The organism is Epilithonimonas xixisoli (genome assembly GCF_004365655.1).
Lineage (GTDB): Bacteria > Bacteroidota > Bacteroidia > Flavobacteriales > Weeksellaceae > Epilithonimonas > Epilithonimonas xixisoli.
Genome location: NZ_SOEO01000001.1, coordinates 1,379,286 through 1,494,628 on the forward strand (window position 1 = coordinate 1,379,286; position 115,343 = coordinate 1,494,628).

The 115,343-nt window shown below is 36.6% G+C and carries 116 protein-coding genes and 1 tRNA gene (2 of these 117 cut by a window edge); 43 read left to right on the top strand and 74 right to left on the bottom strand.

Going from position 1 to position 115,343, the window contains the following annotated elements; genetic code table 11:
* On the top strand, positions 1-1,590 hold the 3' portion of the coding sequence (locus tag B0I22_RS06360; protein ID WP_133943794.1) for a cation:proton antiporter. Its footprint begins 690 nt before the window's first position; only the last 1,590 of its 2,280 coding nucleotides appear in the window; its start codon lies off the left edge, out of view; the stop codon is at positions 1,588-1,590.
* A gap of 227 nt (positions 1,591-1,817) precedes the next feature.
* Positions 1,818-2,663 (top strand): prephenate dehydrogenase, encoded by an 846-nt coding sequence (locus B0I22_RS06365; RefSeq protein ID WP_133943795.1) that lies wholly within the window; start codon positions 1,818-1,820, stop codon positions 2,661-2,663.
* A 3-nt stretch (positions 2,664-2,666) separates the two neighbouring features.
* On the opposite strand, the gene B0I22_RS06370 is transcribed toward B0I22_RS06365, so the two are convergent.
* From B0I22_RS06370 to purE, 3 genes are read right to left on the bottom strand one after another with little or no spacing between them, the layout of a single operon-like run.
* A complete protein-coding gene (locus B0I22_RS06370; RefSeq protein WP_133943796.1) occupies positions 2,667-2,978 on the bottom strand; it encodes a hypothetical protein in 312 nt (103 codons plus the stop codon).
* A 10-nt stretch (positions 2,979-2,988) separates the two neighbouring features.
* Positions 2,989-3,171 carry a hypothetical protein gene (locus tag B0I22_RS06375; protein WP_133943797.1) on the bottom strand — a complete coding sequence of 61 codons (183 nt, stop codon included), beginning with the start codon at positions 3,169-3,171 and terminating at the stop codon, positions 2,989-2,991.
* Positions 3,172-3,180: 9 nt separating this feature from the next.
* A complete protein-coding gene (gene purE, locus B0I22_RS06380; protein ID WP_133943798.1) occupies positions 3,181-3,684 on the bottom strand; it encodes a 5-(carboxyamino)imidazole ribonucleotide mutase in 504 nt (167 codons plus the stop codon).
* Positions 3,685-3,722: 38 nt separating this feature from the next.
* Between purE and B0I22_RS06385 the strand changes: the two genes are divergently transcribed.
* Complete coding sequence (locus tag B0I22_RS06385; RefSeq protein WP_133943799.1) at positions 3,723-4,676, top strand: DMT family transporter; 954 nt, start codon at positions 3,723-3,725, stop codon at positions 4,674-4,676.
* Positions 4,677-4,753: 77 nt separating this feature from the next.
* On the top strand, positions 4,754-5,254 hold the full coding sequence (locus B0I22_RS06390) for a hypothetical protein (protein WP_133943800.1): 501 nt from the start codon (positions 4,754-4,756) through the stop codon (positions 5,252-5,254).
* Between the two features lie 107 nt (positions 5,255-5,361).
* On the opposite strand, the gene B0I22_RS06395 is transcribed toward B0I22_RS06390, so the two are convergent.
* The 5 genes from B0I22_RS06395 to B0I22_RS06415 form a co-directional block, all read right to left on the bottom strand.
* Positions 5,362-6,009, bottom strand: a complete 648-nt coding sequence (locus tag B0I22_RS06395; protein WP_133943801.1) for a hypothetical protein — start codon at positions 6,007-6,009, stop codon at positions 5,362-5,364.
* A gap of 24 nt (positions 6,010-6,033) precedes the next feature.
* Positions 6,034-6,678: a hypothetical protein gene (locus B0I22_RS06400; protein WP_133943802.1), complete on the bottom strand. Its 645-nt coding sequence runs from the start codon at positions 6,676-6,678 to the stop codon at positions 6,034-6,036.
* An 8-nt stretch (positions 6,679-6,686) separates the two neighbouring features.
* Positions 6,687-7,298 (bottom strand): hypothetical protein, encoded by a 612-nt coding sequence (locus B0I22_RS06405; protein WP_133943803.1) that lies wholly within the window; start codon positions 7,296-7,298, stop codon positions 6,687-6,689.
* Positions 7,299-7,538: 240 nt separating this feature from the next.
* Positions 7,539-8,651, bottom strand: coding sequence for a 5-(carboxyamino)imidazole ribonucleotide synthase (locus B0I22_RS06410; RefSeq protein WP_133943804.1), 1,113 nt, complete (start codon positions 8,649-8,651; stop codon positions 7,539-7,541).
* Positions 8,652-8,786: 135 nt separating this feature from the next.
* On the bottom strand, positions 8,787-9,155 hold the full coding sequence (locus B0I22_RS06415) for a nuclear transport factor 2 family protein (RefSeq protein ID WP_246022153.1): 369 nt from the start codon (positions 9,153-9,155) through the stop codon (positions 8,787-8,789).
* 182 nt (positions 9,156-9,337) lie between these two features.
* Here B0I22_RS06415 and B0I22_RS06420 point away from each other — a divergent pair, with 182 nt between their 5' ends.
* The gene (locus tag B0I22_RS06420) at positions 9,338-10,168 is read left to right on the top strand and encodes a sulfite exporter TauE/SafE family protein (RefSeq protein WP_133943805.1); all 831 of its coding nucleotides are present in this window, start codon (positions 9,338-9,340) and stop codon (positions 10,166-10,168) included.
* A complete protein-coding gene (locus B0I22_RS06425; RefSeq protein ID WP_133943806.1) occupies positions 10,169-10,555 on the top strand; it encodes a DUF1634 domain-containing protein in 387 nt (128 codons plus the stop codon).
* A gap of 57 nt (positions 10,556-10,612) precedes the next feature.
* Here the strand turns inward: B0I22_RS06425 and gloA2 are convergent, their stop codons facing one another.
* From gloA2 to B0I22_RS06445, 4 genes are all read right to left on the bottom strand, one after another.
* Complete coding sequence (gene gloA2 / locus B0I22_RS06430; protein WP_133943807.1) at positions 10,613-10,990, bottom strand: SMU1112c/YaeR family gloxylase I-like metalloprotein; 378 nt, start codon at positions 10,988-10,990, stop codon at positions 10,613-10,615.
* A 1-nt stretch (position 10,991) separates the two neighbouring features.
* On the bottom strand, positions 10,992-11,915 hold the full coding sequence (locus tag B0I22_RS06435) for a hypothetical protein (protein ID WP_133943808.1): 924 nt from the start codon (positions 11,913-11,915) through the stop codon (positions 10,992-10,994).
* Between the two features lie 34 nt (positions 11,916-11,949).
* Positions 11,950-12,816, bottom strand: coding sequence for an ESP-1 family subclass B3 metallo-beta-lactamase (gene blaESP / locus B0I22_RS06440; protein ID WP_133943809.1), 867 nt, complete (start codon positions 12,814-12,816; stop codon positions 11,950-11,952).
* A gap of 76 nt (positions 12,817-12,892) precedes the next feature.
* Positions 12,893-13,948 (bottom strand): diphosphomevalonate decarboxylase, encoded by a 1,056-nt coding sequence (locus B0I22_RS06445; RefSeq protein ID WP_133943810.1) that lies wholly within the window; start codon positions 13,946-13,948, stop codon positions 12,893-12,895.
* A 1,084-nt stretch (positions 13,949-15,032) separates the two neighbouring features.
* Between B0I22_RS06445 and B0I22_RS06450 the strand changes: the two genes are divergently transcribed.
* The 3 genes from B0I22_RS06450 (at position 15,033) to B0I22_RS06460 (ending at position 17,872) form a co-directional block, all read left to right on the top strand.
* Entirely contained in the window at positions 15,033-15,938 is a 906-nt protein-coding gene (locus tag B0I22_RS06450) for an ABC transporter ATP-binding protein (RefSeq protein ID WP_133943811.1), read from the top strand.
* A gap of 57 nt (positions 15,939-15,995) precedes the next feature.
* Complete coding sequence (locus B0I22_RS06455) at positions 15,996-17,306, top strand: ABC transporter permease (protein ID WP_133943812.1); 1,311 nt, start codon at positions 15,996-15,998, stop codon at positions 17,304-17,306.
* A gap of 131 nt (positions 17,307-17,437) precedes the next feature.
* Positions 17,438-17,872, top strand: a complete 435-nt coding sequence (locus B0I22_RS06460) for a lipocalin-like domain-containing protein (protein WP_133943813.1) — start codon at positions 17,438-17,440, stop codon at positions 17,870-17,872.
* Positions 17,873-17,909: 37 nt separating this feature from the next.
* Here B0I22_RS06460 and B0I22_RS06465 read toward each other — a convergent pair whose 3' ends face one another.
* A complete protein-coding gene (locus B0I22_RS06465; protein WP_133943814.1) occupies positions 17,910-19,259 on the bottom strand; it encodes a DEAD/DEAH box helicase in 1,350 nt (449 codons plus the stop codon).
* A gap of 239 nt (positions 19,260-19,498) precedes the next feature.
* Here B0I22_RS06465 and B0I22_RS06470 point away from each other — a divergent pair, with 239 nt between their 5' ends.
* The gene (locus B0I22_RS06470; protein WP_133943815.1) at positions 19,499-19,843 is read left to right on the top strand and encodes a hypothetical protein; all 345 of its coding nucleotides are present in this window, start codon (positions 19,499-19,501) and stop codon (positions 19,841-19,843) included.
* A 17-nt stretch (positions 19,844-19,860) separates the two neighbouring features.
* On the opposite strand, the gene B0I22_RS06475 is transcribed toward B0I22_RS06470, so the two are convergent.
* Positions 19,861-21,030 (bottom strand): sensor histidine kinase, encoded by a 1,170-nt coding sequence (locus tag B0I22_RS06475; protein ID WP_133943816.1) that lies wholly within the window; start codon positions 21,028-21,030, stop codon positions 19,861-19,863.
* 279 nt (positions 21,031-21,309) lie between these two features.
* On the opposite strand from B0I22_RS06475, the gene B0I22_RS06480 reads away from it, so the two are divergent.
* On the top strand, positions 21,310-22,176 hold the full coding sequence (locus B0I22_RS06480; protein WP_133943817.1) for an aldose 1-epimerase family protein: 867 nt from the start codon (positions 21,310-21,312) through the stop codon (positions 22,174-22,176).
* A gap of 82 nt (positions 22,177-22,258) precedes the next feature.
* On the opposite strand, the gene B0I22_RS06485 is transcribed toward B0I22_RS06480, so the two are convergent.
* Both B0I22_RS06485 and B0I22_RS06490 read right to left on the bottom strand, forming a co-directional pair.
* Positions 22,259-22,804: a hypothetical protein gene (locus B0I22_RS06485; RefSeq protein ID WP_133943818.1), complete on the bottom strand. Its 546-nt coding sequence runs from the start codon at positions 22,802-22,804 to the stop codon at positions 22,259-22,261.
* 86 nt (positions 22,805-22,890) lie between these two features.
* The gene (locus B0I22_RS06490) at positions 22,891-24,885 is read right to left on the bottom strand and encodes a S9 family peptidase (RefSeq protein WP_133943819.1); all 1,995 of its coding nucleotides are present in this window, start codon (positions 24,883-24,885) and stop codon (positions 22,891-22,893) included.
* 84 nt (positions 24,886-24,969) lie between these two features.
* On the opposite strand from B0I22_RS06490, the gene B0I22_RS06495 reads away from it, so the two are divergent.
* Together B0I22_RS06495 and secG are read left to right on the top strand one after the other, a co-directional pair.
* Positions 24,970-25,794: a T9SS type A sorting domain-containing protein gene (locus B0I22_RS06495; RefSeq protein ID WP_133943820.1), complete on the top strand. Its 825-nt coding sequence runs from the start codon at positions 24,970-24,972 to the stop codon at positions 25,792-25,794.
* Between the two features lie 61 nt (positions 25,795-25,855).
* Positions 25,856-26,194, top strand: a complete 339-nt coding sequence (gene secG, locus B0I22_RS06500) for a preprotein translocase subunit SecG (RefSeq protein ID WP_133943821.1) — start codon at positions 25,856-25,858, stop codon at positions 26,192-26,194.
* A 68-nt stretch (positions 26,195-26,262) separates the two neighbouring features.
* Here secG and B0I22_RS06505 read toward each other — a convergent pair whose 3' ends face one another.
* The 6 genes from B0I22_RS06505 to B0I22_RS06530 all read right to left on the bottom strand — a co-directional run bounded on the left by B0I22_RS06505 (position 26,263) and on the right by B0I22_RS06530 (position 32,884).
* On the bottom strand, positions 26,263-26,856 hold the full coding sequence (locus B0I22_RS06505; protein ID WP_133943822.1) for an HD domain-containing protein: 594 nt from the start codon (positions 26,854-26,856) through the stop codon (positions 26,263-26,265).
* Positions 26,857-26,859: 3 nt separating this feature from the next.
* Positions 26,860-27,546, bottom strand: coding sequence for an XAC2610-related protein (locus tag B0I22_RS06510; RefSeq protein ID WP_133943823.1), 687 nt, complete (start codon positions 27,544-27,546; stop codon positions 26,860-26,862).
* 183 nt (positions 27,547-27,729) lie between these two features.
* Positions 27,730-28,422, bottom strand: coding sequence for a dipeptidase PepE (pepE, locus tag B0I22_RS06515; protein WP_133943824.1), 693 nt, complete (start codon positions 28,420-28,422; stop codon positions 27,730-27,732).
* A gap of 113 nt (positions 28,423-28,535) precedes the next feature.
* The gene (locus tag B0I22_RS06520; RefSeq protein ID WP_133943825.1) at positions 28,536-28,781 is read right to left on the bottom strand and encodes a hypothetical protein; all 246 of its coding nucleotides are present in this window, start codon (positions 28,779-28,781) and stop codon (positions 28,536-28,538) included.
* Between the two features lie 327 nt (positions 28,782-29,108).
* On the bottom strand, positions 29,109-30,278 hold the full coding sequence (locus tag B0I22_RS06525; protein ID WP_133943826.1) for a hypothetical protein: 1,170 nt from the start codon (positions 30,276-30,278) through the stop codon (positions 29,109-29,111).
* A 35-nt stretch (positions 30,279-30,313) separates the two neighbouring features.
* The gene (locus B0I22_RS06530; protein ID WP_133943827.1) at positions 30,314-32,884 is read right to left on the bottom strand and encodes a TonB-dependent receptor domain-containing protein; all 2,571 of its coding nucleotides are present in this window, start codon (positions 32,882-32,884) and stop codon (positions 30,314-30,316) included.
* Between the two features lie 287 nt (positions 32,885-33,171).
* On the opposite strand from B0I22_RS06530, the gene B0I22_RS06535 reads away from it, so the two are divergent.
* From B0I22_RS06535 to B0I22_RS06575, 10 genes are all read left to right on the top strand, one after another.
* On the top strand, positions 33,172-33,726 hold the full coding sequence (locus tag B0I22_RS06535) for an L-threonylcarbamoyladenylate synthase (protein WP_133943828.1): 555 nt from the start codon (positions 33,172-33,174) through the stop codon (positions 33,724-33,726).
* A gap of 418 nt (positions 33,727-34,144) precedes the next feature.
* Entirely contained in the window at positions 34,145-35,569 is a 1,425-nt protein-coding gene (locus tag B0I22_RS06540; protein ID WP_133943829.1) for a CCA tRNA nucleotidyltransferase, read from the top strand.
* 8 nt (positions 35,570-35,577) lie between these two features.
* The gene (locus B0I22_RS06545) at positions 35,578-35,880 is read left to right on the top strand and encodes a hypothetical protein (protein WP_133943830.1); all 303 of its coding nucleotides are present in this window, start codon (positions 35,578-35,580) and stop codon (positions 35,878-35,880) included.
* Positions 35,881-35,949: 69 nt separating this feature from the next.
* On the top strand, positions 35,950-36,390 hold the full coding sequence (locus tag B0I22_RS06550; protein ID WP_133943831.1) for a hypothetical protein: 441 nt from the start codon (positions 35,950-35,952) through the stop codon (positions 36,388-36,390).
* Positions 36,391-36,412: 22 nt separating this feature from the next.
* A complete protein-coding gene (locus B0I22_RS16115; RefSeq protein ID WP_166668186.1) occupies positions 36,413-36,601 on the top strand; it encodes a hypothetical protein in 189 nt (62 codons plus the stop codon).
* Between the two features lie 60 nt (positions 36,602-36,661).
* Positions 36,662-36,958 carry a hypothetical protein gene (locus B0I22_RS06555; RefSeq protein ID WP_133943832.1) on the top strand — a complete coding sequence of 99 codons (297 nt, stop codon included), beginning with the start codon at positions 36,662-36,664 and terminating at the stop codon, positions 36,956-36,958.
* Positions 36,959-37,017: 59 nt separating this feature from the next.
* Positions 37,018-37,812: a thymidylate synthase gene (locus tag B0I22_RS06560; protein WP_133943833.1), complete on the top strand. Its 795-nt coding sequence runs from the start codon at positions 37,018-37,020 to the stop codon at positions 37,810-37,812.
* Positions 37,813-37,854: 42 nt separating this feature from the next.
* Complete coding sequence (locus tag B0I22_RS06565; protein WP_133943834.1) at positions 37,855-38,097, top strand: hypothetical protein; 243 nt, start codon at positions 37,855-37,857, stop codon at positions 38,095-38,097.
* A complete protein-coding gene (locus B0I22_RS06570) occupies positions 38,094-38,405 on the top strand; it encodes a hypothetical protein (RefSeq protein WP_133943835.1) in 312 nt (103 codons plus the stop codon). Before B0I22_RS06565 ends, B0I22_RS06570 begins: the two co-directional genes overlap by 4 nt.
* An 89-nt stretch (positions 38,406-38,494) precedes the next feature.
* Positions 38,495-41,005, top strand: a complete 2,511-nt coding sequence (locus B0I22_RS06575; RefSeq protein WP_133943836.1) for a M1 family metallopeptidase — start codon at positions 38,495-38,497, stop codon at positions 41,003-41,005.
* A 125-nt stretch (positions 41,006-41,130) separates the two neighbouring features.
* Here B0I22_RS06575 and B0I22_RS06580 read toward each other — a convergent pair whose 3' ends face one another.
* The 4 genes from B0I22_RS06580 to B0I22_RS06595 form a co-directional block, all read right to left on the bottom strand.
* Positions 41,131-41,430, bottom strand: a complete 300-nt coding sequence (locus B0I22_RS06580) for an MGMT family protein (RefSeq protein ID WP_133943837.1) — start codon at positions 41,428-41,430, stop codon at positions 41,131-41,133.
* 41 nt (positions 41,431-41,471) lie between these two features.
* A complete protein-coding gene (locus B0I22_RS06585; protein WP_246022154.1) occupies positions 41,472-43,940 on the bottom strand; it encodes a DUF5686 family protein in 2,469 nt (822 codons plus the stop codon).
* Between the two features lie 82 nt (positions 43,941-44,022).
* Complete coding sequence (locus B0I22_RS06590) at positions 44,023-45,960, bottom strand: heavy metal translocating P-type ATPase (protein WP_133943838.1); 1,938 nt, start codon at positions 45,958-45,960, stop codon at positions 44,023-44,025.
* Positions 45,961-46,264: 304 nt separating this feature from the next.
* Positions 46,265-46,690, bottom strand: coding sequence for a Fur family transcriptional regulator (locus B0I22_RS06595; RefSeq protein WP_133943839.1), 426 nt, complete (start codon positions 46,688-46,690; stop codon positions 46,265-46,267).
* A 530-nt stretch (positions 46,691-47,220) separates the two neighbouring features.
* Between B0I22_RS06595 and B0I22_RS06600 the strand changes: the two genes are divergently transcribed.
* Together B0I22_RS06600 and rplS are read left to right on the top strand one after the other, a co-directional pair.
* Positions 47,221-47,655, top strand: coding sequence for an FKBP-type peptidyl-prolyl cis-trans isomerase (locus B0I22_RS06600; protein WP_133943840.1), 435 nt, complete (start codon positions 47,221-47,223; stop codon positions 47,653-47,655).
* Positions 47,656-47,874: 219 nt separating this feature from the next.
* On the top strand, positions 47,875-48,234 hold the full coding sequence (rplS, locus tag B0I22_RS06605) for a 50S ribosomal protein L19 (RefSeq protein WP_133943841.1): 360 nt from the start codon (positions 47,875-47,877) through the stop codon (positions 48,232-48,234).
* A 62-nt stretch (positions 48,235-48,296) separates the two neighbouring features.
* Here rplS and B0I22_RS06610 read toward each other — a convergent pair whose 3' ends face one another.
* The 7 genes from B0I22_RS06610 to B0I22_RS06640 form a co-directional block, all read right to left on the bottom strand.
* Positions 48,297-48,542 (bottom strand): hypothetical protein, encoded by a 246-nt coding sequence (locus B0I22_RS06610; RefSeq protein ID WP_133943842.1) that lies wholly within the window; start codon positions 48,540-48,542, stop codon positions 48,297-48,299.
* A gap of 11 nt (positions 48,543-48,553) precedes the next feature.
* The gene (gene kbl / locus B0I22_RS06615; RefSeq protein ID WP_133943843.1) at positions 48,554-49,747 is read right to left on the bottom strand and encodes a glycine C-acetyltransferase; all 1,194 of its coding nucleotides are present in this window, start codon (positions 49,745-49,747) and stop codon (positions 48,554-48,556) included.
* Positions 49,748-49,948: 201 nt separating this feature from the next.
* Positions 49,949-51,880 (bottom strand): M1 family metallopeptidase, encoded by a 1,932-nt coding sequence (locus B0I22_RS06620; protein ID WP_133943844.1) that lies wholly within the window; start codon positions 51,878-51,880, stop codon positions 49,949-49,951.
* Positions 51,881-51,958: 78 nt separating this feature from the next.
* Positions 51,959-53,413, bottom strand: a complete 1,455-nt coding sequence (gene dacB / locus B0I22_RS06625) for a D-alanyl-D-alanine carboxypeptidase/D-alanyl-D-alanine endopeptidase (RefSeq protein ID WP_133943845.1) — start codon at positions 53,411-53,413, stop codon at positions 51,959-51,961.
* A gap of 148 nt (positions 53,414-53,561) precedes the next feature.
* Complete coding sequence (gene priA, locus B0I22_RS06630) at positions 53,562-56,012, bottom strand: replication restart helicase PriA (protein WP_133943846.1); 2,451 nt, start codon at positions 56,010-56,012, stop codon at positions 53,562-53,564.
* A 184-nt stretch (positions 56,013-56,196) separates the two neighbouring features.
* Positions 56,197-56,382 carry a hypothetical protein gene (locus B0I22_RS06635; protein ID WP_133943847.1) on the bottom strand — a complete coding sequence of 62 codons (186 nt, stop codon included), beginning with the start codon at positions 56,380-56,382 and terminating at the stop codon, positions 56,197-56,199.
* Between the two features lie 15 nt (positions 56,383-56,397).
* A complete protein-coding gene (locus B0I22_RS06640) occupies positions 56,398-57,093 on the bottom strand; it encodes an ABC transporter ATP-binding protein (protein WP_133943848.1) in 696 nt (231 codons plus the stop codon).
* 267 nt (positions 57,094-57,360) lie between these two features.
* On the opposite strand from B0I22_RS06640, the gene B0I22_RS16415 reads away from it, so the two are divergent.
* The 3 genes from B0I22_RS16415 (at position 57,361) to B0I22_RS06650 (ending at position 58,692) form a co-directional block, all read left to right on the top strand.
* A complete protein-coding gene (locus B0I22_RS16415; protein WP_281276574.1) occupies positions 57,361-57,486 on the top strand; it encodes a hypothetical protein in 126 nt (41 codons plus the stop codon).
* A 44-nt stretch (positions 57,487-57,530) separates the two neighbouring features.
* Positions 57,531-58,025 (top strand): RNA polymerase sigma factor, encoded by a 495-nt coding sequence (locus B0I22_RS06645; RefSeq protein WP_133943849.1) that lies wholly within the window; start codon positions 57,531-57,533, stop codon positions 58,023-58,025.
* Positions 58,026-58,098: 73 nt separating this feature from the next.
* Complete coding sequence (locus B0I22_RS06650; RefSeq protein WP_133943850.1) at positions 58,099-58,692, top strand: hypothetical protein; 594 nt, start codon at positions 58,099-58,101, stop codon at positions 58,690-58,692.
* 116 nt (positions 58,693-58,808) lie between these two features.
* Here B0I22_RS06650 and B0I22_RS06655 read toward each other — a convergent pair whose 3' ends face one another.
* Positions 58,809-59,720 (bottom strand): hypothetical protein, encoded by a 912-nt coding sequence (locus B0I22_RS06655; protein ID WP_133943851.1) that lies wholly within the window; start codon positions 59,718-59,720, stop codon positions 58,809-58,811.
* A 14-nt stretch (positions 59,721-59,734) separates the two neighbouring features.
* Positions 59,735-61,024, bottom strand: coding sequence for a tetratricopeptide repeat protein (locus B0I22_RS06660; protein ID WP_133943852.1), 1,290 nt, complete (start codon positions 61,022-61,024; stop codon positions 59,735-59,737).
* Positions 61,025-61,197: 173 nt separating this feature from the next.
* Here B0I22_RS06660 and ruvX point away from each other — a divergent pair, with 173 nt between their 5' ends.
* From ruvX to B0I22_RS06680, 4 genes are all read left to right on the top strand, one after another.
* Positions 61,198-61,611, top strand: a complete 414-nt coding sequence (gene ruvX / locus B0I22_RS06665) for a Holliday junction resolvase RuvX (protein WP_133943853.1) — start codon at positions 61,198-61,200, stop codon at positions 61,609-61,611.
* Positions 61,608-62,180 (top strand): peptide deformylase, encoded by a 573-nt coding sequence (def, locus tag B0I22_RS06670; protein WP_133943854.1) that lies wholly within the window; start codon positions 61,608-61,610, stop codon positions 62,178-62,180. The genes ruvX and def overlap by 4 nt, the downstream gene beginning before the upstream one ends.
* A 97-nt stretch (positions 62,181-62,277) precedes the next feature.
* A complete protein-coding gene (locus tag B0I22_RS06675; protein WP_133943855.1) occupies positions 62,278-62,844 on the top strand; it encodes a DUF5606 family protein in 567 nt (188 codons plus the stop codon).
* Between the two features lie 199 nt (positions 62,845-63,043).
* The gene (locus tag B0I22_RS06680; protein ID WP_133943856.1) at positions 63,044-63,769 is read left to right on the top strand and encodes an ABC transporter substrate-binding protein; all 726 of its coding nucleotides are present in this window, start codon (positions 63,044-63,046) and stop codon (positions 63,767-63,769) included.
* A gap of 71 nt (positions 63,770-63,840) precedes the next feature.
* Here B0I22_RS06680 and B0I22_RS06685 read toward each other — a convergent pair whose 3' ends face one another.
* A complete protein-coding gene (locus B0I22_RS06685) occupies positions 63,841-64,287 on the bottom strand; it encodes a GAF domain-containing protein (protein WP_133943857.1) in 447 nt (148 codons plus the stop codon).
* Between the two features lie 9 nt (positions 64,288-64,296).
* The gene (locus B0I22_RS06690) at positions 64,297-65,721 is read right to left on the bottom strand and encodes a TonB-dependent receptor (RefSeq protein ID WP_133943971.1); all 1,425 of its coding nucleotides are present in this window, start codon (positions 65,719-65,721) and stop codon (positions 64,297-64,299) included.
* Between the two features lie 54 nt (positions 65,722-65,775).
* Between B0I22_RS06690 and B0I22_RS06695 the strand changes: the two genes are divergently transcribed.
* Both B0I22_RS06695 and B0I22_RS06700 read left to right on the top strand, forming a co-directional pair.
* Positions 65,776-66,543 carry an MBL fold metallo-hydrolase gene (locus B0I22_RS06695; RefSeq protein ID WP_133943858.1) on the top strand — a complete coding sequence of 256 codons (768 nt, stop codon included), beginning with the start codon at positions 65,776-65,778 and terminating at the stop codon, positions 66,541-66,543.
* A gap of 117 nt (positions 66,544-66,660) precedes the next feature.
* Positions 66,661-66,742, top strand: a tRNA-Leu gene (locus tag B0I22_RS06700).
* 169 nt (positions 66,743-66,911) lie between these two features.
* Here B0I22_RS06700 and B0I22_RS06705 read toward each other — a convergent pair.
* The 4 genes from B0I22_RS06705 to B0I22_RS06720 form a co-directional block, all read right to left on the bottom strand.
* Complete coding sequence (locus B0I22_RS06705) at positions 66,912-71,912, bottom strand: beta strand repeat-containing protein (RefSeq protein WP_133943859.1); 5,001 nt, start codon at positions 71,910-71,912, stop codon at positions 66,912-66,914.
* A 137-nt stretch (positions 71,913-72,049) separates the two neighbouring features.
* Entirely contained in the window at positions 72,050-72,772 is a 723-nt protein-coding gene (locus B0I22_RS06710) for a hypothetical protein (protein WP_133943860.1), read from the bottom strand.
* Between the two features lie 32 nt (positions 72,773-72,804).
* Complete coding sequence (locus B0I22_RS06715) at positions 72,805-73,116, bottom strand: helix-turn-helix domain-containing protein (protein ID WP_133943861.1); 312 nt, start codon at positions 73,114-73,116, stop codon at positions 72,805-72,807.
* 6 nt (positions 73,117-73,122) lie between these two features.
* Positions 73,123-73,566 carry a transposase gene (locus tag B0I22_RS06720; protein WP_342772849.1) on the bottom strand — a complete coding sequence of 148 codons (444 nt, stop codon included), beginning with the start codon at positions 73,564-73,566 and terminating at the stop codon, positions 73,123-73,125.
* Between the two features lie 553 nt (positions 73,567-74,119).
* Here B0I22_RS06720 and B0I22_RS06725 point away from each other — a divergent pair.
* The 3 genes from B0I22_RS06725 (at position 74,120) to B0I22_RS06735 (ending at position 78,891) form a co-directional block, all read left to right on the top strand.
* Complete coding sequence (locus B0I22_RS06725; protein ID WP_166668187.1) at positions 74,120-75,649, top strand: tetratricopeptide repeat protein; 1,530 nt, start codon at positions 74,120-74,122, stop codon at positions 75,647-75,649.
* A gap of 93 nt (positions 75,650-75,742) precedes the next feature.
* Entirely contained in the window at positions 75,743-77,308 is a 1,566-nt protein-coding gene (locus tag B0I22_RS06730) for a helix-turn-helix domain-containing protein (RefSeq protein ID WP_133943863.1), read from the top strand.
* Positions 77,309-77,319: 11 nt separating this feature from the next.
* Positions 77,320-78,891 (top strand): response regulator transcription factor, encoded by a 1,572-nt coding sequence (locus B0I22_RS06735; protein WP_133943864.1) that lies wholly within the window; start codon positions 77,320-77,322, stop codon positions 78,889-78,891.
* A gap of 97 nt (positions 78,892-78,988) precedes the next feature.
* Here the strand turns inward: B0I22_RS06735 and B0I22_RS06740 are convergent, their stop codons facing one another.
* The 9 genes from B0I22_RS06740 to B0I22_RS06780 all read right to left on the bottom strand — a co-directional run bounded on the left by B0I22_RS06740 (position 78,989) and on the right by B0I22_RS06780 (position 87,827).
* The gene (locus B0I22_RS06740) at positions 78,989-79,348 is read right to left on the bottom strand and encodes a helix-turn-helix domain-containing protein (RefSeq protein ID WP_133943865.1); all 360 of its coding nucleotides are present in this window, start codon (positions 79,346-79,348) and stop codon (positions 78,989-78,991) included.
* Positions 79,324-79,749: a MerR family transcriptional regulator gene (locus B0I22_RS06745; protein WP_133943866.1), complete on the bottom strand. Its 426-nt coding sequence runs from the start codon at positions 79,747-79,749 to the stop codon at positions 79,324-79,326. The genes B0I22_RS06740 and B0I22_RS06745 overlap by 25 nt, the downstream gene beginning before the upstream one ends.
* A gap of 74 nt (positions 79,750-79,823) precedes the next feature.
* Complete coding sequence (locus tag B0I22_RS06750; RefSeq protein WP_133943867.1) at positions 79,824-80,243, bottom strand: hypothetical protein; 420 nt, start codon at positions 80,241-80,243, stop codon at positions 79,824-79,826.
* Complete coding sequence (locus B0I22_RS06755; RefSeq protein WP_133943868.1) at positions 80,240-80,599, bottom strand: DoxX family protein; 360 nt, start codon at positions 80,597-80,599, stop codon at positions 80,240-80,242. Before B0I22_RS06755 ends, B0I22_RS06750 begins: the two co-directional genes overlap by 4 nt.
* Before the next feature lie 72 nt (positions 80,600-80,671).
* Positions 80,672-81,040 carry an SDR family oxidoreductase gene (locus B0I22_RS06760; RefSeq protein WP_133943869.1) on the bottom strand — a complete coding sequence of 123 codons (369 nt, stop codon included), beginning with the start codon at positions 81,038-81,040 and terminating at the stop codon, positions 80,672-80,674.
* 143 nt (positions 81,041-81,183) lie between these two features.
* Complete coding sequence (locus B0I22_RS06765; RefSeq protein ID WP_133943870.1) at positions 81,184-81,699, bottom strand: hypothetical protein; 516 nt, start codon at positions 81,697-81,699, stop codon at positions 81,184-81,186.
* Between the two features lie 22 nt (positions 81,700-81,721).
* Complete coding sequence (locus B0I22_RS06770) at positions 81,722-82,948, bottom strand: DUF7933 domain-containing protein (RefSeq protein ID WP_133943871.1); 1,227 nt, start codon at positions 82,946-82,948, stop codon at positions 81,722-81,724.
* 112 nt (positions 82,949-83,060) lie between these two features.
* Positions 83,061-85,475, bottom strand: coding sequence for a hypothetical protein (locus B0I22_RS06775; protein ID WP_133943872.1), 2,415 nt, complete (start codon positions 85,473-85,475; stop codon positions 83,061-83,063).
* A gap of 63 nt (positions 85,476-85,538) precedes the next feature.
* A complete protein-coding gene (locus B0I22_RS06780) occupies positions 85,539-87,827 on the bottom strand; it encodes an Ig-like domain-containing protein (RefSeq protein WP_133943873.1) in 2,289 nt (762 codons plus the stop codon).
* An 820-nt stretch (positions 87,828-88,647) separates the two neighbouring features.
* On the opposite strand from B0I22_RS06780, the gene B0I22_RS16335 reads away from it, so the two are divergent.
* The 4 genes from B0I22_RS16335 to B0I22_RS06800 all read left to right on the top strand — a co-directional run bounded on the left by B0I22_RS16335 (position 88,648) and on the right by B0I22_RS06800 (position 92,323).
* Positions 88,648-90,321, top strand: a complete 1,674-nt coding sequence (locus B0I22_RS16335; protein WP_246022155.1) for a helix-turn-helix domain-containing protein — start codon at positions 88,648-88,650, stop codon at positions 90,319-90,321.
* 199 nt (positions 90,322-90,520) lie between these two features.
* Positions 90,521-91,033: an isopentenyl-diphosphate Delta-isomerase gene (idi, locus tag B0I22_RS06790; protein WP_133943874.1), complete on the top strand. Its 513-nt coding sequence runs from the start codon at positions 90,521-90,523 to the stop codon at positions 91,031-91,033.
* A 53-nt stretch (positions 91,034-91,086) separates the two neighbouring features.
* Positions 91,087-91,602, top strand: coding sequence for a hypothetical protein (locus B0I22_RS06795; protein ID WP_133943875.1), 516 nt, complete (start codon positions 91,087-91,089; stop codon positions 91,600-91,602).
* A 67-nt stretch (positions 91,603-91,669) separates the two neighbouring features.
* Positions 91,670-92,323 (top strand): NAD(P)H-binding protein, encoded by a 654-nt coding sequence (locus tag B0I22_RS06800; protein ID WP_133943876.1) that lies wholly within the window; start codon positions 91,670-91,672, stop codon positions 92,321-92,323.
* 36 nt (positions 92,324-92,359) lie between these two features.
* Here B0I22_RS06800 and galE read toward each other — a convergent pair whose 3' ends face one another.
* Both galE and B0I22_RS06810 read right to left on the bottom strand, forming a co-directional pair.
* The gene (gene galE, locus B0I22_RS06805) at positions 92,360-93,379 is read right to left on the bottom strand and encodes a UDP-glucose 4-epimerase GalE (RefSeq protein ID WP_133943877.1); all 1,020 of its coding nucleotides are present in this window, start codon (positions 93,377-93,379) and stop codon (positions 92,360-92,362) included.
* 461 nt (positions 93,380-93,840) lie between these two features.
* Entirely contained in the window at positions 93,841-94,968 is a 1,128-nt protein-coding gene (locus tag B0I22_RS06810) for a DegT/DnrJ/EryC1/StrS family aminotransferase (protein ID WP_133943878.1), read from the bottom strand.
* Between the two features lie 142 nt (positions 94,969-95,110).
* On the opposite strand from B0I22_RS06810, the gene B0I22_RS06815 reads away from it, so the two are divergent.
* The gene (locus tag B0I22_RS06815; RefSeq protein WP_246022156.1) at positions 95,111-96,715 is read left to right on the top strand and encodes a S8/S53 family peptidase; all 1,605 of its coding nucleotides are present in this window, start codon (positions 95,111-95,113) and stop codon (positions 96,713-96,715) included.
* 126 nt (positions 96,716-96,841) lie between these two features.
* Here the strand turns inward: B0I22_RS06815 and B0I22_RS06820 are convergent, their stop codons facing one another.
* From B0I22_RS06820 to B0I22_RS06870, 11 genes are all read right to left on the bottom strand, one after another.
* Positions 96,842-97,279 (bottom strand): VOC family protein, encoded by a 438-nt coding sequence (locus tag B0I22_RS06820; protein WP_133943880.1) that lies wholly within the window; start codon positions 97,277-97,279, stop codon positions 96,842-96,844.
* Positions 97,280-97,303: 24 nt separating this feature from the next.
* Positions 97,304-97,828 carry a DinB family protein gene (locus B0I22_RS06825; RefSeq protein ID WP_133943881.1) on the bottom strand — a complete coding sequence of 175 codons (525 nt, stop codon included), beginning with the start codon at positions 97,826-97,828 and terminating at the stop codon, positions 97,304-97,306.
* Positions 97,829-97,843: 15 nt separating this feature from the next.
* Positions 97,844-98,284: an SRPBCC family protein gene (locus B0I22_RS06830; RefSeq protein ID WP_133943882.1), complete on the bottom strand. Its 441-nt coding sequence runs from the start codon at positions 98,282-98,284 to the stop codon at positions 97,844-97,846.
* A gap of 11 nt (positions 98,285-98,295) precedes the next feature.
* Positions 98,296-99,147 (bottom strand): VOC family protein, encoded by an 852-nt coding sequence (locus tag B0I22_RS06835; RefSeq protein WP_133943883.1) that lies wholly within the window; start codon positions 99,145-99,147, stop codon positions 98,296-98,298.
* Between the two features lie 46 nt (positions 99,148-99,193).
* Positions 99,194-99,607 (bottom strand): SRPBCC domain-containing protein, encoded by a 414-nt coding sequence (locus B0I22_RS06840; protein WP_133943884.1) that lies wholly within the window; start codon positions 99,605-99,607, stop codon positions 99,194-99,196.
* 123 nt (positions 99,608-99,730) lie between these two features.
* A complete protein-coding gene (locus B0I22_RS06845; RefSeq protein ID WP_133943885.1) occupies positions 99,731-100,498 on the bottom strand; it encodes a DUF3108 domain-containing protein in 768 nt (255 codons plus the stop codon).
* Positions 100,499-100,595: 97 nt separating this feature from the next.
* The gene (locus B0I22_RS06850) at positions 100,596-101,864 is read right to left on the bottom strand and encodes a glucose-1-phosphate adenylyltransferase (RefSeq protein ID WP_133943886.1); all 1,269 of its coding nucleotides are present in this window, start codon (positions 101,862-101,864) and stop codon (positions 100,596-100,598) included.
* Between the two features lie 166 nt (positions 101,865-102,030).
* Positions 102,031-103,437 carry a glycogen synthase gene (locus B0I22_RS06855; RefSeq protein WP_133943887.1) on the bottom strand — a complete coding sequence of 469 codons (1,407 nt, stop codon included), beginning with the start codon at positions 103,435-103,437 and terminating at the stop codon, positions 102,031-102,033.
* Positions 103,438-103,559: 122 nt separating this feature from the next.
* Positions 103,560-105,518, bottom strand: coding sequence for a 1,4-alpha-glucan branching protein GlgB (gene glgB, locus B0I22_RS06860; RefSeq protein WP_133943888.1), 1,959 nt, complete (start codon positions 105,516-105,518; stop codon positions 103,560-103,562).
* A gap of 189 nt (positions 105,519-105,707) precedes the next feature.
* Positions 105,708-106,430 (bottom strand): hypothetical protein, encoded by a 723-nt coding sequence (locus B0I22_RS06865; RefSeq protein ID WP_133943889.1) that lies wholly within the window; start codon positions 106,428-106,430, stop codon positions 105,708-105,710.
* 219 nt (positions 106,431-106,649) lie between these two features.
* Positions 106,650-107,717 carry a tyrosine-type recombinase/integrase gene (locus B0I22_RS06870; protein ID WP_133943890.1) on the bottom strand — a complete coding sequence of 356 codons (1,068 nt, stop codon included), beginning with the start codon at positions 107,715-107,717 and terminating at the stop codon, positions 106,650-106,652.
* Between the two features lie 417 nt (positions 107,718-108,134).
* Here B0I22_RS06870 and B0I22_RS06875 point away from each other — a divergent pair, with 417 nt between their 5' ends.
* Entirely contained in the window at positions 108,135-109,352 is a 1,218-nt protein-coding gene (locus B0I22_RS06875; RefSeq protein ID WP_133943891.1) for a site-specific integrase, read from the top strand.
* Positions 109,353-109,360: 8 nt separating this feature from the next.
* Here B0I22_RS06875 and B0I22_RS06880 read toward each other — a convergent pair whose 3' ends face one another.
* From B0I22_RS06880 to B0I22_RS06930, 11 genes are all read right to left on the bottom strand, one after another.
* Positions 109,361-110,173 (bottom strand): TPM domain-containing protein, encoded by an 813-nt coding sequence (locus B0I22_RS06880; RefSeq protein ID WP_166668188.1) that lies wholly within the window; start codon positions 110,171-110,173, stop codon positions 109,361-109,363.
* 139 nt (positions 110,174-110,312) lie between these two features.
* Complete coding sequence (locus tag B0I22_RS06885) at positions 110,313-111,026, bottom strand: SMI1/KNR4 family protein (protein ID WP_133943893.1); 714 nt, start codon at positions 111,024-111,026, stop codon at positions 110,313-110,315.
* 120 nt (positions 111,027-111,146) lie between these two features.
* Complete coding sequence (locus B0I22_RS06890; protein WP_133943894.1) at positions 111,147-111,755, bottom strand: DUF8184 family protein; 609 nt, start codon at positions 111,753-111,755, stop codon at positions 111,147-111,149.
* A gap of 73 nt (positions 111,756-111,828) precedes the next feature.
* On the bottom strand, positions 111,829-112,272 hold the full coding sequence (locus B0I22_RS06895; protein ID WP_133943895.1) for a hypothetical protein: 444 nt from the start codon (positions 112,270-112,272) through the stop codon (positions 111,829-111,831).
* 112 nt (positions 112,273-112,384) lie between these two features.
* Positions 112,385-113,035, bottom strand: a complete 651-nt coding sequence (locus tag B0I22_RS06900; RefSeq protein ID WP_246022157.1) for a hypothetical protein — start codon at positions 113,033-113,035, stop codon at positions 112,385-112,387.
* A complete protein-coding gene (locus B0I22_RS06905; RefSeq protein WP_133943897.1) occupies positions 113,010-113,285 on the bottom strand; it encodes a WG repeat-containing protein in 276 nt (91 codons plus the stop codon). The genes B0I22_RS06900 and B0I22_RS06905 overlap by 26 nt, the downstream gene beginning before the upstream one ends.
* Positions 113,218-113,616 carry a WG repeat-containing protein gene (locus B0I22_RS06910; protein ID WP_133943898.1) on the bottom strand — a complete coding sequence of 133 codons (399 nt, stop codon included), beginning with the start codon at positions 113,614-113,616 and terminating at the stop codon, positions 113,218-113,220. Before B0I22_RS06910 ends, B0I22_RS06905 begins: the two co-directional genes overlap by 68 nt.
* Before the next feature lie 7 nt (positions 113,617-113,623).
* On the bottom strand, positions 113,624-114,172 hold the full coding sequence (locus tag B0I22_RS06915; RefSeq protein ID WP_133943899.1) for a hypothetical protein: 549 nt from the start codon (positions 114,170-114,172) through the stop codon (positions 113,624-113,626).
* 111 nt (positions 114,173-114,283) lie between these two features.
* A complete protein-coding gene (locus tag B0I22_RS06920) occupies positions 114,284-114,625 on the bottom strand; it encodes a hypothetical protein (RefSeq protein WP_133943900.1) in 342 nt (113 codons plus the stop codon).
* Between the two features lie 6 nt (positions 114,626-114,631).
* A complete protein-coding gene (locus B0I22_RS06925) occupies positions 114,632-114,976 on the bottom strand; it encodes a DUF7716 domain-containing protein (protein WP_133943901.1) in 345 nt (114 codons plus the stop codon).
* Positions 114,977-115,063: 87 nt separating this feature from the next.
* Positions 115,064-115,343 carry the 3' portion of a hypothetical protein gene (locus tag B0I22_RS06930; RefSeq protein WP_133943902.1) on the bottom strand. The gene runs 179 nt beyond the window's last position, so the window shows 280 of its 459 coding nt (coding positions 180-459); its start codon lies beyond the right edge, outside the window; the stop codon is at positions 115,064-115,066.

Here is a 115,343-nt window from a genome sequence, read left to right on the forward strand (position 1 = left end):
TGTGCTGCGGCAGATGACATCACGGCTTGGTGTATTTTGGCAGCCGTGATTGCTGTGGTAAAAGCTGGTTCTTTCTCAGGTTCTATTTTTGTCATTATAATGGCAATTGTTTATGTTTTCCTGATGATAAGAATCGTAAAACCGTTCCTAACCAGGATTGCAGAATCACAAAAGGGCAAAGGATTCATCAACAAATCTTTGGTTGCTGTTTTCTTTTTGATATTGATTATCTCTTCCTATTTGACAGAAGTGATCGGGATCCACGCACTTTTTGGGGCGTTTATGGCGGGAGCGATAATGCCTGAAAATGTAAAATTCAGAAATCTTTTCATAGAGAAAGTGGAAGATGTTGCTTTGGTTCTTTTGCTTCCATTATTCTTCGTATTCACGGGGCTTAGAACTCAGATTGGATTGTTGAATGACCCTTATCTGTGGAAAATTGGCGGATTAATCATTCTAACCGCGGTTATCGGAAAATTTGTAGGAAGTGCGCTCACAGCGAAGTTTCTGAAGATGAACTGGAAAGACAGTTTAACCATCGGAGCATTGATGAACACAAGAGGTTTGACGGAATTAATTGTCCTAAACATCGGTTACGACTTGGGAGTTCTCGGGCCTGAGTTGTTTGCGATGCTTGTCATTATGGCACTTTTCACCACTTTTATGACAGGTCCAAGTTTGGATATCATCAATTATTTCTTCAAAGGAAAAAAATCCAGTTTGGAGGAAGAAGATAACGCCAACGACGAAAAATACAAAGTTCTTTTGTCATTCGAAACGCCACAATCCGGAAGTACACTTTTAAAATTAGCCGATAACTTCACCCATAAAATGAACGGAAACAAAAGCGTAACAGCGATGAATATTGCTCCCCTAGATGAGCTACACGCTTTTGACATCGAAGATTATGAGAAAGAATTATTCGAAGATGTGATAGATACTTCTCGGGAACTAAAACTGGAGGTCACCACACTTTTCAAAGCGTCCACAGATATCGAAAATGACTTGATTAATATTACCAACAAAGGCAATTATGATTTGCTTTTGATAATGTTAGGCAAATCAATTTACGAAGGAACTTTACTTGGAAAACTGCTTGGTTTTACTACAAAAATCATCAATCCAAGTAAATTGTTGAACACCGTTACCGGAAAATCATATATCTTCAACAACTCGCCTTTCGATGATTTCACACTCAGTATTTTGGACAAAACCAATACGCCAGTGGGAATCATGGTGGACAAAAACTTCGAAAGTGCAGACAAAATCTTCATTCCAATTTTTGATCTCAACGATTTTTATTTGGTTGAATATGCAAAACGTTTAATTAATAATAATGATTCTCAAGTCATAATCTTGGACGCAGCTGGACAAATCCGAAAAAATACAGAAATCCGTGAGTTGATAAGAAACATCGAGCATATCGCACCCAATCACATCACACTTTACAATGAAAAAACGATTGAAAAAGATTTCTTGCAGTCTCAGGATTTGATGCTCATCAGCAGCAGAAGTTGGAAAAATTTGATTGACTCAAAAAGTCTTTGGCTGTCCGACATTCCTTCGACATTGATTGTTTCGAATCCATAATTTTTTTGAAATTTCGAAAATTAATTTCTATCTTCGTCTGGTGAAAACAACAAACAGAACATATTATTACGCAATTCAGACCTTCAAAAAGGATTAGGATTCGTATGTAGCAATATCAAAACCTCGTCCTATTGACGGGGTTTTTTGTTTTAAATTATTAATGAAAAAATATTGTAAATGAAACGCTTTGCGTTCCATCTGACATAATAAAAAATAAGTATTTACAGATGAAAATAGGAATTATTGGAACCGGATTGATTGGCGGCTCCATCGCATTGAAACTGAAAGAAAAAAACTTCACCAATTTCGTTTATGGAATCGACCAAAATGAAGAAAATCTAAACACAGCTCTCGAACTAAATATCATTGATGAAAAAGCAGATTTGGAAAGTGGCGTCAAGAATTCCGATTTGATTATCATTGCCATTCCCGTGGATTCGGCGAGGAAAGTTTTGCCTTCGGTTTTGGATTTAATTAATGAAAATCAAACCGTAATGGACGTTGGTTCTACAAAATCCGGAATCATAGAATCGATTAAAAATCATCCGAATAGAAAACGTTTCGTTGCATTCCATCCAATGTGGGGAACGGAAAACTCTGGTCCGAAATCCGCCACCAAAGACAGTTTTGCGGGAAAAGCAGCCGTGATTTGCAACCGAGAAGATTCAGATTCTGATGCTTTGGCAATTGTTGAAAAAGTGATTGAAAATCTGGAAATGCATCCAATTTATATGAATGCCGATTCGCACGACGTTCACACAGCTTACATTTCTCATATTTCTCATATTACTTCTTACGCTTTGGCGAATACGGTTTTGGAAAAGGAACGTGAGGAAGACACTATTTTTCAGTTGGCGAGTTCTGGTTTTTCCAGCACAGTTCGTTTGGCAAAATCGCATCCGGAAATGTGGGTTCCGATCTTCCGCCAAAACAAAGAAAATGTTTTAGACGTTTTGAATGAACATATTACGCAACTTAGAAAATTCAAATCTGCCTTGGAAAAGGAGAATTTTGAATATTTGGAAGAGTTGATTACAAATGCGAATAAGATTCGTGGGATTTTGGATAAGTAAAATCTAATCGAGAATCTTCTTCGTCTTTGGTTTAATTACAATTTCAGGACTAAGATTAGGAAAATATTTAAGCATCACTTCTTTCGACTTTCCAGAAGTGTCAATAAATTTCCAGTTCTTACCATCATCTTTTGAAATCCCAATCATCGTATAGCCACCAAGAATCTTTCCTTTGGGTGCTTTCATAAGAATTTCTTGTCGAATAGTTACTTGTGTCTCTTTTCCTACTTTAAAAAAGCTGGAAGGTTCTTTATATGTAATATCTAAAATACTAAAACCATCATTTTCCATTTTTTTTAATTGTACGGTTGTCATTTGAATCATTTTATCTTGACCCCCCAAACATTTTAATGACTTCTGGATGTGTGAAACCTAAAACCTCTTTATATTTTTTTTCAAGAGAATATTTTCTAAGTAACTGTAACTGATTGTTTAGATTTGCATTAGTTGTTTGGGAATATGATAAATTAAAAATTGTAATTAAAATTAATATGGCTACTTTTTTCATAAAATATTATCACTTATCAAATTCATTCGGATGCAATTTCTTGATCTCATCCACAGTTCCGAGAACTTTATCTTTCAATGAGTTTTGGTAAATTTCTAATTTTTGAGACACTTCGGAATCAGAAGTTCCAATAATCTTTGCAGCGAGAATTCCGGCATTTGTCGCACCATTCAAAGCAACTGTCGCAACGGGAATTCCGGATGGCATTTGCAAAATCGATAAAACAGAATCCCAACCATCGATGGAATTTGAAGATAAAATTGGAACGCCAATCACAGGTAAAGTGGTGCAACTGGCAACCATTCCTGGAAGATGTGCAGCACCGCCAGCTCCCGCGATAATGACTTTCAAACCTCTTTCCTTCGCAGTTTTAGCATAATCAAACATTCTCTCAGGCGTTCTGTGTGCAGACACTACTGTCAATTCGTAAGGGATTTGCAAAGTTTTTAGAAAATCTGCGGCTTGTTGCATTATTGGCAAATCGCTTTGGCTTCCCATTATTATTCCGACCATTTTTCAAATTTTTATTAGATGTTCAAAGATAAAGATTTATGCGCAAAACCGAAGTTTTTGAAATATCTTTGTCGCTTATATTTTCAGCTTTGAATTCCAGAACCATTATCGCTATCTGCATTGTCGCCATCGTTTGGGGGACTACTTTTCTTGGTATAAAAATCGGGGTAGAAACTGTACCTCCTTGGTTTGTGGCGGGACTTCGACAGTTCTTGGCATCCTTGATTCTTTTGCCTATTTTGCTTTTCAAAAAAGAATTGAGATGGATTGGCTGGAAAAATTTCAGAATCCAAATCACACTTTCTTCGCTAATGTTGATCGGCGCCAATGGACTGACAACGGTTGCAGAGAAAGAATTGACGAGCAGTTTGACTTCACTCATCAGCGCACTTTCTCCGGTTTTCATTTTCATTGCAAGTATGATTATCGGGATGGAAAAATTCACTTTCCGTACGATGATTGGGCTTTTGATGGGTTTTTCTGGCGTAATATTTATCTTCTGGGACGGCTTCAATGATTTGATGAATCCGGGATACAGAATGGGATTGTTGATTCTGATTATTGCATTGATGTGTTGGGGCTTGGGAACGATTTACACCAAAAAACTGAACCTCCAAAATCAAAATCTTTTTCTTAATTTGTTTTATCAGTTTGCTTTTGCAGGAATTGTACAATTGATTTTCGCATTCTCATTTTCAGATGCGATTGATGTTTCCACTTGGTCTGCGAAAAGTATTTCTGCGATCATCTATTTGGGAATATTTGGTTCTGTATTGGCGTTCTATGCTTATAATTATTTACTCAAAACATTACTTCCCACGCAGGTTTCGATTCTTTCTTATGTCAATACGATTATCAGTATTTTTCTAAGTTGGCTAATTTTGGGAGAAGAGATTTCCGAAAAATTTCTCATTGCAACTCTTTTGATTATAAGCGGCGTTTTTATCATTAATTACAAACCTGGAATGATAAAATTTCGCAGAAAGGAATAATAATTGATTGGTGAGTCAATTAATTTTTTAATTTTAATTTCAATTAAAAACATAAACAATAATTAATTTTTAAACCAATGAAAAAAATTTTGATCGTAGCTTCCGCAGCTACATTTCTATTCGCAACATCTTGCAAGAAAAATGAAACCACTGTAACGACAGACGGACAAGACACGCTAAGTGTCGTAGAAACTACAGAAACAACAACTTTGGCAAACGACGAGGCAAAAGCAAAAGTAGATAAAGCACAAGCAGATTTGGACGCCGCCATCCAGAAAGGAGATAAGGAAGCAGAAGCGGCTGCGAGACAAGCTTTAGCTGATGCAAATCTAGCTTGGGAGAAAACAAAAACGGCTGTGAATGATGTAGCGCAAGATGTAAAACAAGGCGTGGACAACACGGTTGACAAAGCAAAAGTAGCGACAGAAAATGCAAAGCAGGATATGAAAGAAACCGCGAAAGATACCAAAGAAGCGATTAACAAAGCCGGACAAGACGCAAAAGATGCGACGAAAAAAGCCACTGAAGACACCAAAGAAGCTTACAACAATACACTTGACAAATTGAAAGCTAAATAATTTCCAATCTAACGATACAAAGAAAGCAAGGTTTTGGACCTTGCTTTTTGTTTTTATACGATGCGTCTCACTATCGTCTAATGTGAAATAATTTCTCGGACTCAGTATCACATTTTTTCCGGTGGCGTTGCTGTTCCTTCTCCAGAAGTATTGGCATTCATATTATGGATGATTGTGGGATTCACCATTGTCAACATATCTCTTTTATAAACAATGATGTTAAGCCTGATCTCAATATTCTTTTGGGTTTGTTCTGCTGGAACGGTAAAAACACGATTGTGATTAGGCAAAAATGTGAGTCTCCAAGTTCCATTTTGCACAAAAGCTCTGGCAGAATACATTGGAATATTGTTGTTGTTTCCCGTGACATAAACATTCGAACTATCGCCTCCTCCACGGATGATGTAACCACCAATTGTCAGATAATAAGCAGAAGATGAAATTCCTGTGTCATAATTTGTAAGTCCCGAGAAATTAACTCTTGTAAAAGCGTAAGTCACACTATTAATAGCACTGTAACTCGCAGTTTCTGGAACATATCTTTTGAGAACATTGTTGCTGTTGTCTTTTACCATCAGATAAGAATTGATAGAAGATCCTAGATATACACCTGGATTTTCGAGATAAAGATTTTTAGAAAGTTTCATATTCCCATTGATATCCAAAGTCTCCACAGGATTTGATTTCCCTATGCCTACTTGTGAAAACGCAAGCCCAAAAAAAAGAATTGTAATGGCTGATATAATTTTGTTCATTGTAATTTTGTGTTTTGTTAAATATTAAATGCCACTTGGCGCAACTCCCGCATCACCAATGACGTCACCTCGTAGATTATAAGTCGTCACAGATTGATTCAAAACCTTGAAAAATCTTTTCGATAAGAGAATGACATCAAAATTGTAGGTGTAGCGACCACTGGTGTATTGTGTATTCAGGGTTGGATATCCGATATTAATTCTCCAAGTCCCATCCGACTCAAATGCGCGGATTACAAAATGACCTTTTACATCGCTGGTAGAATACACACCATTGTTGGGTTGAGAACTGTTTGTTGAGCTGGGAATAGCTTCAAAATTGGTAATGGCAACCATATATTTCTCAGAGGAAATCTGAAGATCAAGATTGTTCAAATCATCTCTATAAATATTATTAATAGAATATGGCTGGATAATAATTGGAGTGTAAAGCGTTTCAACTTTCATCACTTTCCCATTCACAACGCTGGATTGAGGATCTACGGCAATCACATCAAAACCATTTGGATTTGCAGTGTAAGTATTGGGATCTAAATAAACAGAAGTCCCAATGGCAACACTTCCGTTCACATCAAATTTTTCGGTAGGCGAAGTGGTTCTAATTCCCACATTTTGTGAGAAAAGAAATCCTGATACCATTGGCAAAAGGATATTAAAATAATTTTTCATCTGTGTTTTTATGGATTTAAAATAGGTGTAGTCTCTGTCCCGGAAGAAGTATTTCCAAGACTTTTGGTTCTTTCTCCAAAAATCTTAACATAGGTCTTCGGATAGATGGCGCAGACAAAAGTCCAGGTTCCATTGGTTTCAGAAGACATTCCGGAATAATCTGCATACAGATTCCAAAAGCCTCCGATATTCCGAACCCCGAAAGATGGCATTGCTAAGATTCCGGACGTTCCCAATGTAAGATCTCTGTCAAAATAGGCTGACAAAATCACGACTGCAAAGTCTGATGTATTGATTCTGGTATTGAACTGTTCTACCCAATCTCCGCCAACATTGGTAAGCTTGTAAGTCGCAATGGTTGCAATTCCCGGACTGCCGGAAACTCTCGGATCTATCTTTTTGATACTATTATCTGCAGTACTTTGGGTAAGGAGCAGATATCTGTCCTTCTCTTCCAGACCAATCTGATCTACAGTGCCTGCAATGATGTTGTTGGATTTGAAACTGCCATTGACATCAACGTCAGTTCTCGGAGTCGCGGTATTAATACCCATACCTACTTGTGCACTCGTGGTGATATAAAAAAATGCAGCAAGAGATAAATAAATTTTGTCTCTCATCAATTTGTGTTTGTGCAAAGGTATAGATTTTACAAACACAAATAATAAAACTTTGATATGTTTTACATAAAAACAAACTAACAATCAATTAGTTATGACAAAATAAGAATTATAATAATTCAACAATAAAATAATATTATTGAATAATACTTAAAATATTCTTTCAATAAGATAATATTTTAAAATAATAAATAATTTAATTTAAATTTTTAAAACATCAGAAATAGTACTAAAACTATTCTAATTCGTAATCACTTTCACCAAAGATTTAATGTAAACCAATTTTTCCATCAATTCCTCTCTAGAATCCGCCAAAACATTGATATGTCCCATTTTTCTACCAGGTTTTGTTTCGGTTTTTCCATAGAGATGAACGTAGGTTTTTGGTAATTTCAAGACTTCCTCCAAACCTTCGTATTTTACTTTTCCTGAGTGATTTTCTTCACCAACCAAATTCAACATTCCCGAAAATCCGAAAGCGTCTGTATCAGCCAAAGGTAGATTTGTCACCACTCTGTAAAATTGCTCGAACTGCGAATTGGCGTTGCCTTCTTGCGATTGATGTCCAGAATTATGAAGTCTTGGCGCAGTCTCATTGACCCAGATTTTTCCATTTTTATCAAGAAACAATTCGATGGCAAAAAGTCCAGCGGAATCTGCAGAATTGATAAATTGTTTCGCGATAATGTCAATCTGATTTTGAGTTTCCTCCGAAACATCAGCCGGACAAATATTAAAATCGAGAAGATTCAGTTTTGGGTCTGCAACCATTTCTGTCACAGGGAAAGTTTTGATTTCTCCGTTTTCGTTTTTAGCGACAATTACTGATAATTCCTTATCAATATCCACCAAATCTTCCAACACAGATTCCTGCGTCCAGAGATTTCTCCAATCTTGCGTTGTTCGGATGAGCTGAACGCCTTTTCCATCGTAACCGCCTGTATTTAGCTTTTGAACAAAAGGCAATTGGATTTTGATTTCTTCCTCACTTCCGTCCATAATTTCAAATTCTGGAGACGGAATTCTGTTTTCCTCATAGAATTTTTTCTGAAGAATTTTTTGCTGAATGATCTTAATGATATTTGAATTCGGAACCACTTTCACACCTAGATTTTCCAACTCTTCCAACGCATCTGCATTCACGTGTTCGATTTCAATCGTCACCACATCTTTGTCTCTTCCGAATTCCAAAACATCGTCATAATTATTAAAATCACCTCTCGTATAATGTGAAATATTTGCACAAGAACATTCTGGATTTGGATCTAGAACATAGAATTCATCATCATACTTCAATGCTTCCTGAATGAACATTCTACCAAGTTGTCCACCTCCTAAAATTCCGATTTTCATTTTCTTTCTTTTTTAGATTTTTAAAATCAAGAACCTAGATTCAAGATTTTTTGATTTATAAAATTTACTTTTTACAATTATCCTTTCGTCTAGTATCGATGATGTATTGGATTTTCCACTCGTTATTAGATTTTATCAATTGAAAAGAATTGACACCACAATGTGAGAATTTCCCTTGATAATAAAACTCATAAGGCGTCCAGACCGAAGCCAGATTCCATCAATCAAAATATTCGAAAATGTGATTTTCTCTTCCAAACTTCCTTTTTCCGCTTTGGAAATACTCACAGCAAAATCTTTGATATTTTCACTTTTGACTTCTCCATTTTTCGTGATGGTCTGCAAAATGGCACTTTTCGAAAAAGCCTTGGAAATCTTACTGGAATCCGACGTTTTCATCCCATCAAACAAACCATTAATTGAAGCTTTGATCAATGCCTCTTCCGAAGTCTGCGAAAAACCCAAAATAGGGAGAAGACTCAATAATAAAATTCCGATTTTCATCTGTCAATATTTAATTACAAAAATAGAGATTTTTCGCGGGTGTTATTGTTTTAAATTTGGATAAAATTAAATCTAAACTTGCTCATTTCCTATAAGTTTGGTAGAAATTATAGGAATCAAAAACATTCAAATTTCTTTATTTTAAAGGACTAAATTCCTGTTAAAGGTTCTATATTTGCGATATGTCAGAAATCATAATTCTTTTCATTGGCGCAATCGCAGCTGGATTGATGGGCTCTCTCACCGGCTTGGGTGGTGGCGTGATTATCATTCCTTTGCTCACCTTAGGTTTTGGTGTTCCAATGCATTACGCCATTGGCGCATCGCTCGTTTCAGTGATTGGAACGTCGTCTGGCGCCGCTGTAGCTTTTGTGAAAGAAGGTTTTACCAATATGAGAATTGGGATGTTTTTAGAAATCGCAACCACAACGGGCGCCGTTTTCGGAGCTCTAGTCTCAGGATTTCTAAATCCGAATACAATCGGGATTATTTTTGCGAGTATTTTAATTCTCACCGTTTTATTAAATCTTAAAGGAAAACCAGACCATCAAGAAGAGTTAATCAAAGGAAGCCTTGCCGATAAACTCAAGCTCTATGGTACTTTTCCGGACAAAGACGGCATCAAACATTATGCTTCCCGAAATACGATTCCAGGATTTCTGATGATGATTTTTGCAGGTGCAATGTCTGGACTTTTGGGAATCGGTTCCGGCGCTTTGAAGGTTTTGGCGATGGATAATATGATGAAATTACCTTTCAAAGTTTCGACCACAACAAGTAACTTTATGATTGGTGTGACAGCTGTTGCAGGTGCATTGATTTATTTCCAAAGAGGACAAATTATTCCTGTGATTGCCGCGCCAGTTTTGATTGGTGTGGTTGTAGGAAGTTTCATCGGTTCCAAAACTTTGATGATTTCTAAAACAAAAAAACTGAAAGTATTTTTCGCAATCGTAATCACGATTCTTTCAATTTATATGATGTACAACGGTGTCAATAAAAATTTCCATTAAATGAGAACAAGACCTTTTACTGATGTTGACCTCAATCGTTCCGTTGGAAATCTATTGAGATTAGGCGTTATCCTTTCCGTGGTGACTTCTCTCATCGGCTTTATCAAACTTTTTACGGAAGGTTTTAAAATGCCAAGAAAATACAGACTTTTGGATATGGGAACGACCTCAGAAAAAGTCTGGGGAAGTTTTTGGGATTCACTTTGCAAAGGTGAAGGAATGGCAATCATCCAATTGGGAATTTTACTTTTAATTTTAACGCCATTAGTAAGAATTATCTTTGCCTTAATCGGCTATCTGAAGGAGAAAGATTATACTTATGTCATAATTTCATTAATTGTTTTAGCCATTATGACCGTGAGTTTTCTGACAGGTTACGCACATTAGTTATAAATGATAATTGATGAATGATAATTGATGAATGATAAATGATTTTTCCAAAGTCTAATTCTCATAAAACTCCAGAGGCAAATTATCTGGGTCAGAAGTAAAAAAGAATCGTTTATCTGTGAATTCATCGATTCTGATTTCTTCACAATTCAGACCTTTTTCTACTAATTCATTTCTTTTATCTTCAACATTATCAACAGAAAAAGCGAGATGACGAAGTCCGCAACTTTCTGGTCTGGATGGTCGTTCCGGCGGATTTGGAAAAGAAAATAGCTCAATCACATAATGTTCTCCGATTGCCAAATCTAATTTATAAGACTGCCTCGCTTCACGGTAAACTTCACGAACGATATTCAAGCCTAAAACTTTGGTGTAGAACTTTTTGGAAACTTCGTAATCGGAACAGATGATGGCGATGTGGTGGATTTGCATTTTAAAAATTTTTAAATTCTTCTTCCAATAATTTTTTATAAACCTTTCTTAACTTCCTCTCAACTTTATCTTCTCTGAGATTCCTTTCAATTGTTATTGACTTCAGACTAAAAGAAGTTCCTGAACCACTTTCGTCCTTTTGCATATAAAACTGTATATTCTCTATAGTTTGGTCATCTAATTTCAGTTTATCAATCTTATAATCATTACTTCTATCAATTTCTTTTAGAATCAATTCTTTTACACTGTCGTTTGCAACCTTAAAGATTTCCTTATTATTGTTAAGATTTTTCTGATTTACTCTTACTGCTTCAAAATATCTCCATTTGTTTTCCGCAATAATTCTTGTCGTGTCTTTATATACATTGACGTTTCTTTTTTTAAACTCATCCAATAATTCTTCTTTTGTTTTAGGTATTATAAAAGATGTTGAGTTATCAAAAATCAAATTCCCGTTGTAAGGAACATACTTGTAATAATGTGATGGTGAAGTCGACATCAAAACTAAAACACTTGGAAAAACAAGAAAAACTGGAGACAATCTATTGATCACAACTGAATTAATTTTATCTTGATTTCTAAAAAAACAATATGGAATAACAAGAAAAAACAGCACAATTAAATCCGTATAATCAACAACTCGATGAATCGAAATCGGTGATATCACGTTATAGATTTCAATGAATTTTTCTGAATAAGGAGATTTCCAAAACGTAAAAAATAAGGCTGTAATATAAACAGAGTTTTGCTGAAGTTTTGGAAAGAAATAAGTTAGTAAAAATGGAAGTAAAACAATTCCAGCAACATCAGATAATTTTCCCGTAAACCAATTGTGAAAATGTAATTTCAAAAAATGGTCATTCAAGAAAAGAATAATCAGACTCAAAATAAAAATGATGTTGCAAAGTAGAAATTTATTCTTCATTCTTTTTTAATTTTAAAACGATGAATAATATGTTTTATTTCGATTCTTCTTTAACTTTCTCCAAATAATCATCTTCCAAATCTTTCAATCTTTTGAAATAATTTTCTTTATCCATAAACAGTTTTGGATTGTAAGCATCACCTTCTTTTCGTTTTTTGTGAAGGTCGAATTGGCTGGCGTGAGACGCGACCCAAACATCAAAATCCAGCTTTTTCATCGCTTCCAAAGTGTAAGCATAATCTTTTTGCATATTTGGATAAGCGTGAACATCAGAAAATTTGTGGTCGATGATAATGGAAGGCAGATTGGCAATCAAAACTTTGTATTTTCTGTTTTCATCTTTGGTTTCGAAGATAAAACTGCACGAACCTTTTGTATGACCTGGATGATGAAGCAAAGTCAAAGTCGTGTTTCCTAAATTGATTTTGTCATTATTTTTCAAAAGAAAATCGGGCGTTAATGGTTTAAATGTCACGCCATATTTCCCTAATTCATAATCTGACTTACCACCGGATTTCAGCTCTGCTAATTCTGCTTCGTCCACATAAAATTTTGCACCAGTTTCTGCTTTGATGTCTGCCATTGCGCCCATATGGTCAAAATGTGCTTGAGTCAAGGTTAGGATTTTGATGTCTTTGTATTTGAATCCGAGCTTCTCGATATTGGCTTTGATTTGAGGATAAGAATCTGCCAAACCGGTGTTGATAAGGATATTTCCTTTGTTCGTCACAATGAGATACGAAGCCAAATCATAAGTTCCAACGTAATATAGATTTCCGACAATTCTGAATGGTTCGTAAGATTGCGACCATTCTTTCGGGTTGTTTTTAGGCTCTGTTACAGTCTGTGCATTTCCGAAACAAGAGATGATTATTAGAAGTATTAGGGAAAGTTTTTTCATAATTTTCTTTTGTAAAAAGTAGAATGTAAAAAGTATTAAGTACATTTTACTTTGTACATAATACATTCTACAAAAATTAAAACCTCATCATATCCTTCACAACCCCACTTTTCTGAGTAAACGGAATCAATTCTCTAGTAATAAAATCTGTGATTCTTTTGTTATCAATATCATTTGGAAAAAGCAAATGAACATTCGCGCCTGCATCCAAAGTGAAGAACAAAGCCAAACCTGTGATTTTTCTGAATTCCCAGATTTTATTAATGACCTGCAAAGTTCTGGTTTGCATAAGGATAAAAGCTGGCTCACTCATCATCATCATTGCGTGAAGTGTCAGCGCTTCGTGCTCTACGAGTTTAATGAAACCTTCCATATCGCCTGTCGTGAGAATGGTTTTTAGTTTTGTGAAGTTTTCGTGAGCTTCTTGGAAACGTCTTTCGGCGTAAGGATTGGTGTTCATTAAGCCGTGACCAACTGTGGACGAAACGGATTTCTGACCTTCGTGAATCAGTAAAACCCAATCATTGAAGTTTTTGAAAATCGGATGAATCTCGTCGTTATTGTAAGGAACTGCGAACAAATCTGAACTCCCTTGCACTTCTTCGGTTTTTCCCCAAACTACCAAACCTTCGTAAAGACTTCTGGACGCACTTCCACTGCCCAATCTAGCTAAAAAACTTTCTTTTTTAGTTTTAAAGTTTGAATCAGAATTTCCTGAAAAGATATCATCCAGATTCATAAGACATTTTGCAATCGCGCCAAAACCGGATGCAGAACTTGCGATTCCTGAACTGTGTGGAAAGGTATTTTCAGTTTTGATGATGTATTTTCCTTTTAGAATCCAAGGGAGATATTGTTCGATGTTTTTGAAATATTTTTCGATTTTTTCAGCGAATTTTTGTTCTTCATTTCCTGATAGGAAAGTCTGAACCGAGAATTCTTCTCCTGCGAAAAACTCCATTGTTGTATTGGTTCTGCAATGGTTCAATGTGTAGCTGATGCTGGGATTTGCGGGAATCTGGTTTTCGTATTTCCCCCAATATTTGATGAGTGCAATATTGGACGGACAGCTTGCGGAAACCGCTTGGTTTGATATGTTGAATTGGGAATTTCCCAAAAATTCTTGAGTCATAGGTTTGGCTTTTGGCAATCGGTTTTTGGTTGTTAGCTTTTGTCGATTGGTTTTGGTTGGCTAATTTAAGAATTAATAAAGCTTTGTCAAAGTTGATTTTTGATGAGTTAGCCTTATTTCAAATCGAAAATTGGAATGGTAGATGAGATATCTCAACGTATCGCTCCTACGGAGCTTTCATTTGGCAGAAGAATTAATTTCTACAAACATTCCGCTCCTAAGGGAGCTTTGGTGAAAAATAAGTAATTTTTTAAATAAGCAATCTTTTTTGATGCTCCGTTAGGAGCAAAATGTTTGTAGTAAATGTAAATCCAAAAATGAAAGTACCGTAGGTACGACTTTTCTCATCATTTCTTAACATCTAAATAAACAAAATCCTACAATTTATATTTACGAAAAAATCTAATAATCTCGCTCCTACGAAGTTTTCATTTTTCAGAAGAAATAATTTCTAAAAACATTCCGCTCCTAGCGGAGCTTTGGTAAAAATTTAGTAAAAAAAACCAGCAAGCTTTTGATGCTCCGTTAGGAGCAAAATGTTTGTAGTAAATGTAAATCCAAAAATGAAAGTGCCGTAGGTACGACATTATTTTTCTTTACTTAGTTGTAAAACCTTTTCAGAATTGATTTAAAACTCCAAAGTATAAGCCTTGTCAAGGTTTTGAACCTTGACAAGGCTCTCGCCTCGAATCCCGATAATTATTAAAATTACAGAGAAAACACGTTTCGATAAGGTTTTGATTTATTTCGTTGAGCCGTTGATTCATTACTTTGAGGCATCTTCACGTGTTCATCCGCTTTTTCTGCAATTGAAGCCTTGTCTAGGTTTCGAACCTTGACAAGGCTGGAGCGATGAAAACTACTTTTTCTGTAACATTTTTAATATTTATAAACTAATTTTGTGGGGTTTTAAAAATCGTTGAAAAGAAAGACAAAACCTCAACATAGCCCCGATTGCAGTGGAAATCCTTTTTTGAAAAAAAAGATTGCAACGGAAAGCGGGAGACAATGGTGAACCGAAGTGGAAATCGTCTTGCTCCTCAATATTAATTATTCATTTTTAATTACAAATTACAAATTACGAATGCTGAAAGCTGAAAATATCAAAAAAACATACAACGCGGGGAAGAAAATTGCGCTTCAGGATTTTTCTATCGATGTACCGACTGCGAGTATTTATGGGCTTCTGGGTCCGAATGGTGCGGGGAAAACGTCGTTTATCCGAATCATTAATCAAATTACGCAAGCGGATGAAGGTAAGGTTTGGATCGATGGTCAAGAACTGAATCCGGAACACATCCGAAACATCGGTTATATGCCGGAGGAACGCGGACTTTATAAGAATATGACGGTGGGCGACCAGCTTTTGTATTTTGGAGAACTGAAAGGAATGTCCCGCGCAGAGGCACTTTCGCAGGCTAAGTTTTGGTTTGAGCAACTGAATATCGACCAATGGTGGAAGAAAAAACTGAGCGAACTTTCCAAAGGGATGGCGCAGAAAATCCAGTTTGTGGTGACGGTTTTGCACCGCCCGAAATTGTTGATTCTGGATGAGCCTTTTTCGGGTTTTGACCCTGTGAATGCGAACCTCATCAAAGACCAAATCATCCGTCTGAAAAATGAGGGGACAACCATCATCTTATCGACGCACCGAATGGAAAGTGTGGAGGAAATGTGCGATTTTGTGGCGCTCATCAACAATTCTAAGAAGGTTTTGGACGGGAAAGTTTTTGATGTTCGGGAGCAATTCAAGCAAAATGTTTTCTCAGTGGTTCTGGCAGACACGAATTCTGAAAGTTTGGAGGAACTGACGAGAAAATACCAAATTGAAAATATGACGACCAACAATGGTTTGTTTCATTTTGAACTGAAGAATTCTGAGAATCAAAATATTTTGCTTCAAGACTTGGTGAAAACGGGAACGATACGGACTTTCAATGAGAAAATTCCTAGTATGAATGAGGTTTTTATTAATGCGGTGCAATCATAATTGATGAATGATAATTGATAAATGATTTTACATAGTACATTTTACTTTTTACAATAAATGAAAAATATATATTTAATTACAAAGAGAGAATTTTTGACGCAGGTCAAGAAGAAATCTTTTATTCTACTCACTCTTCTAGGTCCTTTATTGATTATTGGATTTGGGGCTGTGATTGGCATTATGTTCAAAGCGAACGAAGCCGAATACAAATTTGAAGTGGTTGATAAAAGCGGAATTTTTGCTGGTCAACTGAAATCTACGAAAGAGATTACTTATACTTTTGTCCCGACCAGTGCAGAAAATGCGTTGGTTAAAAACCTAAAAGAACTGAAAGGAAGCGACGGAATACTCATCATCCCGGAACTGAAAGATAATAACTTTGAGACGCTGGAGAAAGGGACAAAACTCTTGACCAACAAAAAAATAGGTGTTGACACCAAGGTTTCCGTGGGTTCTGACCTCAGCGATATTCTGAAAAAAGAGAAAATAAAACTGTTGGGAATCTCGGAGGATAAAATCGTGAGTCTTGATAAAAATTTCAAAATCATTTCTCAAAATGTAACAGAAAGCGACCGCCCGGAAAGTGACCTTGCTTTCGGAATCAAAACCGCGCTGAGTATGGGATTGATGTATGTTGTGTTTATGTTCATCATCATCTACGGCGTTCGTGTGATGCGAAGTGTTTTGGAGGAGAAAAACAACCGTGTTGTGGAGATTATTATTTCGTCTGTGAAACCTTTTGAGTTGATGATGGGGAAAATATTGGGTGTAACTTTGGTGGCATTGACGCAGTTTATCGTTTGGATTGCGATGACCGTGACAGCAGCAATTTTCCTGAATACAGGATTCTCAGCGATGCAAAAAAACATTCCCGCTGGACAAGAAAATGTGATGAAAAATCTGGACATTCAACAAATTGCGACGGAAGTTTCGCATATTCTTTTGGATATGAATTATGTTGGAATTATCAGCGTTTTTGTGTTCTTCTTTTTATTTGGCTATATTTTTTACAGTTCGATGTACGCAGCAATTGGAAGTGCGGTGGATAATGAAACTGAGACGCAGCAATTCACTTTGTTTGCTGTGGTTCCATTAATGCTGGGACTTTACGGAAGTTTCACGATTATGAACAATCCGGATGGGCCGATGGCTTTTTGGCTGTCCATTATTCCGTTTACTTCGCCAGTTGCGATGATTGCGAGGATTCCGTTTGGTGTTCCGCTTTGGGAGATTTTGTTATCTATTTTCCTATTGATTGCTTCTACGCTGTTGATGGTTTTCATTGCGTCGAAAATTTACAGGGTTGGGATTTTGATGTATGGGAACAAGGCGACTTTGAAGGAGATTTGGAAGTGGATTAGGAACTAAATCAATCAAAAAAACTTATATCTAAAGTGTCAAAAACTTATGTTTTTATAAGTTCATAATTTTTTATAATTTCATTAAAATGATATTGAAAATTTTATTTTATTTGCAAATAATTAAAAATTTAATATATCATGAAAAAATTAATCTTATTAGCATCAGTTTCCCTGTTTGCTTTCACATCTTGCAAAAAAGACGATGATGAAGAAACAAATTCCATAGGTGGAGATTGGAAACTAAACAAAACGGAAATTAAATATGGAAACGGATCTTCCGAATCTGAAACACCAAACACTTGTGAGGCGCAGACAACATTTAGTTTCAAAAATGATAACAAAGTGACTTCTAAAGTTTATTATAATGATGGAACACGTTGTATAAGTGATACATACACAGGAAACTACTCGTATGACAGCGATTCTAAAATATTAACACTGACAGAAAGTGGAGAAACTGACACATACAGTGTTACCACGCTTACATCTTCAGAATTTGTACTTCTAAGCGATAGTGACGACTACGATGGCGATGGAAAAGTTGACAGAGAATATCTACACTTCAAAAAATAATTCAAAAAAAGAGATTCCAAAATTGGAATCTCTTTTTTTATTTCTTTCTCTTAGCAATCGATTTCTGCTTTTGTTGAGCTCTATTCGCTCCAAATTTTTTCGGTGCTTTTCGCTTGCTTGGCCCGCCCATATTGACTTTCTTGTTCTTGTCTTTTTTCTCGTGGAAAGCAGATTCGCCTTCGTTGAGTTTTGCGTTGGTCAAGAATTTCATCTTCACTTCTTCCTGTTCCGATGAGATTTTTACTTTAGAAATCGTCACTTCTTCTGGGAATTCGGTTTTATTGATTTCTTTGTCCATCAACAGTTCGATGTCAAGAAGTTGTGCTTCTTCTTTTTTGGTGTAGAAAGTCACTGCAATTCCATCTTTATCAGCACGACCGGTTCTACCGATTCTGTGAATGTATTGCTCCGGAACTTCAGGAACTTCGAAGTTGAAAACGTGCGAAATATCCGGAATATCCAGACCTCTCGCCATAATATCCGTGGTGATAACACCTCGCAATTCTTCATTGGTGAATTCCTGCATCACTCTCAAACGGAAATTCTGAGACTTATTGGAGTGGATGACACCAAATTGGTCTGGGAATTCGACATTGAGTTTTTCGTATATTAAATCGGCGTGTTTTTTATTATTAGCGAAAATTAGAATTTTTTCTAAATCCGTTTCTGTTTTAAGAAGGTGAATCAATAAATTCAGTTTGGTGTTGAAGTTCTCAACAGGAACTGCAGATTGTGCAATCTTTTCCAAAGGCGTTCCCGACCTTGCCAATGAAATCTCGATTGGACCAGCGAAATATTCGTTCAATAAAGCATCTACAGCATCGGTCATCGTCGCAGAAAAAAGAATGTTTTGTCTTTTCTCTTTCATCATTTCGAAGATGTGTGTCAGTTGTGGACGGAAACCAAGATTCAGCATTTCATCAAATTCATCTATGATTAATTTGCCCACTTCCTTCAAAGAAATTGCATTGTCAATCGCCAAATCCATTACTCTACCCGGCGTTCCCACCAAAATGTCGCAACCGTCGTTGAACAATAATTTTTGAGTATTGATGTTTTTCCCACCGTAGATTCCAATGACTCTTGCGGTCAGATTCTCCGTCATTTTTGTGATTACTTCTGTCACCTGCACCACCAATTCTCTGGTTGGAACCAAAACCAAAACCGTTGGGTTTCCTGTTTTGTTGTACTTCCAAGTTTTAAGAACAGGAAGTGTGTAAGCCAAAGTTTTACCAGTTCCAGTTTGGGCAATTCCCATCACATCGCGTCCAGAAAGTATCGGCCCGATGCTTTTTTGCTGAATAGGCGTTGGTTCAAAAAGGTTGAGATCGGCTAGAACATCCAGAATCTTTTCCGGTAAATCGAAGTCTGCAAAAGTGGTTTTCATCTGAATTTATTTATTTTTTCAAAGGTCAGATGGTGCATCCATAATGGTCTCCTTATCTGCTATAGACATTTTGGAAGATGGATGGATCATCTGGGAAAATTTATTTTAAAGTAATATAGAGAAACGTAGAAATTTGAATTTCTTTTCGGTTTCAATCGGCAAAGATAGGGATTTTGAAATCAAGGGGAATTTAATTCAATTTAAACTATTTTTTTTGTTAATTTGAATAATTATATTCAATGAAAAATAATCAAAAAGAAAAATTCAAACTAAATAAACAGCAAAGGATTTCAATATTAGTTGTTGTTTTTTCTTTATTAATTTATCTCAATAGAAACGTTTTGATTTACAGAAATATCATAACATTTTTAGAAACAAAAGAAGTTTATGCCAAAATAATAGACGAAAAAGAAGGAAGTCGAGGCTCTCATCTCACAGGTTTTTTCACATACTATTATGAATTTAAAGCTAAGGATGAATTGTACAAAAATCCAAGCTACAATGAAAAATTCAAAATTGGCGACAGCGTTTTAGTAATATATTCTACAGAATTTCCTTTTATTAATAAAGTTAAAAGTGAGTAAATAATGTAATACTATTTTTAATTTGCTTTCTGCTCTTCCCTCAAAACAATCCTAAAAGTCGTTCCTTTTCCCACTTCAGAATTTGCAATTTTCACTTCGCCTTTGTGATATTCTGTCACAACTCTTTTTGTTAAAGAAAGTCCCAATCCCCAACCACGTTTTTTGGTAGAAAATCCAGGTTTGAAGGCATTTCGGATTTGTTGTTTTGTCATTCCGCTTCCAGTATCGGTGACATCGATGTAAACGCTTTTATTTTTTTTGTAGAGTGAAAGTTCCAATTTCCCCTCGCCTTTCATTGCATCAACAGCGTTTTTTACGAGATTTTCAATTACCCAACTCATTAGAATTCGGCTGTGTGGAACAAGAACAGGCTCGTAAGTTTTTCTTAAAGTGAAATCAACTTTGGTGGAAATTCTTGACTTTAAATAATCAAAATTTTGCTGAACTGTTTCGTTTATATCAAGGTCATTCAAAGCAGGAATTGAACCTATTTTGGAAAATCTTTCGGAGATGGTTTTCAGTCTTTCAACATCTTTTTCGAGTTCTTTTACGCCCAAGCCATTTTCGTCTTCCAGCTTCATAATCTCGACCCAACCAATCATTGAGGACAATGGTGTTCCAATCTGATGTGCCGTTTCCTTTGCCAAACCAGCCCAAACGAAGCCTTCGTCGGTTTTCTTCAACAATCGCAAAAACCAGAAAGAAAAGACAAGATAAAGCGAAATGAATAACGCCAATAGATAAGGATAAAATCGAAGATAATTCATCAAATCAGAATTATCATAATACAGATATTGGTTGTTAAAATCGGGCAATTGGATCTCGAATGGTGGATATTTGTTTTCCATTTCGGCCATTTTTGCCTTTAATCTCTCCTTGTCTTTTAGGATCTCATCGGAAATTCCTCGACTTTCCAATAGGTTTCTGTTTTTATCTGTGACAATGATTGGTAAATCCTGATTTTCATCAACCACATAAAAAGCCAATTCTGTAATTCTGGAATCAATCTCAGTGTCTTGAAGATAGCGCATCGCAGTCGCCAAAGTCCTGATTCTCTCGGTTTCCTTTTCTCTAAGATGTTTGATGAGGAAAAAAGATGACAGCGCAATTCCGGCAACAATAAACGTCAGGATGAAATAAATTACCCAACTGTTGATCCTTTTAAGAAAATTAAAACCTTTAATCATTGCTTATAAAACGGCAATTTAGGAATTTATTGTAAAATGGGATGAGAGATTATAGATTTTTAAAGGACACACTTTGAATTAAAGAGATTAATGTAGATATATTTGTATTCGATTAACAGTCTTTTAAAAAATTAATTAAAAATAGAAAGTGTAAAATTCAAGCTTAAAAAGATAAAATAGGATTAGCTATTTTACCTTAAATCTACATTGAAACTATGTGCCTATGTGGTTAATAAAACTTTTCAATGTAAATTTAAACATTCTCTAAACTTAAATACAATGATTACGATTCAGAATAAAAAACTAAAAGCCAGCTTCAACGAACTTGGTGCAGAACTGGTTTCGCTCATCAATCTTGAAACCGGAAAAGAAATCATCTGGGAAGGAAATCCTGATTTTTGGGGTGGAAAAAGTCCTGTGCTTTTCCCGACGGTTGGCGCTTTGAAGGATGACTCTTACATTTTCGAAGACAAAACTTATGAGATGCCAAGACACGGTTTTGCGAGAAGAAAATTCTTCGAAGTGAAAAATTCATCTGAAAATGAAGTTGTTTTTGAATTGCATTCTGATGATGAAACTTTGAAATTCTATCCTTTCGATTTCAGTTTGGAAATCAAATATACTTTGATTGAAAATAAGTTGACGGTTTTCTACAACGTGAAAAACACTTCTGAAAAAGAACTATATTTTTCCTTAGGCGCACATCCAGGATTTGCGATTGACACCAAAAATGGATTGAATTACAATGATTACGAAATTGCTTTTTCTGATGATGAAAAACTAGAAATCCATCCTTTGATTGATAACCTCATCAGCAATGAAACTCAAACCATCAATCTCGAAAACAAAACACTTCCACTTTCCTACGAACTATTCTCAAAAGATGCTTTGGTAATGACGAATATGAAAAGTAAAGAATTGATTTTGAAAAATAATCAAAACAATCACAAAGTTATTTTCACATTTTCCAACTTTCCTTATTTCGGGATTTGGTCAGCGAAGAATGCAGATTTTGTTTGTTTGGAACCTTGGCAGGGAATTGCAGATTTTGAAAATCACAACCAAGATTTTACTCAGAAATTTGGGATTTTGAAATTGGAAAGGAATGAGGATTGGAAAGCTAATTGGGCGGTTGAGATTGAATGATTTTTCATCACAAAGTCGTAAAAAACAACCCCTTCAGAGTTTAGAACTCTGAAGGGGTTTTTATCTTAATTAAAAAATAAAATTATTGCTTATCCAACTTGTTCCAATATTCCAAAATTTTACTTTGAATATTTTCAGGCAATGTTTTGAAATTGTCTGAGTAAACATCTTTCGTATAACCACTTTCTGCAGAAGTCGAAATTTCATAAAGCTTATCTTTCTTAGAAAAAATCAAATGAACAGATTGTTGTTTTAGATCATAATCGTTCAAGGCGTAGATAAATAAAGCATCGATGCTTTTGTCTTTGTCATAATCTGCAAAAGCTTTTCGTTGTCCCCAAGCGCTTAAAATCCCATCGTGGGTCATCTGCTTTTTGGCAACTACTTTCCATTTTCCATCTACGTTTGTAAATCTCTGAAATGTCATTTTATCGGGTTTTGCGCCTTTTTCGATTTTAGAAAACATAAAAACATTATCCTCGTTATCAGGAGAATTGGCTTCGTCTACTTGTAGAATCCTTGTCCCTTCGTAAGGTAAGTTTTTGTAAGAATCTGGATGTCTTACGACGTTGGAAACTTGCGCATTCATCAAAGTTCCGATGAAAAGCATTGGTAATAAAATTTTCATATTCGTGTTTTTTTATATTCAGCTAAAATAAAAAAAATGCAGATGATAAATCAACTGCATTTCAATTTTTAATTATTATTTCTTGATTATAAAGTTTCTTTCAACCATTCGAAAAATTCTCTTTGCCAAACCAAACCGTTTTGCGGATGCAGAACCCAGTGGTTTTCATTCGGAAAATAAAGGAATTTGGTTTTAAGACCTTTCAGTTTTGCGGATTGAAATGCCATTTGACCTTGCTCATAAGGAACTCGGAAATCTATGCCACCTTGGATCACCATAATTGGCGTGTCCCAACGATCCACGTGATTGATTGGGTTGTATTTCGCATAAGCCTTTTGCATTGGCTTGAACCAGTAAGAACCTTTTAAATCCCAATCTGCGAACCAAAGTTCCTCAGTGGTTGCGTACCAAGATCTCATATCAAACAAACCGTCGTGCGCAATAAAAGTTTTGAATCTGTTCTGATGAATCCCAGCCAACATAAATACTGAATATCCACCATAACTTGCGCCAACAGCCGCCATTCTGGAACCATCTACATAAGGCAAAGTCTTGGCAAAATCTGCCGCCGACAAATAATCTCTAATCGGTTGTCCACCCCAGTCGCCACTGATTTGCTCATTCCATTCTACGCCCCAGCCTGGCATTCCTCTTCTATTTGGTGCAACTACAATATAATCGTTGGCTGCCATCAAAGCGAAATTCCATCTTGTGGAGAAAAACTGTGTCAATGCAGATTGTGGTCCACCTTGACAATATAAAAGCGTCGGATATTTTTTATTTGGATCGAAGTTCGGCGGATAATGGAACCAAACGCCCATTTCTTTTCCGTCCGAAGTTTTTACCATTTTCAGTTCAGATTTTCCTGCTGTTAATTTGGAATAATTGTCTTTATTAATATCAGTGATCTGTTTTAGAGAACCTTTAGAATCTACTTCAAACAAATCTGCATTGTGATTGATGTCTGTTTTTGTGATCCAAAGTTTTCCTTTATTCTCGATGAAAATTTCATTAATATCAAAATCACCTTTTGTAATTTGCTTTACTGATTTGTTTTTTACGTCAACAGAAAATAATTGTTTTGTACCTCGGAAAGCGGCAGTAAAGTAAACAGATTTTGCATCCTGACTCCAAGCAATATCGCCTGTAACGCTCTCGTCCCAAGCTTTGGTCAAATTGGTTTTGGATTTCGATTTCCAATCCATTACGACGATGTCATTTTTGTCCGCTTCGTAGCCATCTCTTTCCATACTGAGCCAAAGCAGCGATTTCCCATCTGGACTGAATTTCGGATTTACGTCGTAACCCATCATTCCTTCAGAAAGATTTGTGGTTTTTCCGGAAGCAAGATTGTATGCGAAAATATCGGTGTTGGTGCTTCTTGCATATTCCTCGCCTGACTTTGGTTTGGTCACATACAGCAACTCCGAAGAATCCGGACTCCAAACGAAATCTTCCGCTCCACCAAATGGTTTCTGAGGAGAATCGAAAGGTTTTCCTTCCAAAAGATCTTTAGCCTTGTCTGCAGATTCTGAAATATTCACCACGAAAACGTGGTTGTAGGAACCTTCATTCCAAGCGTCCCAATGGCGGTGATTCAGGTCTGTGTAAATCTGTGCTGTGGTTTTTGGCAAATCTTTGTACTTGTCTTTCCCCATCAAATTCTCGATGTGAACGGCTTTGCTGAACGCTATTTTTTTACCATCTGGAGAAATCACGATGTTGTCAACTTCGCCAACGTTATAGAATTCTGACCAAGTTTTCCCTGAGTCTTTTGATAGATAAATTTGATTTTTCTCTAAAGCATAAATCCCGTTTTTATCCCACTGAATCAAGCTTTTCTTTCCAATATCCAATTTTGAAGATTTCCCAGAAAGATCCAACCAGAATGTTTCGGAATTAGACTTTTCGGTTTTAAGGTCTGTCTTGCTGACTTTATAAATCAGTGATTGATGATCCGGAGAAACGGACTGCACACCCAAACGATTGAGCGTCCACATCGTTTCCGCAGTCATTACCTGTTGTGCATTCATCATAAAAGGTGTTGCTGCCATTGCAACTAGGATATGTTTAAATTTCATTTTTAAATTATTGATTAAAAAAACTCGGACGAAGTTATTAAATTATAACGTAAATTTGGGTTGAACCATTTAAAAACTAATCTTATGAAAAAACTTTTACTATTTAGTTTGATGATTGCTTGCCAGTGCTATTTTGGACAGATTAGCTTTCAACCTACAGGAAATCACAACTTCGAACCTTATGTGGCAACCATTACTGGAAACGGAAGAATCTATTACACCACAGATGGATCTGAGCCTACGAATAATTCGCCATCAGAAATGAATAATGTGAGCATCAACATTACTAAAACGACTGTTTTGAAAGCAAAATTGACAACTGGACAAGTTTACAGTAGAACTTTTTATTATGGCCCATTTCCAGCCAAAACTGTTTATTTCAAAGCGCCAACCAACTGGAGCTCGGTTTGTTCGTTTGCAAACTCTGTGGATCCGCAAACCACGATTGACATTTGGGGACCGGGAAATAATATGAAACCAATGTGTGAGGGCTGGTACAAAAGCGAACTTGCTTTTTTTATAGGTCAGGTAGACTTCAACAACTGTTTGTTTCCTGCACCACCACCAATTTATCAATATTACAGTGTTGTAACAGAGGATACAATTTTCTATGATTATTCCGCAGGACCAATTACAAATCCGCCAGCTTGTTTGTTGGACGTGAATGATCCTTCTAAAAAAGTTGCTGTTGTAAAGATTTTTCCAAATCCGGTTCAGGATTATGTGAATATAGAATCTGAGAAAAACTTTGTTTCTTACGAAGTGGTGGACACCTCTGGAAAATTGATTCTTAATAAAGATTTTAAGAGCAATCAGATTGATATTAGGAATTTGAAATCAGGAATTTATTTCATCAAACTGAAATCTTTGAATAGTGAGACCAATATTGTAAAATTTATTAAGAAATAAGTTTTATTATTGATTAAAATCCATATATTTGCGCTTCAAAATTTATTACTAAGACTATACTATGAGCACAATATTTACGCTGTTTATGATTCTAATTATCATTGCGAGCATCTTATTAGTTATTATCATTATGGCTCAAAATCCAAAAGGAGGCGGACTGTCCGGAACTTTTGGTGGAACATCAGCAGCTAATTTTGGGGTTCAGAGAACCAATGATTTTATGGAAAAAGCAACTTGGACTTTGGGAGCAACTATTGTTGTTTTGATTTTCCTAAGCATCATCCTTACAGGGAAACCTACTCTGACTGCTCCTGCAATGCCAACGCCTGTTAAATCTGAAGCGCCAGCAAATGCACCAGTAAACAATGCACCAGCAAATACTACGCCTGCTGCTAAGTAAAAAATCTACTTTAAAATATAGAAAAAACGCCTCGAATTATCGAGGCGTTTTTCGTGATTAAAATTGATTTAATTTCTTACCAACTTATTCCCATCCAAACAAAGTTGCATCAATGCTTTGAAGCACTCGTCCATCTCGTCTGAGGCTCTGCAAATGGCATTTTCCAACATTGCTCTCACTTGTTTTTCTGTAACGCCGGCTTCTGTCCAGCTCTTGGCAGATGTGTGAGCATTGAGGATGAACGGCATTATTCTGTCGATTGCGCAGGCGAATATTGCGTCAGGCGTTTCCTCTTCTTCGAATTCTATCCAAAGATTGTAGAATTCTGTGGAAAGTGGCTCATCCAAGATTCCGAAAATTCTTTTTGCCGCGAGTTTTTCTCTTTCGAATTTCCCCAGCATCCCGACCTCATCAAACAAAAAAGTATCGCCTGCATCTATTTCCACAAGATCGTGAATGGACAACATTCTGATGACTCTCAGCAAATCAATATCGGTGTTGTTTTTGGCGTAAGGGAAAAGAACCTGCGCCAAGATAATGATCTGCCAGCTGTGTTCCGCTGTGTTTTCTCTTCTGGAATCGTCTGCATTGTAGTTTCTTCTTTGGACATTTTTGAGCGCGTCCACCGCTAAGATGAAATCTATTTCTTTTTGGATATTCATTTTTTAATCTTTATAATAATCGTCAATTTTATATTTTTTGGTTTTACTGACCCATTTGTTATTGATGAGATTTCGGGTGATTACTTTTACGAATTCTCCGCCACCGGTTGCATCTTCTTCAAATTCATAGACTTTTTGAAGTCCTTTTTTCGGAATCACTACATATTCTGTGGTGATGTGCCAACAACAGCCGGATTTTGCATAAGTTATCAGGCGTTTCCTTTTGGAATCGGTTTGGAACATTCCGAGATTTTCGTAAGCCAAACTTGTCAATTCATCACTTGAGACAAATTGTTTTTTGGTCGAATGATAAACATAAATATCGTAAGATGGTCCGCCATAACCACTTTGATTTCCGTTTCGAATCGCCAAATCTTCCGAGCCATCAAAATTGAAATCATCGAAAATCAAAGGGCTTTGCTCGTTATATAATTGGATGACATTCACCGTTGGTTTTTGATCTTTGTCCAAAAATAAACTGAGGTCGTCGGATTCAAAAGTTTGGAAAAGTTGATTTATTTTTTTGTCGATTAATTTCACAATTCCTTTTCCGCCACAATCATAGCCTTCGCAAGATTGAACGGTGATATGAGCATCGAAACGTTTTGAGCCATCTTTGATGATATAATTGTTTTGAGCCGAAACAAATTGGCTTAATGCTATTAATAAAAATCCGAATTTAGTTTTCATAAGTTTTAATTTTTATCATTAATGATGACTTACTCGCTACAAATATTCTACCGATATTTCGGAGTTTTGAATATTAAAATTTGAAGGTTGATTTTAATAGTAACAATATTTCGGAGCTTCGCACCTTTGATTTAAAATGTATTTTATTTCTACCAAGATGCCACGACTTCGTCGTTTCAGAATTTATAATTCGGTTCCAGATTCTACTTCGTAGGGTTCTTTTCCTTTTTCGAAGATTCTTGTGAGTTCTGATCCTTCTGTGGTGACTCTATTTCCGATTCTTCTGATCCAGTTGCCTTCTCTGAGTCCAACGACTTTGATGTCATTTTGCGTCAGGAATTCTTTAATTCTGGTTTCTCTTGTTTCTCCATTGTGTTTGATTTCGGGATTTGGATCGAGATAATGCGGATTGATATTAAAATGAACCAACTCCATACAATCGAAACTTGATGGATAGACAATCGGCATATCATTCGTGGTTTTCATATTGACGCCACCGATGTTGCTTCCTGCGCTACAACCGAGATATGGCTTTCCTGATTCTATATTGTCTTTGAGGATTTTCATCAATCCAAATTCGTGTAACGTTTTAACTAAAAGAAACGTGTTGCCACCGCCAGTGAAAAATCCTTGGGCAGAATTGACCGCTTCCACTTTGTCATCAAACTCGTGAAGGTCTTTGACATTGATATTGATTGTTGCGAAAAATTCCTTTGCTTTCTGTGTGTAATCGTTGTGGGAAATCCCGCCTGGTCTTGCAAATGGGATGAAGATGATCTCTGTGATTCCTTCGAATAATTCAATAAGTTGTGGCTTTAAATATTCCAAATATTGTCCGCCGTAGAGTGTGGATGTGGATGCGAGGATGATGTTCATAATTTTATAAATAATGAATGATAATCGATAAATGATTTTTCAAATTTCGGGAAATGTTTTATTATGGCGGTAGGAAATGTTTTGAAGTTTGTTTAATTTTTTTTGAGGGAAGTTCAATTTAAAGTTCCTGATGCAAGAATATAAGTTACAGGTGCTCCAATATAATTTACATACGAAAGAATATAAATTACAGGTGCAAAAATATAAGTTGCAGGTGCTCCAATATAATTCACAGACGCGAGAATATTAATCACAGGTGCAAGAATATAAGTTGCAGGTGCTCCAATATACTTTACAGATGCGAGAATATTAATTACAGGTGCAAGAATATAAGTTGCAGGCGCTCCAATATAATTCACAGACGTGAGAATATAAAATGTAGATGTGAGAATATTGTTTTTGAAGTGTTTTTCAGGTCGCTCCTACGGAGCTTTGATTTTTGGCGTTAATTGTTTTCTATTAACAGTGCGCCACGCTGTGGCTTTGTATTTTAGAATTAAAAAGAATTCAACTGGAGAGAAGATGATTCTATGTTCAAATGTTTTGTGGGAAATGTGTTTCTCTTCGCGCTACTCTACCGCTAAACTTAATTATTGCAATTATGAAAATTTAAAAACAAAAAAAAAGCCCGCAAAATGAATTGCGGGCTCAAATAAATTTGATTTGATATGAAGAAAAAAGAAAGTCTAAAGTCCAGCCCAGCCGTTAGCCCAAGTTGGTGTTGCTGTACCAGCACCAGCACCTGTTGCATTGGCATTTTCTGTAAAAGTTCCAGCAGCAACAGTTACACTAGCACCTGCGCTTGATTTTGCAGAAGCTTTTGTTGCAACGTTTGTGTCAAATTTCACATTGGTAATTTTACCACCACCATTGAAAAATGAAACAGTCGCATCGTGCTCCAAGTTGATACCTGTAGTCCAGTTAGACAAAACGATATTATCCAAAGACCCGTGAGTACCTACTCTTAACTTCACTGCATCTGCTTCACCAGTTGTACCACCGATGAATGTTGCATTTTTGATGGTTGGATTTGATCTTGGATTTGCATTGTTATCGTTTGAATTGTTATCTGCCTCAATTCCTCTGTTTCCTACACCGTTTGCTCTTCTTTTTGTATAGATGTTTGTTGCAGTCCCGTTCCATCCTTCTGTCCAGTCAAAAGCATCATCCTCATTGTAAACAGAAACGATGTTTGAAACGTTTACCGTTCCACCGAAGAATTCGATACCGTCATCTGATCCGTTGATCAAAGATACGTTGTCGATCACTGTCCCGTTACCAACTCCGAAAAGAGAAAGTCCGTTGAATTCTTTATCCGCTTGATAGATTGCTCCAGCATATTCGATTCTTACAAATTTGATAATTCCTGAATTGTCAGCGGCATTTGTACCTCCGTAAGTTGCATTACCAACCTCTGCAGTTGCTGTAGTCCCTTTGTTGATAGGCGCTTTACCACAGATTACTAGACCTCCCCAGCTACCAGGTGTAGGGTTTGGTGAAGTCATAACGATTGGAGCAGCAGCTGTACCGTTTGCGAAAATCTTACCATCTTGCTCAACAGTAATGTAAGCAGAAGTACCGCCTGAAGCTTCGATTTTTGTACCTGCAGGGATTACTAATGTACCACCAGCTTTCACTGCGACAGCACCAGTTAATTTGTAAACTTTTGTTGCATCAAGCGTTACAGTTTCTCCAGATTTAACTTCACCTTTGAAGTTATTTGGATCTGCAGCAATACCAGTACCTGGTGTTACTACAACTTCGTCATCATCATTATCACTACAAGAGTTGAATACTACAGTAGTTGAAGAGATTAGGAAAGCGACTGCTAATAATTTTAAAGTGTTCTTTTTCATTTTTACAATATTTATAATTATTTAATTTATTAATTTTAGAATTCGTAGGAAACGCTAGCACCTATGCCGGCTCCTCTTTTGTATTGTTTTGAGATAAGTTCTCTTCCTGTTTCTGTATTGTCCTGTATTCTTGTGAAGGTCGGATTGAAGAGATTTCTACCTGTCAGAGAGAATCCTATTCCGTTTCCTAGTTTAAATTTCATAGTCGCGTCAAAAGTACTGAAGGCTTTATCTACCATATTTCCTCTACTTTGGAAACCTATAGCGTAGATGTTATCTGAGATATAGGAGTATGAAAGGACAAAATCCATTGTATTTTTGTCGCCCCACTTCTGCTCTACACCTAAGTTTACATTGGCAAGGAATTCTGATGCACCTTGAAGTTTGTCTGAATTTCTAAGGAAAGTAGTAGTATAGCCAGATTCTCCAGGCCCGAAGTTTTCTCTTGTTACTTTTTCTGCATCCAAATCCATTTTAGTATTAAGATAAGTTCCATTCAGGAATGTGTAGAATCTTGTTTTACCGGAGTCGTAGATATCTTTTCTAACTTCCGCTTCCAAACCAACAACTCTACCTGTATCTCCTACATTGACTACCGAGGTCAAGTTAGCCGATGAGTTGATCGTTATTTTAGCAAGCGGATTATCTATCATTTTTGCAAAGGCAGTTACTGAGATTAGTTCATTTTTCTTAGGAAACCATTCCCATTTCAAATCAACATTGTAGTTATCTGCGATATAGTTGGACTGGTTACCCGCCATTGTTTCGTCTACATCTTCGTATTGATATGGTGCAATCTCAAGTAACAATGGGTTAGTGTATGTTTTGGAAGCTGCTAATCTAATGTTGTGCTGATCGTTTAGGCTATATTTGATATTCACAGCTGGCAAGATTTTATTATAATCTTTCTCGCTTTCCCCCTGTTGAATAGAAGTGTTGTAGGCAAGATCCTGCATTAGTTTTTCATACCTCACACCGGCTTGGACTGTTAATCTCTCATTGAATTTGTAATCTACATTGACATATCCCGCGTGGTTGGTCACTTCTGAAGTAAAAGTTTGCGGTGCCAAAGCCATTGTAGGGTCATATTTTATATCTCCTCTAAAGGTTACGATTTCAAAAAATCCACCAGCCTGATAATTGGCTAGATTGAAGAAAGAATCATAATTATTAGGATTTACATAATAAGTTCCTTGTGCTGGCAAGATTCTAAAGTTATACTGCGTTGACTTAAAATCACTGTCTTTATATCTTCCACTGTAGCCTAATGTAATCTTCGCCTCACCCAATTTGTAATCTGCATGAATATCAGCCACAAAATCGTTTTCTAATAATCGGTCAAAGTATCTGTTGTTTGCTCCAGGATTGGAACTTGCAAAGAAGTTATAATTTTCCTGCTTGTCCAAAACAGTTACGTTCTGCTGTCTGTCTGGTCTTCTACTATCCATTCTGTTGTATCCCAGATTCCAGCTGATTTTTAAAGGTTCGCTTAATTTATGCTCTCCTCTTAACTGGTTTACCAATAGATCATTTGTTCTATAAGTAGCTCTTCTCATCTGAGTTACATATCTCTCCTGATTCACATCATTATCATAATAATCTCTGTTGTACCCAGAATAGTTTCCTAATCTTTGATCCGTTGTGTGGATATAATTAGATGAAACATTGATGTTATGATTGCTGTTAATTTTATAATTTACGTTTATTAATCCTGTTGTATTTGTGCTGTATTTGAATTCTTCGGCATTGTTGTATAATCTTAAAGGATTATCCTGGCCATCATAAGCACCTCCTGTAATACCTTCGAAATATTCATAACTGTTATCAAACCCTGCATATCCGAATATACTTAGTTTACCTTGTTCTCCGATTTTAAAGTTTGTACCAAAATCAAAACTTAGAGCGGAGTTGATTGGATTGTTTACGCTTTGATCATTCCAAGACGTTTTAAATGCATAACCATTACTTATGATTGAGTTTTTAGAAGGCTTTTTCAACAAAGTAGAACCAAAGAAGTTGGGGCCATCTTGCAAGAAATAATTGTTTTTCCGAATAGCGTTGAAATTAACAGAAGAACCTAGATTAACTTTAAAATAAGGCTTGCCTGTATAAATTTTCGTCACGATATCAACATTGGCTCCAGACATATCTCCCCAAAGTCTTGGATTGTAAACCTTTTCCAAACCAATGAAATCGATCATATCCGTTTTGATGATACTCAGGTCGATATTTTTGTACATCGGATCATTTGAAGGAACTTGAAGTCCATTGATAGTGGTCGAATTGTTTCTGTCTCCAAGTCCACGGATGAAAATTTGTCCACTTCCCTCCTGCTTTTGAGAACCAGTCGCTTTGGTCACTGCAACAGAAACATCACCAACACCTTGTTTTTCTAATTGAACAGAACCAACTCTTTCTATTACTTCTAAAGATTTTCTCTGAGTCGTGATGATGTTGGCTTCACCACCTTTCTTAGAAGTTCCAATAATTTTTACCTCCTCTATTTTCTTTTCAGATTTCAACGTATCAGTTGAATTTTGCGCCAACAACATTGTGGTTGACATACAAAGAAACAAAGCACTGATGCTTATCGTTTTTACTTTCATTTTTTTACTTTCCTTTTTTCTTCGCTGTCAAAGAAATGCTTTGAAAAGCAATTGGAATGTATGTGAAATTTTAAATATTCTTTAATTAAGCATTACGAAATTCAATATTATGTTAAATCCAGGTTAACACATTAAGGCTATTTAAAAGTCTGTTCATTATTTGTTAAATTTGCAGCAGATAATTTTAACTGCAGAAATTCATTAAAACACTCAATTTACTAAAAATCAATATTTTAAATTTTTAAATTGATGTTAACATTCAGAATTTCCCAAAAATCACACTCAAAATGGATTTTATCCAAGCCTTAGAAACTTTACGCTCCGGCGGAACCATCCTTTACCCTACAGACACCATCTGGGGAATAGGTTGCGATGCTAATAACATAGAAGCTATCCAAAAAATCTTTGATATCAAAAAACGAGAAGCCAACAAATCACTCATTATATTAGTAGAATCTGAGAAGAGATTACAAGATTTGGTGGATGTTCCGGAAATGGCTTGGCAAATAATGGATGTCAGCGAAAAACCAGTAACCATCGTCTACGAAAATCCAAAGAATCTCCCGAAAGAATTACTTGCAGAAGACGGAAGCATCGGAATCCGTTTGGTCAAAAATGATTTCTGCAAAAAACTGATTACAAAACTCAACAAACCTTTGGTCTCCACTTCCGCAAACCTGAGCGGTCAAAAATCCCCGTTGAAGTTTTCTGATATTTCAGATGAAATAAAAAACTCGGTGGATTATATTGTAGAAGAATTCCACGATGAGGTTTCGAAGTTTCCCGGATCGTCCGTCATCAAAGTTTGGAACAACAGCCAGATCAAAATTCTTCGCGAATAAAAAAACCAGCGGATGACCTTTTACAAGATCATCCGCCGGAAAAATAAACTATGAAAAAAAACTACTTTTTGTATTTACTCTAATCGCAAAAGAAATACCGAAAGATTTTTGCAGACAGAATTTCTCGATTTCAGGTTTCGCCCTCAAATTAAAAGTCAAAATGTCTTGATTCATAACAATTTGGGCGTATCTCCCTATTTTTCCCAAGCTAAGGACCACGCAAAAAATAGGGAGACCGCGCTATCCACTATTATCTTTCTTATGGGCTAGCAAGCCCACAAGAAAGGATAACCGCTACTATCGCTTACGCAGCTTCGCATAGTAGGAACTTTTCCCAAAAGAATTATCTTTGCCCACATAATTTGACTTGTCCAATTATTAAAGAATTTTTTCAATCCTTTAATCTTTCAATTATTTAATGGTTATCAACTTAGCTCAAAATAAAAACCTCAAACTTTTCAAGATCATTTCTGAAGTCGCTTCCAGAAACGGACAAACCGTTTATGCAGTTGGCGGATTCGTGCGCGATTTATTAATGAAAAGAAAAGCTTCAACCGACATCGATTTCGTCACAGAATCTAGCGGAATCGAATTAGCCGAAGCCATAGCAAAGGAAATCGACCCAAAAACAAAAGTCGCCGTTTTTAAAACCTATGGAACCGCGATGTTTAAATACAAAGATTTGGAATTGGAATTTGTTGGTGCTCGAAAAGAAAGCTACAGCGAAGATTCCAGGAAACCATCTGTAGAAATTGGAACGATTGAGGATGACCAAAAACGCAGAGATTTCACCATCAATGCAATGGCGATCTCATTAAACAAAGAAAATTTCGGAGAATTGATAGATCCATTTGGCGGAATGCAGGATTTGTCTAATAAAATTCTGAGAACACCTCTGGAACCTCATCAAACTTACTCCGATGACCCTTTGCGAATGATGCGTGCGATTCGTTTTGCAACCACTTTGGATTTCGAAATCGAAGAAAATTCTCTCAAAGCCATCAAAGACGAAGCAGAAAGGATGAAGATTGTTTCGATGGAAAGAATAATGGTTGAGTTTAATAAAATAATGCTTTCTGACAGACCTTCAAAAGGTTTGAAATTGCTGGAAGAAACGTCCCTTTTAAAATATATTCTCCCAGAACTCACAGCTTTAAAAGGCATCGAAGACATCGACGGACAAACGCATAAAGATAATTTCTACCACACTTTGGCGGTCGTAGATAACATTTCGGAAAGCACTGATAAACTTTGGTTGCGTTGGTCGGCTCTACTCCACGACATCGGAAAAGCGCCGACTAAAAAGTTTGTTGAAGGTATAGGCTGGACTTTCCACGGCCACGAATTCCTAGGTTCAAAGATGACAAAATCGATTTTCAAACGATTGAAACTTCCACTTGGTCAGGAACAAAAATATGTGGAGAAACTCGTGAGAATGCACGCTAGACCAATTGCGCTGATTACAGATGATGCTTCAGATTCTGCTTTGCGACGTTTGCTTTTTGATTCGGGAGAAGATCTGGAAGACCTTTTTACACTTTGTAAATCCGACATCACGACCAAGAATTATTCGAAGCAAGCGAAATTCAAAAAGAATTTTGAGTACGTAGCCACGAAAATCAAAGAAGTTGAGGAAAAAGACCAAGTGCGGAACTTTCAACCGCCAATTTCCGGGGAAGAAATCATGGAACTTTTCGGATTACAACCTGGACGAGAAATCGGAATTCTAAAAGAAAAAGTGAAGGAAGCCATTTTGGAAGGCGAAATTCAAAATGACAAGATTGAAGCCAAAGAATTTGTGATTAATGAAGCGGAGAAATTGGGCTTGACTTTAGTAAAATAATTTATAAAATGCTTTTAGGACTATTCGATTATATAATATTAGTAATAATTATCATTTTCAATATTGGAGTTTGGAAATATAAAATAATTAAGAAGGGTAATAGGATTTTTTATTTGTCCATTTTACTCCTATTTGGATTTGTAATTCCTTTTTTCTCTATTGATTTTGAAATAAAAAATGCGACTGTAAATAGTAAAGAAATTGACAGTTTTACTTTATTATATACCTTTTTCAGATTTCCTACGTGGTGGTTTTTTGGAGTTGTTGAGGTTCTTTTTTTAAAACATCAAATCAAAAAAGCAAAATCTTAATCTTAAATTAGTTTAAAAATCTACACAAATCCTCTTAATCCACGAGCATCATAAATTTCAAAAATCTCAATGCAGAAATTAAACTTAATACAATCTATCAGTCAAAAACTCTCCGAAAAAATCGAGAATTTCGAGAAACTTATCGCTGAAACCCGCGCATCCAGCAACGATACCAAAAGTTCGATGGGCGACAAATACGAAACGGGAAGAGAAATGCTGCAACAGGAAATCAACAACCTTCAAGTTCAGTTAAATGAGATTTTGAAACAAAAGGATTTTTTAAAAACCATTCTTCCAAAACCGTCTGAAAAAGCTGAAAAAGGAGCAATTATCAAAACCGAAAAAGGTTTATTTTTCATCTCAGTTTCTTTAGGTGAAATCAAAATTGATAATCAAAAAATCATTTGTATTTCGCCAGAATCTCCATTGGCAAAGGCGATGAATGGAAAAATTAAGAATGAAGTCTTTTCGATAAACAACATCAATCAAAAAATTGAAAATATTTGGTAGTTTTAACCAATAAATTTGAATTGTGAAAAACCTGATTTACTTTCTGTTTTTTGTCGGTTTTGGAATTAAAGCACAGGAAATTCCATTAAAAAAAGAGATAAAAATTATTTTAGCCGACACCATTAAATTCGATGAAGTTGTTTATTATAAAACCAACAAATCGTTCAATGCCGATAATCTAAAACTTAAAAAGAATTATTCTCCCAAATAGAAATTAATTTATGAAATTGTAAAAGGAAATGTACCAAAATCAATTAGCGACACATTGTTTGTGAAGGATTTAGAAAAACTGAATTTTCATAAAGAAAAATTAGAAGTTGCTAAATATCCGAAAATTGTAGAGATTTATACACGAGGCTCCGCACATTATGACACTTCTTGTGTAAAAACCTTTCGCGATATTTTGGTTTTCAAAAAAAATAATAAGATTGTTGGCGTGAGTAAAATTTGTTTTGATTGCGGTTGGGAAACCACTTTTTTCAATGAACACACATATTACAATTTAATAGACATCACCTATTTTGAAGAACTCGAAATTTTGTTGAATTCAAAAGCTAATTCAGACTAAGTTTAGTATTTTTGCAGTCTTCAACACTGAATTTTTGAACCTTAACCTTTGAACCCATAATGCAAAACTATCTCGACCTTCTTCAACATATCATCGACAATGGAACCGACAAAACCGACAGAACTGGAACTGGAACCCGAAGTGTTTTCGGCTACCAATTGCGTTATGATTTGTCGAAAGGATTTCCTTTGGTAACGACAAAAAAGGTTCATCTGAAGTCCATTATTTATGAATTGCTTTGGTTCATCAAAGGTGATACAAATACGAAATATCTAACGGATAATGGTGTCTCCATTTGGAATGAATGGGCGGATGAAAATGGCGATCTTGGCCCTGTTTACGGCGCACAATGGAGAAGTTGGAGTGGCGCTGACGGAAAAGTGGTTGACCAGTTTTCTGAAGTCATAGACCAAATCAAAAAAAATCCAGATTCCCGTAGACTAATCGTTTCTGCTTGGAATGCTGCAGAAATCCCGAATATGGCTTTGGCACCTTGTCACGCTTTGTTTCAGTTTTATGTAGCTGATGGAAAATTATCACTTCAACTCTATCAAAGAAGTGCGGATGTTTTCTTGGGCGTGCCGTTCAACATTGCGAGTTATGCGCTTTTGTTGATGATGGTGGCGCAGGTTACAGGACTTGAAGTTGGCGATTACGTTCACACTTTTGGCGATGTTCATATTTATAAAAACCATTTTGAGCAAGTCAACAGACAGCTTTCCCGAGAAACAAGACCATTACCAACAATGAAACTGAATCCAGAAATCAAAGATATTTTCGATTTTGATTTTGAGGATTTTACTTTGGAAAATTACGACCCGCATCCGGGGATTAAGGCGCCGGTGGCGATATAATTTCTGATACAAATTTATTAACTTTGATTAAAATTCAACACAATGGAACTTACGATACAATTAGAAGATGGTGCTGATGTTTCTTTAATGAAAAAGATTTTAAAACAAATCAAAGGCATTAAAACAGTTGAGGTTTCTGATGAAGATAAAACTTATTCTTGGGAAGAAATAGAAAACTCAGAAGCTTTTTCAAAAGTAATAGAACAGAGCAGAAATCAAATTAAAAATGGTGAATACGAAGAGTTTTCAGATGAATTACTGGATTCTATTTTCAATAAAAAATGAAAATAATATTTTCAAAAGATGCTCTTAAAAGTCTTCAAGAAATTACTGATTTTTTGAATTACCGCTGGAGTGAAAAAGAATTAAAATCATTTAGGAAAGATCTCCAGAAATTTAAACAATCATTAAATGATAAAATAATTTCATATACAACAATAGATTCGGACAGTAAACTACGATTTGCTTTTTTAGGAAAGAAACAAGTGAAAGTATATTTTGATATTCAAACTGATTCTGTTGAAATCTTATTATTTTTACCATCCAAAGGAAATCCTGAAAATTTAAAAAAGCTAATAGATAAAAAGATATAAGTGAAGCCAGTCTTCACTTTTTTTGTAACATTCCCTCGCGAATTAATACATATCTAATTTAAAATAATCAACGACATAATTTCATCATAATGAACAAAATCTTAATCGCTGCACTTTTCTTTGGTGCAATTTTTAATTCAAATACGGCGTTTGCCCAGACGGAAACATCGGGAAGAAATCCAGTTTACAGAGCAACCCACACCAAAACCACAGAACTGAAACACACCAAACTGAAAGTCAATTTTGATTATCAAAAAGAACAAATGAATGGTGAAGAATGGTTGACTGCAAGTCCATTTTTCTATGCTACAAATGAGTTGGTTTTGGATGCCAAAGGAATGTTGATTCACGAAGTGGCTTTGGACAAAAACGGTTCCAAATCGCCTCTAAAATTTGATTATAAGAATGATGTTCTCAAAATTACCCTTGATAAAACTTATCAAAAAAATCAGGATTACACCGTTTACATCAAATACACAGCGCGTCCGAACGAGGTAAAACAAGAAGGAAGCGCAGCCATCAATGATGCAAAAGGACTTTATTTCATCAATGCTCAAGGCAAAGATCCAGACAAGCCAACTCAGATTTGGACTCAAGGAGAAACAGAATCTTCCTCAGCTTGGTTTCCAACTATCGACAAATCCAACCAAAAAACCACACAGGAAATCTATATGACGGTTCCTGACAAGTACGTGACGCTTTCCAACGGCCTTCTTAAAGATTCTAAAAAAGAAGCGAATAATCTGAGAACAGACCATTGGGTGATGGACAAAAAACACTCCACTTACCTTTTCTTTATGGGCGTTGGGGACTTCGCTGTAGTGAAGGATAAATGGAGAAATATTGACGTAGATTATTATGTAGAAAAAGAATACGAGCCTTACGCAAAACAAATCTTCGGATTGACGCCGGAGATGATGGAGTTCTATTCCAAGAAATTAGGTTACGATTATCCTTGGTCAAAATATGCTCAAATCACGGGAAGAGATTACGTTTCCGGTGCGATGGAGAACACGACTGCAACGCTTCACGGCGAAACAGCTCAGCAAAAACCAGGAGACCTGATAGACGAAAACAAATGGGAAAACACCATTGCCCACGAGCTTTTCCACCATTGGTTTGGTGACCTTGTAACGGCAGAAAGCTGGAGCAACTTGACGGTAAACGAATCTTTCGCTAACTACTCAGAATATCTTTGGCAAGAACATAAATATGGAAAAGATGCGGCGGATGAGCACTTGATGAGCGATGTCAATATGTACATTCACAATCCGAAAGATTTCAACAAAGATTTGGTGAGGTTTGATTATGCTTCTCGTGAGGACGTTTTTGATTTGGTGACTTATCAGAAAGGTGGCGGAATTTTGCATATGTTGAGAAATTATCTTGGAGACGAAGCCTTCTTCGCTGGGATGAACGACTATTTGAAGACGTATGAATATGGAAATGCAGAAGCGCATCAATTAAGACTTTCTTTTGAGAAAATCTCTGGGAAGGATTTGAATTGGTTCTTCAACCAATGGTATTTTGGAAGCGGAAATCCGAAGTTGAGCTACACTTCTACTTACGAACCTGTGAAGAAACAAGTGACAGTAGTCATCAATCAATCTCAGGAAAAGCCTTTTGAATTTCCACTCGCCATCGATGTTTATGATAATGGAAAACCAAAAAGAAGCAATGTTTGGGTAAATGCAAAAGCCAAGAACACCTTTACTTTTGACGCATCCAAAGCGCCAGATTTGATTAATATCAATGCAGACGGAATTTTGCTTGCCGAGATTACGGACACTAAAACTCCTGAGCAAAGTCTTTTGCAATTCACCAATTCTAAAGAGTTTGTGAGCAGATATAAAGCCTTGTCAGCCATCAAAGATGCCGATGCCAAAAATCCTGCGGTTGTCAAATTATTGGCTACAGCATTGAAAGATCCTTTCTACAGACTGAGAGAGCAAGCTTTGAATCAAATCGATTTGACCAACGCAGACCAAGCTAAAGCACTAACTGCAGAGGTGGAAAAACTGGCTTCCAACGATCCTAAAACCTTGGTTCAGGCAGCAGCGATTTCAGCTCTGGCTAAGACTAAGAATGCAAAATACACTTCTCTTTTCGAAAAAGGGATGAATGCAGTTTCTAATGCCGTGAAAGGTTCATCGTTAGCAGGAATTGCAGATTTGGATCCATCCAAAGTGGCGACGCTTGCAGATAAGATTGATTTGGAGAACGCATCAGAAGATTTGATTTCCAAATTGCTTCCGATCATCGTGAAGAATAAGATTGAGAAACAAATGCCGGCGATTGGAACTACCGTTGCCTTCTACCCTTTCATCAAATTCCAAGATCCTGCTTTGGGGAAATCTGCGGAGGAAGGCTACAACTGGATTATGAGTTCTGACAACTTGAAAGCGACTGAAAAAGTGACGAAAGTTCTGAATCAAGCCAAATCTCAAATGCCGGATAATCCTCAAGTAAAAATGATGATTGTTCAAATGCTGAAAGACGGACTCAACAAGAAAATGGAAGTTCTGAAAAACAAACCAAACAGCCCAACCATCAATCAGCAAATTGACGCGATTAATAAAACGATTGAGGCGTATAAGTAAGAATAAGGTCGTGGTTTTAGGTCTCAGGTTGAGATTAGAACTATCACCTTTATAAAAGTAAAAAAGCCATCTCGATTGAGATGGCTTTTCTGTTTATTGCTGTTTAATTAGGATAAAAATTAACATCACAACTCCTCCATCGGATTCCAAAACAACTTTTTAAAATCTTTGATCTTCCAGTTGTCCTGAACCACAACATTTTCTTTTTCCAATCGCTCTTTAAATGTTGCAACAGATAACTTCCCAGAACTGCTGATTACTCTATGCGCAGGAACATCTGCCGGACAACTGCCCATTGCATTGCCAACGTGGCGGGAATGATTGGGGTAGCCAACGGCTTTTGCGATTGCGCCATAAGTTGAAACCCGTCCTTTGGGAATCAATCTTGTAACTTCGTAAACTTGCAGTTTGAAAAGGTCGTTCATGTTTTATTATGAATATAATTTTCTCAAGAAATAGATGATTATTAAAACTCAAGGAATTTGAACTTGAGCTGGAAACCAAAATTATCCTTAAAATCATTGGTAGAATAATGTCCCACTCGGTAAAACAAACCTAAGTTAAGTCTGGAGCTCAAGAAATTAATATACTCCAACCCTACTTCCTGATACAGATGGTCTAGCGGAGAAAAACCTTCGAACTGGTGATATTCTGGGTTTTTCATATTTCCGATGACACCTCTGTAGATCACATCAAAGTTAGAGGTGTTTTTCCCTAAACTTTTAAAATACCAAGGAATACGGTGCGAGATGTAGTATCCGGCGAACTTATCATTAAAATATTTCCCAGCCGTCATTGTCGCAAATCCCAAATAGCTGGTAAAAGTAAAATTGGATAATAGACTGTTTTCTTGATTGGTGCTGAGTCCTCCCATTTCGAAAAGATGCCAGATGGGCGCTTGCCCAAAATACAATCCTCCATACGCTCGGGTGCTTGTAACGCCCAATCTGGTGCGAAATTGATGTGTGTAGAGAACATCTATCCTGCTGTAATCGAACTCGCCGCCGAGACTTTTGTAGCCTTGCTCATAATTAAGATAAACCTCGGGAAACTTTTGATCGAAGGTATATTTGCCATAAGGCGTCATAATATTTTTACTGTTTGGAGAGAACTTAATGGTTGCAGTGGAACTGAAATTTTCAAATTTTCCCGTGCGTCCCATAAATGTATAATCAAAAGCGGTTTCCTCATTTTGTTTAGTCGCAGAAACGTCCAATGTCAAGGCATTGCTGAGGTCAATCTGATAACCGAATCTGAATCCTTCGAACTGAAAATATTTATCATTCTGAATATTGCTTCCATTATTATTGATCTGCATCTTGGCATTCCAGAGATTTTGACTGAATCTTCCAGACGCCATCACATCATTAAAATACTCTAATCGAAAGAATGAATTTCTTTCCAAAGTGGTCTTCACATCCACGCCTGCTCCGTATTTCCAACCTCGATCTTTAAATCCGTAAGCCAAATAAACGTCTGGCGAAATGTATTTATTAAATTTCTCATTCAGTTTGAAACTGGCGCCCAAACGGAAACCTTCGTATCGGTTGTACTTGGTCTGTAAAGGACTGATGTCCACCATTCCAACAGTAAAATTAGCTCTTAGCAAAGCAGTCAAAACCTGTACTTTTCTGTCTAACGTGTATTTTTTTCCTAAACTGTCGATTTTGGTGTAGGTTAATTTTTCTCGTGTGGTCAAGCTGTCGGTTCTGTACTGATCCAGCAATGTTCCATCCGCATTTTTCACACCCATTGAGTAGCCATTGAATTGTGACGCTTTGAATTCCACCGGTGTTTGAACATCAAAATAATCGGCTTTCATATAAGCATAATTCCCAAACTTCTTCACTTTGGCAAGTCGTTCTTTTTTCTCTTCTGCTGTCTCATTTTCTTTTTTCGGAACGGTTGAGAATTCTGAAGTTCCCACTTTAATCTTTAGATTTTCCGTTTTTAGAAACCACTTTTCATTAATAGGAATCCAAACCGATGTGATGCTTCCATCAGACTTCACTTTGCTATTACTTTCAATCTTTTTAACGGCATAAGAATCTTTGTCAATATAAATATAACCGTTGTATTTTCGTCTGTTTACCGGCACTTTGTAATCCACCTGTCGGAATCGGATTACGTGATTCATCCTGCCGTCTATCTCGATAGAATCTGTAAGGAAATATCGGTAAAGACTTCTGTTTTGGGGGAGAATTTCTTTTGGAATTTTGTCTCGGTTGGATCTCAAAGCCATCATTTCATAAACCGGATTTTTCAAACCGGAGATTCTATTGTCCAAGACATTGACTTTTTCACCGTGTTTTTTGGAGTAGAGAAATTCCATAGCGCGCTCCCAAAGAAACATTTTGCTGTCCTTCACTACTTCCATCATTTGCTCGCCTTCTATAGAATCTTTTTTTTCTTTTTCCTTTTTCGGAAGCTGGCGGTTGCTAAGTCTGGTAAGGGAATCTTTTCGGGCATCAACAAATCTGGAGTAATCCTGAATGCTGTCCAAATCCACATCAAAAGACATTTTCTCATACGATTTGTAAGAGTAGGAATCCAGTGCGTTTGGAGAATTATCTTTGAATCTTCGGAAGGTTTTATCCAGAATAGCAAGGGCGCGGGGATCGCTTTCGTTGGTAAGTACAACGCCTTCTATCTGAGTACTTTTCACATTTTCTCTATCCAGAGCGAGCTCCATTACCTTATCTACCAACACTTCATCACCGATGTAATTATCGATTTCGACATCCACTTTTGTACATTTTGTAGAAAAAGTCAATACTCCTTTGTCATTGGTTTGTCCGAGGAAACTGCTATTGCAATAGACTTTTGCGCCTTTCAAAGGTTTGTTGTTATCAGATCTATAAACCGTGAGAGTACTTTGTGAGAACATCAAAGAAATACAGAATAAAAGTAGTCCGGTAAAGGTTTTGGTCATCATGGATAGTTATTGGTAATTAATTAAGTAAAGATAATTTTATTTGCATTACGAAAACCTTGCCAATCAGCTAATTCTGAAATTTTCACCTAACAAACTTCATATTTTGGATTCTTACGGCGTTCAAAATGGCCAACAAAGCGACCCCAACATCTGCGAAAACCGCTTCCCACATATTAGCGAAACCGCCTGCACCAAGGATTAAAACAATAATTTTAACACCAAAAGCTAATGCAATATTTTGATAGACAATTTTCTTGGTTGCTTTTCCGATTTTAATTGCGGTTGAAATCTTCGAAGGTTGGTCTGTTTGGATGATGACATCGGCAGTTTCAATCGCGACATCTGAACCTAATCCGCCCATTGCAATTCCGACATCACTCAAAGCTAAAACCGGCGCATCATTGATTCCGTCTCCTACGAATGCAACGATTTCCTTTGGATTATTTTTAAGGTTTTGTAATTTCTCCACTTTCCCTTCCGGAAGTAAACCACCAAACGCAGAATCAATTCCCAATTTTTTGGCGATGTTTTGAGTCAATGCATCTTTGTCGCCACTTAGCATCATTGTTTTGACGCCAGCATTTTTCAGATTTTTGATTGCCAATTCTGAATCTTCTTTCACTTCATCCGAAATCACGACGTAACCTTTATATTGATTATCGATTGCCAAAACAACCGTTGTTTCCACGATTTGGTCTAATTCTGAAGGATAATTGATATTAAAACTCTTCAGCAATTGCGTGTTTCCGGCAAGAATTTGTTTTTGATTAATGACAGCTTTGATGCCTTTTCCAGAAATCTCCTCTACAGATTCAGGATTTTGGTTTGATGGATGAAATTGTGAAATCGCTTTTGCAATCGGATGCGTAGAATGACTTTCGACTGATGATAATATTGATAGAAATTCTTCTTCAGAAATATCATTGATTACGACTTTTTGAACTTTGAAAACACCTTTGGTAAGCGTTCCGGTTTTGTCCATCACAACTGTTGTCACGTTGGCTATTAAATCGAGGAAATTAGAACCTTTGAACAGAATTCCGTTTCGGGAAGATGCGCCTATTCCACCGAAATATCCTAATGGAATGGAAATTACCAATGCACAAGGACAAGAAATCACAAGGAAAACCAAACCTCGGTAAAGCCAATCTCTGAAAATATAATTATCGACAAAAAAGTACGGAATGAATGTAATTAACAAAGCCAAAACGAAAACAATCGGCGTGTAAACTTTTGCAAATTTCCTAATGAACAATTCGGTTTTCGCTTTTCTGGAACTCGCTTCCTGAACCATTTCCAAGATTCTTACAATAGAACTGTTCTCGTATAATTTGGTGGTTTCAACTTCAATCACTTGGTCGAGATTCAACATTCCGGCAAGAACATTTTCTGATTTTTTGATGGATGAAGGTTTGCTTTCGCCCGTCAAAGCTGATGTGTCAAGGCTTCCTTTTTCTGAGATTAAGATTCCATCCAAAGGCACTTTCTCTCCGACTTTGATTTGAATCTTTTCGCCAACTTTTACTTCGTTTGGATTAATTGTTTGCCATTTATTGTTTCGGAAAACTGTCGCTTCTTTTGGGCGAACATCAAGCAAAGCTTTGATATTATTTTTAGCTTTGTTTACAGCAGATTCCTGGAACATTTCGCCAATCGTATAAAACAGCATTACAGCAACACCTTCAGGAAATTCTCCGATTGCAAAAGCGCCGATTGTGGCTATTCCCATTAAAGAAAACTCATTGAAAAAATCGAAATTTTTCGCCAATTTAAAAGCATCTTTGAAAACAGAAAAAGCTACCAAAACGTAAGACACAAAATACCAACCGAATCTTAGCCAAACATTATTTGTAAACCAATCTGCCTTAATCCAGAAATCTAATATTAATCCAGAAAAAAAGATGACTAAACTAATGATTAATCCAAGTTTGGAATTGCTATGAGAATGGTCGTGGTCACTGTGGTCGTGACCATCGTGGTTGTGTTCTTTTTTGGGTTTTGTACTGCAACATTCTTCCATATCGAATAATTTTTGTAATAATTTTGTTTTCAGACCATTGAAAATTAAACGCAAGGCTCGCAAAGATTTTTTTATCTAATTGAAAATATTTTAAGGTTCGCAAAGACGTAAAACTCATCAAAGCAAAACAATTTTTATCCCATTCGTTTATTGTACTGATAGTCTGCTAATTTTTTAACAAATGTAGCGGTATTGGGAATGCAATGCTATTGCAAACTTCATTGGCTTATGGAAAATGGCTTTTGGCGATTGGCTTAAAATGTTTAAAGTCTTCGAGAGCCTCAGACTGACAAAAATGAATTTTTTAATTATTGAAAGTAGTCTCGAGACAGTTTTCACAGATTCCTTTGGCGAAAAGTCTGATTTCATCAATCCTGAAATTGGTTTTCATACTTTCTGGAAACGAGATGTCTTCTTTGCAGGTGGTTTGCTTGCAGATTTTGCAGTAGAAATGGAGATGCCAGTCTTTGTGCGTTTTTTCGTCGCAATCGTCGTGGCACAGTTTGTATTTTGTGGTGGTGTTTTCCTGAATGCTGTGGACGATTCCTTTTTCTTCGAAGGTTTTTAAGGTTCGGTAGATTGTGGTTCGGTCAGCGTTATCGAAGTGATTTTCGATTTCGGATAGTGAGGTTGCGACTTCTTGTGAGCTTAGAAAATCGTACACCAAAATTCTCATACTTGTTGGTTTGGTGTTTTTGTGGATGAGTTTGTTTTCGATTTCTTTGTTCATAATGTTTTAATGATTTTAACGCAAAGTCCGCAAAGGTTTTTTAGTATTGAAAATATTTTTAGGGTTCGCAAAGGCGCTGACGCTCAGCGAAGAGATTGGAAATAATCATTTCTCGCAGATTGGGCGGATTTTGCAGATTTTAAAAACACAATTTTGTCATTCCGGAGGAATCTCAATCTCGTTATTAACGGTGTGTTGAGATTCCTTCGGAATGACAAATTGGATGTTAATTTTATATTCTAAACTTATAAACTTTCAATTTTTTGACCAATCCTAATTTTTATGACAAAACGCGAATCTTTCGACGAAATCCCTAGCCCCGATGGGAACGGCATCCTTTTTTATTTTTTTTTGTGCTAAGCTTCAATTAAAAAACAAACCGTGTAAAAAAATAAAAAAGATATAGTGGACAGCGGGATTAAGCTCCTAATCAATTGTCTTATCTTAATTTCATCTATCAAAGTTACGGGAAATAAGTCGGAATTTTTGATGAATTAGCGGATAATAAATACCTTTGAAAAAAATTTAAAATGGGCGTAGCGGATTTGTTATTCAAAAGAAAAAAAGAACTGGCTGAAAAAAACTTGAGAAGTGGTCAGGATTATATGATTGAAAACGCAAAAAGAGAAAGCGTAATTACTTTGCCAAGTGGTTTGCATTATGAAATCCTTGTGGAAACGGAAGGTCCAAAACCGACAGCGAAAAGTACGGTTAAATGTCATTATCACGGAACCACGATTACAAGCAAAGTTTTTGACAGCTCTGTAAAACGTGGGAAACCAGCTTCTTTTCCATTGAACAGAGTGATAAAAGGTTGGACAGAAGGTTTGCAATTGATGTCGGTTGGGAGTAAATTCAGGTTTACGATTCCGCCACATTTGGCTTATGGGGAACAGGAAGTGAGCAAAGAAATTGGACCAAACAGCACTTTGGTTTTTGATGTGGAATTGTTGGAAATAAAATAGCAATCGGCTTCTGGCAGTTGGCTTTTGGCTATTTGCTTTAATGTCAATGGAATAAAATTTCTGAGTGAGATATTTTTCGCTTGGAAAAAGTTGTGATTTTATTGAAATAATTCATTGTGGTTTTAAAAATTATTTTTATTTTTGCAACCTGTTAATCAACCTCTGACGAAGGACGTGAATGTTGCTTGGCTTGACAAAACAAATTTTTTATTACAAAAAATGGATTTAGTAAAATACGTACAAGATAAGTACATTACGAAAAAAGAATTCCCAGAATTCAAAGCCGGTGACACCATCACTGTGTATTACGAGATTAAAGAGGGTGCTAAAACAAGAACTCAGTTCTTCAAAGGTACTGTAATCCAATTGAGAGGAACTGGTCTTACTAAGACTTTCACTATCAGAAAAATGTCTGGTGATGTAGGTGTAGAAAGAGTTTTCCCTATCAATATGCCTGCACTTCAAAAAATTGAAGTTAACAGACAAGGTAAAGTTAGAAGAGCTAGAATCTACTACTTCAGAGACCTTAGAGGTAAAAAAGCAAGAATCAAAGACAAGTCTTACGGAGGTAAAAAATAATCCCGAGATTTTCTTCTTGAAATATAAAAGACCAGCAAATTTTGCTGGTCTTTTTATTATATTTAAGCTATTTTTTGATAAATCCCATAAATACAATTTGAAAATTCGCCTGCTGCGAACACAAATTCTTTTCCCTCTACACTTATTTTATAAACATCCATAACATATTTCTGTTTATATAAAGGATCCTCAACATTAATTGTTTCATCAGTAGATTCCCATTCATAATCCCAAACATTATTTCCTTCAATAAAAAAGGGTTCATTTGATGGAATTGTTGTAATAAATTTCCAACCTTGCGTTATCATTATTTTTTAAATTAAATAATTCCTAACTCCTTCCCTACTTTCTCGAAGCCTGCAATCGCTTTGTCAAGATTTTCTCTGGAATGAGCTGCAGACAACTGAACTCTGATTCTTGCTTTTCCTTTTGGAACAACTGGATAAAAGAATCCAATCACGTAAATTCCTTCTGCTAGAAGTTTTTCTGCCATTTCCTGCGCAAGTTTCGCATCGTACAACATCACTGGAACAATCGCTGCGTCGCCGTCTGGAATATCGAAACCTTTGGCTTTCATTTCTTTTCTGAAATATGCTGCGTTTTCCATTACTTTATCTCTCAACGACGTGTCTTCGGAAATCATATCCAAAACTTTGGAAGCGGCACCTACAATTCCTGGTGCTAATGAATTTGAGAATAAATATGGGCGAGAGCGTTGTCTCAACATATCAATGATTTCCTTTTTCCCAGAAGTAAATCCGCCTAAAGCGCCACCTAAAGCTTTTCCAAGTGTTGAAGTAATGATATCGACTCTTCCAATCACGTCATTCGCTTCGTGTGTTCCTCTTCCGGTTTTTCCGATAAATCCTGTTGCGTGAGAATCGTCTACCATTACCAACGCATCATATTTATCTGCCAAATCGCAAACGCCTTTTAAGTCAGCAACAATTCCGTCCATTGAGAAAACGCCGTCTGTTACGATGATTTTGAAACGGTGATTTTTTTCGGAAGCGGCAATCAACTGGGCTTCCAAATCTTCCATATTGTTGTTTTTGTAACGGTATCTTGCAGATTTACACAATCTTACACCATCAATAATTGAAGCGTGATTCAACTCGTCTGAAATGATGGCATCTTCATCTGAAAACAATGGTTCGAAAACGCCGCCATTTGCATCAAAACAAGCTGCGTAAAGAATAGTATCTTCCATTCCTAAGAACTTGGAAATCTTAGCTTCCAAATCTTTGTGAATATCCTGAGTTCCGCAAATGAAACGTACAGAGGACATCCCATAACCGTGAGAATCGATTGCATCTTTTGAAGCTTTCATCACTTCTGGATTGTTGGATAATCCCAGATAATTGTTAGCGCAAAAGTTCAGTAATCGCTTGCCACCAACTTCTATCTCTGCACTTTGCTGGGAGGTGATAATTCTTTCTTTTTTGTAAAGACCGTCGTTTTCTATATTAGTTAGCTCGTTTTGAATGTTCTCAAGGAATTTTTTTGATATCATTTTAATTGATTTTCGATTTTAACAAAAATAAAAAAAGCACTTCAATTGAGTGCTTTTTTTAACTTTTTTATGTTTTGAATATTTCAATTCTGCTTTGAACATCGAATCACTCGCAGCCTGGCTTGAGCGGAAATTCTTTTTTGTGGCTGGAAAAGCTCAGGCAAAAAAGATTGGGAGCGGAAGACGGAAAAGCTGCCCAAATTATTCTTTTATAATCTTAACTGATTGGTTATTAAATTTCAAAACATAAGTTCCTTTAACTAATGTTGAAATGTTGATTTCTGAATTCGGATTGGCTTTTCCTTTTTTGATTAATTTCCCGTCAATAGAAAAAATTTCATAATCAGTTGATTTTTCTAAACCTGAAATTTCGATAAAGGATTTTGCAGGATTTGGATAGATATTTGATTTTTCTTTGTTAATGTTATTCGCTCCTAAATTATTATCTCGCAAAACTGTTGAACCTTTCGTAATGATTTGCCTGTCATAATCGAATTCAACATTCGTGACATCAAAACTGACATTTTCAGTAAAATATTGATTATTAGATTCGTGATTCAAAACAAAATAAGCGGTTTGTCCAGCAGAACCAGAAACCTTGATTGGCAAAGGCATTTCGTAGAAGCTAACCGTAGAAACGCTTTGAGTTTGCCCTATTTGAAACGTGAGTTGTTTTGTATTGGCGTTTTGAGTCCATTTGATTTGATAAATCGGATAACCTTCGCCATAAATCCAATCATTGAAAAATTCTGTAAAATCCTTGCCCGTGTGAGAATTTAGGAAAGTAAGAAAATCTGCGGTTTTGACATAATTATACGCAAATGCCGGATAATCCTGATATGCTTTCAACATTGCATAAAACGCATCGTCGCCAAGAGTCCATTTCATCATTCTGAGTACATAACCGCCTTTTGTATAAGACAATCTGCCATCAAAAATCCGATTAAAACTCAATTGATTGTCGGGAATATAAACACTTCCGCCAGGTGAACTTGTAATAAAATCGATTTCCGTTTGCAAATAATTTTGAAATTGAGAAGGACTCATCAATAGTTTTTCATAAGCCAAATATTCGCCCATTGTAGCAAAACCTTCGTTTAGCCAAATGTCATTCCACGCGCCACAAGTGAGCTTGTCGCCAAACCATTGGTGCGCCAACTCGTGGGCAATCAAATCCTGCGCATAATACCCCATTGTTGACATCGTCGCGTGCTCCATTCCGCCACCCCAATTGGATTGCATATGTCCATATTTTTCGTCTCGATAAGGATACAACCCAAAATGATTTTCAAAAGTCTGCATATTTGTCGCTGTCCAGTCTAAATTGGCTTGTGTGCTGGAATTTGCCCACGACGGATATACATAATTAAGAAATGGAAAAGAACTTTCTGAGGTTATAATTGTGGAATTTAATTTAACATAATTCGAAATTCCCAAGGCGAAAAGATAAGCTGGAATCGGATAATTGGTTTGCCAATACGTGAGTTTTTTTCCGTTTCCTAAAATTGTTTCGGCCATCAGTTTTCCGTTGGAACCAACTGTATACTGCGCTGGCGTTGTGATTTTGATGTCTAGTTTTTCGATTTTATCATTCAAACTTTGCTTGGTTGGCCACCATTCTTTTGCACCAAATGGTTCGGATAAAGTCATCAAAACAGGATCGCCAGCTTGCGTTGTGCTGGCTTTAAATGCATTGGCGCTTCCGTCCGGAATTCCGCTGTAGGTTATTGATAATGAATCGGTTGCTTGTGCTAAAATCAAATTAGGAAAATCGATTTTAATTTCATCCGTATTCAATTGTTGAAATGTCAAATCTTGACCGTGATATTTCACATTCGAAACAGTCAGATTATCAGCCAAATCAAAATAAATATTATTGGAATTTTGCAACATTTTGAAATGCGAAGTCACAGTTCCGGAAACATACTGCTGATTTGGGTCGAGGTCCAATTCCAATCTCACATAAGTCAAATCGTAATTGAGTGTATTCGGATTGACATTCACATCCAAAGTTCCTTTGGAAGCTCTATTCCTTTCTGCTTCTATCAATCCTTTTTTGTCGATATTTTGGAATTGTCCAAACATTAAATTAATTGATAGACAAATCATTAAAAATCCATAAAACTTTTTCATCTCAATAAAATTTATATCAAATCTACACAAAAAAACCCACAAGAAATTGCGGGTTCATCATTTTATAAAATATTGATTCTAAAGATCTAAAGTCGGATCCAGCAATTGTTCCATTCTTGCTTTCACCTGAGCTACAGAGCCAGAAAACTTGTTTATCAAAAGAGAAAAAGCCAAGGTTTTGTTGCTTCTTGTTTTGATGTATCCTGCTAAGCATTTCACGCCATTCAATGTTCCAGTTTTTGCAAAAATCTGACCATTGGAGTTCACGAGGAACATACTTTTCAGCGTTCCAGATTGTCCTGCGATGGGTAAAGATTCGAAATATTCTTTGTAATAAGGTGACTTCATCATCTTGGCTAGAAATTTAACCTGAGAAATTGGCGTTACCGTGTGAGCCTTGGAAAGTCCGCTTCCATCCATAAAATTCAGTCCATTCAAATCAAAATTAATCGACTTCAAATGCTCTGTCACCACCATTCTTCCAGATTCGATGGTTTGGTCGCCAACTTTATGAAAACCGTTTGCTTTCAAAAGTGCTTCTGCGTAGCCGTTATCACTTCTTTGGTTGGTGTAATTTACGATTTCTGCTAAAGTCGGAGATTTATAAACCGTCAGAATTTCTCTTGGTTCCGGTTCTCTGTCAACAATTTTCGGAGTCACTTTTCCTGCAATTGTAATTTTATTTTTGACTAAGCTTTCTCTGAATTTATTAGCTAAAAAAGCTGGGGGTTCAGCCACTTTAGTCGTCACCCAACTTCCTTCAAATTTGTCTGCAAAAACCAGTTTATTGGTGTACGGCGAGATGTAAAAATATTTTTTATTTTGGTTGAAAGGATTGTTGGACTGCGCTACAATCAATTTTTCATTTCGTGGATCTATTTCTTTGGTAGTTCCAACGGGAAGGTAATAATTTTTCTGCTCCAGCCAAACGATGTTTGATGGCAATTCCGCCGTTTTATTTTCCTTAAAAACCGCAGTCTGAATGATAATATCACCCGTGATTTTCTTGATTCCTTTCTCTTTTATCGCATCCAAATATTGCGTCACGATTTCTCCGTAGCTCGATGCGCCACCACGATTTCCGCCCAAAGACGGATCGCCACTTCCAACGATGTACAGATTCCCCGTCAAAACACCATCCACATCTATGCTTCCGGAATATTCCAATTGTGTGTTCCATCTGTATTTTGTCCCAAGCAAGGAAAATGCAGTTTCTGTGGTCAGTAATTTGGTGGTAGAAGCTGGAACCAATGGTGCATTTTCGTTATAAGCTGTGACTATTTTTTCAGTTTTTGGATCATAAACCACAAATCCCCAGTTGGCGTTTCTAAGAACCGGATCTGTGAACATTTTATTGATATTGAATTCGATTTGTTCCTTCGGCGACAACAGCGCTTTCTCGGCTGTGATGTCTTTTACCAACAATTGCTGATCCGAAATCTGAGGCAAAGTTCCCGCAGAAGTGCCTTGTGAAAAGACGAAAGAGGACAATCCAATGCTTAAAATCGAAAAGTAATTTCTAAATTTATTCATTCTCAAAGAATTACAATTTTTATTAAATTATTTCTAATTAAGGATTTGAAAAAAATATCTTTAATTCAAAACGTAGTAAATTTAGAGAATATTGCTAAGGTTGTTACGGGAAACCGTAATAAAAGAATCAAAATTTTGTTAATTATCGTTAAAAATCAACCAAAAAATCTCGTTTGATAGATTTGTAAGCCGTAATCTCATCAAATTCCTCCAACGATTTTGAAAGCAATTCTTTGTAAATTTTGTAGTTTTTATTTTTCGGAAACTTCAGTAGAATTTGATATTGATAAAGATTATTTATCCTAGCAATCGGGGATTTTTCTGGTCCGAGGATGCATTCTTCCGGAATATATTTTCTCAAAACCGAACCCAAAAATTGCGAAGCTCTGTTCAATTTGTCTTCTTTCCTGTGTTTTAGCTCAATCATTATCAATTTCACAAATGGCGGATAGAGGAATTTCTTTCTCTCATCAAGAAAATAATCGTAAATTTCTTTAACATTCTGATTCTTAATTAATTCAAAAATAGAATGCGATGGATTATAAGTTTGGATTAAAATCTTTCCTTCGCCAGAAACTCTTCCAGCTCTTCCAGCAACTTGCGTAATCAATTGATAAGCGCGTTCCTCCGCCCGAAAATCCTGAACATAAATCAACGCATCTGCTTTTGGAATCACGACCAATTCTATGTTTTCAAAATCCAAACCTTTGGAAATCATCTGCGTTCCGACGAGAATATCAGTTTCGCCATTTTCCAATTTTTCGTACAGTTTTTCGTACGCAAATTTCTTTCGCATCGCGTCCACATCCATTCGGTCAACTTCGGCTTCGGAGAATATTTTTTGCGTTTCCTCTTCAATTTGCTCTACGCCAACGCCTTTTGTGTTCAGATTGGCACCGTGGCAGCTCGGGCAAGTCGTCGGTTTTCCGGCTCTGTGTCCGCAATAATGGCATTTCAGTTCATTCGCAGATTTGTGATAGGTCATCACGACGTCGCAATTGCTACAATATGTCACGTGTCCACAAGTCTCACATTCGATGACATTGGCGTAACCACGGCGGTTGTGTAGAATAATGCTTTGCTTTTTATGCTCTAGTTGAAGATTGATTTCGTCAACCATTTTTTGACTGAAATTCCCAATGATTTTCTTCTGACTCTGCGCTTCCTTGACATCGATAATTTCAAACTTCGGAACGTCTACGTTGCCAAATCTCTCATTCAAAGGCACATAACGAATTTTATCTTTCATCGCTAAATCGTAGCTTTCCAACGACGGCGTTGCAGAACCGAGAACCATTCTCGAATTGTAAAATTCTGCCAGCATCATCGCCGAATCTTTCGCATTGAAAAAGAAATTGGAATCTCTGGATTTGTACGCAGAATCGTGCTCTTCATCCACAATTATCAATCCTAAATTTTCAAACGGTAAAAACAAGGAATTCCGTGTTCCAATCAGGATTTGAAGTTCATTTTTTTTGATTTTCCGCCAGACTTCTACCCTTTCAAAATCAGTTAATTTGTTGTGATAAAATCCGAGTTTTTTCCCATATTTTTTTTCAAGACGGATTGTGATTTGTTTTGTCAAAGCAATTTCCGGCAAAAGCAAAAGCACATTTTTCTCTGAATTGACGCAGTCTTCAATTTTCTCCAGATAAATATGAGTTTTTCCAGAAGACGTGATTCCGTGAAGCAAAACATTTTTATCTTCCTGAAAGGCTTTGTTAATTTCCGAAACCGCTAACTTCTGATTTTCAGTTAATTGTTCAATTTCTTCAAGCTCGCCTTCGTAAGAATCGATTCTGTCTTTTTCGAGATAATATTCTTGAACAAGCTTTTTTTCAATCAGCGATTTTAGTTGAGAATTATTGAAATTTCCCTCATCAAAAATCTCTGATTTCCGAATTGGTTTTTCAGGATTTTCAGTTTCTTTATCCAAAATCAAAAGAAATAATTCCTGTTGTTTTCTTGCATTTTTTAAACTCGAAATTATTTCTGCAAGACTATTTTTAATTTTTAATTCTTCATTATTAATTCGCAAGTACGCGATTTCCTTGGCTTTGTATTTTTCAGTAATTTTTTCGTCAACCGAAATATAACGCTCATCAATCAAAGCGTTGATGGTTTTGATGATTTCTTTTTTTGGAATAAACGCTTCAATCTCCTGCAAGTTCAGCATTTGACGAACTTCCAAAGCTTGAAGAAGATAGGTTTCATTTGCATCCAGATTTTGCCAATCAATTGTTCTTTCTGATAATAATCGGACGTAAGTTTCACTTTCCAATTTCAGAGAAGATGGAAACGCAAAACGGTAGATTTCGCCAAGATTGCACAGGTAATAAGAGCTCATCCAATTCCAGAATTCCAATTGTTGTTTCGGAACGATTGGTTGACTATCTAATAAATTGATGATTTCTTTCGGAACAAAACTGTCTTCGAATTCATCAAACAATTCGGCGACAATTCCAGTGTAGATTTTCTTTCCACCAAAGGGAATCAGAACGCGCATTCCAACTTCAATTTTTTCCATTAAATCTTCCGGAACTTTGTACGTGAAAGTTCCTTTGAGGTTCAGTGGTAAGATTATTTGGGCGAAGTTCAATTTTAGTTGATTATTGCTGAGGAAGTTGCAATGACATTATAACATTTATTTTTTCTCGAACCAAGGTTTTGATAAAACATTAGCGTTCGTTACTGATTGCATTTTTTCATTCTGAATTTTTCCTTCTTTGTCAAAAGTGAATAGTTTATTATTTTTAATTAAAAACTTTTGGGCTGGCTTATTTCTACTTTGTCCTTCTCCAAGTTCCAATATTCCAACTTGAAGCAAGGTCAAATTTCCAAGAATATTCAAATGTTTTATCCGAATTTAATATCAATGTTTCACCAAAATCATTTTCATATTTTCCAATGAAATCCTGTCCATTAAAAGTTGAATTAAAAAGAAAAAGTATTAAGAATAATATTTTCATAATCTTCAACAATAATTAAACCGTGTAACTCTGGAAAGCTTCTTCCAAACTTCCGAATTTCCCTTTAAATTCGGAGATTGGAGAATCCTGTAAAATTTTTCCTTGATGAATCAAAATTACTCTGGAACAAAGAGCTTCCACCTCCTGCATAATGTGCGTGGAGAGAATCACGGTTTTTTCTTTTCCGATTTCTTTGATGACGTTCCGGATTTCGACAATTTGATTTGGGTCGAGTCCGTTGGTTGGTTCGTCGAGGATTAATAAATCCGGTTCGTGGAGAATTGCCTGAGCCAATCCCACACGTTGTTTGTAACCTTTGGAAAGTTGTGAGATCTGCTTGGATTTTTCGGGCGTAATTCCCACCAATTCTATCACTTCTTCTACTCTTTCTTTTTTGATGTTGTGAAGATTGGCGACAAATTGCAGATATTCTTTCACGTACATCTCGTTGTAAAGCGGATTGTTCTCCGGCAGGAAACCGATTTTATTTTTGGATTCGATTTCGTTTTCTGTGATGTTTTTGTCATTGAACAAAATTTCGCCTTCGTCTATTTTCAGGACGCCTGTGATGGATTTCATCAAGGTAGATTTTCCGGCGCCGTTTGGGCCGAGAAGTCCGATGATTTCGTTATTTGAAATGCTTATGTTGATATCGTTGAGCGCCACTTGCTCTCCGAATTTTTTTGTGAGTCCTGAAATTTTTAGAGACATTCTTTTTTTGATTAAAAGATTAAAGAATTAAATGATTAAAAAATTAGCAATCGATTTGATTGACTAAAATTGTCTAAATAATTGTAAGTACAAAGTTAAGAAATTGAAATAGTTTGTGAGCTTATTTTAAACGCAAAGTCCGCTAAGATTTTTTTGAGATTATTGAAAATATTTTAAGTTTCGCAAAGACGTAAAACTCATCAAAGAAAAAGTGTGGATAAACTTTATTTTAATTTCAAGACTAAGAAAATATTAATTGACAGACAAATGTTCAAACTCTGCGAAGCACGCCCCGACTTGAGTGGAGCTCTTTTTTTGCTGAGGGAAAAGCTTTGGCAAAAAAAAGCGGGAACGGAAGGCGGAAAAGGCGCCCCAATCCAATTTATTTTGTAACAAATTATTTTTATTTCTACTAACCGAATAGAGTTAAAGCAAGAATGGATTCTGAGAAAGAATTTTTAGAGAAAATCGATAAACATAAAGGGATTATTTTCAAAATCTCAAAAATGTATATGGACAACCGTGATGACCAGAATGACCTATTTCAGGAGATTGTTTATCAGGTCTGGAAGTCTTTTTCGAGCTTCGAGGGGAAATCTGAATTCTCAACTTGGCTTTACAGAATTGCTTTGAATACGGCAATTATTTTTCTGAAATCGGAAAAGCGACGGAGCTTTATCCAAAACGATGATGTTTCGCTTTATAAAATCAAAGAGGAAGATTACAACCTCGAAGATGAGCTGAAATTGAAGCAAATGTATGAAGCCATCCAAAAACTGAATCCAATTGATAAAGCGTTGATTTTCTATTATTTGGAAGATTTTTCCGGAAAAGAAATGGCGGAACAAATGGGAATCTCGGAAGGAAATGCGCGCGTGAAATTGAATCGTGCGAAAGAGAAATTAAAAGATTTAATTCAAGAGACAAGATAAAAGGAAAAAGAAAAAAGTAAATGGATTTCAAGAGCTTCAATCTAACATCTAACATCTAACATCTAACAAAAATATGGAACTAGATAATCTTAAATCACTTTGGAATAAGGAAGATGTTTCCGAAACGCCGGAGATTTCGCCGGAAAAACAGCGACAGATGCATCATCCTTTGGAAAGGATTCGAAAAAATATGCGTTATGAATTTTGGTCAACGGTGGTTTTGTTGCCGGTTATTTTGATTGTAATTTGGTTTTTTCCGTTACCATTTAGATTTAATCTTTACATCGAAATTTTGGTAATTTCTATGGCTTTGGTGACGACGTTCTTTTTTACAAAATTTTTCAAACTTTATAAAGAAATCAGCAATCCAGCTTTGGGAACGTTGGATTCGTTGAAAGATTTGTTGCATCAGTTTGAGTTGAACAAGCAATATTACGTTTCATTTTACTTGAGTTTTGTGCCGTTTTTTGTTTGTGAAATGATTATCATCTTGGAGTCGATGCCACAAACCCATCATTATTCGGACACAATGCTTACTATCGTCTTCCTTGGTTCCGTTGCTTTTGGGCTCACGATGGTTTATTTCATCGGAATGGCTTGGTTCAAAAATTTTTATGGAAAATACATTGACAGAATTAAAAAACTGGTTGAGGAAATGAAAAAGTAGTTAGAATATTGATTATCAAATATTTTTAATTAAATTAATAAAAAAATTCATCAAAGTTATTCCCATTTAAGCGGGTTTAGCTTTGATGATTTTTTATTTTTCAGATTGATGTCAAATTATTCCTGATAGTAAGTTTTGAATTTTTGCAAGCCGGAATCGTAAATGATCGCAATCTTCAAATCCTCGGCATTCCCAATAATTCCATCTTGTGGTGAGGAAACCAATCCGTCGGAATTCATAATCACCGAAGCGCCTTTTCGGAAACTGTTGATCCTCATTTTGTCTGTATAATTTTCGGAGAAGGCGGTGTACGGCAATTTAGTTGCGCTGTTGGTACAAATGATAAGGATTCTGCTGATTTGCTTTTCATTATTATCCAAAATCACGGCCACATCTTTGAGTCCGTCGCCATCGTAATCGCCGAAAGCCACTGATGATTTTGCACGGTCAGCATTTTGCGTGATGGTATATTTGTTTCCGTTGCTGTAATTGTCCTCCAGCAAAATCTTCTTCACGCCAGATGCCAAATCGGAAAATGGCGCCAAAGAAAAGTTCTTTTTGTACTCATCAAATTGATAATCACTGATGAACGAACTGCCGTCAAATTCGTAGGTCGTCGCGTTTTTGTTGGTGTAAGGATTGTCAAGAAAAACCACTTTTCGGGAATCATTGGAACGGGAATCATCCACGTAAACTTTGTCGCCGAAATTCAGTTTTCCATTGGGCAAAGCCAGAGAGTTGGCAATCACCCGATATTCGCTGAATGGCGCGCCTTCTTCACCATATTCATCATAATTAATTGGCGTTTTCGCTGAATCCGTTGTGATTTTTGCCGAATCTTTTACGAGCGTTGTGGAATCTTTTTTCATTGTTCCAGCTATTGTTTCAGAATCATTTTTCTTTTTGAAAACGAAGAAGAAAATCACAGCAATGATCAGAGCTAAGACGCCTACACCTATGTAAAGCGTGTTCTTTTTGATTTTAATTTCTTCGGATTTTGTTTGATTTTCATTAATGTTGTTTTCCATAATTTATTTGTTTTTTAGTTTTCCAGAGCGCCTTTTGACAGGAATTCATTCAATTCTTTTTTGAATTTTGTATGAGGTGTGTTATTTAGGATTTTAATAACTATTGGTGCGACTTTCGTTTGTTCTTCGGGGGAATCAAAATACTTCTTTGCGAGAGTCAAAGTTTTCATAATTGGCAATTGCAATTCTTTTTTGTTCTCGAGATCCGGACGATTGTAATCTTTATGTTCAGAGAAAACATTTTTGTACTTTGTAGCGACAGCGTCTAACTCTGCCTCATTGATCTTATTATTCTTTTTAAAATCTTGTAATAGTAATTGATACGAAGCCAAATAATCATACAATCTTCCGTGCATCAATTCATCAGAATCCAGATTGCCTTGCAGAAATTTGTTCGTAAGCTCCAACGTCTTTTTGTAATCTTGAAGGTAGTAATAGAGATAAATATTCTCCGACAAAGTTGGTTTGTCGATGTTTTTATAAATGTCTTTCAGGATTGGCTTGGCATTTTCCTTATTTTCCCAAACCAGATCATTATCAAACAATTTTTCAAAGATTGTATATCGTTTGCCTGACTTGGACATTTCATTAATGAGTTTCAGAGTGCTTTCTTTGTATTGCAGATTTTCGTCGTTTTTAAGATTTTTAATTATTAAAGCAATTTGAGAACCTAGATAAACATATTTTTCTTCATCAATATCAAACATCACAAAATCGTCTTCTGCAACATAATTATCAAAAAACGTCGTAAAACTTTTGATGCTCTTTTCGTAATCGCCCAGATTTTTGTAGCAACGGCCGTAGAGCGAATTAAAATGATTCTTCTTGTCAATTTTTGCTTTGTCCATTAGCTTAATGGCTTCTTCACATTTTTGAAAATTTTGCGCATTGGAAGCGGCGTTCCAAAGATTTTGCTCAGAATCTTCGTTCATTAGATAAGCTTTTATTGCATATTGATAAGCCTTCTCGTCGTCATTAAGATAAGTGTAACTTGCTGAGAGATTTGAATAATACAAAGCCAAATCCTCCTTGTCATCCGGCGATGCGTACAACGCGGCCAATCGGAATTTTTCTTTTGCCTTTTCGAAATTTTTGCTATTGAAATAAGCTCTCCCGGCATTATTCAAAGCTCTCACATTTTTTGGTTGTTCCGTCAAAAGCTTTTCAAAAACGGTGATGGCTTCTTCGTAGTTTTTGGAATCGATCTGATTGTTTCCATATTCCATTCGCTCGTCAAAACTGCCATTTTGTGCAAAGCAAGATAAGCCTGCCAAAAGTAAAATTGTGGTTAATGTTTTTATCATCAATCAAGGTGTTTTAGTCTTTAAAGATAAAAAAAAATCGTTCAGGATTTCATTAAAAATAAGAAAGATTGAAGCTCCCCACGATACAGCGCAACTGATTTTGTGCCAAAGATTTTACAATCTGCATCAATCTCATTTCCATAAGCTGAAAATTTTTGTAAATTTGCCAACTTATGGGACAAATCCTAGCCATTGACTACGGAAAAGCAAGAACTGGAATAGCAGTGACAGACGATATGCAAATCATTGCAAGCGGACTGACGACGGTGGAAACACCAAAGCTGATGGATTTTCTGAAAAAATATTTTTCCGAGAACCAAGTAGATGAAATCGTGATAGGACTTCCCACAGATTTGAAAGGAAATATGTCCGATATCGAAACTGAGATTCAGAAATTTATTTCAAGCTTCGAGAAGGAATTTCCGGATAAAAAGATCAATCGTCTGGATGAGCGTTTCACTTCCAAAATGGCCTCTTTTTTCATCAGCCAAAGCGGAAAAAACAAGAAGCAAAGACAAGAAAAAGGATTGATTGACAAAGTGAGTGCAACAATCATATTGCAGAATTTTTTAGAACAAAAAAGATGATTTTACCAATTAGAGCCTTTGGCGACGCGGTTTTAAGAAAAAAAGCACAGGAAATAGACAAAGATTATCCTGAGCTGAAAACGCTTATCGAAAATATGTTCGAGACGATGAACGGTGCCAACGGAATTGGTTTGGCGGCGCCTCAGATCGGTTTGGATATTCGTCTTTTCATCATCGATGTTTCGCCACTTGCGGAAGATGAGGATTATGAAGATATTGCGGACGAATTGAAAGACTTCAAAAAAGTGTTCATCAATGCGAAAATATTGGAGGAATCTGGTGAGGAATGGAAATTCAATGAAGGTTGTCTCAGCATTCCGGAAGTTCGTGAGGATGTGAAGCGCAAATCGACCATCAAAATAGAATATTACGACGAAAACTTCGTTAAACATACCGATACTTTCCAAGACATCAGAGCGAGAGTAATTCAGCACGAGTACGATCATATCGAGGGAATTCTTTTCACAGACCACTTGAGCGCTTTGAAGAAAAAAATCGTAAAAGGAAAACTTCAAAAAATTGCAAACGGCGACGTGAGCGTGAATTATAAAATGAGGTTTCCGAAATAAATTAGTACAAAGTAAAATGTATCATGTAATCAGTACAACCGACTTTTTACATTTGACAACCGACAAAAATAAATTAGATTAAAGAAAACATACTAAAATGCAGTTAGAAAAAATTATTTCAATCTCCGGAAAACCGGGACTTTTCAAATTGGTTTCTCAACTTAAAAACGGTTTTATCGTTGAGGACATCACGACTAAGAAAAAAGCGAGCATCTCCAACTCTAGCCAAGTAAGTCTTTTGGATAATATCGCGATGTTTACTTTTGACAAAGAAGTTCCTTTGTTCGAAGTGTTTGAAAATATTGCAAAAAAATACGACTACAAACCAACAATTAGCCACAAATCTTCAAGCGATGAGCTTAGAACTTTTATGGCAGAATCTCTTCCTAACTATGACTTGGAAAGGGTTTATGAATCTGACATCAAAAAATTGGCGCAATGGTACAACTTGCTTCAAAAAGCGGGTTATATCACGCCAGATAGTTTCGTGAAACCAGAAGCTCCAGCTGAGGAAAAAGTAGAGGAAACGAAAGCAGAAGAAGCAACAGAAAAAAAACCGGCTGCTAAAAAAGCGCCTGCTAAAAAAACTGAAAAAGCAGAAGCTACTGAAGAAAAGCCAGCTAAAAAAGCAGTTGCTAAGAAAACAGCTAAAAAAGAAGATTAATTAAATAAATTTTCTTTCCCGACCCTAAAAGGGAAGAAAATTGATTTTTAATTTCAAATTATAAAACTCTCTCAGAAATGTTTATTTTTGAGAGAGTTTTTATTTATATGTCTGCGAGAGCCTCAGACTGACATTTCGGAAATTGTCATCCTGAGCGGAGTCGAAGGATTTTTGTAATAAATTATTTTAATATTCATCAATGAAAGTTATTTCGCTTGTGCCATCAATTACGGAAACCTTGTTTGACCTTGGTTTGACTTCTGATGAAATTGTTGGAAGGACAAAGTTTTGCATTCACCCGAAAGAATTCGTGAAAAATGTAGAAATTATTGGTGGAACCAAGAATCTGAATATCGAAAAAATCAAAGCTTTAAAACCCGACCTCATCATCGCCAACAAAGAAGAAAATGTAAAAGAACAAGTTGAAGAACTGATGAAGGATTCCAAAGTTTTGGTGACGAATGTGGAGACTTTGGAGGACAATTATTATTTACTGAAACAACTTGGACATCTATTTGGGAAGGAAGAAAAAGCTCAATTGTTCAATTTAAAAACTTATGAAGCTTTTGACATTCCGGAACAGGAAAAGAAGTTGAAAGTCGCTTATTTGATTTGGAAAGATCCTTATATGACGGTTGGTGGCGACACTTTTATTTCGAGGATTTTGGAAGAATTGGGATTTGAAAATCAATTTAAAAATCAGAAACGTTATCCCGAAGTTCAATTGGAAGATTTGAAAGAAGCGGATTTGATTTTCCTATCGTCTGAGCCTTTTCCTTTTAAAGAAAAACATATTGCTGAGATCCAGAATATTTGTATAAATCAAAAAATTATGATTGTGGATGGCGAAGCTTTTTCTTGGTATGGATCGCACTTGGCGAAGTGTGAGAATTATTATCGTAAACTTTTGGAAGAAATTAATTAAGAAAATTTAATCAAAAAAAAATCGCAAAGTAAATTTGCGATTTTAAGTATTTTTATTCTGTTATTTATATTTTACAAAATCTTCGCAACCTCATCGCAAAGCCAATTCAACAATTCCTCATCTTCTTTTGTAAAAGGATCGATGGAATGACTGTCGATATCGATTTGACCTATGTTTTCGCCATCTTTGAAAATTGGAACTACAATTTCCGCTTTTGTATCGATTGAGCAAGACAAATAATTATCCTGAGCGTGAACATCTGGAACTACGAAAGTCTCACCAGAAATCGCAACCTGCCCACAAATCCCCTTTCCGTAAGGAATAATCACGTGATCTGTCACTGCACCAACGTATGGCCCAAGCGCCAACTCGTCTTTGTCTCCGTTTTTGAAATAGAAACCTGTCCAGTTGTAATAAGAAATTTCTTTATCCAAAACCTGGCAGATTTTCAGAAGTTTTACGTTTGTATCTTGTGGACTATCCAAGATGATTGAAAGTCGTTTTTTTAGCTCTACCATTGTTTTTTTTTAATTTAATCCTTCAAAAGTTAATTGTTTGTAGCCGAACATTCCGCGTTCTTTAATGATGTCGGCAACGCCTTTTGGCAATTCTTCTTCCCAGCCCAATTCGTGGGTAACGATTTTTTTGAGAATCTCTCGGGAGTAGATTTCAAGGAATTTAGGATTGTAATTATGAATGTCCACAATTCTCTTGTTGAGTTTGAAATATTTGTATAATTCTTTCAGATTGTCGTGAACTTTCAGATTTTCAGAAGTCAGCAATTCGCCATTTTCCGGATCTTTGTAAGGATAGAGATAAACGCGCATATCTTTTTTGAAGAATTTCCCAAAAGCCTCCAAGATTCCGCCCGGAAGATTTTTGTAATAATCCTCATCGAAGACGTCCAAAAGATTGTTAACGCCCATCGCAACGCCAATATGTTGGTTTGTGAACGATGAAAAATAATCGACCATTCGATAATATTCTGAGAAATTGGAAATCATCACCGTGTAACCCAATGTTCCCAAAATATCGACTCTATCTAGGAAATCTCTTTCATCAATATCGCCGGAAGCTCGAAGATTTGAAATCGTAATCTCGAAAAGAATCTGTGTATTTTGATGATCGCAGGAATTGTCTTGGTTGAACATATCCAATCCGTGCTCGAACATATCGATGTTCACCCGCGTTACAGGTCGAAAACTTCCTCGCACCGCAAAAATATTTTTCTTGTAAAGAATGTCTGCTGGCAACATATTGTTCCCTTCGGAATTGAAAATCACCGCATCCGTCATTCCCAATTTCACAAGCTGAAGACTCATCAAACGATTGTCCACATATTGGAACGCCGGTCCACTGAAGTCGATCATATCGATCTCCAATCTGTCCAACGAAAGATCGTCGTATAAAGATTCAACAAGAATTCTCGGATTGTCTGTATAAAAATAAGCGCCATAAATCAAATTAACACCCAAACTTCCCAGAGTTTCCTGTTGCAAAGTTGGATTGGTTTCTTTGAATTTGACGTGAATGATAATCTCGTTATATTCCTCATTTTCAGAGTTTTGAAACCTCACACCTACCCAACCGTGGCCTTTTGACGTTTTATCAAAATTGATGGTAGTTACAGTATTGGCATAAGAGAAGAATTTTTTCCCGGGATTGTTTTCCCTCGGGATTCTTTCCTCGATGAGAGCCACCTCGTAACGCAACATTTTTCGGAGTCTGTTCTGGGTTACGTATCGGTTTTTGGCTTCTTGCCCATAGATGGCGTCGGAGAAGTCCTTATCATAAGCAGACATCGCTTTTGCAATGGTTTGAGAAGCACCACCAGCTCGGAAAAAGTGTCGTACAGTTTCTTGACCCGCTCCTATCTCCGCAAAAGTTCCGTAGATGGATGAATCTAAATTGATGGCTAAGGCTTTCTGCTTAGGGGTAAGTTTTGGCTTTATCACGAAGAATTAGATTTATTTTGTAAATTTACCAAAATAACAGCAATAATAAAAATGCTTTTAAAATTTTTAGGAACTGGAACTTCGCAGGGCATCCCTGTCATCGGGAGTCAGCATCCAGTCTGCCTTTCTAAAGACCAAAAAGATAAGCGATTACGCACTTCTGCATTGGTAACCTCCGACTCTGGAAAGAAAATATTAATTGACTGCGGACCCGATTTTCGCCAGCAAATGTTGACGAATGGCGAGGAACAAATCGATGCTGTTTTGATAACGCACGAGCATAATGACCACATCATCGGTCTGGATGACCTTCGTCCTTTGATTTTTAAAAACAAGGCTTCGATGCCTATCTATTGTAATTCTCGGGTTGCTGTGGAAATCAAAGATCGTTTCCCTTACGCTTTCAAAGACCACAAATATCCGGGTGCACCGAGTTTTGATTTATTTGAAATTGATAATCAATTTACACTTTTTGATGAAGTGGAAGTTCAGCCGATTGACATTATCCATTCTGAGATTAATATTCTTGGTTTTAAATTTAAGAATCTAGCTTACATCACCGATGCGAGTAAAATTGATGATAAGGAAAAAGAAAAGCTGAAGAACTTGGATTTTTTCATTATTAATTGTCTTAGAAAAACAGAACCACATCATTCGCATTTTATTTTACCTCAGATTTTGGAGTTGGTGGAGGAATTAAAACCTAAAAAAACATATTTGATTCACATCAGTCACCACTTGGGCTTCCACGAAGAGGTCGAAAATGAGCTTCCGGACAACATTCATTTGGCTTATGATGGCTTGGAAATAGAATTTTAATAAAAATATTTTTTTGATTTACAGATTGTTAAGAATTAAATTGAAAAATAATCCAAAATCGTTTTCACGAGCTGAAAAATAATCCTATATTTGCACACCAATTTAAAACAAACATCAGCCCAGTTGGCGGAATTGGTAGACGCGCTAGACTCAAACTCTAGTATCGAAAGATGTGCCGGTTCGATTCCGGCACTGGGTACAGATAAAAAGCATTGACTAAATATAGTTGATGCTTTTTTTTCGACCTTATGGAAATTCATTTACCATTCTTATTGGATTTAGCAAATTATTTAACGATTGGTCATATACAAATAAGAAAGGCCAACCATCTTTGGCTGACCTTCTTTATAAATATAATTTTTATAATACTACTTCCCTCCTTTCAATCTCAATGATGGATTGATCCAAGAACAATTTCTCAACTGTACCGTTATTGGCACTCTCGAACTTTCGCAATTTCCTGATAAAGTTTGAGTTGCATAATATGTACTACCATTTGTCAATAACGTGGTAGATGGAAGCGCTGTAGTTGTAGTTCCATCTTCGTACCACTTGATATTGGTTCCGGTAATTGCAATATTTGCCAAAGTGGAATAATTGGTTGCGCAAATATTCTGGCTAGCTGCAGCTGTTGGCATTGCACTTCCTGGATTAATAGTGATCGTTTGTGTGTAAGAAGATGTATTACCAGAACTGTCCGTTGCTACCCAAGTTCTTGTAATGATTTGCGTGGAAGAACTAGGCGTATAAACCGCGGGTACCTGTGTGTACGTAACGTTTGCCGCACTACAGTTATCAGTTGCTGTAAATACTAGCGGTGCAGGAATGGCATCACAATTTACTGTGATATCCGCTGGCATTATTGGCGATGTGTAATCATAAGATATTTGTGAAATGCTGATATCCTGATCACCATTAAATCTTGTGGTTGTTGCCAAAACAAAGCTATTAACAGGTCCTGCTACATCTACATTTACACCAGCTGTTCTTGTTTGAGTAATATTCGAATAACTATAACCACCATTTGGAGCAGTGATCAAAGGAGTCGTACTAGGACTTGCACTTACATTAACATTAGGGGTTGTAGATCTGAGTGGAACAATCCCTATAGATTGCGAAGAACCATTATTATATGCTCTTGCTTCTACTTTTGATATTCCATCAATCTCAAAAAGTGAAAATTTCAGATTGGTTACAGATTGGTCAAAATTTAAAGTCAATGTTCTGATTGGATCTCCTACATTGGTAATTTGTAAAACATTTGCGTTACCATAAGCTGCAGGACCTACAGGTGCCGTAGCAGATGCAGTTGCAGGAAAACTCGCTGCAGGTATCTTATCAAGGAATGAAGACGCCACACCAGTAGATTGGCTAATTTTCACTCTTTCATTTGCTAATGCACCGGTTTCGATATTATTAAAAATTCTAGGAAGATTTATAGGAGTAGTGCTTACATTTCTGAAATCAATCTTTACATTTTTCGAAGTAGTACCCAAAGGTGATACAAAAACTGGTGGTGTCGTATCTTGTTGAAGTACATTAAACATATCTGACGACATACTTGTACACGATCCAAAGGATGTGATTACAGAATATGCTCCCGTAGCTACTGCAGTGTAATTCTGATTGGTTGCTCCAGGAATCAGTACGCCATCTTTATACCACTGATAAGCTGGTGCAGGCGTAGAGGTTAAGATCACACTTCCACCTCCCGGACAAATTGTAGATTCTCCCAAAGTTGCAATCGACGGCTTTCCTAATACTATAATGTTTAGCGTGCTTGCTGTGCTTGTACCACAACCATTAGTTGCAGTAACGCTTAATGTTCCTGATGTTATACTTTCACTGAAAGTTAGGGTAATATTACTCGTACCCTGCCCTGTAGAAATACCACCACCAGCTCCTGTTCCCGAATAAGTCCAATTATAGGTAGTACCTGGGACATTTGTCACAGAATAGCTTCCTGTAAATGGTGACTGAATACACGCAGGCCCTGTGATTGCTCCTGGATTTACTACAGGCGCAGGTGCAGCATTTATGATCGCATCAGCAGAAGCTGTGGATGAGCAGGTAGATGTGGTGCTGGTCACAATAAATTTGTAAGTAGCGCCGGCCGGCAAACCTGTGATGGTAGTTGTTGCGCCACTACCTGCTGTAGATACTGTAGCTGGAACTGTTGTAATAGTCCAAGCACCTGATGGTAGCCCGCTAAGTGCTACACTGCCTGTTGGTACAGCACAAGTCGGTTGCGTAATTGTTCCTATTACCGGAGTTGTAGGTATTACTGGTTGTGCATTGATAGTAACCGTTGCAGATGGATTGGATGCGCAGCCTGCACCTAGAGCAACCGTAAATGTATGATTACCAGTTGCAAGGTTTACAAACGTAGCAGTAGTTCCTGTTCCAGTCATTGTTGCACCACCGTTGGTGTCTGTGATTGTCCACGTTCCTGTTGCTGGTAGTCCACTCAATGCAACACTTCCCAAAGCAGTACAGGTTGGTTGAGTTATCGTTCCAACAATGGGAGCAGTTGGTTTTGCTGGCAAGAGTGAAATATCATCAACAGCAAAATCATTTCCCCAAGCACCAGCTGTCAAACTTGCCAAGGCAAGATCTATGCTGTTTGTGGTAGCAGTAAAATTAAGCGTTACTTGTCTCCAAGCTGCTGGTGGATTTGCATTGGCAATTGTTCCAGAAGAATTACTAAAAAGTATGGCACCTGTTGTAGGATTCAAAACCTGAAGACCTACATTTGGTAAACTACCTGCGTTAATATCTGCACTGCGTACCCATACAGAATAATTGTAAGCAGTGCCTATTGTCAATCCTGTAATTCTTTTCTGGTAGAATATTCTTGGCTGCCCTGTTGCGTTAATCCCAAGCATTCTTCCTGTTCCGCTTGTATGGTCTGTAAATCCAGTTGTGTATTCTACTCCACCTCCGGAAGCTAAATCTCCTGTAATTAAGTTAGAGTTTTTAATTAATCCATAATAACCGTAGCCCATTGCAGAAGCGGAAGTTCCGTTCAATGTCGGCGCACCGTTGTGATAGGCACTAGAAATAGTTGGCGCTGCATAGTTTGCTTCCGTTGTTCCGAAATTCTCTGTAAATCCTGTGGTACAATCTGTTGGCATTGCAAAAGCTATATCATTCACATTACTGAACACGAGATTTGTCGTACTGTTTGCAACAACTGTGATGGTAGCGGATTTGGTGGCAACATCTGTCGTCACTGTAGGATCGGCAAAAATGCTTTGCAATCTCCATCCAGATGGTTCTGTGTCTTCTGTAATTCTATAGGTTCCTGGTGATAAAGATAATAGAACAGAATTATCATTATGCGTTCCTGTTGCTCTTATCCGCTCATCATCGATCCAAGTTCCTGCTGCGGTTCTTGTCATAATTCGATTTGGTCTTACAGCAGTATTTCCGTTATTAACATTTGTAATCCCCACGCTGGACCAGAATAGATCGTTTGGACCACCTGTCACATTGAAACCGTACATTCCTTGAACATCATCTGTCCAAGTAACAGTTCCTCCTGGAGTTCCATTCATTTTTTTGTATCCAGCGATGACGGTTCCATTTTCTGTAATTGCTATATCATCCGTGTTAGAAGCAGTTCCCAAGTTAATCGATGAGCCTGCGGTTACGTCGCGGTAGAATACTGTAGAACCTGCAGTGGTACTATTACCAACCACATAATATAAATTATTTGTCTTCGGAACAGCATCCACACGGTGAGATGGTGAATTGGCAACGACTGTCCAAACTGCTGGCAGAGCACTTGTGGTTCGTTGATAGATATTTCCATTCTGAACCGAAGCATATTGACGCCCACCGGAGCCAAAGGCCAACCAGTTATCTGAGACATCATATACAATTCCGCCTGGCAAGTTACCCGTAATATCTGTTGTGGTGCCATCTGCTGCAATTGAGTAAACACGTCCTGTAGTACCGCTAGAAGCATTTGTAGAATAAATAGCTGTACTTCCAATTCCTCCATCAATGGCTCTTGGTGATCCCAGAGTGGTAATAGCCGTCCACGTTGCGCTGTTTAGATCTCTGTAATAGATTTTCCAGTTGTTAAAAGTCGCATCGGAAACCGTACGTGCTAATGCCCAAAGACGACCGCTTTGCGAAGCACCAAGATCTTCACTGCTGAGAAAATCGGTTTGATCATTCAAAATAAAATCTCGAGCGCCTCCTCCAGTCAAGGTGTAAGTAAAGTTTGGACTTCCCTCTTCATTGGTTGCTTGATGATGTAAATAAATATAACCGCAACCTGAGGATGAAACCGTAACCGCTGAAGTAGAAGTTGCTGTATTGTAGCAATTTGCTGTTGCATCGTAATAGAATGCATAGTAAGTACCCGGGCCAGCCGCTGCTGCTTCTGCCGCAGTCAAAGCTGTGGTTGAGCGATTGGCTGTTGTAAACCAAACCAAGCTTGAAACACCTGGTGCAGCTCCCGTATGAGCGGTTGCCAAATTGACTGTTGAAGCCCCACAAGGAATTGAGATGTTGGATGTTACTGGAACTTGTGCAGTTCCAGCTGAACACTCTGGTGCTAGAACAATATCATCGACAGCAATGTAACTATTTTTATTTGTTCCTGTTGTAGGATGAGACAATGCACCCATAGTAATATACTGCTCACCGCCTTTTGCAACAAAGGTCAATGTCACTGTTTGCCAACTCGTATTATTAAGCGCCACAACCTGTGCAATTGTACTTTCAGCAATACTCATTGTACTTGAATTATAGCCAACACCATTTGCATTAGTCCAATTGGTAATAAGAGTTGAGTTAAGTCCAGTAAGCGTATGTCTTAATGCTGTTGGACTAAAAACTGCACCAAACGTAGTTTGGGGAGTAATATCATCTTCACCAGCTCTGGCGGCTAAAAAAGTAAGTGTATAGGTTTTTCCCGCAATTAATGGAGACGTTAATGGGTGTTGGATATATTCTGCATAATCGGTTTGCCCTGCACCAGTATTTGACAACAAGAAACCCATATATGCAAAACTACCCACTCCAGATCGAATACCCGAAGTTGGTAAATTAAATCTTTTAGTACCAAAATTAGCTATACTATTTGCTGAAGTATCGTCTTGAAATGCATATTCGCAATCTCCATTTTTATTACTATAATCAGGCGTCGCAACTGCAGCAGCCTTAACCCAACCTGTAGCTCCCATCGGATCACCTGCTATCTGACTGTTGTTATATGCATATGGACATTCTGTATAAGACTCAAAATTACCATTTGTCAGTAATTGAGCTTTTGCCAGATTTGCACTTGATATACAAACAACCATTATCACAAAGAGTGATAATAATTTAGTTTTTAAAAATATATTTAATTTCATAATGTATTGTATTAAGTTAGGCTTGTTTTCAAGCTTTAGATAAGAAAAGAGCAGTTTTTGGAAAACCGCTACACAGTCTTCATCAGTTGTGATTTATCATTATTGGAAATCACTTACTTTAAAAACATTTTTTTTGCTTATTTAATCTTAAACACAATATTCATAAACGTATGTTCTGTCACCACAGCAGATGGTAGAACCTGGTAAGTCAGCACGCCTGCATTGGTAACCGAAATGGTTGCAGGATCAAACACTTTGTTATCAAAATAGATGATAAAATACTCTAGAGCAGAAGCGCCAAGTACAGGCAATGTGCTTGCGGTAGGATTCTTAAGAGAACTTCTTGTTGCTGTAGGTGTGCTGGCTGTCAATCCGTATTCGTTGCTGTAAACGGCATAAAGATCGATTGTAAAAGTACTTCCGCTGAAAGAAGCGTACGCTGGTAGATTGGCATTTACGGTAGGTAAAACCATAGATGGTGCGTAGAAATAATTGATGCCCGCAGCAGCTCCTCCACTACTAACAGATTGCCATAAAGCGCCGTCAAAATAGTAGTAGCCAACCGCCGTAATCTTTACCCTTTGGTTGAGAGTGTCACCTCCAGCAATGTCCGTAATATAGACCAAGGCACCTTTCTGATCTGTGCCGTAGAGTCCATCTCCTTTGCTGGTGAGCTCTGCACGGGTAAGTCTTGGCGCTTGCAACCCCGTAATATCTGATGGCAGGGAAACCCCAGTACCATCCACTTTGCCTCGGATGTCCATGGTGGATTTAGGAGCATCTGTGTTGATTCCTACTTGTGCGTTGATAGTCGAAATTGTCGCAAGAAAAAGCGAACTAACCAATAATTTTTTCATCATTTACGGTTTTTAAAGTTAATGTTTGGAGTTATTTATTTATTAAAATTTTTCTTCCATCTTGCGATGGTGTTTCTGCTGATATTGTATTGTTTTGCCAACTCCAGATTGGTGAGCTGGTTTTTTTTCTGATATTTGAGAATGAGTTTTATCGTGGGCTCGTCATAGGACTTTAGCTTTTGATTCTGTCTCAAATAATTGTCTTTGAAGAGTTCCTTCTCGATTTCCAGAATGTCTTTTACAATTTTGATGTTATTAATTTTTTTCACCAATTCCTGGGAAACTATCTTTTCTTTGTTTTTGTATTTTATAATGTCGAGATAGATTCTTGTGTAGTTGGGTTTCATTTCATTTTATATTTGGTTGTCAGCATCCTGTTTTTTCATCCATTTGTACAGCGTTGTTTTGGGGATGTTGTATGCTTCCATAATCTCGGAGAGTGTCTTCTGCTTTGTATTGATGAGTTCCGTTATGTAATCCTTGATTTCCTTTGTGTAGATGTTCTTTCGGAACTGGAGCATCTCATCATTATTTTTTTTCTTATTATTGTTGTTATACTGACTAATTCCTGCAAACAAAATCAGATGCGTGACATACGGTCTGAAGAAGTCATATTTTGCCAGCTTGCTCCACTTGAGTATTGTCTCAGAATCCAGACTTTTTTTTGCCAACATCTCCTCCACTTCATCATCATCTATTTTGAAGAAATTACAAATCCGCTCTCGGGGTATTTCTCGGTCATCGATAACTTCTTTGATAATGGTTCCGATATGAATGTCTTTCACATTTATTTTCATAACAGTAAAGTGGTCTGGAATTGCGCGTCAAGTCTTTGACATTTGCACAGGAAAATCGTGGGTTAAAAATTTAAAAATCATTTGTGTTTTTGAATATCGTCTGCTAAATTTTATTGAGATAAAAAATAATTTCCAGCGTCTAATATTTTTGCAAATAAAGCACTAAAAATAGCTAAGAATGCACAACAACATCTCCAAAATTCCGAATTACGCATATCCAAATTAGCAGTCAAGTGACTGGAATACAAATCATTAAATATCAACCAAACTGCACAACCCCAAAACCGGCATTTTTTTAAGTTTAAGCCCCTAATTTTGAATTATCGGAAACAAATGATGAAAAATATTAGATAAAAGACATCATAAAAATCAAAATTGATGTTAATTTTTCATTACAACAACTGTATCAATCCCTACGTGGTAGTAATATAATTATATCTTTACAAATTATTTAAACTTAATGGAATATTTCATCAAAATTCATTTTTCGAATTTCCAAACAACTTTGTCATCTTTAAATATCTCTTACTACAATAGAAATAGCCGTACACTTATGGCTATACTATTGACATTTTCTTTTTCTTATTTTTCCGCCCAAAGCAATTCAGATAAAGAAATAGCCGCGCTCTATAAATACGAAACACAGCCTACGCCTACCCAACGCTTAAAAATAGGATTCAAAGCCCTTAGAATTGCGAAAGATGCAGATAACGATGACGAGATCAAACGTTCTTTGGTAACAATTAGTAGCGCCTATTATGAGTTGGGAAAGCATTCCGAAGCCTTCCGATACGCCAAGATGATGGATTCGGAAACGGGAAGCGACAGATTTCTTTCGAAAATCTATATTGCTCGGGTAAAGTGTTTCTTGTATGAAGATCTTGGAATGGTAGATAAAGCCAAACAAGAAATCAACAGCGCCTTCCAACAAGCATCGAAATTAGAAAATAAGAACACGGATGACTATTATGAATTGATGGGACTGCTTTGGCGTGATAAAAGTGTGTTTTACACCGATATAGATTCAATTTTAAAGTATGACCAAAAAAACCTAGATGAGTTTTTAAAATTCAAAAAAACATACAAAGGCTCCAAAAATCTTTCGATGCCTTACAACAATGTCGGCTATGATTATCTGCAAAAAGAAGATTTTCCACGCGCTTTGGAACATTATAAAAAAGCAGAATATTACGCACTGAAAGTCAACGACGAGTTCAATTACGCTTTTGTTTGTCAAAGCTATGGTGAATATTATCAATCCATCGGCAAAACAGAACTTGCTTTGGAGTATTACAAAAAATGTCTCAAGATCGCACAGAAGTTCAACGATTACAAGCTCGCATTGGCTGCCACAGATTACATCCGGCAAATCTATCTGAGGGAGGGAGACAAAGAAAACAGAATCAAATACGATCAACTTTTTACCGAGCTCAATACAAAGATTAATTCCAACAACAAAAAGGAAATCAATGATCTCGTTACCATTATTGAAAAAGAAAAAGACCAAGAGCTCCAGAACTCCAATTCATCAAAATACCTGATCATTGGCGGACTTGTTTTGATTGCTTTGTTGATTACATTGTATGCGTTTTACCAATACAGAAAAGGTAAAAATGATTACCAAAAGTTTAACAATATCATTCAAGATCTGGAAAGTAAATCTGCTTTGGAACTCAAAAATGAAGAGAAACCAGACACTGTAGAAAAGACCGTTGTTGCCTCAAGTATTTCGGATGAGAAGGAATCTGAGTTAGTCAAAAAATTGAATAATTTTGAAAAGAAAGAGCAGTTTTTGTCATCAGATTTGAGCTTGAGTTCGCTGGCTTCCACCTTTAACACGAATGTCAATTATCTTTCGAAAATCATCAAAACACATCGAAACCATAATTTCAGCAGTTACACTAATGAATTAAGAATCAATTACATCACAGAAAAACTGAGAACAAATCCGGAATATCTTAATTATAAAATTGCTTATCTCTCAGAAGAATGTGGTTTTTCATCGTACAGTTCATTCGTCAGTATTTTCAAGCAACAAACCGGATTGACGCCTTCTAAGTTTATTGAATATCTGAGTAAGTAAAAATCCATCGTATAAAGATTATAATGAATAATGCAGGAGAATATTATTTTGCTATTTATAATCAAAGAGTCTATATTATCATAAAAACTAATAATGTTTAAACCTAAAAAATATTTAACAGCTCTTTTATTTTTAGTATTATCAGTCTATACTGCTCAAGATAATTCTACAAAAGAAATTGAAGCATTATATGAAGACAGGCCATTTTCAACACCTGCCGAAGATTTAAAAATTGGATTCAAAGCGCTTAAGATTGCCATCGCCGCAAATAATGAAGATCAGATAAAAAGTATGTTGTATGAGATATGTGCCGCTTACTATCGTGCTGGGCAATATTCTGAAGCCATGAAATATGCTGCAAAGATAGACTCAAGACCTGGTAGCGATAAATATTATTCGAAAATTTACATATCCCGTATAAAATTCCATTTATACAAGGATTTTGGAATGACAGATAAAGCTAAGTTGGAATTAGATAATGCCTTTAAAAAAGCGTCTAGGCTAGAGAACCAAGATACCGACACCTACCACGAACTGAAAGGCTATCTTTATCGTGATAAAAGCGAAATGTTTACAGATATAGATTCAATATTAAAATATGATCAAAAAAATCTGGAAGAATTTTTAAAATTCCGAAAACTTTACAAAAGATTTAGTAATCTATCAATGCCATACAATAATGTAGGTTATGACTATTTACAAAAAGGGAATTTAGATTTAGCACTGTTAAATTATAAGAAGGCTGAATATTATGCATTAAAAGCTGATGATCAATTCAATTACGCATACGTATGTCAAAGCTTTGGTGAATATTATGAAACTCTGGGCAAACCTGATATTGCAGTAGAGTTTTACAAAAAATGTTTAGCCATTGCGCAGAGGTTTAACGAATATAAATTGGCACTCGCAGCAACAGATTATATCCGGCAGATATATCTTAAACAAGGAGATAGGGAAAATAGCATAAAATACGATCAATTATTCACCGAATTAACAAATACTGTTAATGTTAATAAAAAAGCTGAATTAAACAAAGTAGTAGCTATTATTGAAAAAGAGAAAGATTTGGAGCTTATAAATTCTAACAAGTCAAAATACTGGATCATTGGTTCTCTCCTATTTTTGGGTTCACTAATTTCTATTTTCGCTGTTTATCTATACAACAAAAACAAAAAAGATTACCTCAAATTCACAAAAGTCATTGAGGAAATGAAAAACAGAGCTGCAACCCAAGTTCATCATACGGAAAAAGAAGGTGCAAAATCATTATCAACAAATATCTCTGACGAAAAAGAGCACGAACTGATGAAAAAGTTAAACAATTTCGAACGAAAAGAACAATTTCTTTCCTCAGAAATTAGCTTGGGATCATTAGCTTCAAATTTTAATACGAACGTTAATTACCTCTCCAAAGTCATCAAAAAATATCGGAACCATAATTTCAATAGTTACATTAATGAATTAAGAATCAATTACATCACAGAAAAACTGAGAACAAATCCGGAATATCTTAATTATAAAATTGCTTATCTCTCAGAAGAATGTGGTTTTTCATCGTATAGTTCATTCGTCAGTATTTTCAAACAGCAGACCGGATTGACGCCTTCTAAGTTTATTGAATATCTGAGTAAGGAACAATCTAATAATAATCAGAATTAATTTTTTACACTTTGAAATTAAACCATTTTATATTATTTCTCTTTCTCCCGTTTGCAATCCAAACGAAAGCGCAGAACTATACCCGAAAGCAAATTGACAGTCTGATCGAATCTACCAAAGTTTTATCTGATCAAAAAAAAGCTATAAAAATTGGTCTGGAAGCCTACAAACAAGCTGAAAAACTGAACTATGGCAAAGGAAAAATGGATGCCCTAAACAATATCATTTACGAGTATGGATTTATGGGTAATGATAAAAAAACCATCGAGTACTCTAATAAACTTATAAAAATAGCACAAGAGGAAAAGAATTATTACTACGAAATTCGGGCGATGCTTGGCCTATGCTACGTGTACGTTTATGCAAGTTTTTACCAAAAATCCCAGGAAACCGCAGAGGAAGCTGAAAGATTAGCATACAATCTGGAAGGCGATGAATTTTATATGACAATGGGCGAAATCTATCAATTCAAATCCACTCTGGAAGGTTTCAAAAAAAATATGAAACAGCAATTGTACTCCGACAAAAAGGCGCTGAGCTACTTTTCAGAAATCAAAAAAGCAAACAGAAGAGATCATTTTGTGTTTTCCCAATATTTGAATATTACAATTTCTTACTTAGACGTCAACAAAAAGGATTCTGCAATCTATTACGCCAGAAAAGCTTATGACTTTTCCAAGATCAATGCCGATCCTATGAGAAAAATCGAAGCACTATTTGGAATGGCGGATGTCTTTTTCACCATCGATAAAAAAGATAGCGCCATCTACTATTACAAAAAAGTAGCGCCACTTTTGATTAAAACCCATAATCCTAAAAAGTTAGAAATCGTTTATAACAATATGGCTACGATGTACGAGAAATTGGGCGATACAAAAAACTATATCTATTACAGCAAAATGGCCTTAGCGATTACAAAAAACAATCGCGATCTGAAAAAACTTACTGTCAATCAGGTTTCAAACGATATTGTTGCCAATGAAAAAAACGAAAAAATAAAACAAATCACTTTAATTGTATCTGGATTTGTCATCCTCATTTTAGCCATTATTTTCTTCACCATAAGACTTTCAATGCGTTACAAAAAAATAAAAGAACTTAAAAGAACGACCGAAATCAGTCTGATAGAAAAATACGAGAAGCAACTTCAAGAAAAATTAGAAATTAGAAACAGCGAAAAAGAAACAGCCAAAGTTTCCCAAATCTCTGACGAAAAAGAACTTGAACTGATGAAAAAACTCAACAACTTTGAGAGAAAAGAACAATTTCTATCCTCGGAAATCACTTTAGGTTCACTGGCTTCTACTTTCGGAACCAATGTCAATTATCTTTCCAAAGTCATCAAAAAATATCGGGACAACAATTTCAATGGTTATATTAATGACTTGCGAATCACGTACATTACTAAAAAACTGAGAACAAATCCGGAATATCTCAATTACAAAATCGCTTATCTCTCAGAAGAATGTGGTTTTTCATCGTACAGTTCATTCGTCAGTATTTTCAAACAGCAAACTGGTTTGACACCTTCTAAGTTTATTGAATATCTGAGTAAGGAGGAACAAAATGGAAATCAAAAATAGGTAGCTAACCCAACGCATTAAAATTAAAAGGACGAAATCTTCACAATTTCGTCCTTTTCTAGATCAACTAAATTTAAAATAAATACTAATAACAACTTTAATTTTTAATGACAGCAAACTCATTCGTAAAAATCTTTCTCCACTTAGCAATCGTATTTCTGCTGGTTTTGAAATGGTTGGCTACCTGAATATTGTTTAATTGATGCGTTTTCTGATACTCCAAAATATGTAAAATATCGGATTCTTTGTAAGACCGGAATTTCTGATTAGACATTTCATTTTCCTTACTGCTTGTTCCAAAAATTCGCCTGTTCAGTTCCAAAATATCCAAAACGGTCAACTCAGTTTTCTCCAGCAAAGATCTGCAATTCTCTCTGATTCTGGGATTTTTTCTATTGATAATATCTGTGTAAATCCTTTTGTAATCGGGAACTACATGTTGTATTTTTTCATCCATTTGTATAAAGTTGTTTTTGGAATTCTGTAATCCGACATCACTTGAACTGCTGTTTTTTCATTATTCTTAATCAAATCCAGAACAAAATCTATAATCTCTTTTGTGTAAATATTTTTGCGAAAAACGGGCAATGCCGAAGGAGAACCACCATTCGGTTTCTTGGCAGAAGACGGCGAAAATAGAATCAAATGTTGCGAGTAAACTCGGAAAAAATCATATTCCAACAGCTTGCTCCAGCGCAAAAGCAGATTTGCATCCAAACTTTTTGAGTTATACATTCTGTCTAAATCATCCTCCGAACATTTGAAAAAATTACAAATACGCGGTACTTCTACTCCATTTTCGGCAACACTTTGTTTGATTAATGAGCCAATGTGTATTTCTTTAAAATCAACTGCCATTTTACATTTTTTATAACACCTTTCAAAAAATTAGAAGAGATCAATTATATTCTCGAAACAGATTCCTGCGATGATTAATGAGCTTGGCCGATATCCAGACGGTCAAATTTCCCATCCGTATTTTGATGAAACTTAAAGAAAACTCTGAATGTTCCCCAATTTCCGGCTTTGAAGTTTCCGTAGATATCTTTTCCATCATTTTCCACCTTATCGATGGTCAGGAATTTTTCTTTTCCCAAAGCTGTTGCAAAGAAACTTTTGAAATCTATTTTGTTCTCATCATCCGTCATCGTCGGATTTTCTGTAAAGTAAGAGTACCAGATTTTGTCTCCAGAATCGAGTGCTTCTATGGCTTTTCTTACGTTGTTGTTTGTGATTTTATCCAAATTCATCGTTTTATGTTTTTGATTAATGATTTTCTTCTCTTCTTTTTTCTGTGCACAGGCTGATATGAAAAGACAACTGCTTATCAAAATGGAAAATAGTTTTCTCATAAAGAAGTTCCATTTTTAAGCGGATGTTGTAAGTAAATGATGACTAGATTAATCATTAGAAAAGGTAATTCTACCAAAACTCCTTTCAAATCTCGATTCAAAAGATGGAAACAAATGATTAGCAATATCCCCGCAGCCATTAGAAAATTTCCCCAAACAAAGGTCTTTGGAAAAAGAATCATTATTGCGGCGATGATGGTAATGGCACCATTTACAGCCAAAGCAGTCTTGTTGAATCCCCATTTGCTGAACATATCCAGCATCTCCTGCTTTCCGGAAAACATGGCATAGCCTTGCTTAGTTCCCATAAATACAGCGGTGAGAATCAGTATGGAATTGATTATTCTTAATATCATCTGTGTGAGTTTTTTAGAGAAGAAAAATAGATAATTGATCTTAAAGCCAATTATCCATTAGTTTCAAGTTGATTATCTTGTGGTATAACCACCATTAGCAAAAATAGTTTGCCCTGTGATCCACCAACCATCTGTTACAAGAAATTCCACCAAAGGAGCAATATCTCTAATATCTGTCAGTCCGCCCAAAGCAGCCGCAGATTTGTGATAGGCAACCGCGTCATCGCTTTCCTGTCCGTAGAAAAATGGCGTATCCACTGCTCCCCGAGCCTGAACCTCAGCTAGAGTTTTTTCACTTTCTGTACGTGAACTTTCGCTGTTGTAATGTATTGCTAATTTTGCACCTTTTGCCGCAAAATCTCTGCTTAATAATCCGCCAAGGTTTTTACCACCTCCGGCAATTAAGACAACTTTTCCTTTTACATTGTGTTGATTTGACATTGTATTTTTTTTTATAATTATCAAATACAATAATCCACATTAAAAGCCATTTTCGTACGCTTATTTTTTATTCATATGGAATGTTTTCAGAAATTATTCCAATCTTAATCAATTAGTTAACAACTGATAATCAATTAGTTAAATTAAGGTTTCCAAAAAGACCAAACGGTGCCGTTATATACTGCTAGTTGTTTTTTGGTTGTATCATACACCATCATTCCAGAAGCAGGATTAATGATATTAAGATGCGGACTTGCCACTCTTGGAAGGATCATCGCTTTGTCGGTATCTGTCAATACCAAAATTCCATTGGTAGAATCTGCTCCATTTGTTCCTATTCCGGTTTTAGCGGTTGTAAGTTCTGTTTTGGTTTGCTGAATGGCAATATCAGATTTACCTGTTATATCTACTGAAAGATCAAACCAATCATTATTACCCTTTAGATATTTTACTTTGTGATCTGTATTATCAAATATCACAGAACCGTTTTCTGTAATACCAGACTTTTCCTCAACATAAGGCAAAATAATTCCCTTATTTTCAGCATCTGTAAATTCCAGAGATACTGAAGTGTTAGTTATGGTTGTTTTGCCTATGGCAATCTGTGATTTGGCAGTTATTGCTGTGAAGCACATTAAGATTAATAAACTATTTTTCATTGTATGTGTTTTAAATTTTATTTTAGTTAATTACTGGACCTGCACCTGTACTACCTGCCGCACAAGGCAAAATCACCAGACATACATTCCCTATATTATTGGAAATATTGGCACTTGCGTTTGAGATATTACTTGCCGTATTTGTAAACGCTGCCGGATTACTGCCACAGCTAGCGTTCACTTGTCCAGGAGCACTGGTAACATTCACGGTAATAGTCGCTGTAGAACCAGCTGCCTGGTTATAACCGGATACTATAATAGACGTTCCGCCTCCAGGTGCTACAACCGATCCTCCTGTAAGCCCCGATACTACAACATTAGGCGTTGCAGCGATACGAAGACCACTAGGAAGAATATCTGTAAAAGCCAAACCTGTTTGCGCTGTGTTACCGGTAGAGGTATTGGTCAATGTAAAAGTATAAGTGGCAGTACCTCCTTGTCTGATACTGGAAGGAGAGACACTCTTGGTAAGTACACTTGGCACTGTTAGATAGAAATCATCATAGATATAATAAACGGCTTGGTTATTAGCTAAGCTCGTAGTACCAGGTCTTAGTTGTCCAAAGGTAACAAATTGCTCAGTGCCGGTTGCTGTGTATTGAAGCGTTGCTTTTACCCAATTATATCGAGATGTTGCGCCATATACATCTGTATTGGTATTAGGAATTAATACCCTGCCGACACCAAAATCATTTCTAATGGAAGTATAACGAGGTGAAGTATTTCCAACAGTATTTGCTAATGTTGGCGCGGCAGTAGAAAATACAGCACCCAGATAACCTTGCTCATCACTTGGCAGGTCATAAAAAGTAATCCCTGCAGGCTGGTTGAACCTAGCTGGTTGGCTACCAAACAAGTGCGCCACATAGAAAGACAAAGTATAAGTCGCACCAGCTGTTAATGTACCGGAAAGTGGCATTGTCATATATTCTTTATAATCTGTAGCATTGATAGAGCTTCCTTTCATTTCCAAGAATGTCCCTGCATAAGCAGTTCCACTTCTTGGCAATATTTTATCCGAAAGGTTGAAGCTCCCTTGGGTGTTAAAATAATCCGGAGTTCCTGCAAATGAGCCCATTGGATTAATCCATCCTGTAGCTCTGCTTAATTGGGAATAATTATCGGGAATTTGAGAATAGGTCTCATATCCCGGATTACTAATTCTATTCTGAGCATAGCTCAACATACTTGTCATTACAGCAATCGCCGTAATAATTCTCTTGATGCTAAATGAAAACAGACGATGCATAATATTATAAAATTTATTTATTATTAAAATTCCTTTTGATTTCGCCCAAATACAAGTTGTATGTCACTCCGATTCAAAACTTAAAATTGGCATATTTGCGTATTTTGAATTACTAAGATGTTTTTGAATTAAGAACCGGTGGTTCGGTTCCTGCAGGGCAAGCTCTCACTCCAAAGTTATAGTTACTCAAGCTGGAAGTGACTACCGTCGCAGAGATGATACCATCTGGTGTTCCGTCTCCGGAGCCTGTGTTGTTATTCTTGTTCTCTCCTGTCGTTACCCATCCCGGGATGGTGTGATTGATAGGTGTTGTTGAGATATTAGACCCTATCGAATAAACATTAGATGAAAGATGCAATGTATAGTTTTGGTTAGTCCCAACATTGATGCTGTAAGCTCCGTTGGACGCTACTGCAACACTGTTTACAATGACACCACTACTGTTTACCAAATAAACATAACTTGTTCCTGCGGAGATTCCTGATTCTCTACTGTCAATTACTGTATTGGCATTAATATCGTTAAAAACAGTACCTGAAATCGTAGGACAAGCTGCAATCACAACATCTACATCATCATAACCTGTACAAGTTCCTGTAGTAATAGTCCATCTTAGGGTATAAGTTCCTGGAAGTGTCATTCCAGTAACAGTCGTGTTATACAATGAAGCATTAGCAAATACCGGTGTAGCTCCAGAAGGGGCTGATACCACTGTCCACGCACCCGTTCCCGGTGTAGGATTGTTACCTGCCAATGTCACCGCGGTGTTACAGATTACATTCTGATCACTTCCTGCATTGGCATTGACTTGTGGCGATACAGTAATAGTAAATGTTCCTTCAAGCGATGTTCCGGAACAAGCATATTCTCTATCTAAAAATGGACCTACTCCTCCAGCATTAGGCACTGCTTTTATATTGAATGTATAAGCACCCGGAGTTGTTAGATTACCAATTACTGTAGAAGTACTGGTAAGTGTTCTTAAATTGGCAGCCTCAAATGTAGGGATACCTGATCCTGCTGGTTTTGAAACCACTGTAAAATCGTATCGTCCACGGAAATCTTGAAAATAACTACTGTTAACCACACCTTGATAAACGGCGGGCAAAGGAACAGTTGCGGTTACGACTCCAGTCCCGGGATAACACACAACCATATTGTTTACACTGACATTAGGACGCGCACCATCAGATATATGAATATAATATTCCTGAGAAAGTTGAGTTCCACAAGGTGTACTTGTCGCTAGATTAAATCTATAAGTTCCGACTCGCCATCCGCCTGCTGGAGGCGTAACAGTTGCACTTCTATCTCTTGTTCCATTACCTGCTGTCACAATACTGGGTGCTCCACCTGGAGGTATTATCCCATTTGGTATTACTGTTGTTACAAGTGTTGGAGAATCCGCAGCATTGATAGTGAACCTGAAAGTAATCGGCGTTGTGCTTCCTGCCATATTACATTGAACTTCTCCACCAGTACTGCTGGCATAATAAGTTGTCATTTGCTTCGGTTCAGAAGCTACCGAAAAAAAAGGATAGCTCGGGAGAAGACCAGGATAAGTATAGGTAATAACAGGAGTTGTGTAAGTCCCTCCCGCTGCATTTGTAATTGTAAATGTAATTCTATAATCACCAGGTACAGTTACACCATTAAGCCATATGTTACCATTATTAAAATTTCCATAAGTGATATTGCCACCAGATGGCTGGCTAATAACATTCATAGTTATGATAGTGTTATTATTTGTACTACCAGCAGCACCATTAGTTGTTGATGAAAATATAGGGGACGTACTGGAAAACGGAAGATACTTCTGCTCTGTACTGTTCCAACATCTGGAATAGGTAGTTGGTACTACTATCTGCGGATTAGGAATAAAACGAACAATAGCTGTATCTTCATAATAACAATTCGGATTAGTAATTGAAGTGATTCTTAAAGTGACCACATATGCGGGATCCTCATTGTGATCTGCTTTTTTTGTAAGAGTAAAACTCGTAGAAGCAGAAGTAGGAGATCCAAATGTCGCATTGGTATTAACAGTAGTTCCAAAATATTCTCTTCTCCAGATATTATAAGCACTCCATTGTGCTGTATATCCCGCAGGAACTACACCCGTTAAGTTGACAGTACCTACAGTAGCAAGAGTAGTCGTTTGATCTGCACCTGCAGTAAAAGTAGAAGCATCTCCTGGTGCTGTAATGGTCACGTCTGAACTGGTAGGACCTGTATTACAAGTCTGAGAAATACGGAATACGTAATTCCCAGGATAGGTCAAACCGGTAACATTAGGCTTATAAGCATTGATATTACTAATGACAGGATCTGGTGCACCCGCAGGTTTGGACACCAAACTCCACGTAGGATTTCCTACTGCGTCACCACTTACGCTTCCATCCAGCGTATAAGTGGTTCCGCATATAGTGCCACTTGCACCTGCATTCACAGTACACTGTGCAGAAATCGAGACAGATCCTGTTACCAGGAATATGAAGAATAAAATGTATGTTTTAAAAAATTTCATCGTGTGTAATTTTAATAATAAAAAATAAGCGGTTTATTTTCTTTTAACTAATCTATTGTTTGATTAATCCGGGCAAGCTGGAGTGGTGAAACAATGCCAAGCCATAGCTGTATCTCCATCTTTCAAAGTGTAAATCTTCAAACACTTATTCGTGATATCATAAACCATCATTCCTTCTACAAAGTTGGCTGCGCTAATTCCCACTGGAACATCAGGTGTCAAAACATTGTTATCAGCATCCGAGAATGCTACACGGTTTGGTACAAAAGCTTTTGTTTTGGATTCCAAAGCAATGTGTCCACCTTTTCTTACCATTGGCCAGTTATCACCTTGCTCTACACCAGCCCTTCCTAGAGAAGAAATCCCTACTTTGGTATCTAGAGTAGCTCCTCCAGTTGTTGCTCCTGGCTTGTAACAAGCACTGGAACATTCAGAATCTATAGCTACCAATACTGGTGTACCAGCAGGAGAATAGCAATTGTTTAGCGAGTCATAGAAGAAAGGAAAATATATCCCTTCACCGACTGCATTAGGATTTAATATTTTTCCTACGGGATTATTTTCCGGAAACCACTCCACCACTGATCCTGCTGGTGGCGTAGCTTGTGGAAGGCTTGTAAGATCTATCCTTGTATAGTTGCAACAAGTATTAGAAACCACTACTATTTTAGTACCCGGGCTATAGCAATTACTTGCCGTATTACGGTAGAATATCCAATAATTGGTAGGCGTGGTGGTTGCCATTACTATCCCACTACTAATCAAAGTAGAGGCAGATGGCGTTGCAGAAGTATGCCACTCTGCAACTGATCCTGACGGCGCTGTCCCAATATCAAATCGAGTATTCAAATTAACAGAAACCGGATCTGCAGCAGAACAGTTTTCTACGTTAACCAAGGCCGTTGGAGAAGTAGAAGTACATCCAGTGCTGTTCCCTACAACAACATAATAATACATTGTACCCAGAGTATTAGTTGGTGGCGTATATATTTCCGTATTGGCTGCTGGAATCAGTGTCCCTCCTGTATTGCTATTGGAAGTATTACTATACCATTGGTAAGTCGTAAGCGGTCCATTGCCACCAGCAGTAATTGAAAGATCATACGGCGTACTGTTTAGCGTTATAGTCTGTGATGGAGGTCCTAATGTCAGAAAGCTTGGCGCTGAAGTGACAGTCATTGGCACTCTTGGAGATGAAGTTACAGAACCACAAGAATTTGATACTGTCACATAGTAATATCTCGTAGAAAATGGATAATCTGTAGGAGGCGTATAGCTACTGGATGTTGCTCCAGAAACTGTGATAAGGATTCCCCCAGAAGCGGCTGTGCTATAATACCATTGATACGACGTAGCATTAGTTGCAGTAACTGATAGTGCAGTAAACGTTCCATTTACACAGACATTTTGTGGTGTCGTGGGTTGCGCAGTAATAACAGGAGACGGTGTGACAGTAACTCCTCTAACATTAGAAGCTGTAGAGCACCCAGATGAATTTGTAATAACTGCATAGTAATAGGTTGTTCCTGGTGTATTGGACGCAGGAGGAGTATAAGTTGAGGATGTTGCACCACTAATGGCTGTTCCTCCGGAGTTAGTGTTGGTTGTATTAGAGTACCATTGATAAGTTACGCCAGTTGCAGATACAGAGAGAGTGGTTGGTGTAACATTTTGGCATACAGTCTGTGTGCCTGCGGTTAAGTTAGTCGTGAAAGTGGGGCTATTTTCAACGGTTACGTCATTGCCAGCTGGCATATAACAGTTGGAGCCCGAATTGTAATAATATGGGGTATAAGTTCCGCTGGATATTGCATTTTCAGTAACATCATTTGCACCCTGTAACCATCTCAAGCTTAACCCAGTAGGTGTAGAGCCCGTGACATTCGGTGTCAAAGCAGATCCTACTGTTCCAGAAAGATTAGAGATACAAACATTGGGTGTGCTATTTGGTATAGGGCTTAGAAATAGTCTGGGGTTATCCAAATATAAATCAGTACAAGAAGCACTCGTTCTCCATGCATAATACTTGACCGTATAAGTTCTACCCGGTTGCATTTTGTATCCATCGGGCGTACTATCTACGTTAAAATTGTTGATCAGAGTAGAATTGATTAATGTTGTCTCAACATTTGTTGAATTATCTATAATGGCAATTCGCAAGTAATATGCTAGTCTATCTACAGCAGTAGCAGGAGTATTTAATACGCCATCATAAGCTGCAATTGATGCTGAGAATCTAGTTGGATATAAAATGGGAGAATTAGTTGCCGTTGTTATAGTATAACTGTAATATACACTTGCATTATAAGACGTTCCTATGCCTGTTTTTCTGAACAAAGTAGCATCCCCCATTCTAATTGAGCAGAATGTTTGATTGTAGGAATTGACAAAGGTTCCGCCTGATATATTTGAAACTGTAATAAATGGTGATAAATTGGTCGTTTGGAAATTCCTAAATCGATCTGACGCATTGTCAGCAAAGAATGTAATAGTTTGTGGATTATTGGAACATATTGTCTGCGAATATTGCAGGACGCCCGTAACCAAAAGCATAATTTGAAAGATTTTTTTAATAGATTTCATCATTAAGTGTGTTTAGATTATTATTCTCAATGCCAATCTAATTTGTGTCACAAGAGGTGGAATAGAGAGATAATTATTTCTCGAAAAAATAAGCTAACGCATAGCAATCACAAGCCAAGATGTGGATGTGATATGGGCAATTGATTATAGTATTGCATCAATTGCTCTTTCAGAAAGAGAGTATAAATTCATCATGTAAGTGTGTTGTATTTGTTATGTGTTTTAAAATAGCACTACAAAAAGTGATATTTTCTGCGTGCAATAATAAGAGAACAATGAAAAAAGGACAATTAAATGATAGCAGAAATGCAGAAAAACAGCAATCAAAATTCTATAATTTTAGCCTATTTTAAAATCAGTATTTTACAAATAAAGACTACTGATTATTAATATTTTAAATTAATATACATACAGAATAATATCCGAATAAATGTTTCATTATATTCGCAAATAGGGATTGGTATTTTTACTTTTGAAAAACTAAATTAAGTCCCTAAAACTAAATTTAATCTAAACAAAAAAACACAATTGAATATTTTCATCAATCTGTAGATGATCCCTTATAAATATCTAAGAAAATCAAACCTTTATGTATAAAAAAAGATTGTTCTTTTTTTTGAGTTTTTTTATAATCTCTCAATCTGCTGACGCACAAGAACTAAACCTAAATGAAAAAGCGGTATTAAGTAGTTATAACAAAAATTCTGATAACGTAAACCAAATAAAAAAACTATACCTCTACTCCAAGAAAAAAAATTACAAACAAGGAACCTTAGCCGGACTGCTGGAATTACAAAAACATTATCTCGTAAGTGGCAACACTACTCTTTCTTTAAAATTCAGTTATGAAGCAGAGAAGCTGGCAAAAGAGATACAAAACAATGAGTCGCTGAGTTCCATATATCTCTACCGCGGACAAGCCTCTGCAAGATTGGATTTATACAAAGAGGCAAAAGAGAATCTACACAAATCCGTTGCTTATAGTCAAAAAATAACGGATAATGTTGAAAAGCAACTGCAACTAAGCACCATCTATGCAAATTTTGCAGGAATGTATGAAGGTAATGAACATGATTCCATCTCACATTACCTTCAAAAAAGTCTTGAAGCTGTACAAAGCGCCCCAACAGAAAGATTAACCGATCTACAAAAAGACAATTACTATAAGCTTCTAATGACTGCATATAGCAATATGGGAATGCTGTACACCTATATTGTTCAACCTGCAGATCTTGACAAAGCGGAGCCATACTTTCAGAAAGTACTAGAATTTTCTAAAACTGCACCCAAATATTTTGAAGCAAATGATCTCGAAACATATAAAGCTGTCGGAGTTTTCTACAGCAGAAAAAAAGATTTCAAAAAAAGTATCGAATTTTTAGAAAAAGCAGTACAGATTGAAAAACACAAAAACAATCCCAGAATGCGTTTGCTCCTGTATAAAGAAATTAAGGATTCCTACGAATCTTTGAGCAACCTTCCTAAACAAAACGAATATCTGGAACTCTACTCCAGCCTAAATGACAGCATTAACAGAGCTGATAAAAAATCCATCATAGAAGAATCCAGAGACACGATCAAAAAATCTGCAGAAACTACAAAATTGAATCAAAGCAGAGATTTGAAAAGCATCATTCTCATTGCATCCGCCTTAGTTCTTATTTTGGTTCTAGTCATTTGGATTGCTTTTTACAGAAGAAATCAGAAAATTAAAAAAAGCTACTCGACATTGATAGAAAAGCTGGAAAAGGAAAAAGACAATCAAAAATCCAATTTCAACATTATCAATGACATTATTGAAGACATTGAAGAAACTGTAACAACAATTGATATTAATCCGACTGAATATCAAGACAATAATAATGTCAATCCAAAAGTAGCAATCTCCAACGATACAGAAAGGAAAATTTTGAAAAAACTGAATGCCTTTGAAGATTCTAACAAATTCTTAAAAAAAGAGATCAGTTTATCCTCTATGTCTCATCAAATCAATACCAATCCGAGATATCTTTCGGATATTATCAGGACTCACAGAAATCAAAATTTCAACAGCTATATCAACAGTCTGAGAATCAACTACATTGTCCAAAAACTTTACAACGAACCAAAATATAGAGAATATAAAATCAGCTATCTTGCGGAAGAATGTGGCTACACGTCGTCTCAGGTTTTTGTAATTGCCTTCAAAAAAGAAACAGGTTTCACGCCTTCCTATTTTCTTGATAATCTTAAAAATGACCAATTAAATATTGCTAATGTTTAGATATCAAATTCCAAAAGTTATTTTTGAAAAAGTTATGAATATGAAAAAATATCAAACTTATGAAAAACACCTGAAGCCAGCCGAGCAAAAAACAATTTATCAGCCTTAAAATTAATTTTAGAAAAAAATTAAAACGACTTAGCACCATAAAAATAGGAATATTGCGGCTAAAAAATTAGTTTAAAATCCTTATTTTTGTATTATGGAAAAAGTGGTTTTGGTAAATCCAAATGACGAAGTTTTGGGACAAATGGAAAAAATGCAAGCTCACGAAAATGGGCTTTTGCATCGTGCATTTTCCGTGTTTCTGTTCAATAACCAGGGCGAAATGCTTTTGCAAAAACGCGCAAGCGGAAAATACCATTCGCCAAACCAATGGACCAACGCTTGTTGCTCACATCCAAGACTCAATGAATCTTATCTTGATGCAGCCAAAAGACGCACAAAAGAAGAACTGGGAATCGATTGTGAGTTGACGGAAAAGTTCCATTTTATTTATAAAGCAGACGTTGGAGACGGACTTTGGGAACACGAATTAGATTATGTTTTCACGGGAAATTTCTCGGGAGAATTTGATTTGAATGCAGAAGAAGTTTCAGAAATCCGTTATGTTTCTATCCCGAATCTTGAGAAGGAAATCAATGAAAATCCTGAGCATTTTACAGAATGGTTTAAAATCATCTGGGCGGAATATCGCAATCAGTTGAATTAGTTGATAAAAAACGAAAATAGTTATTTGTTCAATCAAATCTTGTAAAACACACAATGAAATATGTCCAAATTAGCTTGAAAAATTTATTTATAATCTATGTTTTTTCAATTGCTATTTTAGCATTAATTTGTAAATATTATTTTCAAATAATTGATGAAAAAAGTCTGCACAATGCATTTTATAAATACATTTCTGTCTCCTTCGTAATAATATTTTCATCGTTAGTAGGTGTAATTTGTTATAAATTTGGGTTTGATAATAAAGAAAATAAATTTTTGCTGAGAATTATTGGTTATTTTTCATTTATCGGCGTAGTCATTTTTATCAATATCTGTTTTTGTTTTATTTTTTTAGTTTCATTTAATTCAATTTTAAGAAAATCAAATGAAACATATTCATTTCATGGTCATATTACCAAAGTTGAAAGTTATAAATTATCAACTACTATTAGCTTATATGATAAATCTTTAAAAGAAACAAAGAACTTTTCAGTTAACAAAGATTACACGGTAGGCGAATATGTAACATTCCATCTTAAAAAAGGAAAATTCGATATTTATTATAATTAAATAATTTAAAACCACAAAAGTTCAATCCCGAAAATATTGCTTAACTTTATTATCAAAACTTAATACAATGAAAGCTTTGATAATTGGCGCTACTGGCGCTACCGGAAAAGACCTTGTGGATCAACTTTGTTTGGATTCCGACTATGAACAAATCGATATTTTTGTAAGAAGACGTTCGGATTTTCACCACGAAAAAGTGAAAGCACATCTTGTAGATTTTGACCAACCGGAAGAATGGAAACACCTCGTGAAGGGCGACGTTGCATTTGCGTGTCTCGGAACGACGCTGAAAACAGCAGGTAGCAAAGACAATCAATGGAAAATTGATTACGATTATCAATATAATTTTGCAATAGCGGCGAAAGAAAATCAGGTGGAGGATTTTGTTTTAGTTTCCTCTTACGGCGCAAATCCGAATTCTAAAATCTTCTATTCCCGAATGAAAGGTGAACTGGAAGAAGCCATCAAAAATCTGAAATTCGAGAAAACAACCTTCTTCAAACCCGGAATGCTGGAGCGAAAAAACACCGATAGAAATGGTGAAGTTTTTGGGTTAAAGGCATTAAAATTCATCAACAAATTAGGGCTTTTCAAAAGTCAACAACCGTTGCCAACTTCGGTTCTAGCAAAAGCGATGATCAATGCTTCAAAAATTAAATCCAAGAGTTTTTCTGAGATCAGCTTGCATAATATTTTCAGTTTTGCGGAGAAGAAAAATTAATAAAAAATCCAATCAGTTTTGATTGGATTTTTTCTATTAGTTTGTTCGTTCTTTCAGGTATTTTTGCCATTCCCAAGTGGTTCTGAGCGCTTCTTCCAGCGTTGTTTCGGATTTCCAACCGAGTTCTTTTTCAGCTTTGTCTGCGTTCGCATAAGCGATGGTGATATCACCTTCTCGCCTAGGGCAAATTTGATAAGGAACTTTGACATCATTTGCCAACTCAAAAGCTTTTACAACTTCTAAAACTGACGAGCCTTTTCCTGTTCCCAAATTGTAAATATCCAGAACGGTTTCTTCTTCAGAATTTATAAGTTTTTTAAGCGCTGCAACGTGCGCTTTTGCCAAATCCAAAACATAGATATAATCGCGAATCGCAGTTCCGTCTTCGGTTGGATAATCATCTCCCCAAACGTTCAGTTTTTCTCGGATTCCCGCGGCAGTTTGCGTCACGTAAGGAACAAGATTGTTCGGAATTCCGGATGGCAACTCTCCAAGCAAAGCCGATGGATGCGCACCAATTGGATTGAAATATCTTAATAATGAAACTCTCTTCTGATATGCTTTTGAGAAATCCTTTAAAATATCTTCGCCCATTTGTTTGGTTTTCCCATAGGAAGATTCTGCCTCTTTCAGAGGTGTGCTTTCGTCAATTGGCATTTGGTCGGCCTGACCATAAACGGTGCAAGATGAACTGAAAATAAAATTGGAAATGTTTCTCTTTCTGAATTCCTGAAGGATATTAATCAAAGAAAAAAGATTGTTCTCATAATAATCCAAAGGCTTCTCCATACTCTCGCCCACTGCTTTGAAAGCGGCAAAATTGATACAACCTTCGATGTTATGAGCCTCAAAAACCTGGGTTAACAATTCTTTCCTCGTCAAATCGAAAGGATAGAAAATTGGGCGTTTCCCAGTGATTTCTTCTATATTATTAAGAATAAATTTTTCTGAATTTGAAAGATCATCAACAATGATGACTTCAAAATTATTATTGATCAATTCCACAACTGTGTGAGAACCGATGTAGCCGAGACCGCCTGTTACGAGTATGGACATAGTTTTTAGTTATAATTTTAATCTTGAGGTTTCCCTATTTCGTTTAATTCGTAGAAACTTATTTTAAATTTATTTTTGGTATTAAAATAAATTAATGAAGTGAAAATTAGTGTAAATATACTTATCAAAATAATGAAAAATATTTGTCCATTACTTCCTTCATATTTCAAATAATGAATGTTGAAATCGTAAAAATTCAACAAAATACCTAATACATAAATAATATTAAGAAAAAGTATAGATTTTTTTGGTTTAAACAATAAGACAATTAAAGCAAAGAAATAGATAATAAAATATCCACAATACAATAATAATTCACTTAAATGATTTCTATCGAAAAAGCGATCATCATTAGAAAAAATGAAATAGCTTAAACTCAAAACAGTAATAATAAAAAGAATTAAATTAAATATAACATTTAATAAATATAATGTTTTACTACTAAAAATCTTTTTTTTCATTTATTTCCCAAAAAACTCCAAGACAGAATCCGTAATATACTTCAACTGTTCTTCGTCCAATTCTGTATGCATTGGCAGAGAAATTACTTCATCTAATAATTTGTCTGTATTCACAAAATCGGCAGGATTACTTTCTTGATAATAAGCTTTCTGTTTTCTAAGCGCCACAGGATAATAGATCATCGCAGGAATTTCTTTCTCTGTAAGATATTGCTGAAGTTCGTTGCGCTTTCCGTTGGTGATTCTCAATGTGTATTGATGAAAAACGTGTGTGGAATTTTCTGCTCTTTTTGGCGTCAGGATATTTTCGTTTCCGGCAAAAGCTTCGTCATAATAATCCGCTGCTTTTCTTCTGGCTTCGTTGTAAGAATCAAGGTTTGGAAGTTTTTTTCTCAAAACTGCCGCTTGAATGCTGTCCAATCTGGAGTTAACACCAACCTCATCGTGATAATAACGTTCGTACATTCCGTGGTTGACGATGCCTCTCAATCTGTGAGCAAGTTCATCATCATTGGTAAAAATAGCGCCTCCATCGCCGTAGCAACCTAAGTTTTTAGACGGAAAAAATGATGTCGTGCCGATGGTTCCCATTGTACCGGCTTTTTTCTCAGTTCCATCAGAAAAAATGAAATCTGAACCAATTGCTTGTGCATTATCTTCAACAACGTACAAATTATGTTCTTTAGCAATTTTCAGAATTTCTTCCATATTGCCACATTGTCCAAAAATATGAACCGGAATGATTGCCTTTGTTCTTGGCGTGATTGCTTTTTTGATTGCTTCTGTATCAATGGTAAAAGTATCGTAATCTACATCTACCAAAACAGATTTCAGTTTCAGTAAATGAATCACTTCCACCGTAGCAGCAAATGTAAAATCTGCTGTGATCACCTCATCGCCTTCCTTCAGGTCCAAAGCCATCAACGCAATTTGGAGCGCGTCTGTTCCATTGGCACAAGGAATCACGTGTTTTACATCCAAATATGTTTCCAGATCTGCTTGGAAAGATTTGACTTCCGGACCATTTATAAAAGCCGCAGAATCCATCACATTCAAAACTGCATTGTCAACTTCACTTTTAATTTTATAGTATTGGCTTTGTAAATCAACCATTTGGATTTTCTTCATAATCAAATATTTATTATTAAACGCATCTGAAAGCATTATGAATATTAATAAAAATAATTCTTCGGACTGATTTCAAATGCAAAAACATTATTTTGTAAATTTACATTTATTTATCAGTTTAAAAAATCCAAATCACCAAAACGTGAGAAAAATCTTTACAATTTTGTCGGTTAGCTTTTCTTTGATAGCAACGGCTCAAACCGAATTAGTTTTCGTGTACTTCAAAGACAAACCCAGCAAAGCGGCATTCTATTCCAATCCATTATCGGAACTTAGCCAAAAATCTTTGGACAGGAGAAGCAACCTTGGAATTGCACTTTCGGATCAGGATGCGCCTATTGAACAAAGTTATATTACTAATATTCAAAACCTTGGATTTACAGTCACCGATTACTCCAAATGGCTGAATGGCGTGGCGGTGAATGCGACTCCAACTCAGATTCAAACTTTAGCTCAACAAAGCTTTGTGGTTCACGTGGAAAGTTTCGTGAGAAATCCAAACGGCGGAAAACGCAACGAAAAAATTGAAAAGTTCAAAGATCTGCAGGAAATCGGAAACAAATCCGCACTCACCAATTTCAACTATGGCTACGGACTGCCGCAAGCCAATCAAATCAACGTCCGCGCCCTTCACGTGGCGGGATTTACAGGTACGGGAATGACGATTGCTGTGATCGACACCGGATTCCCTAGTGTGAATACAGGAAATGCTTTCAAAAGACTTCGGGACAACGGACAAATCAAAGGCGGTTATAATTTCATTAATAAAACCTCCGACATCTACAATACGTCTCTGAACTCCCATGGAAGTGTTTGCCTGGGTGCGATTGGTGGCTATTTGGATGGACAATTTGTAGGAACTGCTCCAGATGCCGATTTTTATCTTTATGCTTCCGAAGACGCTGGAAACGAAATCCCCGAAGAACAACTCTACTGGATAGAAGCGGCGGAAGAAGCCGACAGAAAAGGCGTGGATCTCATCTCAACATCATTAGGCTATCACACTTTCGACGACAGCCGGTACGATTACACCTATGCAGATATGAATGGGACGACATCCTTCATCGCCCGAGGCGCACAAATTGCGACAGAGAAAGGAATCTTCGTCACTTTTGCTGCCGGAAACGACGGAAACAATAGCTGGCATTACGTTGCCACACCAGCTGACAATGAGAAGGTTTTCACGATTGGCGCCGTTACAAGTCAAGGAACCAGTTCTTCTTTTTCATCCTACGGACCGAATGCAGACGGCGTTGTAAAGCCTGATGGCGTGGCGAGAGGGACAGAAACTTTTACAGTTTACGGTGGACAAGTGACCCAAGCCAGTGGGACATCTTTGGCAAATCCTGTAGCTGCGGGTGGCGTTGCGTGTCTTTTGCAATCGTTGCCGAAGAGCATTTCTCGTGAAGCGGTGAAAGACAAATTGAGGCAAGACGCATCACTCTATCCAAACTACGACGATCAGCAGGGCTACGGCATTCTCAATTTTTACAAAACTTACCAAACGCTTGGTGTTACAGACCTTAAGAAAACGCAGATCAAAATCTATCCAAATCCAGCAAAGAACTTCATCAATATCTCAACTGAGAAACCAATCCAATCTGTAGAAATCTATGATGTATTGGGAAGATTGATAAAAACGGAAACCAAAAACAACGTTAATATTTCTCAACTGGCTAAAGGAAATTACTTCCTCAAGATAAAAACCAGTGATCAGGAATTGATCGAGAAATTCATCAAAGAATAAAACAAAATCAAGAGTCATAATTTATTTTGGCTCTTTTTTTTTTTAGAATCTTTGGAAAGTGAATTATGTAACAACACATCATTTAATTTAAACAAAAAAGCTTTACAATCGCAAAGCTTTCATTCTTTATCCTTCATATCCGGAATCCTTACTGAAATTAATCATCCAGTAAACTCCAAATTTATCTTTGAAACTACCGAAATAGTCGCCCCAGAATTGGTCTTCCATTGGTGCTTCCACTTCGCCGTCTGTAGAAAGTGCATTGAAAATTCTGTCGGCTTCTTCTCTGCTTTCCGGGAAGATCGAAATGTAATTTCCGTTTCCTTGCGTGAGAGTTTGGCCAATGGAAGGCATCGTGTCAGACGCCATCAAAAGGTCTTTCCCAATTGGCAATGCGATGTGCATCACTCTGTTTTTTTCTTCTTCTGAGAAGTTTTCGGTTCCGGGCGCATTTCCCATTTTCATAACGCCTCCCACGAATTCTCCGCCGAAAACAGATTGGTAAAATGTGAAAGCTTCTTCTGCTGTACCATCAAAATTGAGGTAAGGATTTAATTTTGGCATAAGTCAATATTTTGTGATTAGTATTTAGTATTTTAGGTCTTTATCGAAGTCATATTTCATTGCGTTGTAGCCCAGAATCTTTCTCATCAAGGCAATCTGTCCGGAGATGTAATCTTCTCTGCTGATGCACATTCCCACAAAATTCAGAGTGTTTTCTTTGAAAAAATCAACGCCCATTCCCATTGGAAAATCTTGGTCTAGATCTTCGTCTGTTGCATCCAGCAATTTCTGATAAACCAATGGTGAAATCTGATGAAAATTCGCTTTTAGTTCTTCCAAACTTGGATAACTGAAACTCTCATCCAAAGCTTTCCCTTGGAAAAACAAATCGCTGTGCGGGTTTTTCGCATCCAATCCAAGAACATTCCCCAAGGCGTAACGCATATCCAGAAAGTTGCCTACCATCCAAATAATGTGGTTGGTTTTCCCATCGATTCTTTTCTTTGCATCTTCTTCGGAAATACCGTCCAGAACCATCATAAACGTTTGCGAATGGGCTCGGAATGCGGGAATGATAATGTCCAGTTTTTTAGAATTCGGTTGATCCATAATTTTATTTTTAAATTAACTTTCTGAAAGTTTTTTAACAATCTCCAATCCTTTCATGAAGCCGTTATCAAACATTTCTTTGTAGTTTTCATGGGAATCTACTGTGGCTTTTAGCAGAACTTTTCCGTTGCTTTCTTCGAGATAATAGGCTTCTTTGCTTCCGCTCCAGACTTTTATCTTTTCGCTTTCGGTGTCTTCTACCCCATCGGTCATTTCTCCCAAATGTTTGAAAATTATATATTTATTTTCCTCCATTTTATCTATCGTACTTACCATTCCGTTTTTCTTGCTGGAATCTGTGAAATACGTTTTCCCACCTACTTGCCAATCCGTTACTATTTGGGAATCCGGGCTAAAGAAATACGTCCATTGCGGGTATGTCTTTTCGTTCCAAAGTACGTCCCAGACTTTCTCTGCTGGTGCATCAATCTCGATTTGATATTTGAAAGTTTCCATAATATTTTGATTTATGAGTTGTAAGCGTCTTCTATGTCTTTGATGATGATTTTCTTCATTGTCATCATGGCAGCAAAAGCTTTTTGGGCTTTTTCCACTTCGTGTGTATTGGTGAGTTCTATCAGTCTGTGAGGAACAATCTGCCAGCTGAATCCATATTTGTCCTTCAGCCAACCGCACATACTTTCTGCGCCTTCTTTGGTGAACAGGTTCCAGTAATAATCAGTTTCTTCCTGATCTTTTGTCATAATGGTCATAGAAGTTCCTTCTGTAAAATCTGCATTATGGTTTTGCGAGCTGTCCATCGCCATCATTACATAATCATTGATGATAAACTGAGCGTGTGCTACGTTTCCCGCCGTATCGCCTTGACCTTCCTCATATTCCAAGATACCTTCTATTTCAGAGTTTGGAAAAATACTGGTGTAATACTTCAACGCTTCTTTGCAGTTGCCATTGTTTTTTCCGGTAAACATCATCACGGGAGAAAACTTCTGTTTTGCTTTTTCTGTCCCGAGGTACAGCTGCCAAGAAATCCCGTATTGATCTTCTACCCAAGCATATTTTTCGCTCCAAGGATAGGCATCCAATTCCATCATGACCTTTCCGCTTTCTGATAATTTTTGATAATAGCTTTCCACTTCTTCTGCAGAATCGCACATCACCATCAGCGATAATGTAACATTGGGTTTAAACATTGGGCCGGCATTCAGGAGCATCAATTTCTGACCTTCAATCTCTATGTCAATCACCATTGGTGTGTCCAGCGTTATTTTAGAATTCCGAAATACCGATGTATAGAATTTGGCAGCTTCTGCTCCATTTTGATTGAACCAAAAACAGGGAAATAGGTTGTTGTTCATAATTTTGATTTATAAATGATGAATGATAGGTGATATTTTGAATTTCCTAAAGACTTTCTGAGTAGTTTTTAAAATTATCTAAAATAGCTTGCCAGCCATCTTTCTGAAAATCCAGTGGATTCATATTTTCCGGATCAAAGTTTTCTGTGACTTTGGTTTTGTCTTCCGATATTTTTTCAAAGATTACTTCGATGTTTCTGCCGTCTTCGAAATGGTATTTAATCCATTTATTTTCTACAACTACATCGTAAATCCCTACCAAATCGAAACCGAAACTTCCGTCTTTGGCCTGCATTCGCACTTCTAACTTCCCGCCTACCTTCAAATCGTTTTTGGCAGATGGACATTCCCAACTCTCGTGTGCGAAGTTCCAGTTTACAATATGTTCTGGTAGATTGAAGTGGTTCCAGACTTCATTTACAGGCTTGTTAATTTCTGTTGTAACTGTCAGTTGATTCATTTTTATTTCTTTTATTTCTTTTATTTCAAAGTTAAATTTATTTTGAATCCGCCAACTTGCCTTAGGATAATTTTTCTGATATTAAACAAAAAATCACTCGTAAAAGAGTGATTTTCAATTTGTTTATTTTTTAAAACTTAATGGATACTTTACATTACTGAAGCTATCGATACTGGCTTTCAAAGATCCTACTGCGAGTTCTGCTTTTATGAGAATAGGAACTTTGTTTTGATCATTAGAAACCCACAAAGTAACACCTTCTTTAGCTTTGAAAACACGACCACTCATCACAGACGGTACAATTTTCAGACAATTGATTTTACCAAATTTTGTAGAAACATTTTCTGTTCCTACGACTTTTAATTGAAAAGGGAAAACCTCATCATCTATCCAGACATTCATTTTCAAAGTGCTACCTACTCTCAGATTTTCAGAAGGCTGACTTCTGAGATAATAGAAACACGAGAGTATATCCTGAATATCATTGGGAACTTTCACCGTTTTAGCAGGTCTGTCGGTATGTTTTTTATCGACTAGGACCAGCGTATTGTTGTTCGGATTGAAGGTACTTTGCAGATTTTGCGTGTAGCTTCCTTCGGATACATTTCGGACGTAGAAAAGCGGTTCTTTATTTTCATTAATATAACTTTCGTACACGTCTTCCACTTTGAAGAACGCTTTGGCTGCTCCGCTGGTTTTGCCAGTTCCCTTCACATAGAAAGCCGGCTGGCCTTTGTAAGAAGTTTTGGTGGTAGCAAGCGTTGCACTACCAGCAGTTAGAAATCCGTAGTGGACTCTGTAATTCAGAACTTCGCCTGCATTGATATTATCGAACTGCGCCGAAACCGATGTGAAAAATAAAAAACTGATTAGAAAAAATATATTCCGCATTATTTACTGTTTATAGTCTAAACCTTAGACAAATCTTTTGCCAAAATTAAAAAATAAAACCTTCCGAAGTCCGAAAGGTTTTTAATGTATGCTGTTGTTACATAATATTAGTTCCGTCGGGGATTACCGCATTTTTCTTCACCACTACGATGCCATCTTTGATGGAGTGCGTGTCATAATCACCGTCTGGATGGTGTTTTCCGCCAATGATTCTTACATTATTCCCGATATAACAGTTTTTGTCCAGAATAGCTTTGTCGATATAACAATATTTTCCAATTCCCATACTGGTGATACCATCAGCTTCGTTTTGAGCCACTTGCTGTGCGGTTTGGTAATAATCCGCACCCATCACATAAGAATTTACAATGGTAGAACCTCTGTCGATCCTCGTTCTGTTTCCGATGATGCAATTATCAATCTTATCTGCCAAAATGATACAGCCGTCTCCAAAAATCGTTTTGCTTACATATGATCCATTGACTTTGGAAGGTGGAAGCATTCTGGCTCTGGTGTAAATAGGATTGGAACTGAACAAGTTGAACTGTGGCAAATCTTGCGCAAGATCCAAATTGGCTTCGTAAAAAGACTCAATCGTACCAATGTCTGTCCAATAGCCATCATATTGATAACTTAGTACACTGTAATTCCCAATAGATGCCGGAATGAAATCTTTACCAAAGTCATCACCCTCGTGCTCATTAAACAATTTCCTCAACACATTTTTGCTAAAGACATAGATTCCCATAGAAGCCAAATATTCTTTGCCTTGTGCTTTGCTCTCTTCACCTGTATCGGAGCTCCAGTCCTGAAGAATATCCAGTCCTGGTTTTTCTGTAAAAGCTGTGATATTGCTATCTTCATCTGCTTTCATAATTCCGAATCCTGTAGCATCTTTTGCTGTCACCGGGATGGTTGCAATGGTAATATCGCCGCCATTCTTCTTATGAAACTCTATCATTTCCTTGAAATCCATCTGGTAGAGCTGATCTCCGGAAAGAATCAAAATATATTCGTACTCGTACTTTTCCAAATGCTTCATCGTCTGGCGAACCGCATCTGCCGTTCCCTGATACCAGTTTTCGTTTTCAACATTTTGCTCCGCAGCCAAGATATCTACAAATCCTTTGCTGAAAATATCAAAGTGATACGAGTTTTTGATATGGGAATTCAAAGAGGCTGAGTTGAACTGGGTAAGCACCAAAATCCTGTTGAGCCCAGAGTTGAGACAGTTAGAAATGGGAATATCTACCAATCTGTATTTCCCAGCAATGGGAACTGCTGGTTTGGACCTGCTGTAAGTCAATGGGAACAATCTGCTTCCTCTGCCGCCGCCTAGTACAATAGAAATAACACTTTCCTTCATAAATTGTATTTTTTGTTTTCAAAAGTTATGGCTGTCATTATTTTAATTGTTACTGCTATTAAAATAATTGAGACAATGGTATAACTCTGTTTGGTTACTATTTTATTTTGATTAAAGTTAATTAATGTTTATGAATTTCAAACTAATATTTATCACAAAAAAACCATTAATAATGATAAAGTTGCGTATAATTCTGCGCTGACTTTTCCCAAGAGAAATCGAATGACATATTGTTATAGATCAAACCTTTCATCAGGTCTTTCTGGCTGTAGATATGCAATGCTCTTTTGATAGCGTGTACAGCGTCTTCTGCCCCAGCATTGGTAAAATTGAGTCCACTGCCGCCTGTAGAAATATCCTGCACGGTATCGCGCAAACCACCAGTATATCTTACCATCGGGATGGTTCCATAGCGCATCGAGTACATTTGATTTAGTCCACAAGGTTCTACCCTGCTTGGCATTAGCAAGAAATCTGCCGAAGCGTAGATTTGATGCGACAAATATTCTTTATAACCCAAATCCAGCGCAAAATTGATACTGAATCTGTGCTGAAGTTCCTTCAATCTATTTTCGATGTGCTGATTTCCTGAACCCAAAACAATGATGTTCAAAGAGCCGTTGGTTTCCTGAATGCTTTTTTCGATAATGTCTGGCAGTAAATCTGCGCCTTTTTCTCCGGCAAATCTACCAATGAATCCAAATAGCGGAAGATGAGGATTGAGACCATATTCTGCACAGATCACCCGCTTGTTTTCCCATTTGCCTTCCTCTGCATAGTCTTTGTTATAATTAAATTTCAGCATATCATCCCTTTCCGGATCCCAAACCTCGGTGTCAATTCCGTTAATGATTCCAAAGGCTTTTTGACGTTCCTGATTCATAAGCGGTTCTAAACCTTGGAAACTGTAGAACAACTCTTCCAGATAACCGCCAGAAACTGCATTGAAGGCATTGCAAGTTTTTATCATCGTTGCCATTGGATTGATCCTGCCATTCCAATCCAGAAGTCCGGATTTCCAACCGTCAAAGTGTGGGAGAAAGCTGGACATCTTCCAATCCATGCTGCCTTGATACTCTCCATTATGAATGGTTCCGATGGTTTTAACACCTTTCAGAAAGCTAAATTCATAACAATTGTTTATCATAAATGGCACCAGTCCGGTGTGATAATCATGGCAATGCAGCACATCTGGCCGAATGCGCATCGCACTGAGCCAATGCAAAACTCCGTGTTGGAAGGCGATAAACTGCTCACTCTCATCCCAATAGCCATAGACATTTTCTCTATCTAGAAGACCAGGAATCTTCACCAAAAACAAATCAAAGCCCAGGGACTTATGCTTCTCCCGGAAAACCTGAACCTGATACATATGAGAAGACTGGTGAATAAAACCATCGAACACAACTTCAAAATCGTGGTTGTAGAAAAATGGTTTGTTGTACCAAGGCATTATAACGCTGGCATCCAAGCCCATTTTGTTCTGATATTTTGGTAAAGCGCCCACCACATCGGCCAGTCCACCGACTTTTGCGACAGGATAGCACTCCATAGAAAGGTGAAATATTTTCATATTAATTTTCTATTTTTTTATTAGTTTTTAAAGTCTTCGACTCCGCTCAGACTGACATTGTTTCAATTTAATCTCTTACTATCTAAAATTAGCAGCATCAAATATTCTTGATTGTGATCTTACTATCTCAGCTTATTTTTGTTTTTATTAATCTTAATTTTTTTTGCAACTGGCTTCGCAATTTTTGATTGTTTCAAAACCAAACCAGATAAGGGCGGTAATCTTAGAATGATAGAATTCTCGCGATTGTCCCAACCTTCCTTCAACTCTTGAGAAACATTGGCCTCTATTCCACTTCCGCTGTATTTTGCGTCATCGGAATTCAGAATAACTTCCCATTTTGAATCTTTCTCAACTCCGATTCTGTAATCGAAACTATTTGGGGTCAGATTTAAAACCGTCATTATAACTTCCTTGTCTTCTTTGCTTTTTCTAAGATAGATAAAGATAGAGTTATCTCTGTCATCTGCATTCACCCATTCATATCCGTTTGGTGAAAACTGCTGTTCGTACAATGCTGGATGCGATTTGTAAAGCAAATTAAGATCTCTTACAAAATTCTGAAGGTTTTTATGAATCGGATATTCCAGCAAATGCCAATCGAGGGATGTTGTGAAATTCCATTCGTTGGTTTGGGCAATCTCATCACCCATAAAGAGTAATTTCGCACCAGGATTTGTGAACATATAAACGTACATCGCACGCAGGTTCGCAAACTTTTGCCACTCATCGCCCGGCATTTTGTAGATCAAACTGCTTTTACCGTGAACCACCTCATCGTGCGAAAGTGGCATCATATAATTTTCATTATACATATATACACTTGTGAAGGTGATCTTGTTGTGATGATACTTCCTGTTGATTGGATCTTCTTTGAAATAATCTAAGGTGTCGTGCATCCATCCCATCATCCATTTCATTCCGAAACCGATGCCGTCTTCGTGAACAGGTTTTGTGAGCCTTGGAAAATCTGAACTTTCTTCAGCAATCGTCTGCACATCTGGAAATTCTCCGTAAACTGCAATGTTAAAATCCTGAAGAAACTGTTTCGCCTCCAGATTGACATTGGTTCCGTAGATGTTTGGTTCCCATTCGCCTTCGTTTCTGGAATAGTCCAGATGAAGCATCGATGTCACCGCATCAACTCTTAAACCATCGGCGTGATAACGATCCAGCCAAAAGATGGCGTTTGATATTAAAAATGATTTGACTTCTGGTCTTCCATAATTGAAAATATAAGACTTCCAATCGGGATGGAAACCTTTTCTCGGATCTTCGTGTTCGTACAAAAACGATCCGTCAAAACGATGCAAACCATTGGCGTCGCCTGGAAAATGGGACGGTACCCAATCTAAGAAAACACCGATATTATTTTTATGAAGTTCGGAAATGAGGTACATCAATTCCTGAGGTGAACCAAATCTGTTGGTCGCAGCATAAAATCCTGTAATCTGATAACCCCAACTCGGATCGTAGGGATACTCCATAATAGGCATCAATTCTACGTGGGTAAAATTCATTGCCTTGAGGTAAGGTACCAATTTGTCTGCAATCTCGCCGTAGCTTAAATATCTTTCAGGATTTCCAGGATCGCGCATCCAAGAGCCAAGGTGGACTTCGTACACAGACATTGGCGATCCCAAGCTGTTGTATTTGGCGCGATTCTGCATCCAATCTTTGTCTTCCCATTCGTGCCAAGTCGTACAAACGACAGAGCCTGCTTGCAATGCTTTTTCAAAACAAAGTGCATAAGGATCTGCTTTTTCCAGAAGAATGCCTGTGTTTGTTCGAATGCCGTATTTGTAAACTTCACCAAAATCAAGACCTGGGATAAAACCTTCCCAAATCCCAGACTGGTCCCAACGTCCTACCAATTGATGTGAGAAAGAATTCCATTGGTTGAAATTTCCAATCACAGAAACCTCCGTTGCCGTGGGTGCCCAAACCGAGAAGTACACTCCGGAAACGCCACCTACCTCTACTTTGTGAGAACCAAACTTCTCGTAGAGTCTAGTGTGTTTTCCCGAACGGAAAAGATAAATATCAAAATCGGAAAAAAGAGAATAAGGCTGAACCGTCATAGATTATAGTTGATGAATGCTGATTGATAAATGATAATGAACCATTTATAATACCTTTACCAAGATAGCAATATTAATCGTTACATAGTAAAAAAGTTTTTGTTAAATAGTATTAAAGTTTTTAAGGTTTGCCTATGGTGGTAGAACCAGCCCATCCGTGAGCGGACACCCTTCCAGAGGAGTGGAATTTTAGTCTTGTATTTTCTTTGCCCAAAGGTAGGTGCCGGTGTGCTTTTGCTCTTCTGCTATATTATTTTTGCCTGACGTATAGCTGATGGTTGCGATAACGAGTGCCCAAAAAGCATCTTTCGGCATATCAAATACCCAATCTTGTGCTGGGACATTTTTGTTTTTTTCTAAATCCAATGAAAGTGATGAAAGAATGTTTGCTTCTGGATTTTTCTGATTAGGGTCTATCGTAAAGGCATACATCTTTAGATTCGCCCACTCGGCATTCCGCGGAAGTTTTATCTGTTTGCCTAAAGTTAGCTGAGGGATTTTGACTGTCATTACCTGATCAGCATCAAGATCATAATCCGGATAGAAGTTGGTGGCCTTTTCCCAATCCCAATCGTTATTGAATATCGTGCCGACCATCGGTTGGGGATTGGTATATTGTATCGAGCTCTCGCCTTGCGCATCTATGGTCTGAACCATTGTTTTCTGGATTCTTGTGCGATGATTGACGACAAAACAATGGTAGTTGCGGATGTATATCTTCTCTGTAATTGCCTGACGCACTGCTCTATCCTGATTGCTGTTTTGCCCGTAGGCAACAGCGGCATTTTCTGAATTGGGCGACTGATTATATGTCTTGGATTTTTGCTGGACGTGGAGTTTCCCGTTTTTGTTTACAAATATGAAATTGCCAATTGCACCGCTAAGGTTGCCGTTCTTCTTTAGTTTTGCCATCTTTTTTGTGTATTTGTTTAGGTTTGTGTATGCTTTGTTCGTCCATTGTTCGAATTAACAGCGTTTGAAAGCCATATCAGCTCGAGCCTAAAACCATAGATCTATTGGACTTCTATTGGACTCTAATGGACTTTTATTGGACTATGCTCTTTTGGAATACGGTGGGCGAGCTGGGGAGGGTTTTGTAAAGTTAAGGAATTTCCGGATATTTTTGTTATTTTATAAAAAATCCAGTGGACTTTTCACTTTAGCTTTAGATACATCTGTAATATGTGTGTAAATCTGTGTTGTTTTGATAGAGTTATGTCCCAAAAGTTCTTGCAAAAAGCGAATATCTGCACCACTCTCCATCAAATGTGTGGCATAGGAATGGCGCAAACCGTGCACACCGATGGTTTTGTTGATCTTGGCCTTTCTCATCGCCTGCTTGAAGACGCTCTGCACACTTCTAACCGTGTAGGCACCGCCGTACTGCCCTTCGAAGAGAAAATCTTTTGGGCGATATTCTTTGTAATAACTTCGGAGCAGTGTCAGTATAGACTCGGGCAAATTGGTATATCTGTCTTTTTTACCTTTGGCTCCGGCAATGAGGACCAGCATATTCCCACTATTGATATGCTCTACCTTGAGGTTCACAATCTCGCTCACACGCAATCCCATCCCGTAGCAGAGCTTGAGCATCAAGAGATGTTTTTGATTGACGGTGTTCTCAAAAATTTTTCTGACCTCTGCCTGTGACAGCATTTTGGGAAGTAGTTTTGGTGATTTGGGGCGCGGGATCTCAAAAAACATTTTGGATTTTTTGCGTACCTGCTCGAAATAGAATTTTACCGCATTGATCCTGCTATTCAAATGGTTTTCTTTGATTTTTTCTTTGTCGAGACAATATAGGAAATAATCTTTCAGCCTATCTTCTGAAAGATCGTCTACCGGGAAATTTTTGAGAATCCGAAGCAGATGTGCAAACTCTGTGACGTAGGTGCGGATGGTATTTTTGCTGTAGGCCTTTAGCTTAAGATAATCTATATAATCTGAGAAAGCTTTTTGGTTTACCGGCTCAATCTCGGAGCGTATTTGGCTTCCCCACTCTTCCCGATCCAGCTTCAGTGCGTCCCTCACGGTAGGGAGATCTGGCAAGTGCCAAGCCTTGTTGGTATTGCTCCACTTAGAAGATGGGAATGCTTTGCGAAGCTCCTGGATCAAGACATCTTTTTTTTCGAAACGGATCCAAATGACGTTTTTGTCTCTGTGATTTCCAAAGCTGAAATTGTATAAATTTAAATTCATCACCTAAAAATTTATTATTCGCATTCTCAATAGAAATAAACAAATCTGGAGTAAAGAGGAGAAAAAATCTATTCATAATGCGAAGTATAAAAATAATAAAAAAACCAATAAGAGAGGAATTTTATTGAAAATATCAATTTAATTTGTTGAATTGCTAGACTTTCGTATATTTGAGAGTTATACGAATAATCAAATTCAAAAATCCCATTTGCACCTAATTATACTATTAATCAAATAGTTACAAAATAAACAAACGCAGATTAAAGCATAAAAAAGCAAGGAAATGTTAGGTTTGTTGTACTAAAAGTTGTACCTTAGTACTCGGTTGCATCGCTTTGAAACATACAGTAAATCAATGGTTTCATCCAATTGCACTCGTTGAGTTTAGTAAGTACAACAATCAAATACTTCTTTATTATGGCTTCAATTAAATTAGTACTGCGTACACAGCAGGAAGATGCCACAGGTCAAAGCCCTATTTACATTCGGTTGATTAAAGACCGTAAAGCCAAATTTGTAGCAACCGGCGTTAAAGCCAAAGCAAGCGAATGGGATGATGAAAAGCAAAGGTTAAAGAAAAATTATACCAACAGTGCCAGGATGAATGCTTTCCTTTCGCAAAAGGTAGCCGATGCAGAAGCACAGGTAGCCGACCACGAACGCACCAAAAAATCAGTTTCGGCACGAAAACTTAAAGAAGCTATTAAAGGCAAAACAGACCCTAATTTCTTCGAGTATTGCGAAAAGAGGTTGGAAGTATTGAAAGGCATTGTTTCTTACCGTACCACCGTTATTTATGGCGTTTACATCAATAAGTTTCAAAAATTTTTAGGACATCGGGATTTCTATTTCTCGGATATCAACGTGGGTATTTTGAACGATTATGCAACCTACTGCAAAAAGAAATTGAAAAATGGCAACACCACTATTTTCAGCTCAATCAGAATTTTGAGTTTCTTTTACAACGATGCAATGGAAGAAGAATTGATTGAAATGGCACCCTCTCCTTTCTATAAAGTCAATATTTCGAAAAGTAAGGTAGAACGCCAATACCTCAACAAAAAGCAGATTGAAGAATTGGAAAATTTAGATTTAAGCCAAAGACCTAAAGCCCAGGTGCATCGGGATATGTTTTTGTTCAGTGCCTTTGGTGGTGGTTTGCGTATCAGCGATGTGATGTTGTTGCAGTGGAAATGTTATGACGAAGAAACCCAAAAGATTACCAAGGTTATTCAGAAAACGCAGAAACAACACAGTTTCAGATTAGGTGCAAAATCGATTGTCATTCTCAACAAATACAAACCTAAAACGATAGACCCCGAAGCTTTTATATTTCCTGTTTTGGAGCATCCGGAAAAGATATTTGCCGATGAAATTCACAAGAGTACACGCATCCGTTCCAAAATCCGTTTGGGCGATGTGCATCTGAAAAAAATGGGCGAAGATTTGAAATTGCCTTTCAACCTGCATTTCCATTTAAGCCGTCATACTTTTGCTACCAATGCTTTGAGCAACGGAATGCGGATTGAATACGTGAGTAAATTGCTCGACCATTCTTCCATCCAACAAACACAGGTATATGCAAAAATTGTAAGCGAGGAACTGGATAATGCGGTGGATAAATACATCAACTAAAATACCGATTACGGCAATATCTCCAACCCCGAAAGTTTCAGTTTACCGTTTTCTTCTGTGAGCCAGAAACAGAATTGAACACCTTCGTGACCATCGCCGTTTTCGTTTTGGCGGTGGGTGGTGTATCGGATTACGCAGTCGCCATAGTCGGTGGAGTTGGCTAAAAACTGGGTTTCTTTGCGTTGCAGTCTTTGCAGGAGTTCTGGGCTGAAAACTTCACGGATGTACTTTTTAAGAAACAGTTCTTTGCTGATGCCGTTAGGACTTTTGGCAGACGGATAGCACATACCACAATACAGTTTTTCGGCAATGTGTTGGGCTATTGCTGTGTTGTCTTTTTGCTCTATTAGGGCAATGAGTTCGGTGGTAAAAGCTTCGGATTTTGTTTGTAATGCCTGCTTGTTTTCCAAGGTTTGCATCAACGCCAGTAAGCCGTTTTTTGTACCTTCAAAATAATTATTTTCTTTAAATTTCGGGATGAAATGATGGTCGATGATTTGTTTGGTGGCTTCATCGCTTAAGATTTTTTCGATGCCGTTGCCGTTGTGGATGCGCATTTGGCGGTACTGTTTGGAAATGGCAATCAGCACGCCGTTGTCTTTTCCTTTTTGCCCGATGCCCCAAGTGTTGGCTAACAGAAGTGTGTAGGCTTCAAAATCTTCTTTGTCGCAATAGTATTCATTGAGCGTTACGATGGCAATCTGTATGGTGGTGCGTTTTTCAAAATCTTGGATAAGGCTGTCTAATTCCTCGGTTTCACTTTGGCTGAAAAGAGCTTCAAAATCGGTAACAGAGCCTTTTGGTTGTGCCATTACACGCATCAGCACATCGTCTTTGGGGCGAGGAATGTTTAATTTTTGCGGTGTTTGCGAGCAGGCTGTAAAAAACTGGCAAAGCAATAGTAGGATTAGGATATGGTTTTTCATTTGTTTGTGAGTTTGGAATTTCAATTACAGAATTTTATTCATCTTCATCAGAGCGGTAATCCCAAGTTATGTTTATCTCTTCTATTATGCTGATAAATCTATCTTTATGATTTGTACCAATGAAAATACCACTTGGCTTATTTTCACTATTTATAGACAAGGTAATTACTTCATTGAAATCATTAGTGAAGTAACGTTGAGATTGAAAAGTAATATTTTTTATTTCTTCCCATTTTTTCTCAATTATTTCTAGTGTTTCGGCTTTTAATTCATCTTCACTTATTTTGTTTGCATTGTATTTTAAACCACCCAATGTTCCATTGAGAATTGCCATTGAGAGCAAAAATTTTTCAATATTTGGACTATCTTCAAACCACTCTTCTGACAAGTTAATAGCATCATAATTCCCATAAATTTTAGGGTTTTCAAGACTAAGGTCATTTTCATTAATCCCCCAAAAAATTACTCCTTGATTTTCTTCATAAAAAACTAAATATCTATCATCAGAAAATCCTATTTGGCTATTAGGTTCTAATAATCTGTTATAGCTTTCATTTAATATTTTATGCTTTCCCAAAGACAAGTAGTAATCCCGTAAAACTTTTGGGAGTTTAATATTATTTGTTTCTTCGAAATTTAATATTTCAGTTTCTGAATATCCAAAATGTTCAGCTTCTGAAATTCCATAAAGTTTCCTAATTTCATTAAATTCTGTCATATGAAGTTTTGTGTTTATTTTTTCAATCATTTTCCTAAATTTCTCACGGTTTATAAATCATCTGTTGTAGTTTGCGAGCAGGCTGTAAAAAACTGGCTCAACAACAGTAGGATTAGGATATGGTTTTTCATTTCATTGTCCTTTGAAAGATTAATAATTTTGAACATTACCACTTTCAATTAACCGTTTTATTAATTCAATTAAAAGAGTGTTCATCTGAAGTTGCCATTCAATTACCTTTTCTTCAGTTTCAAATTTGAATGTGTTTTTATCAATAATGATAGATTTAAGGTCAAATTTTTGAAACGGATACGTTATTATTGACCTTTCTTTTTCTAATAGAATTGTTAGGAAATCTTTAGAAACCAAATTTTCATATCTGGTAAAAATAATACGAACAAGTTTATCCTTATCAAACGCAATTTCAATTCCATCAACGTCCGTTTCTGAAAAATAAAAATCCCTATTTTCCATACCAACCAAATATGGAAAAACTTGTTTATCTGCATCAAATTTGCTGGCGATAATGAATTCTGTTTCTTCTTTTTTATATAAAGTTTCGAAATTTAGTTTACCATCTATAATTTTTACATTTTGGATAGGTTTACAAATTGGCTCTCCATAAGGATTTTCGTCAATTTCAAATCTTCCTGTTTTCGTAGAGTAGAAAAATTTTTCTCCGGCGATTATCATAATCTCTTTTATGGTTGGGTCAATTTTTAATATTAATCCCTTTGATTTTATACTTTTCGTTTTCATTTCTAATTCTGTTTTGCGTTCGGCAAATCTTTAAACCGTTGTCCTTTTTAGTTGATGTAGGGGGTTTTGGTTATTAGTAAAACGCCCAGATTACTCTTAAATATGTTTTTAATATTTTTTCTAATTCTAAAATTTCGCCCTTACTTAATTCTATTTGAGTATCTGCTACACTGATAATAAACTTTGCAAATCCTGCTGATGATTGATAATTCAAATCATTCAACGAAGTGTGGTGCTTGCAAGATGTCTGAAAACTTAAATCGGAAAATTGCTTTTGAAATGCCTCGTCCATTTGGTCTTGCCATTCGTCTGCAGAAATTTCTGTACTGCAAACATTACACAAAATTGGTTCAAAATTTTCTCCTGCATCAACAAATTCTACTTCGGCTAATGTTTGAAAATCTACATTGTTATTCGTGAAAATTTTCTCCAAAAAATCTTTTGCTTGCACTTGGAGAACTGTCGCCGGAACATAATCCGGATTAGTAGGGATTATTTTTAAAATGCTTTCTGACATTGGTTTATTTTTTTCTAATTTTTCTTCTTTCTCCCCACACTCGGCAACTCCTTAAACCGTTGTCCTTTTTTGTTGATGTAGGTGGTTTTGGTTAAATGTTTTTAGAATGAAATTACCAAATATTTAAAATTCCGTCATTAGGTGAAATAGGGAAAACTTCTTTTACCTGAACATTGTGTGAGCCGAATTTTCCTAACCAACCCACAATTGCATTTCCTTTTAAATAAACATCTGCGACATCTGTAAAAAAGGTTGGGTAATCTTCTATAATACTTTTAAAATACATTTCCTTTAAGATATCGATAAATAATCCACGCAAATACAAATCTGTTTGAACTCCAATTTTAGAATTAAATTTTTCCTGTATTTTATCAAAATCAAACTTGTAATTTGAAATATATTCTTTAACAATTACATCTGTGAACTTATTCCAAGTATGTCCATATTTATTTTTATGATGAAGCGAAAGAAACATCTGGCTACGTCCACCAGCTTCAATAAATAGATTATCTAATGTTACAAAGCCCTTCACATCTCTTTTGTAAGCAAGTTTTTTCTCAACTTCATCCGTACTACTTGCAAACTCTGTTTTAAACTTGGTGTCGAAATCTGAAGTTTTACCACAGTTTCTAAACCAATCATTTTCAATCATTTTTTCAGCCATTAATTTTATTTCAGGCGTCAAAATGATTTTCTTTCCAAATAAATTATCTATAAATCCCATTTTCAATTTTTTTCTAATTTTTCTTCTTTCTCCCCACACTCGGCAAATCTTTAAACCGTTGTCCTTTTTTGTTGATGTAGCCGGTTTCGGTAATGTTTCCGCCCCAGTTCCAGTGCAGGTCTATTAAGCCATTGGTGCCACTTTGGGCTATGATTTGCTTATGGGTTTTGCCGTTTTCATAAATCTTTTCGCCACCTATGTAATATTGGGCATAGCCTTGGTTAAACGGCGTTACGAAGCTGTATTGTGCCGGTATTATTTTTTGTCCGTTTAGGTTGGCAAAACCCATTTTTTTGGTTTTCTACAAAGCGGAACAATCCTTCCTGCACATAATCGGGACCGTTGTCGAAAATAAAAGGCACCAAAATAACTTTGCCTTGCGCATTGATGCCCAGCCATTGGTGTTTTTGGGTAAACACAATTGCCATTTGGCAGAAGCTTTCGGTGTAGGTAGCCAGATAGGCGGGCTTTAGCACGGTTTTGCCTTTGGTGTTGCGGTAGCCAAAAAGCTCGGTTCCCGAACTGCTGTCTGCATACACGCGGTAACAGTTTTTGCCGTTTTGTGCGTTTGTGGTTGTACAGAGGCAGAGCAAGAGCAGGATGAGGATTGGGGTTTTCATTTGGTTTTTATAACTTTTCAAATTTCACATCGTTATATTGTTTTAGATAAATTGAAGTATCAAAATTATCTTGTGTTTTTATCATATTCAATATTTCATTTTGAAAAGCAACTTCCTTTTCTAAAGAAGTGTTCCAATATTCAGGATTGTCTGAAAAATTTTCATAGTAATCCAAAACATCAATAATTCCTGCAAATAATCCTTCTAAACTATTTAAGTCTTTTAAATCAGAAGTGGCGCTACCAAAAGCTTCAAGTATGAAAATTTCAATAGATTCAGGCTCTTCGTAATCATCTGAATATTCATCAGTTTCGGCTAAGCTTTTTTCAATTGCTTTTTGATAATTTTCTAAATTCCCTTTACTAATATCAGAGATTAGCTGATTTTTGTCGATGTCAATTTTGATGTATTTGCTAATTACATTTTCAAAATCGGGTAAATGAAAGTAAAAACCCAATGTGGCTAATTTTAGGTTTTTTCGCTGTTCGGCTGATGACTTGCTAAGTTCTGTGTGTAAGTTTTCAGTGTGTTGTTTAATATGTTTTACGATATCCATATTGTATGCTTTTATTCCACCTCTTCGAGGTTTTGTTTTCCATTCATTTTTCTTTTCTATAATATTTTCATCTCCCGAAGTTTCGGGACAGGCTCTTCGGGATTATTTTCTTCAATGATTGCTTTTCAATTCTTTTATCAAATCATTTCTGCTTTGCCAAACATTTCCACAATCTCCGCAACCCCAAAATTTTTCTTCTTTATTGTTGATAAAGCTGATAATTCCGTCTTTGCAAATCGGGCAGTTTTTGCCGTCGAATTCATCTTTTGTGGGTTTGTCTTTTTGTGGTTCGTATGACATTAAATCCATAGGATTTATGGGAACGTCTTTGTAGCATTCCGAACATTCTATCATCAATAATCGTTGGTTCTTTTTAATTGCATTTTCCAACTGGTTTTTCTGATTATCATTTGCCAGAAAAACTTCTTTGCAATTGGGGCATCTTACTTTCATTTGTTTTTATTTTAACTGATTGATAAGGATAAAAGCATCGTTCTCCAGATAGAAATTTATTGCAGTCAAAAAATCTTTGTTTCCTACGTTTGATATACCTTGTTGCATCAGGTTTGATTTTATTCCATTCAAATCTGTAATGTCCAAGCCGTATTTCAAGCCTTTGTCTCTGGCTGGTTTTGGTTCATCCAAATCTTCGTCATCCAAATCATTGGAATTATGAACCAGGCAAATGCTTTCCAGCGTCAGCTTTTCTTGCGGAATAAAAAGGACATCGTTCCATTGGTAACTGTCTATTTTATTGAGAATTTCGTTTAATTGTTGATATTTAATTTCCATAATTGTTTCCATTTCTTTTTAAATTTCATTTCCCCACCCTTAAATGCTCAATAGCATTGGGTGTTTCGCTGTTGTTGTAGGGATAGGCAAAATAAATCATCATTTTAATCCTTTGTGCTTTTCCAAATAGCCTTTTAAATCCTCGTTCAAATTTTGGTTCAAATTTCTATCCAGAAGTAATTTTTCTAAAAGAATGATATAATTACAATCTTTAAAGACTGTTTGTCCGGAGTTTAATATGCGATTTACCATTAATAGATTAAATTCGTTCGGTTTTCTTTCTATGGATTGTATCAACTCATTTTCATAGTCTGTCAATCCCTCTATAGCGTGGAGAACTGACCATAATACGCTATCATAATGGTTATCATTTAACCTT

Coding starts and splice junctions, on each gene's coding strand:
- B0I22_RS06850 (WP_133943886.1), bottom strand. CDS start 101,864: ATGAAGGAAAGTGTTATTTCTATTGTACTAGGCGGCGGCAGAGGAAGC.
- B0I22_RS06765 (WP_133943870.1), bottom strand. CDS start 81,699: ATGAAAAATAGTTTATTAATCTTAATGTGCTTCACAGCAATAACTGCC.
- B0I22_RS06870 (WP_133943890.1), bottom strand. CDS start 107,717: ATGAATTTAAATTTATACAATTTCAGCTTTGGAAATCACAGAGACAAA.
- B0I22_RS06395 (WP_133943801.1), bottom strand. CDS start 6,009: ATGAACAAAATTATATCAGCCATTACAATTCTTTTTTTTGGGCTTGCG.
- B0I22_RS06455 (WP_133943812.1), top strand. CDS start 15,996: ATGAAAAATATATATTTAATTACAAAGAGAGAATTTTTGACGCAGGTC.
- B0I22_RS06840 (WP_133943884.1), bottom strand. CDS start 99,607: ATGAATCAACTGACAGTTACAACAGAAATTAACAAGCCTGTAAATGAA.
- B0I22_RS06585 (WP_246022154.1), bottom strand. CDS start 43,940: ATGATGACCAAAACCTTTACCGGACTACTTTTATTCTGTATTTCTTTG.
- B0I22_RS06370 (WP_133943796.1), bottom strand. CDS start 2,978: ATGACAACCGTACAATTAAAAAAAATGGAAAATGATGGTTTTAGTATT.
- B0I22_RS06820 (WP_133943880.1), bottom strand. CDS start 97,279: ATGCCAAAATTAAATCCTTACCTCAATTTTGATGGTACAGCAGAAGAA.
- B0I22_RS06420 (WP_133943805.1), top strand. CDS start 9,338: ATGTCAGAAATCATAATTCTTTTCATTGGCGCAATCGCAGCTGGATTG.
- B0I22_RS06810 (WP_133943878.1), bottom strand. CDS start 94,968: ATGAAGAAAATCCAAATGGTTGATTTACAAAGCCAATACTATAAAATT.
- secG (WP_133943821.1), top strand. CDS start 25,856: ATGAGCACAATATTTACGCTGTTTATGATTCTAATTATCATTGCGAGC.
- B0I22_RS06465 (WP_133943814.1), bottom strand. CDS start 19,259: ATGAAAACCACTTTTGCAGACTTCGATTTACCGGAAAAGATTCTGGAT.
- B0I22_RS06635 (WP_133943847.1), bottom strand. CDS start 56,382: ATGAAAATATTATTCTTAATACTTTTTCTTTTTAATTCAACTTTTAAT.
- B0I22_RS06600 (WP_133943840.1), top strand. CDS start 47,221: ATGGGCGTAGCGGATTTGTTATTCAAAAGAAAAAAAGAACTGGCTGAA.
- rplS (WP_133943841.1), top strand. CDS start 47,875: ATGGATTTAGTAAAATACGTACAAGATAAGTACATTACGAAAAAAGAA.
- B0I22_RS06695 (WP_133943858.1), top strand. CDS start 65,776: ATGCTTTTAAAATTTTTAGGAACTGGAACTTCGCAGGGCATCCCTGTC.
- B0I22_RS06755 (WP_133943868.1), bottom strand. CDS start 80,599: ATGATATTAAGAATAATCAATTCCATACTGATTCTCACCGCTGTATTT.
- B0I22_RS06885 (WP_133943893.1), bottom strand. CDS start 111,026: ATGATTGAAAAAATAAACACAAAACTTCATATGACAGAATTTAATGAA.
- B0I22_RS06575 (WP_133943836.1), top strand. CDS start 38,495: ATGAACAAAATCTTAATCGCTGCACTTTTCTTTGGTGCAATTTTTAAT.
- B0I22_RS06475 (WP_133943816.1), bottom strand. CDS start 21,030: ATGATTAAAGGTTTTAATTTTCTTAAAAGGATCAACAGTTGGGTAATT.
- B0I22_RS06890 (WP_133943894.1), bottom strand. CDS start 111,755: ATGAAAACGAAAAGTATAAAATCAAAGGGATTAATATTAAAAATTGAC.
- B0I22_RS06830 (WP_133943882.1), bottom strand. CDS start 98,284: ATGGAAACTTTCAAATATCAAATCGAGATTGATGCACCAGCAGAGAAA.
- B0I22_RS06760 (WP_133943869.1), bottom strand. CDS start 81,040: ATGTCAAATCAACACAATGTAAAAGGAAAAGTTGTCTTAATTGCCGGA.
- B0I22_RS06405 (WP_133943803.1), bottom strand. CDS start 7,298: ATGAGAGACAAAATTTATTTATCTCTTGCTGCATTTTTTTATATCACC.
- B0I22_RS06595 (WP_133943839.1), bottom strand. CDS start 46,690: ATGAACAAAGAAATCGAAAACAAACTCATCCACAAAAACACCAAACCA.
- B0I22_RS06485 (WP_133943818.1), bottom strand. CDS start 22,804: ATGAAAATTTTATTACCAATGCTTTTCATCGGAACTTTGATGAATGCG.
- B0I22_RS06535 (WP_133943828.1), top strand. CDS start 33,172: ATGGATTTTATCCAAGCCTTAGAAACTTTACGCTCCGGCGGAACCATC.
- B0I22_RS06775 (WP_133943872.1), bottom strand. CDS start 85,475: ATGAAATTTTTTAAAACATACATTTTATTCTTCATATTCCTGGTAACA.
- B0I22_RS06730 (WP_133943863.1), top strand. CDS start 75,743: ATGTTTAAACCTAAAAAATATTTAACAGCTCTTTTATTTTTAGTATTA.
- B0I22_RS06920 (WP_133943900.1), bottom strand. CDS start 114,625: ATGAAAGTAAGATGCCCCAATTGCAAAGAAGTTTTTCTGGCAAATGAT.
- B0I22_RS06540 (WP_133943829.1), top strand. CDS start 34,145: ATGGTTATCAACTTAGCTCAAAATAAAAACCTCAAACTTTTCAAGATC.
- B0I22_RS06530 (WP_133943827.1), bottom strand. CDS start 32,884: ATGAAAGTAAAAACGATAAGCATCAGTGCTTTGTTTCTTTGTATGTCA.
- gloA2 (WP_133943807.1), bottom strand. CDS start 10,990: ATGCAAATCCACCACATCGCCATCATCTGTTCCGATTACGAAGTTTCC.
- B0I22_RS06385 (WP_133943799.1), top strand. CDS start 3,723: ATGCGCAAAACCGAAGTTTTTGAAATATCTTTGTCGCTTATATTTTCA.
- pepE (WP_133943824.1), bottom strand. CDS start 28,422: ATGAACATCATCCTCGCATCCACATCCACACTCTACGGCGGACAATAT.
- B0I22_RS06855 (WP_133943887.1), bottom strand. CDS start 103,437: ATGAAAATATTTCACCTTTCTATGGAGTGCTATCCTGTCGCAAAAGTC.
- B0I22_RS06835 (WP_133943883.1), bottom strand. CDS start 99,147: ATGAACAACAACCTATTTCCCTGTTTTTGGTTCAATCAAAATGGAGCA.
- B0I22_RS06825 (WP_133943881.1), bottom strand. CDS start 97,828: ATGGATCAACCGAATTCTAAAAAACTGGACATTATCATTCCCGCATTC.
- B0I22_RS06865 (WP_133943889.1), bottom strand. CDS start 106,430: ATGGCAAAACTAAAGAAGAACGGCAACCTTAGCGGTGCAATTGGCAAT.
- B0I22_RS16335 (WP_246022155.1), top strand. CDS start 88,648: ATGTATAAAAAAAGATTGTTCTTTTTTTTGAGTTTTTTTATAATCTCT.
- galE (WP_133943877.1), bottom strand. CDS start 93,379: ATGTCCATACTCGTAACAGGCGGTCTCGGCTACATCGGTTCTCACACA.
- B0I22_RS06845 (WP_133943885.1), bottom strand. CDS start 100,498: ATGCGGAATATATTTTTTCTAATCAGTTTTTTATTTTTCACATCGGTT.
- B0I22_RS06505 (WP_133943822.1), bottom strand. CDS start 26,856: ATGAATATCCAAAAAGAAATAGATTTCATCTTAGCGGTGGACGCGCTC.
- kbl (WP_133943843.1), bottom strand. CDS start 49,747: ATGATATCAAAAAAATTCCTTGAGAACATTCAAAACGAGCTAACTAAT.
- B0I22_RS06895 (WP_133943895.1), bottom strand. CDS start 112,272: ATGTCAGAAAGCATTTTAAAAATAATCCCTACTAATCCGGATTATGTT.
- B0I22_RS06705 (WP_133943859.1), bottom strand. CDS start 71,912: ATGAAATTAAATATATTTTTAAAAACTAAATTATTATCACTCTTTGTG.
- purE (WP_133943798.1), bottom strand. CDS start 3,684: ATGGTCGGAATAATAATGGGAAGCCAAAGCGATTTGCCAATAATGCAA.
- B0I22_RS06725 (WP_166668187.1), top strand. CDS start 74,120: ATGGCTATACTATTGACATTTTCTTTTTCTTATTTTTCCGCCCAAAGC.
- B0I22_RS06480 (WP_133943817.1), top strand. CDS start 21,310: ATGATTACGATTCAGAATAAAAAACTAAAAGCCAGCTTCAACGAACTT.
- B0I22_RS06915 (WP_133943899.1), bottom strand. CDS start 114,172: ATGGATATCGTAAAACATATTAAACAACACACTGAAAACTTACACACA.
- B0I22_RS06445 (WP_133943810.1), bottom strand. CDS start 13,948: ATGACTCAAGAATTTTTGGGAAATTCCCAATTCAACATATCAAACCAA.
- B0I22_RS06745 (WP_133943866.1), bottom strand. CDS start 79,749: ATGGCAGTTGATTTTAAAGAAATACACATTGGCTCATTAATCAAACAA.
- B0I22_RS06565 (WP_133943834.1), top strand. CDS start 37,855: ATGGAACTTACGATACAATTAGAAGATGGTGCTGATGTTTCTTTAATG.
- B0I22_RS06650 (WP_133943850.1), top strand. CDS start 58,099: ATGGAACTAGATAATCTTAAATCACTTTGGAATAAGGAAGATGTTTCC.
- B0I22_RS06780 (WP_133943873.1), bottom strand. CDS start 87,827: ATGGGGGATGCTACTTTGTTCAGAAAAACAGGCATAGGAACGTCTTAT.
- B0I22_RS06410 (WP_133943804.1), bottom strand. CDS start 8,651: ATGAAAATCGGAATTTTAGGAGGTGGACAACTTGGTAGAATGTTCATT.
- B0I22_RS06375 (WP_133943797.1), bottom strand. CDS start 3,171: ATGAAAAAAGTAGCCATATTAATTTTAATTACAATTTTTAATTTATCA.
- B0I22_RS06490 (WP_133943819.1), bottom strand. CDS start 24,885: ATGAAATTTAAACATATCCTAGTTGCAATGGCAGCAACACCTTTTATG.
- B0I22_RS06415 (WP_246022153.1), bottom strand. CDS start 9,155: ATGAAAATCGGAATTTTATTATTGAGTCTTCTCCCTATTTTGGGTTTT.
- B0I22_RS06720 (WP_342772849.1), bottom strand. CDS start 73,566: ATGAAAATAAATGTGAAAGACATTCATATCGGAACCATTATCAAAGAA.
- B0I22_RS06495 (WP_133943820.1), top strand. CDS start 24,970: ATGAAAAAACTTTTACTATTTAGTTTGATGATTGCTTGCCAGTGCTAT.
- B0I22_RS06875 (WP_133943891.1), top strand. CDS start 108,135: ATGGCTTCAATTAAATTAGTACTGCGTACACAGCAGGAAGATGCCACA.
- glgB (WP_133943888.1), bottom strand. CDS start 105,518: ATGACGGTTCAGCCTTATTCTCTTTTTTCCGATTTTGATATTTATCTT.
- B0I22_RS06560 (WP_133943833.1), top strand. CDS start 37,018: ATGCAAAACTATCTCGACCTTCTTCAACATATCATCGACAATGGAACC.
- B0I22_RS06770 (WP_133943871.1), bottom strand. CDS start 82,948: ATGCATCGTCTGTTTTCATTTAGCATCAAGAGAATTATTACGGCGATT.
- B0I22_RS06620 (WP_133943844.1), bottom strand. CDS start 51,880: ATGAAAAAGTTTTATGGATTTTTAATGATTTGTCTATCAATTAATTTA.
- B0I22_RS06550 (WP_133943831.1), top strand. CDS start 35,950: ATGCAGAAATTAAACTTAATACAATCTATCAGTCAAAAACTCTCCGAA.
- B0I22_RS06590 (WP_133943838.1), bottom strand. CDS start 45,960: ATGGAAGAATGTTGCAGTACAAAACCCAAAAAAGAACACAACCACGAT.
- B0I22_RS06390 (WP_133943800.1), top strand. CDS start 4,754: ATGAAAAAAATTTTGATCGTAGCTTCCGCAGCTACATTTCTATTCGCA.
- B0I22_RS06425 (WP_133943806.1), top strand. CDS start 10,169: ATGAGAACAAGACCTTTTACTGATGTTGACCTCAATCGTTCCGTTGGA.
- B0I22_RS06450 (WP_133943811.1), top strand. CDS start 15,033: ATGCTGAAAGCTGAAAATATCAAAAAAACATACAACGCGGGGAAGAAA.
- B0I22_RS06925 (WP_133943901.1), bottom strand. CDS start 114,976: ATGGAAACAATTATGGAAATTAAATATCAACAATTAAACGAAATTCTC.
- B0I22_RS06640 (WP_133943848.1), bottom strand. CDS start 57,093: ATGTCTCTAAAAATTTCAGGACTCACAAAAAAATTCGGAGAGCAAGTG.
- B0I22_RS06570 (WP_133943835.1), top strand. CDS start 38,094: ATGAAAATAATATTTTCAAAAGATGCTCTTAAAAGTCTTCAAGAAATT.
- B0I22_RS06910 (WP_133943898.1), bottom strand. CDS start 113,616: ATGAAAACCCCAATCCTCATCCTGCTCTTGCTCTGCCTCTGTACAACC.
- B0I22_RS06740 (WP_133943865.1), bottom strand. CDS start 79,348: ATGGATGAAAAAATACAACATGTAGTTCCCGATTACAAAAGGATTTAC.
- B0I22_RS06580 (WP_133943837.1), bottom strand. CDS start 41,430: ATGAACGACCTTTTCAAACTGCAAGTTTACGAAGTTACAAGATTGATT.
- B0I22_RS06795 (WP_133943875.1), top strand. CDS start 91,087: ATGAAATATGTCCAAATTAGCTTGAAAAATTTATTTATAATCTATGTT.
- ruvX (WP_133943853.1), top strand. CDS start 61,198: ATGGGACAAATCCTAGCCATTGACTACGGAAAAGCAAGAACTGGAATA.
- dacB (WP_133943845.1), bottom strand. CDS start 53,413: ATGAATAAATTTAGAAATTACTTTTCGATTTTAAGCATTGGATTGTCC.
- B0I22_RS06715 (WP_133943861.1), bottom strand. CDS start 73,116: ATGAAACCCAACTACACAAGAATCTATCTCGACATTATAAAATACAAA.
- B0I22_RS06880 (WP_166668188.1), bottom strand. CDS start 110,173: ATGCGTGTAATGGCACAACCAAAAGGCTCTGTTACCGATTTTGAAGCT.
- def (WP_133943854.1), top strand. CDS start 61,608: ATGATTTTACCAATTAGAGCCTTTGGCGACGCGGTTTTAAGAAAAAAA.
- B0I22_RS06800 (WP_133943876.1), top strand. CDS start 91,670: ATGAAAGCTTTGATAATTGGCGCTACTGGCGCTACCGGAAAAGACCTT.
- B0I22_RS06710 (WP_133943860.1), bottom strand. CDS start 72,772: ATGATGAAAAAATTATTGGTTAGTTCGCTTTTTCTTGCGACAATTTCG.
- B0I22_RS06435 (WP_133943808.1), bottom strand. CDS start 11,915: ATGAAGAATAAATTTCTACTTTGCAACATCATTTTTATTTTGAGTCTG.
- B0I22_RS06510 (WP_133943823.1), bottom strand. CDS start 27,546: ATGAAAACTAAATTCGGATTTTTATTAATAGCATTAAGCCAATTTGTT.
- B0I22_RS06645 (WP_133943849.1), top strand. CDS start 57,531: ATGGATTCTGAGAAAGAATTTTTAGAGAAAATCGATAAACATAAAGGG.
- B0I22_RS06750 (WP_133943867.1), bottom strand. CDS start 80,243: ATGAGAAAACTATTTTCCATTTTGATAAGCAGTTGTCTTTTCATATCA.
- B0I22_RS06660 (WP_133943852.1), bottom strand. CDS start 61,024: ATGATAAAAACATTAACCACAATTTTACTTTTGGCAGGCTTATCTTGC.
- B0I22_RS06470 (WP_133943815.1), top strand. CDS start 19,499: ATGAAAAATAATCAAAAAGAAAAATTCAAACTAAATAAACAGCAAAGG.
- B0I22_RS06365 (WP_133943795.1), top strand. CDS start 1,818: ATGAAAATAGGAATTATTGGAACCGGATTGATTGGCGGCTCCATCGCA.
- B0I22_RS06525 (WP_133943826.1), bottom strand. CDS start 30,278: ATGAAAAAGAACACTTTAAAATTATTAGCAGTCGCTTTCCTAATCTCT.
- B0I22_RS06610 (WP_133943842.1), bottom strand. CDS start 48,542: ATGATAACGCAAGGTTGGAAATTTATTACAACAATTCCATCAAATGAA.
- B0I22_RS16415 (WP_281276574.1), top strand. CDS start 57,361: ATGTTCAAACTCTGCGAAGCACGCCCCGACTTGAGTGGAGCTCTTTTT.
- B0I22_RS06675 (WP_133943855.1), top strand. CDS start 62,278: ATGCAGTTAGAAAAAATTATTTCAATCTCCGGAAAACCGGGACTTTTC.
- B0I22_RS06655 (WP_133943851.1), bottom strand. CDS start 59,720: ATGGAAAACAACATTAATGAAAATCAAACAAAATCCGAAGAAATTAAA.
- B0I22_RS06400 (WP_133943802.1), bottom strand. CDS start 6,678: ATGAAAAATTATTTTAATATCCTTTTGCCAATGGTATCAGGATTTCTT.
- B0I22_RS06460 (WP_133943813.1), top strand. CDS start 17,438: ATGAAAAAATTAATCTTATTAGCATCAGTTTCCCTGTTTGCTTTCACA.
- B0I22_RS06905 (WP_133943897.1), bottom strand. CDS start 113,285: ATGGGTTTTGCCAACCTAAACGGACAAAAAATAATACCGGCACAATAC.
- B0I22_RS06545 (WP_133943830.1), top strand. CDS start 35,578: ATGCTTTTAGGACTATTCGATTATATAATATTAGTAATAATTATCATT.
- blaESP (WP_133943809.1), bottom strand. CDS start 12,816: ATGAAAAAACTTTCCCTAATACTTCTAATAATCATCTCTTGTTTCGGA.
- B0I22_RS06680 (WP_133943856.1), top strand. CDS start 63,044: ATGAAAGTTATTTCGCTTGTGCCATCAATTACGGAAACCTTGTTTGAC.
- B0I22_RS06685 (WP_133943857.1), bottom strand. CDS start 64,287: ATGGTAGAGCTAAAAAAACGACTTTCAATCATCTTGGATAGTCCACAA.